We start from the raw sequence: 115343 nt of genomic DNA, 5'->3' as shown, positions 1-115343 counted from the left end.
CCCTAACGTCTGTGCCGCTTCGATGTAGGGCAGGTTCCGCTGGGTGAGCACAGCGGACCGAACCAGGCGCATCCCGGCAGGCGACACGAGGATGATCATCAGGACCACCGCTACCCAGTAGCCGCCGCCGAACAGTCCCGCCACGACGATGAGGACGAGCAAGCCCGGCAGCGCGTACATCAGGTCACCGATGCGCACGATGAGTGTCTCGATCCAGCCGCCATTGAATCCCGCAAGGAGGCCGAGCAGTACGGCGAGGATCACGGCGCCCGCCGCGACCGCCAGCGGCCCGATGAGCGCCGGCCTGGCCCCGACCAGCACCCTGGACAGGATGTCCCGGCCGAGACTGTCGGTGCCCAGAAGATGACCGGCTCCTGGTGCGGCGGCGGCGGACAGAAGGTCTTGCGCCGTCGGATCTTGTGGTGCCAGCAAACTGCCCAGCGTCGCCATCACCAGCAGGGCTGCGACGCAGAGGAACGCGAGCGGAACCACGATCGAAAGGCGCCGTCGGTACGGCGTCGCGCCGACCGCTGCTTGGTCGACCTGGATCCCTGTACTCATGCGAGCACCCGCTTCCGATGCCGAGGATCGAGGACGAGGTAGGACACGTCCGAGAACAGATTCGCCAGCAAGGTCAACAGCGCGACGAACATTCCGGCCCCCTGAACCATCGGCACGTCCTTGTTCGCAATCGAGCTGAGCAGCACCGAGCCGACTCCGGGCAGCGAGAAAGTCTGCTCAACGACAACGGCTCCGCCCAGGAACGAGACGAGGACCAGCCCAATCGCCGTGGCGACCGGCAGCGAGCTGTTACGCAGGAGATATCGGCCCCACAGCATCCGCTGGGGCAGTCCTCTGGCTCGCGCAAAGGTCATGAAGTCCTGGTCGTTGACTGTCAGCGCCGCTGCGCGCGTCTGACGGGCAACCAGCGCCGTCACCATCATTGCCAAGGTGAAGGCCGGCAGGGTCAGGTGCCAGAGCTGGTCCACGAAGCCGTCCCCGGCGCCGTAGACCGGAAACCAGCCGAGGACCACCCCGAAGACGTACAGCGCGGCAATGCCGAGCGCGAAGGCCGGCGCGCTCACTCCCACGGTCGAGATCGTCGTGATGGCGCGGTCGACACCTGAATTGGCCTTGACGCCGGCCAGCAGACCAAGCGGAATCGCGACGGCCAGCACGATGACGAGGGCGAATCCCGCCAAGAACAACGAGGTCGGCAGCCGACCGCCCAGCACCTCGGTCACGGTCTGACCGGTCTGAATCGATCGGCCGAAGTCGAGTTGCAGCGCGCCTTTGAGCCAGTGCAGATACTGATCCACCACCGAGTCGTCCAGGTGGTATCTGGCGCGGATCGCCGCCAGCGCTTCCGGCGTCGCCGGGTTGGTCCCGAGCAGAATCTGCTCGGGCCTTCCGGGCGTCAGATAGAGCGCCCCGAAAATGGCGACCGAGATGGCCACCAACTGCACAATCACGGCGAGCAGCCGCCGGGCCAACCACAAGGCGAACTTCATCGGCGCACTCCTGGACTCGATCAGGGGGTGACGAGCTGAGAGGCCTCAGTGTGGGTGTGCCTTCATCGGCAAACAACGAACCGATGTCGAAGCAACGGAGCTACCGGTGCGACAGACGTCGAGCGGGACCCAGCTTGGCGACTACTTGAGTGCCCGTGACAGACCGAGGGCGGCCGTCCGCACGGCCGGGGCCAAGTTCGCGGGCCGAAATTGCTCGCGCGGGACCGCCACCGACACGGCTGCGACTGCCACCGCGCCAGAAAACACGGGCGCTGCGATACAGCTGACACCGAGCGCCGCTTCCTGTTCCTCGTATGCGAGCCCGGACACCTGTGTCTGCTCCAGCGCTGTCCGGAGGCGGACCGGGTCGGTGATCGAGAACGCGGTCAGCTGTGGCAATCGATCGGCGAGAACCCTCTCCACCAGTTCAGGCGGTGAGAAGGCGAGCAGTGCCTTCCCGATCGCCGTACAGGTGAGCGGCAGCCGGCCGCCGATCCGAGACGGGAGGAGGAGGGCGTCATGGCCGTGGATGCGCTCCAGGTACACGACATCGCGATCGTCGCGAATTCCGAAATGGACGGTTTGGCGCGTGCTCTCGAAGAGGTCCTGAAGGAACGGCAACGCGCTTTCGCGAAGGTCGTGCCGGCGCGGCACGAGGGAACCCAGTTCGAACAAGGCGCCGCCCAGCCGGTATCGCTCCTCCTCTCGCTCCAGCAGGCCGAGCCGGACCAGGTCACCGATCAGGCGGAAGGCGGTCGTTTTGGTCAAACCCGCCTTGACTGCAAGTTCCGTAAGACGGAACGACCCACCGCCTGGCCTATACACAGCCAGGATAGCCATCGCCTTGTCCAGCATGTTGCCGGTCGATTGGTTCCGTCGCACGGAACAAACTTTGGCACACCTCTCCTGTTTGGCCTATATCTGAGTTCACAGCAACGCCCTTCGGAGGTTCACGAGCATGAGCACTGCCGTCCAGAAGGCCGCGGAACTCCTCGCGACCGCGGCCAGCACCGGCACACCATGTCCGCCGGTTCGCGATCTCTTCGCCAACGGCAACGTCGATGCCGCCTACGAGGTACAGCGTCTCAACACCGAGCGCCTGATCGCGGCCGGGCATCGCTTGATCGGACGCAAGATCGGGCTCACGTCGCCGGCCGTCCAACGGCAACTCGGCGTTGATCAACCCGACTTCGGAGCACTGTTCTCCACAATGGCGCTGCCTGACGGTGGATCGGTGCCCGCAGGACAGCTCCTGCAACCCAAGATCGAAGCGGAGATCGCACTCGTCCTGGGAACTGACCTCACCAGTCGCGACTGCACCGCAGCCGACGTGCGCGCCGCGACGGCGTTCGTCTCCCCTGCTCTGGAGATCGTCGACAGCCGGATCGCCGGCTGGGACATCACCATCGTCGACACCGTGGCCGACAACGCGTCGTCGGGCCTTTTCGTCCTCGGGGACACCAGCATGTCCATCAATGACGTCGAACCGGCCGAGGTCAGGATGCAGATGTACCGCGGTACCGAGCTCGTCTCCGAGGGCTCCGGCCGAGACTGCCTGGGCGACCCGCTCAAGGCTGCGGCGTGGCTCGCCTCGACGCTGGCTCGACGTGGTGAGCCGCTGCGCGCAGGCGACGTCGTACTCACCGGCGCCTTGGGGCCGATGGTTCCCGCAACGCCCGGCGACGTCTTCACCGCCCGGATCTCAGACCTCGGCTCCGTCCGGATCAGCTTCGCCCCTGAGGGGATCCAGCCGTGAGCGGCCGCCCGAAGGTGGCGATCATTGGCTCGGGCAACATCGGCACGGATCTCATGGTCAAGGTACTGCGGCTGTCGGAGCACCTGGAGATGGCCGCCATGGCCGGGATCGATCCGGACTCCGATGGACTCTCCCGAGCTCGCCGGCTCAAAGTCGCGACGACGCACGACGGCGTCGACGGTCTCGTGCAACTGGACGAGTTCGCCGAGGTCGAGTTCGTCTTCGACGCGACCTCGGCCGGCGCCCACCGGCGCCATGACGAAGTCCTTCGTGCGTTGGACCGCACAGTCGTCGACCTCACGCCCGCGGCACTCGGACCATACGTCGTACCGTCGGTCAATCTTGGCGACCACCTCGATGCCCGCAACATCAACATGGTCACCTGCGGCGGGCAGGCCACCATCCCGATCGTGGCCGCGGTCGATGCCGTCACCCCGGTGCACTACGGCGAGATCATCGCGTCGATCTCCTCACGCTCGGCAGGACCCGGAACGCGCGCCAACATCGACGAGTTCACCGAGACCACCGCGTCCGCGATCGAGAAGGTCGGTGGCGCCGCGCGCGGCAAGGCGATCATCGTCCTCAACCCCGCCGAGCCCCCACTGATCATGCGTGACACCGTTCACTGCCTCGTGTCCGGCGCCGACACGGCGGCCATCACCTCCTCGATCGAGGAGATGGTGGGGCGTGTGCAGGCCTATGTGCCCGGCTACCGGCTCAAGCAGAAGGTTCAGTACGAGAGCCTCACCAACGACGACCCGCTGCATCAACTGGTCCCGGTCGGCGCGCCGGCGGACGCAGTCAAGGTGTCGGTGTTCCTCGAGGTCGAAGGCGCCGCCCACTACCTGCCCTCCTACGCCGGCAATCTCGACATCATGACCTCTGCGGCCTTGCGAACCGCCGAGCACATCGCCGCCCACCGGCAGGAGAACTCCCGATGACCGACCTGTACATCCAGGATGTGACACTGCGGGACGGCATGCACGCCATCCGGCATCGCTACACCGTGGAGCAAGCGCGAACGATCGCCGCGGCACTGGATGCGGCGGGCGTAGGTGCGATCGAGATCGCCCACGGCGACGGATTGTCCGGCTCCAGCATCACCTACGGCGTCGGCGCGCACACCGACTGGGAATGGATCGAAGCGGTCTGCGACGCCACCCGCAACGCCATCCCGACCACGTTGCTGCTGCCCGGCATCGGCACGCTGCACGACCTTCGACAGGCACATCGCCTCGGCATCCGGTCGATTCGGGTCGCCACACACTGCACCGAAGCCGATGTCTCCGCCCAGCACATCAGCGCCGCTCGCGAGTTGGGCATGGACGTAGCCGGGTTCCTCATGATGTCCCACATGGCTGACCACGCGCTGCTCGCGCGGCAGGCGAAACTCATGGAGTCGTACGGCGCGCACTGCGTCTATGTGACCGACTCAGGCGGCCGCCTGACCATGGACGGTGTACGGGAACGGGTCCGCGCCTACCGGGATGCCCTCAGCCCGGCGACCGAGATCGGCATCCACGCCCACCACAACCTCGGCCTCGGCGTCGCCAATAGCGTCGTTGCGGTCGAGAACGGCGCGATTCGAGTAGACGCCTCGCTGGCTGGGCAAGGCGCCGGGGCCGGTAACTGCCCGATCGAGGCGTTCATCGCCGTTGCCGACCTGATGGGCCTCGACCACGGCTGCGACCTCTTCCCGCTGATGGACGCCGCCGACGACCTGGTGCGTCCATTGCAGGACCGCGAAGTCCGGGTCGACCGCGAAACGCTGACGCTCGGATATGCAGGCGTCTACTCCAGCTTCCTCCGCCACGCCGAAGCCGCAGCAACACGCTACAACCTCGACACCCGCGCGATCCTCGTCGAAGCCGGCCGCCGCGGCATGGTCGGCGGCCAGGAAGACATGATCACCGACATCGCACTCGACCTCGCCGCTGCGGCGTCGTGAGCGGCCAGCAAGCTAGTCGACGTGGTCCGTCGTGACAGCGACATCACGCTGACGGTCTAGCTCGGCACGCACGTCATCGATCTTCTCCGTCACCATGGCGACGGTGTCGCTCCCGACGAACAGCCGGAGCGGGAAGGCGCCGCCGTCAACGGCATCGACGATCACGGCAGCCCCCTTGGCCGGATCACCCGGCTGCCGGTGGTTGATACTGGCGGCGAGAGCCCGCGTCCGGCCGACGATCGAATCGCCGTAGTCTGCGATGCCTTCGGTGATATGCAGGCTCGAACCGTCCAGGAAGTCCGTCCGGAAGTAGCCCGGTTCGGCAACGCCAGCAATGATTCCCAACGGCTCGACCTCGTCCCGCAAGGACTCGGTCAACCCCTCGACGGCAAACTTCGTGGACGCGTAGAGACCCCAGGCCGGTGCGCTCACAAAACCTCCGACCGACGAGATGTTCACGACGGTTCCGGACTTCGCCGCACGCATCATCGGCAGCACCGCACGGGTCACCGCCAGCAGGCCGAACACGTTCACCTCGTAGAGCGCCCTGACGTCGGTGTCCAGGCACTCCTCGACCCCGCCAAGCAGACCTCGCCCAGCATTGTTGATCAGAACATCGATGCCACCGAATCGCTCCACCGCGGCGTCGACCGCGGCGTCGATCTGCTCCGGATCCGTGACGTCCAGCTCGACCGGAAGCAGCGCATTGCCGGCATCAGGGAACGTATCGAGGACCGCCTGCATCTTGCGGGCCGCCGCAACCACCTTGTGCCCGCGCTCCAACGCAACCCTCGTAATCTCGGCGCCAAAGCCCCGCGAGGCGCCAGTGACAAACCAGATGCTCACTCAAGTTCTCCTTGTTCGCTCGATTCCCCTCTCAAGACAACCTGTTGACCGAGCCGAAAAGTGGGTCCAGACAAGGCCCGTCTCACCGGGGTCCAGCCTGCCAGGGACCACCAGGCCCTGGCAGCGGCGGCCTGGTCCAGGCGAGATACGGGAGAATGAGCTGTATGGCGCCCTCCACGGAGCTCGCGGCCTTTCTCAAGGCCCAGCGGGCGCGGCTACGCCCAGAAGACGTCGGCCTGGTCTCTGACACCGTCCCGCGCCGCGTCCCAGGGCTGCGCCGTGAGGAGGTCGCGCGGCTTGCTGGTGTGAGCACTGATTACTACACACGCCTTGAGCAGGGACGCAAAGCCAGCCCTTCCGACTCCGTCATCAACGCCGTAGCCCGGGCGCTTCTGATGGACAAGGCGGGTCGCCAGCATCTGTACGACCTCTGCCGTCCGGTCCTGGAGCGACCTACCCACGCGCCCAGCGTGCAGCGGGTTCGACGGCCCGCTCAACTGCTCCTCGATTCATTGGCAGACCAGCCGGCGCTCGTCGTTGGCCGCGGTACCGAGGTCCTCGCAATCAATGCCCTCGGCCGTGCGCTGCTGGCCGACTTCGAGGCCATGCCCGCCATCCAGCGGAACTACACCCGCTGGATGCTTCTCGACCCTCAGGCCCGAATCTTGTTCCGCGACTGGCCTGTGCGCGCCGCGGAGATGGTTGCTTCGCTGCGGATGGAAGCCGGGCGCCATCCTGACGACCAGGGGATATCGAACCTCGTCGGCGAACTCATGGTGAACAGTAGGGAATTCTCCGCATGGTGGGCCGACCAGCGCGTCATTGTCCACAACCACGGCATCAAGAGCCTCCATCACCCCTTGGTTGGCGACCTCGATCTGCACTGGCAAAACCTGATCATGGCGGGCGACGACCAGCAGAACCTGGTCGTCTACTTCGCCGAGCCCGAGAGCTCCGCAGCAGAATCGTTGAAGCTCCTCGCCAGCTGGAGCGCCTCCACAGCCGGCGCAGAACGTCCTCTCATGGCAACGGAGAGCGCAACCCCGCAAGAGCAACGCCGGCCCGATCGGGGGACACCGGGTGCACGCGTGCGTAAACAGGCACAGCGACTGCGGCCACCACCACATGCATGAGCACCAGTGCCGTGACTCCGATCCCCGATGAGTTGGGAAGAAAGCCCGTAGTCAGCAAGAACCAGTCCGGGATCATCGACAACAGGAGAACCCCAGGCACTATGATCTGCAAGGCCGCGTCAGGACGCTTCGCACGACGTGCCACGACAACCCATCCACCGAACCCAGCAGCGACGCCGGCAACGGTGAGCAGCGAGAACACGGGGAGCGTCAGGGGCTTGAACTCCGCGCTGGCTCCCAGAGCGATGGCCGCCATCGCCACCACGAAGTTCACCCCCATCGCAAGCACGGCTGCACCAGCCAGAGCCGCCACCCGGCCACCAGCGCCCAGCGCGGTCCGCCGCGTATCGATCATCGTCGCAGTCATCCCACAACTCCCGGTGAATTAGTTCACATTTCGTACCAATGACAGTAAGACACTGTCCGTTGGAACACCAAAGGTCGCCCAGCTATTCCGGACCCCCTGAACCTGTCGGTGCTCCGCCACCCGAGAACCGGCGCCTGCTGGACACCGTCGAACCTGGCGAACAGGTCCGCGACGCCCGCGTCTCACCGGTCTGAGCTGAGCAGTTGTTCAGCACCACCTCGGCCTCCGCTGTCGGCTTCGCGAACCTCGTTCAGCGACGGGATTGACGAGGACGACCCTGGTCGCTGGACACACAGTGACGCGGCGGTCGTCGCGTCTCGGGCCGACCGGCTGATGTCATGGCCCGCTACCAGTCCTCTGATGAAGTAGCCCGCGAAGCAGTCTCCTGCGCTGGTCGTGTCCAGGGTAGGAACCGTGCGTGCCGGCTCTTCGTGCACCACGGCGCCGTTCCGCGTGATGAGAGTGCTTTGGGCTCCCCTCGTCAACACGACCAGTCCAACCTCTCGGCTGAGCGCCCTGGCGGCCTGGGTGGTCTCCGGTTCGCCGGCGATCTCTCGGGCCTCGCCTTCATTGAGTAGGAGAACATCAGTCAAATCAAGCAGCTCGCGGACGTCTGGAGATACCGGGGCCGGAGTGAGGAAAGTCGGTACGCCGATCCTCCGGGCGGCTGCGAAAGCTGTCCGGATCAACGGTATCGGCCGCTCAAGCTGCGCGACGACCGCCCCGACCCCTTGCACGGCGGCGTTCTCACGCGATGTCCATTCATCGGACTCATTGGCCCCAGCCACGACCACGATGGAGTTCTCTCCATCGTCGAGTACGGACACGATCGCCGAACCCGTGAATCGGTTCCTGTCCGCGACAAGGTTGGTGACATCGATGCCTTCGGCAACGAGCGTCCGGCGGAGCATGTAGCCGAAGACATCGCGACCGATTCGGCCCAGGAATGTGACTGGCGCTCCGGCGCGTGCCAAGGCCACCGCCTGGTTCAATCCCTTCCCGCCGGACTCCATCGAGATCTGGTGACCCCTCACCGTCTCTCCTGGGCGTGCGAGCCGCTGTTGCCGTACCACGATGTCGAGGTTCGCGCTGCCGACCACCACAACCCGGGTGCCGGGCTTTTCCGCCGTCATGTTCATCTGCGCACGCCCCAGGCTGCCGCCTGCTGCAACCCCTTCCTGGTTCGGGTCCTGACCGCGATGCGCATGCGTACGCCGGCGACGGTCAGCGCCACGATCGTGATCACATACGGCGTCAGCAGCGCGAGCGAGGAGTTCACACCGCCGAGGGCGAGACGGTCCGCGACAGCGTCCGCCGTACCGAAGACCAGGCAGGCGATCAGCGTGGGGACAGGGCGTCCACGCGCGAAGATGATGGCCGCCACTGCAATAAAGCCTCGCCCCGACGTCATACCCGCGGTGAACGAACCGACGGACGCCATCGCCAGTTGCGCACCGGCCAGACCGCACAACCCGCCAGAGACGAGGACGGCAATGAACTTGACCCGGGTCACCGGAATGCCGGCCGCGACGGCTGCTGGTTCGTCCTCGCCGACGGCACGCAGATGGACGCCGTACCGAGTGCGGTAGAGGACGAACCAATAGACGGGTACGAAGATCAGTGCCAGCCACACCAATGCGGTCTGGCTGTTCAGCAGCGCACCGAGGATGGGAATCTGGCCGACGAACCCGAGGTCGATCGGCGGCAGGTTCGACTTGACGTCGCCGGGTGTCGCGCCGGCGTTGCCGTACAGCACGGTGAGGAGAAGGACAGTGAAGCCGGCGGCGAGTAGATTGATCCCGATGCCGACAACCACGTTGTCTGCCTTGAAAACCAGGTGTGCAAGCGCATAGACCAGCGCAAGAAGAACCGCGCTGCCGAGCGCCGCGATGACGCCGACCAACGGGTGGGTGACGGCTCCGACTGCGACGCCGAGAAACGCGCCGGTCAGCATCATGCCATCGAGTCCGATGTTCAGGATGCCGCCGACCTGGGTGAACCCACCGCCGATCGCAGCAAGCAGGATGGGGGCAGTCTTGGCGAGGATGACGGCGAGCGTACCCATGGTCAGGACCTGGGCCAGGATCTCGTTCATGCTGCGGCCTTCCGGTTCCTGCGCCGGCCCACGACGAAGACAGCGGTGATGGCAATCACGATGAGTCCCTGCAGGACGTTAACCATCGGAAACGGGATGCCCACGGCTTGGATTCCGGTGCCGCCGGCCATCATCGTGGCGTAGAAGAGCGCAGCAAGCAGCGAGGCCCAGGGGTTCAGCCGCGCGAGCAAGGCAACGGTAATCGCCAGGAAGCCGAACCCCGGTGAGAACTGCTGCAGGAAACGGCCGCCGTTCGGGCCGATCACGAACAAGGCACCGGCCAAGCCGGCGACCGCGCCGCTGACTGACATCACTTGCATGGCCATGCTTCTCGTGGAGACGCCGATGTAGTCGGCGAATCGATTGCGTTCCCCCATCTCCTTGATCCGCAGTCCCCAGGTTGTCCGGCCGAGCACGACCCCGACTACGACCGCGATCACCACCGCGATGAACAGGTCGGGCCCGAGCCCGTACGCCGGATCGAACACAGGCAGGACCGCCGACGAGTCGATCCTGGGCGAGCCGGCCAACGTGGCCCGCGGATCGCGGAACGGACCGGTGACGAAGAAGCTCGTGATCAGCAGGGCTACCAGCGACATCAGGAGCGTGACTACGACGACGTCGACACGCAGGAGTGCGGTGAGCACGCCGGGAACGAAACCCCACACTCCACCCGCAATCGCGCCGGTCAGCAGCACGAGCGTGATGTGGACGACCGGCGGGAGGCCCTGGAAGGTGAATCCCATGAAGGCGCCGAAGAACGCACCGAGGTAGAGCTGTCCCTCTCCCCCGATGTTGAAGTACCCGGCCCGGAAGGACATGATCGTCCCCGCACTCATGATCGTCAGCGGGACGAACATGGCAATGACGCTGCCGATGCCGAACGGGGTCCGCCAAGGCGATGCGAAGAGTTCGACGTACGCGGCCCCCGGGTTGTGGCCGATCGCGAGGATGATCACGGCACCCACGGTCAGGGCGACGAGTACGGCGACCACCGGCTGGATGGCACCGATCAAGGCTTTCAGCACGCGTTCGACGAATCCCGCCCATCGTCGCCGGCCGGTGGGTTCAGCGTCGGCCGGCTCAGGCCCCGGTGCGGGCAGCGCGGTCGTGTCCGCTGTCTCGACGGGATCGACCGATTCGGCTCCGTCCGCCACCCGCGGACCGGACTCGAATTCACGGGCGACAGTCTCGTGCTCGGCCTCCGCCTCGGCGCGGGCTCCGGCAGTCGGCGAGACGCCGGCCATCGCGAGTCCAACCGCGACCTCCGTGATGTTCGGCTGAATGAATTCGGCGATGATCGTCCCGCGATAGATCACGAGGAGCCGGTCGGACAGGCTCATCACCTCATTCAGGTCGGCCGAGAACAACAGCACCCCGGCGCCACGATCCCGGATAGCGACCAGCGAGTTGTGCACGAACTCCATCGCGCCGACATCCACGCCGCGCGTCGGCTGGGACACCATCAGCAGGTCAGGTTCGGCCTCGAACTCACGCGCGATGACGACCTTTTGCATGTTGCCGCCGGACAAGGCGCCGATGGCGGTGTCCGGTGTGGCACCGCGGACGTCGAACTTCGCGATCAGCGACTGGGCGTACCGGTGGATCGCCGAGAGCGAGAGCCAGCCGTGTCGTGCGATCGGTGTGCCGAGGTGCCCGGCAGCGATATTGTCGGCGATGCTGAGCGAGGGCGCGGCGCCCTCCTCATGCCGATCCTCCGGGATGTAGGCGAGCCCGCGTTTGCGGCGATCCGCGACGGATGCCTTGGTCACGTCGCGGCCGGAGATCGTCACGGTGCCGCGGGGCGGCGGCGACAGCCCGGCGATGGCGGCCGCCAACTCGGATTGACCGTTGCCCTCGACTCCGGCGATCCCGACAATCTCACCACGACGCACGGCGAAACTCAGGTCGTTGACCGCGATTACCCCGCGCTGGTCGACGGCGTACAGGCCCTCCACTCGCAGAACCTCCTCGGCGGGATGAGCCGGCGTGTGCTGAATCCGGAGGAGTACGTCGCGGCCGACCATCATGGCAGCGATATCGGCCTCGGTGAGTCCTGTCGCCGGCCGGGTGTCGACGACCTTTCCGTCGCGGACGACAGTGATTTCGTCGGCGATCGCCAGGACCTCGCCGAGCTTGTGGGAGATGAAGACGACAGCACAGCCTTGGGCGGCGAGCTTCCGGAGGACCACGAACAGTTCGTCGGTCTCCGCCGGCGTCAGAACGGCGGTCGGCTCGTCGAGGATGAGCAAGCGGGTGTCGTGCGAGAGCGCTTTGACGATCTCGACCCGCTGTCGTTCGCCGACGGAGAGGTTCTGAACGCGGTCCCGTGGATCGACTCGAAGACCGAGCTCGATGGAGAGTGTTCGAACCCGCTCTTCCATCACGCGCTGGTCGAGTGCGCCGAAACGGTTGCGCACCTCGCCGCCGAGGAAGATGTTGGCCGCGACAGTCAGCGAAGGGACGAGCTTGAAGTGCTGGTGCACCATGCCGATGCCGAGCGAATCCGCCTTCTTCGGGTCACTGACCACGACCGGCGAACCGTCGACGACGATCTGTCCGGAGTCGGGCTGCAGATTCCCGGAGATGATGTTCATCAGCGTGGACTTCCCGGCTCCGTTCTCACCGACGATCGCATGGATCGTCCCCCGCCTGAGCGTGAGCGAGATGTCGTCATTGGCGACCTTGGAACCGAACGACTTGGTGATGCCCCGGAACTCGAGGATGGGTCGATCCATTGTTCTCCTCCAGAGAACAGCGCGGGCCGGTCGGTGACGGGGCGACCGTCGCCACCAGCCCAGGCTCAATCCAGCACGGTCGGCACCTTGATCTCGCCGCTGACGACCTTTTTCTTGTAGTCGTCGACCTTGGCCACGACGGACTGCGGCACGAGTCCGCCGTTATCGTCGTAGACCAGCCCGACACCGTCGTTGGCCAGACCGAAGGACTGGGTCTTGCCGAAGGCGAGCGTGCCCTTCTCGTTCTCCTGGGACGCCTGGACGATCGACGTTCCGACGTGCTTCAGCATCGACGCGAGCACGTGACCCGACTGCACCTTGTTCTGGTTGCTGTCGACACCGATCGCATACTTCCGGGCGTCCTTCGCGGCCTGCAGCACGCCAATGCCGGCGCCGCCCGCCACCTGGTAGACCACATCCGCCTTCTGGTCGAACATCGCCTTGGCCTGGTCGTACCCCTTGGCCGAGTCGCTGAAGGATCCGACGTAGCTGGTCAGAACCTTGACCGTCGGGTCGACCGCCGTCGCCCCCGCCTTGAAGCCGCTGACGAAGTCGTTGATCACCGGGATGTCCATACCACCGACCAGACCGATGGTCTTGCTGCCGGACGACAGCGGGAAGTCCTTCGGGTCGGTCGCGACGAGAGCCGCCAGCACGCCGGCGAGGAAGGAGCCCTCGTTCTGCTTGTAGGTCAGGGAAGCGACGTTGGGCGCCTGGATCTCGCCGTCGTAAAAGAGGTAGTGCTGGTTCGGGAACTTCTGGGCGGTCTCGGCCATGGTGTCCGCAGCGGTCGAACTGCCCATCACGACCAGCCCCCACTGCCCGGTCGAGACGGATTGCAGGTTCGCCTTCCACTGCGCGGGATTGTTGGCGTCGGCCTGGAGGGTTGTCGTCTTGTAGCCGTTCGACTCCAGTTCGGCGACGCCACTTTGCGCGTCGTCGTAGAAGCTCTGGTCACCGAGAGCACCGGGTACGACGTTGGCAATGGACTTCGTCGTCGTGCCACTGCTCACGTCTGCGCCGCCGCAGCCGCTCAGACCGACGCTGAGCAGGACGGCAGCAGCCGTCAGATGGTACCGCTTGAGATTCATGGCTTTCCTTTCTGAGATCGCGCGGTGCAGGGATCAGGACCGCGCGCTGGTAAGACGTTCGAGCGCATCGACGATCAAGCCGGCGAACTTCGGCCAGTCGAGCTCCAGCGCGACGTTCGTGCGGTAGTCGACCTGCTCGGTCGCCGTACCGCCGAAATGCTTCATCCCCGACGCCGATTCGAAGTTGGCGACGGTCATGCCCCGCGTCCACCTCCCCGTGATTTCGACCCGTACATCGGCTTTCGCCACTGTGAAGACACTGGGATCGATGAGAGCCGCGACGCAGCAGGCGTCATGGACCGCCGGCGCCTCGATCTGGAGGACGTCGTCCATCGCCGTGCCCACCCAGGCCCAGATGTCGAGCACGAACTCGCTGATCGGACCACCAACGGCGCGCACCCGGTCCTGAAGTTCGGGGCGGGCCAACGCCTGATGCGTCAGATCCAGGCCGACCATGGTCACGTCCCAGCCGGCCCGGAACACGATCTCGGCTGCCTCAGGATCTGCGTAGACGTTGAACTCGGCCGCAGGCGTGATGTTGCCGCGTGTCAGGCTTCCGCCCATCACGACAACCGACTTCACCCGATCCACGATGTACGGCGCCTTGCGGATGGCGAGTGCGATATTGGTGAACGGCCCGACCGGCACCAGAGTCACAGTGTGCGGCTCGTGCGCCATGACGGTGTCGATGATGAAGTCGACAGCATGCCTGTCGTCGAGCTCGAAGGACGCCGATGGCAGGACAGGACCATCGAGCCCCGACTCGCCATGGATCTCCGCCGCCAGCGCCTGCGGACCGACCAGCGGACCGGCCGCGCCGCGCGCCACCGGCACCTGGATGCCGTACGCGGTGCACACGGACAGCGCGTTGCGCGTGACGTTCTCGATCGTCTGGTTGCCCGCGACCGTCGTGATGCCGAGCAGGTCGACGCTGGGGTTGCCAGCCGCCAGCAGGATCGCGATGGCGTCGTCATGCCCGGGGTCGCAGTCCAGAATGATCTTCTCCATTGACGTCTGCCTTCTTTCTGCGAGTGGCACCACAACAGTGGTAGCGTCTGCGTAAGAGATGCGTAATCGATTGCGCAACTCCCTCAGGGAACCGCGCTGGAGATTCGCTGTCAAGAGTCCGCAACCGCGACGTTTGGTACTCTCGGAGAGTGCGTAACCGATTACGCAAATGCAGATGAGCCAAAGGAGTCGCCCGTGGCGAGGACGGTCACACTGGCCGATGTTGCGGCCCGTGCCGGAGTATCGACGGCCACAGCCTCGCGAGCACTGTCCGGCAAACCTCGCGTCTCGCGGGAGATGATCGAGCGCGTCCGCGCGATCGCCGCGGAGATGGGTTACCGGGTCGACCCAGTGGCCCGAGCCCTGCGTCAAGGATCGTCCCGGCTGGTCGGGATGATCGTGCCGGTGATCGGCATCCCGTTCTTCTCGCAATTGGTCGATGCCATCGAGGACGAGCTCAACCGCGCCGGCTTCGAGTTGCTGCTGGCAGACTCGCACGGCTTCATCGACGAGGAAGTACGCCGCGTCCGGGTGTTCCACGAACGCCGCGTCGACGGCATCTTCATCATCCCCTCCGACCGCACGGCCTCGACACAGTCGCTGGCCAACCTCCCCGAGGGATTCCCCGTCGTACAGGTCGACCGGGCGACCGACCGACCCGTCGCGGATTTCGTCGGCGTGGACAACCTGCTCGGCCTGCAACTCGTCTTCGAGCACCTCGCCGAGCAGAACGTCGCCACCGTCGCCTTCGCGGGTTCCGACGACGCGTCGATCAACGGGGTCGAGCGGTGGGATGCCTTCCACAGACTGGCGCGACAGCACAGCATGACCGTCCGCGCGACCTACCGCAGCGAATTCAGCTTCGCGAGCGGCACCGGGGCTGCCGACCACATCCACCGCGCCGGGCCGCTACCCGACGCCATCGTCTGCGGATCCGACCAGATCGCCGTCGGCGTGATCTCGAAGCTGCGAGAGCTCGGGTACGACGTTCCGCGGGACCTGCTGGTCACCGGGTTCGACGGGGGCGAGCTGGCCCGGGTCTTCTGGCCTAGCCTCACCACGGTGGTCCAGCCCGTGTCGTCAATCGCCGCCGAAGCGATGAAGCTTCTCCTCGGCCGTATCGAGAGCGACGACGGAGCGATCCACCGCAACCGCCTCGCACCAACCCTGGAACTCGGCGCGTCCTCACAGCGCAGAACGGCACCTGCGAGCTGAGACACCACTCCACCCCGTCAACGTGCGTCAGCGGCCACGAGCGCGTCCGGCCGACGCAGCACGGTGGTCATCTTCTCCCGCAGCGGCGTCCGTTACTGGGGCTCGCCGTCTCGCCGGTGCCCCGTGGCCTGGTGGCCCGGGGCGCCGGCCGGCGAGGTCAGCGGCCGTACGCCTCCAGCAGCCGCAGCCATACCTCGCTGACGGTGGGGAAGGCAGGAACAGCGTGCCACAAGCGATCCAGCGGCACCTCGCCCACGATAGCGATCGTTGCTGCATGCAACAGCTCCGCCACATCCGGACCAACGAGAGTGAAGCCGACGATCACCTTGCGATCCTCGTCGACAACCATCCGGGCGTGACCCTCGTATCCTTCAGCGTGCAGCGATGAACCAGCCGTCGCGGCCAAGTCGTAGTCGATAACCCGAATGCGCAGACCCGCAGCCTCCGCAGCGGCGGCCGTCAGCCCCACCGCCGCCATCTCCGGCTCGGTGAACACCACCTGCGGCACCGCGCGCTCATCCGCTGTTGACGCGTGCCGGCCCCAGGCAGTCACATCGACCGTCTCGCCCTTCGCGCGGGCCACGATCGCGTCACCCAGCGCACGGGCTTGATACTTGCCCTGATGGGTCAGCAGAACGCGGCGATTCACGTCGCCGATTGCATAGAGCCAAGGATCAGCAGCAGGCTGGTCGTCATCGGCCACGACACGCATCGCGTCGTCGACAGTCAGCCACGACCCCGGCTTCAATCCGACCGTTTCCAGACCGATGTCATTGGTGTTCGGCGTTCGGCCGATCGCAACGAGCAGTTCGTCCGCCTCGATCTCTTCACCGGTTGTGAGGGTGATATGCACGGTCCCATCGCCGTCACGGCGGACGGCACCGGCCTCAGCACCGACGTGTACCTTCACGCCCGCCTCACGCAGCGCCTCACTCACCCGCTCACCGACAAACGGCTCCTGCATGTGCAGCACGCCGTCACGGGCCAGCATCTCCACCGACGCACCCAAACTCGCAAATGCCGTCGCCATCTCCGATGCCACCACTCCCCCGCCAATGATGACGAGCCGGCCCGGAACCTCCTTCGCAGCAACCGTTTCGCGGCTGGTCCATGGTGCCGCAGCTCGTAGCCCGTCGATATCTGGGACCAGCGCACTACTCCCGGTCGCGACGACAACCGCACGCCGAGCCGTCAGGGTCGTCTTGGCGCCGTCCTCACCTGTCACCTCGACCGATCTGCCGCCGGTGATCCGACCATGGCCGCGATACAAGGGAATCCCAGCAGACTCCAGCCATGCGACCTGCCCGTCATCCTTCCAGTTCGATGCGAAAGCGTCGCGACGGCGAAGGACCGCCTCGACATCCAGATCGCCGGTCACCGCTTCCCGCGCCCCGGGCAGGCTCCGAACGGCGCGAAGTGCGGCGGAGCTGCGTAGCAGCGCCTTCGTCGGCATGCACGCCCAGTAGGAGCACTCACCGCCGACCAGTTCACGCTCGACGATGGCGACGCTCAGGCCACCCTGGACCACCCGGTCGGCGACGTTCTCGCCGACCGGTCCCGCACCGATGACGACGACGTCGTAGGTCTCGGCAGTCATGTCACTACTCCTCTATGAGACAGATCGTTCTACTCCCACTAGAATGCCAATATCGATTCACTCTGTCAAGACAGAACGTTCTACCTGATACACTCAGTTCCATGGAACACACCGACGCCGAAAGGCGGCCCTCCAAAGCCCGGTCCCGCCTGCTCGGCACGGCGGCCCGGCTCTTCTACGCCGAAGGGATCCACTCCGTCGGCATCGATCGCATCGTGGCCGAGGCGCAGGTGACACGCGCCACGCTCTACCGGCATTTCCCGAGCAAGGACGACCTGATCCTCGCTTACCTCACGGAGGCAAGTGCATCCGAGCGGGCGCGGACGGAGAACGCCGTCGCCGGCGGCGCGCCGGCCGCCGACGCCCTCCGGGCGATCAGCAGATCCATTGCCGCGGTCATCCGCGACGCCGATTTCCGCGGATGCGCCTTCCTGAACGCTGCCGCCGAGTACCCGGATCCCGAGCACCCCGTGAACCAGGCCGTGGTCGCCCACCGCCAGTGGTTCCTGGACGTCATCACTGGATTACTGGCGCGCATCCGAGTCGAACCCGCCGAACATGCCGCCAGGCACTACGTGATGATGCGCGACGGCGCAATGGCCGCAGGTTGCCTGTACGACCCTGAACTCGTCTGCGAAACCTTCCTGCGCGGAACCGACGGACTCCTCCAAGCGCACGCCAAGGAGCAGACAGGCAAGAGGACACCGAAGAAGTCCTGAACGAGAGCGAGGCCCCGAGCGGAACACGTGTTCGCTCGGGGCCCCAGATATACCCAGCCATGAGAAAGCGCCGACACAGACGCGGTGTCGGCGCTTGGCAACTCAGACGATGCCAACGACCGCAGGTGCCTTCTTCGCGGCAGCTCCAAGCCGGATCGCGGAGATGAGGAAGAAGATGCCACCCAATGCGGCGTAGCCCGCAACAGCGGTCAGCGCGGGGGTCGGCTGTCCGGACATCAGGATGAACGACGAACCTGCACCGACGGACAGGCCACCGCTGACGATCATCGGCCACTGACCGCCCAGCTTGCGCCGGCCGACGCCGACGATCAGCTGCACAATGCCCGAGACGATGGCCCAGGCACCCCACACACGAAGCACCCCGGGGATACCGGAGGTGGCAGTGGCGAGTGCCAGGCCGGCCGCCGCGGCGAGGCTGACGATGATGTTGATGTACAGACCGGTCACGTTCTGAGACTGCTTCGAAGCGCGCGCGTCGACAATGGCGGCGCCGACGTCGAACAGCGGATAAAGGACGACAAGCGTGACGCTGACAGGTCCGAGTTTGGCGCCGGTGACACCCACCAAGACGGCCCAGAGGAGCGCGAACGCGGCACGGACGAAGTACAGGCGCCGCAGGGACGACAGAGCAGGACTGATGGCAGTCACAAGATTTTCCTTCGCATCGGGATGATCATGGCTATGTGGAACGTTCACTACACAGAACAGTAGCTACGGCAGGCCAGACCTGTCAAGACAGAACGTTCTACCCCAACTCATTCCACGAAAACCGCACACCATACTGACCGTTCTATCTGTTATCGTTGGGTGTGATGGTTCACAAGTCAGGAAGTCGAGTCTCCGAAGCACGCGCCCGCCTGCTCGCCACGGCGACCCAGATCTTCTACGCCGAGGGTCTGCATTCGGTGGGGATCGATCGGATCGTCGCGGAGGCGAAGGTCACCCGGGCAACCCTGTATCGGCACTTCGCAAGCAAGGACGACCTCGTCGTCGAGTACCTGCGATCCGTTTCGCAGCTGGAGCGCGCCCTTGTCGACAAGGCCCAAGGGAAAGCACTCCCCGCCGACAAGGCCCTGCGAGCCATCGGGAAATCCATCGCCGCCGGAATCACGTCGAAGGGCTTCCGTGGGTGCGCCTTCCTCAACGCCGCGGCAGAGTACCCCGACGTCGACCATCCGGTGCACAAGGTCGTCCTCGAACACCGCGAGTGGCTTCTCAACACCGTGACGGACCTGTTCGCCCAGATCGACGAACCGTCGGCCGCCGCCGCGGCCCGGCATTTCGTCATGCTCCGTGACGGTGCGATGGCCTCAGGTTGCCTGACGAACTCGACCGAGGTGGCCGGCACCCTCATTGACGGGGTCGAAGGTCTGCTGCATTTCCGCAGCGAGCCCGTCTAGAACGGAGTCACCGCCCGCACTTCCACTAGCTACTCCGGGTCTCCGCCAGGCTGCGGATCAACTGGAGGAACGCGGCGACCTCCGAGCTGTACGTGATCGAGTCGACGTTGTTGGCTACGGCAAGGCCGTCAGTCACGGCTCGGCCAAGGATGGCCAGCTTCTCGACCAACGCTTTGTTAGCCCTGCCGCCGGCCGGCGCGAAGATCGGAGTCAGCGCGCTCACCCATGAGGCGTGGGCGCTGTCCCGGATGCGGCGGAGAGTGTGCTGCGCCTCGTCTGTGTCCTTGTGTGGCCCAACGCCGGTGGCAACCAGGAGCCGGAGGTAGTCCGGATGCTTGTCCAGCGTTCTGCACGCTCCCGAGAACCATGCTTCGAACCGCTCCATCGGCGCCAGGTGGTCGAACGCCCCTGGGCCGGGGAACAGCGCGTGCATCTCTTCGAACGTCCGCTCGAGCAGAGCAGCGAGCACACCGAGCTTGCTTCCGAAGTGGTAGTAGATCGAGCTCGCCGGAAACCCGGACGCCGTACAGAGCTCTGAGACGGCCATACCGTCATAGCCCTTTTCGTCGATCAGAGTGCGAGCCGCATTCAGAATGAGGTCTCGGCTGTTCAGGTTCGCGGCAGCCCGCACAGAGCCAGAGTTCCTCGCCATCGGACCATGATAGGTCCCGAGGCGGCTCAGCACTGACGGCGAGCCCTGGCTTGACCAACTTTCGGCTGTAGTGAGCGCTCTAGGCGGGTGTCTGGAGCGCGGTCCCAGCCCCTTATGACTCCACTATGTGGATGGCGAGCTTGAGGACGGCAGCCGCTGCCGACCGCGCGTTACCGGTCGGCCGGTCGGCGTAGGTGGTGTCCGCCCGGATCCAGCGATCGGCGTGGAGGTACCAGTCAACGGCTTTCGTCGTACCTCCGACCAGGGTCGCGCGTACCTCGTCGAGCCAGAGCGCCCATCGGGAGCGGTAGTAGTCGACCACGAGACCGGCCCAGGAGTGGTTGGCGTACTCGGCCAGGACAATCGAGTCCTCGTAGCCCCACGAGGTCAGGATGCGCTTGGCCTCCTCGACGAGGTAGTCACCCTCCCCCGCCGCACGCCCCCAGGCCTGGGCGTCGGCAAGCCATTTACCGAGCAAGAAGTGCTCATTCGTTCGGAGCACAGCGTCCTGCACGTCGATCAACTCAAGGAACCGCTGGACGGCCGAGTCGTACGCCTCGAGATCACGTGCTCGGCCCGCAACCGCAATCTTGCGCAGCGCAGTCCGCGCAACATCGTCCGCGACCTGCCGTGCAAGGTCGACGAGGTCATAGGACAGACCCGGTGTGTCCAGCCGGTCGGCGGCGTCCAGCAGAGCCTGCAGGGCCGGAATGAGAGCACCATCCGGGTACGCCGCGGCGCGGGGTCCGTTGAGGCTGGCCTGGTTGGCGTCGAGACTCGGCACCGCCGCGATCACCGAGTCAGTGCTTGCATAGGGCAATGGCCCTTCGGCCATCGCGCTGCCCAGCAACTCGATCATCGCAGCGACCTCGGGCGCGCCCTCAACTGCGGCGGCGTCGACCGGTAGACCGGCCAATGCCTGCATCGTCTCGGCCGGCAGGCCGTCCTGCGCCCCATGCCGCCACGGCCCATAGGCCGTGCGCAGGAGAATCTGCCATGCCTCGTCGGCCTTCGGGTCAGCTCCGCCGTACCGCGCCGCCGTCCACTCCGGCAACCACTTGTCCAGGTCGAGCGGCCGATTCGCCCAACTGAGGTCATGGAACAGGTCCCACAGGACGGGGTTGTTCTCGACCCCCTCGGCCATATCCGTGATTCCGGCGAGGCCAGGCGGCCGGTCATCGCCACACCATCGACTCGGGAGGGAGGCCACGTCCTCGAGGTCGCCGTACAGGACAGTCTTGCCGCCGTAGTTGGGCAGAATGCCCAGCATCCACTCCGGCCCGCCGAAGCCGTCCTCGCGGTGGTCCTCGCCGGTGATGTCGACGATCACCACGCGGTCGCTGTCGACCGCCTCCAGCAGTTCGCGGGAAGGGTTCTTCGCCCAGGCCTGCATCACCCAGGTGGAGTCCGGATCAGCGGCAGTCATCGCGCGCTGAATCCCACGGGCCGCCTCGCCAAGATCAGCACCTCCGGTATTGCCACCTTCGTGCATCAGATCGACAGCCCACATCCCAGTGAGCCCGAACGCGACCCGCTGCTCGGCATAGAACAGCTCCGCCACGGCGGCGTACGGGCCGGTGGTCGAGTCGAGCCAGTCCGGACGCAGCGGACCGGCCATGCCCTTGAACCAACGTCCCTGCGGGACCGTGTGGGCATCGGCCCAGTGAGCGCTGAAATTAGGCGGGACTGTCCCGCTGAACCCCGGCAGGATCGCGACGATACCGAGATCCCGCATCCGTTCGATCACCCTGCGTGCCAGGTCTGCTCTGTCCTCGACCAGGGTCATGCTGGTGCCGCGGCCATGGTTCTGGATGTTATTCAGCCACAACCACGGCTGGTGCGACGGCGGGCCGAGCCAGCGCAACAGCTCCTGCTCGTTGTATCCGCACCTGAGGAACGTTTTCAGGTAGACCAGTTCCTGGCCGAGTGTGAGATGCGCCGCGGTCACCCCGCTGGCGGCCAGGAGATCGATCTCGTGTTCCCACTGGGCCCAGTTCCAGTATGGCGTCGTGTATCCGCCGACGGTCAGGTTGTACGCGACCCGGTGTCCAATGGTCGCGTCAGCGGACACGTCGGCGACGTCTGGCAGCGCTCGGTCGACCGGGCGGGTGCCAATGCGCGACACGTGAGCAACGCCGGTCCGACGCGCGTAGGCGGCGTACCCGGCGACTGCCGCACCGGCCCCGGACGCGACGACGGTTAGGTGGCCACCCACCGAGCTCACACGGAAGCCGTCTTCGAGATCCGCGGCAAGGTTGACTCGCACCGCTTCCGTGGGCAGCTCACTCAATCTGCGAATCGCTGCCTCGGCTGCGCCGGCCGATGAGACGGCGTGCTGGTTCTCGATCACTGACTCTCCAAACTGGGATGCTGCTCGGACACTGCCTCCGGGCGGACTCGCAGGACAGCGAAGGAACCGATCAGGGCGATGGCGCCGCCGGCGAGGAACACCATTCGATAGCCGCCAAGGGTCGTCACCGCGAGGGACGCGAGGAACGGGGCGACAACCTGGGGCGCGGTCAGAGCGATGTGGAAGACGCCCAGGTCACGACCCGCATCGCCGGCTTTCGGTAGTACGAGCGTCGCCAAGGCCAGATCCACCCCGAGGTACAGACCCAAGGCGAATCCGCTCAGCGCGGTGCTGACAAGGAACGCGGACCACGTCTGCCAGATCAATGGGATGAACAGGGAGCCGGAGAGCAGCACCGACGACACGAACACGAAGCCGCGATGCCGCCCAAGACGATCCACTAATGGGCCCGCAACGACTGTGCCCATCGTGAGGAACAGCAGGCTGACGGTCAGTGAGGTGGCAACGCCGTCGGCAGCCGCCACCCCGGCAGGAGGCTCGATGAAGTCCTGCAGGATGTAGAGGGTGAATCCGTTGATCATGTTGTAGCCGAGGTAGAGCACAAAACGCGAAACGAAGACCCAGCGGTAGTCGCGCAGGCGGAGGCTGCTGAACATCTGTCGTAGCTCGCCTCCGAGCGACCGTGGCCGGAGCGCGACTGGTGAGCTGTGGCGCGCCTCCCGTATCAGCCACGCCGACAGTGTGGAGGCGAGCGCGAACGCTGCGGCCAGCACTCCGTAGCCGAGCAAGGCAGAGTCCACGAAGAGCGCGCCGAGTTGCACACCAAGCACGCTGCCCACTGGCAGCCCGAGGCCTTGCACGGTGCTGGCCAGACCGTGCCGCCGCGGAGGGACCCGATCAGGGATCGTCGTCAGGACGACATTGAGTCCTACGTTGATGGTGCCCTGCACAAGGAACCAGCCGATAAGTAGTCCGGCGATCGATCCAGACAGGCCGAGAACCAGCAAGGACGCGGCCGTTGCGAGGCCACCGAGCAGGACCCAGGGCGTACGTCGCCCCCACTTGCTTCGCGTCCGGTCAGAGAGGAGCCCGACCACCGGCGGGACAGCCAGGGAGGCGATCGCGCTGACCCCGGTGATGAGGGCCAGCGCGGAGGGAGCACCGTCCCCGGCGATGGCTCTCACCTGGGTCGGCAGCAGGACGGCGAGCACACCACCGATGGCCGCATAGCCGAACACGTTGATCAACAGCATCGACGCCAGAACAGGCCAGATCCGACCTTCGGACCCACTGGGCGCGGGGCGTTCGCGCTGCCACGGGGAACTCAGGGGCATGTGTCACCTCGCAAGGACCGGCTGGAATGTCGTCGCCCCGAGAGTACCCGACTAGAGTGAGCGCTACATACAGCAGAGAAGCCCCTGCGCTGATCATTCAACGGAAGGTCGATTCGTGGCACCACAGCCCTGGACCGTCAGCCAGATTCCTGACCAGTACGGTCGGATCGCGGTAGTTACCGGAGCCAACACCGGCCTGGGTTTCGCCGCCGCGGACGGACTTGCGCAGTGCGGCGCCGTCGTCGTACTTGCCTGTCGCAACGATCAGAGGGCCACCGCGGCGGCCGACCGGATCCGGACCAAGACACCCGGTGCTCTGATCCACACCCTGCCGCTGGATCTCGCCTCGCTCTCATCGATTCGCGCCGGCGCAAGGCGCCTGCGCGAGGACTTCACTCACATCGACCTGCTCGTCAACAACGCGGGAGCTATCCGCCGGCGACATTCCGTCACTGCAGACGGTTTCGAGTCCACCATGGCGGTCAACCATCTCGGTCCCTTCGCATTCACCGGGCTGGTCCTCGACCTGCTGACCGGTACACCGGGGTCGCGGATCGTGACCGTCTCGAGCAACGCACATCGACGGGCCACTATCGACCCCGGCAACCTCGACCCGGACCGGCACGGGGCGTACCGGTTCAGCACGGCGTACGGGCGGACCAAGCTGGCAAACCTACTCTTCACGTACGAACTCAACCGGCGACTCAAGGCTGATCGCGCAAGCACCATCGCTGTGGCAGCACACGCGGGCCTCTCCCGCACGGAAGGCGGGCGCGAGATGAACTGGGTGATCAAGCGGTTGTCCGACCCCAAGATCAACCCCATCGTCCTCGCGTTCTCGCAGAGCGCCGAAATGGGAGCGCTCGCGACACTACGAGCTGCCACCGACCCACTTGCGGGCGGGGGCGACTACTACGGCCCGACTCGTCGAGGCGGGCTGATCGGCAATCCTGAGCCGGTCGATTCCAGTCAGCGCTCCCACAATGAGGAGCTTCAGCGCCAACTGTGGGAACAATCGGAACGCCTGACCGGCGTCACCTACCCGCTGGGCGCTCCATGACCAGTCAGAATGGGACTACCGCGTTCCTTCCGCCGTCCACGGCCAGCGTCACCCCGTAGATGTAGGACGCCTGGGGCGACGCAAGGAACCGAATCGCGTTCCCGACCTCCTCCGGATCCCCACCACGGCCCGCCGGCAGCGTCGAGAGGTAGTTGGCAAACGCGGGGCGGAAGTCCTCGTTCACCGCTGTGAGAACGAACCCCGGATCAACAGTGTTGACCCGCACACCCCGCGGCCCGTACTCGGCGGTCCACGACTTCGTCATCATCGACAAGGCACCCTTGGCGGCCTGGAACGCGGCGGTGCCCGCTGTAGCCATCGTGCTGCTCAGGCTGCCCACATTGATGATTGCTCCACGTCCGCGCTCGGCCATCCCAGGCGCGAAGGCCCCCACCAGAATGAACGGCGCCTTGGCGTTCAGATTGAACGCGACGTCGAACATCTCGTCCGAGGTTGCCTCGGTTGGCGCGAAGCTGCCGCCGCCGGCATTGTTCACCAGGACGTCGACCGGACCGTCGACAGCATCCCGCACCTGCTCAGCCAAGCCCCGCGCAGCCGAAGGACCGGACAGATCGGCGACCAGACCGATCGCCCGACCTCCCGCGCCCTCGATCTGCCCACGCACCTCCTCGACACGCTGGGCACTCCGGCCGGTGACCACGACCGAGTACCCGTCCGCGGCGAGTCCAAGCGCGGCGGCGCGGCCAATACCGTTGCTCGAACCGGTGACCAGCGCCCACGAGGGCGCAGACTCGGAGACCTCCGAGCGGCCGTTCTCGTCACCTGCAACAGACTTCATATTCATCCTTCCTGAACGCTCAGGTCGTTGTGGCCAGAGGCAACGGTGTTCCCGAGAAGACTCCGTCCGGATCCACTGCCGCCTTGATCCACTGCAAACGTGGAAGATTCTCCCCGTAGGCATGAGGAATCTGGTCAATTGCGTCCGGCCCGAGCAGGTTGACATACCCTCCCGGGAGGGCTTGCTCAGCAAGTGCTTCCGATGTCGCTTCGGCCCAGCGATGTGCGTTCCCACCATCCTCGCCTGCCGCCCAGACCCCGATGGTCTCGGTCATCAGGTGCGGACTGCGCAGTACGAACGCGGTGTCTGCCGGCGCGACTCTGGCCGCGGCGCCATGGAAGTGATGCAGCGAAAGCCCGGACAGCGGCGTCGGTAGTTCACCTCCGAACCGGTCGACGATGGCGATGACATCGTCGGTCAATTCGGGCACCGAGCGAGTCCGGATGACGACGTGCCTACCGTCAGGGAACATCGCGTCCCTCCCAGCGACCGTTGCGGCGTACGGAACAGCATCCAGTTGCAGGAACAAGGGATCACCGAGCCGACCAAGCGCCATGACCGGCCCTGCAGAGTCTGTGCCGGTGGCCACATCACCGCACCACGTCGGCAACACCAGCAAGGCAGGCGAGCCATCCGGCGCGGTGATCGCGCCGGTCTGGATCGTCAGCTCGTCGGGAGCGTCGTATTGCGCCTCGCGAACTCGCTCGAGGACCTGCGCGGCTTGCTTCCAGGGGAAGAGCACCATGCCTGTCACTACCGCTGGTACGGCGTGCAACCGCACAGTCATCGACGTGACGACCCCGAAGTTGCCACCTCCGCCGCGAAGGGCCCACAGCAGGTCCGGATCGCGCTCGGCGTCAGTGCGCACGACCGAGCCATCAGCCATGACCACTTCAGCCGCCAGCAGATTGTCCGCGGCCAGGCCGACCTTCCCGGCCAGCGGCCCGTACCCACCACCGAGGGTGAGTCCTGCCACTCCGACAGCCCCAATCGTCCCAGTCGCGGCCACCAAGCCATGCTCACCAGCCGCAGCCAGCAGGTCGTTGGCCGACGCACCGCCACCGACTTCAGCCGTCCCCGCTTCGAGGTCGACACGAACGCCGAACATAGGCCTCAGATCCAGGGTCATTCCGCCATCGACCAGAGCACGGCCGGCGTAGTCGTGGCCCCTGCCACGGACTGAGAGCGGAAGGCCGAACTCCCGCGCGACCCTGACAGCCGCGACCACATCTTCGGTCAGATTGCAGGAGACAACGATGGCCGGCCGGCGCTGCACAGCCCCGTTCCACAAGGCGATGCTGTCGGCATAACCAGGACCAGGAACATGGATCCGCCTGGGCGACATGAGATACAGCAGCGCGCGATGGGCCTCCACGATCGAGTTGGCCGGGGCGGGATCCTCAATCACAGGTCTCCTTCAGATACGGACGGGCGACGGTCTTGCGGACAGCGAGTAGTTTATAGGTAACGCTCACTCCAGACAAGATAGAACGATCTGTCTTGACTTGCAGATTCGCGATTGCTACCTTCAACGAGTCAGAACGTTCGTTCTACTTTGCTAGGAGAGAGCAAATGCCCACCAAGATCACATTGGTCATCGACAACCCCGCGGCCCCGGAGGAGTTCGAGCGTGCATACGCGGCGGCCAAGGCGGCCGCCGCGAAGTTCCCGAAGTTGCAGCGACTCGAGTCCGCCAAGGTCTGGCCGAAGGAAGACGGCACCGAGACCCCGGCGTACCGGACTCTCGACCTCTATTTCGACAGCTACGAGGACGCCTCCGCCGCCGTCACGACACAGGCCGCCGCCGATCTGTTCGGCACGCTCGTGGGTAGCGCGGTTCCGTTCAAGGGACTGTTCTCGGACATCGAACAAGCCTAGCGATCCGACGAACTCAGGGCGCGATGGCCGCAGCGGATATAGTGCTGCGATGACGAGTGGGACGGTCGGGATCTTGCTCGCAGCCGGCGCGGGCACCCGGATGGGCCGACCGAAAGCACTCGTGACGGATAGGGCCGGTCAGCCTTGGGTGACCCGGTCGGCCGGCGTACTACGAGCCAGTGGTTGCGACGAGGTAGGTGTCGTGATCGGCGCGGCCGGCGACCTCGTCGCCGAACTCCTCGTGGACCAGCAAGTCTCGGTGATTCCATCACCTCAGTGGCAAACTGGCATGGGCGCATCCCTTCGCGCCGGACTGACCTGGGCCAGCACGACCACGGCAGAATCAGCGCTCGTGCACCTGGTCGATCTGCCAGACGTCGGAGTAGACGTCGTACGGCGACTACTTCAGGCTGCCGAAGGACCGGAGAGCCTGGCCAGGGCGTCCTATCGCGGGAACGCCGGGCATCCGGTTCTGATCGGCCGGGCCCACTTCGGGAAGGCGATGGCAGCCGCGGTCGGTGACCGTGGCGCCGGCCCATATCTCCGCCAGGCCTCATGCTCCTTGGTCCCGTGCGACGACCTTGCCACCGGCAACGATCAGGATCTGCCGAGCGAAGGTCCGCGGTCGCCATAGGGCTACTTGACGTTGCCCGACGCGTGGGAGCTGGCTCAACGGATCGGGCCGCCACAGCCGATCGCCAGGGAAGGCCGTGTCGCCGGCCCCATCATCGAGTCGGCGACAGCACGTGGCTGCCTCGCTCGCCTGTCGCCGCGTCCGCGTCGGAGCGATCGTGGATTCGCCCGTGGATCTGGGAGAGTCGCTGCCCTGACCCGCCCCATCTGGCAGCGATGATCTCCGCTGCGATGCTGATCGCGGTCTCCTCGGGTGTCCGCCCGCCAAGGTCGAGGCCGATCGGGCTCGACAGCCGGGCCAGCTCGTCACCGGTCACGCCGGCCTCCCGAAGTCGTTCGAGCCTGTCCGCGTGAGTACGCCGCGAACCCATGACCCCGATGTACGACACCGCGGGCATCCGCAGCGCAACCTGTAGCAGCGGTACGTCGAACTTCGGGTCATGCGTCAACACCGTCACCACGGTCTGCTGGTCAATCCGGCCAGCCGCACACTCCGCGGTCAGGTAGCGATGCGGCCAGTCGACGACCACCTCATCGGCCTCCGGGAACCGGCTGACCGTAGCGAAGACCGCGCGCGCATCGCACACAGTCACGTGATAGCCAAGAAACGACCCGACCCGCGCGACCGCAGCGGCGAAGTCGATGGCACCGAACACGAGCAATCGCGGCTTGGGCGCAAACCCCCACACGAATATCCGCATCCCCTCCCCCAGTCGCTCGCCGTCGGGTCCGTAGGTGAGAGCGCCGTTCGTACCCGCCGCCAGGAGGCCCATCGCGTCCTCGCGGACGGCGTCGTCAGCGAGTGAGCAGCCCAGCGACCCTGCCGGTTCCACTCCCGGCCGCACTACGAGACGACGGCCGAGCCGGTCGGCGTCCGGATGCTCGATCACAGTGGCGACAGCGACCGGGCGGCCGGCTTGAATATCGGCGGCGATCTCGCCCAGTTCGGGAAAGACCTCGCGCGAGACACGTTCGACGTACACGTCGAGAATGCCTCCGCAAGTCAGTCCGACCCCAAACGCATTGGCATCCGACACGCCGTAGCGCTGCAGCACCGGGATCCCAGTGGCGACAACCTCCTGCGCCAGCTCGTACACCGCTCCCTCGACGCAACCGCCGGAGACCGAGCCGACGGCACTCTCGTCAGGGCCGACCAGCATTGATGCACCCGGCGGCCTCGGAGCGGACTGGAACGTCCGGACGACGGTACCGACTCCGATCGTTTCGCCGGCTTCCCACCAGGCCATCAACTCGGGCAGTACGTCACGCATTTCTCACCACCTCGCGCGATTTCTGACATACCGGGGATCAGGTGACCTTTTCGGCGCGGTCCAGCTGCGCCAGGGTGCGGCCGAGGACCTCCACCCCTGCCGCGATGTCCTCGACATCGCTCCACTCCTCCGGACAATGACTTCGTCCGTCCTTGGAGGGCACAAAGATCATGCCGGTGGGGCAGATACCGGCGATGTGAACGGCGTCATGGGTTGCGCCGCTGGGAACTGCCACCCATGAGCGACCGGCGTTCTCAGCAGCCCCAGAGATAGCGTTCTGCACCGCCAGCGTAGTGTCGAGAATCTCGTTGTCATTGGTCCAGATGAAGTCGACGTCGACGTCTTCCCGAGCAGCCTGCTCAGCGATATCGCCGACCAGCTGCTGCTGAGCGGCCGAGAACCAGGACCTGTCGATGCTGCGCATCTCCATCTTCATCTGCACGGAGGCCGGAACGACGTTCGGCGAAGCAGTTCCGGCGTCGAGGTTCGTCACGGTTGTCACGCCGTGCGTCGGCGCACCACATCCGAGTTGCTGCACAGCCAGTACGGCGCGGGCCGCAGCTACCATCGCGTCCCGCCGGTCGTCCATCGGCCGGGTGCCTGCATGGTCCGGGCGCCCGGTGAAGGTTGCGACCAGGCGCTGGATGCCGGCGATCGCTGTTACCACGCCGATTTGGGCACGCCGACGTTCCAGCAACGGACCCTGCTCGATGTGCAGTTCAACGTATGCGTGGGGCCGCCGTTCTCTCAGCCAATCAGCCGACAGAACTGAGTCGACGGACAGGTCGAACTGCTGATAGCGGTCACCGAGGAGTACCCCTGCCCGATCAACGCGGCTGAGGTCAGCTGCGGACAGCTCGCCGGCTACAGCTCGGGAGCCCAAACAGCTGAGTCCCCAATCGTTGGACTCTTCACCAAGAAAGTCCACCACCACCAGGTCTCGTGTCCACTTCGTTCCGGACTCACGAAGACAGCGAGCCAGTTCGATGGCGCCGAGCACACCCACGACCCCGTCGAACCGCCCACCCCCGGCAACGGTATCGGTGTGCGATCCAGTCACCAGCGGTGGAGCACCGGGCGAGTTTCCGGCCAAGATGCCGACGATGTTGCCTGCGCCATCCGACGACACCTCCAGGCCGGCATCCTGCATCCGCCGTGCCACCCAGGTCCTCGCCTCGCGGTACGGCTCGCCAAAGACCTCCCGCGACCACCCGGGCTGATCACGATCACTGAGAGCGGACAGCTCAACCAAGTCCGTGGCGAGCCGATCAGCCGAGGGATTGAGTGGCAGATCCTTCACGGCATTCTCCCGATCAGCTGGCGATGAACTTTTGGTATCCCAAACGAAACTATAGATGATTAGATAGCCATTGGATAGACGATTAGATAGCTGGACCGGGATGACAGACTTCACTTCATGACGCCTTCCAAGCCGAGTGCGGCCACCAGCAGAGAGCCGGACCCGGCTCAGCCGCCGAGCTTGTCGGCCATGCGTGAGCGAGTGGTCGGCGAACTCCGTCAGGCGATGATCGAAGGAGTTCTGCGGCCGGGCGATCGGCTTGTCGAACGTGATGTTGCTGAGCGGCTCGGGGTCTCCCGCAGCCCGGTACGCGAGGCGATCCGGCTCCTCACGTTCGAGGGGTTTCTCGTTGCCGAGTCACCCCGTCGCATCGTCGTACGCGCCTTTTCTCGCAGCGATGTCGACGACCTGTACGACGTGCGCGAGACCTTGGAGGAGCTCACGACCGGACTGGCGGTGCGCAACGCGACCAACGAGGACGTGGCGCGGCTACGGGAGCACCTGGAGCAGACCAGACTCGCTGTCGACGAAGACGTCTTACACCGGCTCAGCAACGAGTTCCACGAGGTGTTGACCGATGTTGCGGACAACTCGGTTCTCTCCGGACTTGTAGCCCCGCTCCGAGGCCGGATGCGATGGTTGCTTCAGCAGAACGCGGACTTCGCGCGGCTGCTCGATGAGCACACCCGCATCGTCGACCTGATCGAAGCACGTGATGAGGAAGCAGCACGCGCCTTCGCACTGGAGCACGTGCGTCACAGCCGCGCAAAGGCCATGACTGCACTCTTTCCCGAGGAGAGCGAAACGGACGAACCGTAGCTCAAGCAGTCGCCCGTCTGAGGAACTGTCCGCGGCCCTGAGAGCCAACGTAGGTCCCCGCCTTGGCGACCAACTCCCCGCGCGAGTAGACCGCGTCGATCGACCCAGGCAACTCCCAGCCCTCGTACGGCGTGTAGTCCATCCGCTGGTTCTGCGTCGCAGCCGAGATTACCGTGGTGCCGTCCGGATCCAGCACCACGATGTCGCCATCGGCCCCGGTCTCGATCGAGCCCTTACGCGGCGCCATTCCGAACTGCCGCGCCGGCGCGGCTGCCGTGAGATCAACGAACTTCTCCAGGGTCAAGCGGCCCTTACGGACACCCTCGGCGTACATGACGATCATGCGATGCTCAACGCCCGGACCGCCGTTGGGAACGTCTCTGAAGTCCTTCTCCCCCAGCCGCCGCTTCTCCTCAAGGCAGAAGGGACAGTGGTCGGAGCTGACCACGCCGAGCGTGCCGGCCCGCAGGCCGCGCCACAGAGCTTCGCGGTGCTCCACGGTGCGCAGCGGCGGAGTCAGAACAACCTTTGCGGGCTCGAAGCCGGGAGCGTCGTACAGCGACCGGTCCAAGGTGAGGTAATGGGTGCAGGTCTCACCTGCGATCGCCCACTCCTTGGAGCGTGCTTCAGCCACGGCTTCGACGGCACCCTCAGTGGACAGGTGCACGAAGTAGAGCGGGGAATCTGCCATCCGTGCGATCCGGATGGCACGCTCGACAGCCTCGACCTCAGTGGAGGGAGGCCTGGCGATCTCATGCGAGGAGGGACCTGTCTTTCCGGCCGCGACGAGGTCGGCAGCCAGCCGGTCGATGACGTCACCGTTCTCAGCGTGAACACAGACTTGCCCACCGAGCGCGCTGGACTTCCGTAGCACCTCGAACATGTCACCGTCGTTCAGCATCAGGGTTCCGCGATACGCCATGAAGATCTTGAAACTCGACACGCCGGACTGGATCACCTCTGCGAACTCATCGGTCGCACCGTCGTACAGGTCGGTGACACACATGTGGAAGCTGTAGTCGATGACCGCCTTACCGGTGGCCTTCGCGTGGTGAGCTGCCAGCGAGCTGACCAGCGACTTGCCTGGGGTCTGCATGGCAAAGTCGACAAGGGTCGTGGTCCCGCCGCAGGCCGCGGCCTTCGTGCCCGACTCGAAGTCGTCCGAGGTCGTGGTGCCCATCATCGGGGAGTCGAGGTGGGTGTGCACGTCCACGCCGCCTGGTAGCAGCAGTTTGCCGGCACAGTCGACGACCTCGGCGTCGACGATGCTCAGCGACGCCAAGTCGCCCACGGCGACAATGCTGCCGTCGGCCACCAGTACGTCGGCCTTGCGGCTGCCGGTGCTGTTCACGACGTGGCCGCCGCTCAGCAAGAGTCGTGCCATGATCCTGCTCCTATCGTCATGTGGTGATGGGTTCGAGGGAGGCGTGCATCAGCTGTCGTATTCGGGGGATCACCGCCGTCGCGAAGTCGGCCATGGCCCGGTCCGCAACCTCGTCGGGAATCCCCGGCAAGTGAAAAGCGACGTCGAGGCCATTGAGGCCGCATGCACTGGCGTATTCCACGACTGCGGAAGCAACGGTGCTCGGTCCCCCCACGATCCAGCCGAACTGCTCCAGGATCACCCCGAGCGGCGGCGCGAGTCCGAGCTGCTCCTTGACGGCGCGCCAACCTGGCGAGGGCGGGACGAACTGGGTCCATAGCCTCCGTGCCACCGGCGCCACTCGACGAATGGCCGCAGCATCATCTGTATCGACGTGGACGAGCCGGACGGCGCGGACCGGACCACTGCCTCCGAGCCGGCGGAAGTCCCGCACCATCGACGCGTGCCGGTTGCCGCCGAACATTCCCACGAGGTAGCCCTGCCGCAGTCGAGCCGCCTGCGCGAGCAACCGCTCGTCCGTGGTAGCGACGTAGACGCGGTCAGCCAGCTCCGGCATCGACATCGCCACAGCCAGCTCGTCCGCGCGGCCTGGCGCTCGCCCACGAAGCAGTGCGTCCAACTCCTCGCTGAGAGTACGAGTGCGTGAACGTCGACGTTCACGTTCAGCAGGATCGCCGCCCGCAGCCATGCCTGCTCCGATACCGAGGTGTACTCGGCCTGGGCCGGCGAGGTGCTCCAGAGTGACAGCCTCCTCGGCCAGGCGGGCCGCGTCGAGGTCAGCGACAAGCCGTACCGCCGTCCCAAGGCCGATTCGACTGGTGCGCCCGGCGAGATGGGCGATGAGCAGATGGGGCGCGCCAACCCGGCCCCAGAAGCCACCTAACAGGTGGGCGTGCTGCTCGGTGAACCACGCGACGCCGTACCCCAAGTTCTCGGCAAGCTCGGTGGAGCGGACAACTTGGGCGATCGTGGCAGCATCGGAGCCGCCGGCGGCGGCCCAGGCCTGGAAGAAGACCCCAAAGCCAAGGCCACCGCCTCGAGCGACGACCACCTCAGATCTTTCCGAGTGCCCGCAGTACACGCTCCGGAGTGATGGGCAGATCCTTGATGTGGACGCCAAGAGCGTTCGCGACTGCGTTCGTCACCGCGCTCGCGCCGTCGTTGTTGGCCGACTCACCGATGCCTTTGGCACCGAACGGTCCCGTGTCCTCATGGGTTGCCGCGAAGAAGACCTCGAAGTCACGGCACGCATCCCGGGACGTGAAGATCTTGTAGTTCAGGTAGTCGGGATTCAGAGTTCGGCCGGTCTCCCGGTCTACCTGCAACTCCTCCAGCAGGGCGTAGCCGAAGGCTTGTGCTGCGCCACCGTGGATCTGGCCCTCGACCAGCACCGGATTGATGACCTGGCCGACGTCGGACCCCGCCACGACCCGGTCGATGGTGATGTGTCCGGTCTCGGTGTCGACCGAGACCTCGACGAACTTACACGTGAAGTGCGAAGCCGTCGTCACCGCCCGTTTGCTCTCGGAGGCCATGATCGTGCCCCACTGCCGCATCTGCGCGGTCCGGGCGATCTCCTCGATCGTCACCGACGTCGTCTCCCGCCCCGCGCCCGCGGCGCCGACGACATGAGCGCTGCCCGCTCGCAACTGCAGGTCCGACGGATCGACGTCGAGGATGCGACCCGCCATCTCGAGCACGATGTCGCGTACTTTCTCCGCACACAGCTTCGCCACCATGCCCGAGACATAGGTGCTGCGGCTGGCGTGCGTGACGACGTCGTACGGCGACGAGTCCGTGTCGGTGTTGGTGACGATGATGTCCTCGGCCCGCAGGCCGAGGACCTCGGCAACAATCTGGGCATGGCCCATGAGGTTGCCGGTGCCCATGTCGACCAGCGCGGTGGTCAGGCTCGCCGTACCGTCCTCGTTGAGCTTGATCACGCTGCCTGCATACTCAAGGATGTCGGAGACTTCATTGGCCTGGCCGCAGCCCGAGGTGTGGAAAGCCCGCCCGAGCCCGATCCCCTTGAGCACCTTGCTGGTGCTGCGGTCCTGGTGAGCGAATTCGGTCCGGCGCCCCCAGCCGATGCGGCGCGCACCTTCGGTGAGGATCTCCTCCACACCGCAGCTCTTGATGTAGTCGACGACATTCGGGCCCTGGGCATAGTAGGCGTCGCCCGACCTGATGTAGTTCTTTAGCCGCATCTCGACCGGGTCGATCCCGAGCTTGTCGGCCAGGATGTCCATGTGCGATTCGACCGGGACGTTGGCCTGAGGGTTCCCGAAACCACGGAAACCGGCCGCCGGTGGAGTGTTCGTGTAGATGACGTGACCGACGAAGTCCTGGTGAGGCACCCGGTACATCGACATGAACCATCCGCCCATGCACTTCGTCACCCATTCACCCGAGCAGGCGTAGGCACCGGTATCGACATGCGCCGTCATCTGGTGCGCTACCAGGGTGCCGTCCTTCTTGACACCGGACTTGAGGGTGACTGTCGCAGGATGGCGACTCGTCGACATCATGTCTTCTTCGCGCGTCAACTGCAGACGCACCGGTTGACCGGTCTTCAGGGCGAGCATGGCTGCGATCGGCTCGTCGACGTTCATGTCCAGCCGGGCCCCGAAGGCGCCGCCCAGGAATGACTGATGGACGTTGATCCGGCTGTACGGGATTCCGAGCGCCCTGGCCAGGTTGTGCCGGAGACCGTGGATCGACTGGGTGGTGCACCAGACTTCGAGCCGCCCGTCCGGTGTGGGATCCACGACAATGCAGCGGCGCTCCATCGGGCTCTGCTGCTGTTTGGGAACGGTGAAGGTGTTCTCGACGATGACATCGGCCTCGTCGAAGCCGGCCTCGACGTCGCCGACACTCATCTTCACAGTGCGCAGGATGTTGCCAGTCAGGTGGTCCGCCTCGTCACCCCAGTAGACGACGTCGTGGATCTGCGGCGCTCCGGCCTTGATCGCTTCGAACGGGTCGAGCGCTGCTGGAAGCTTCCGGTAGCGCACCTCGATCGCTTCCACCGCTCGTGCCGCCGCGGCGGCCGAGGTCGCGGCAACCGCGGCAACCACGTCACCGACGTACCGCGCCTTGTTCTGGATCACGTGGTTGTCGCGCGGCATGTACTCCGGTGGGAGGGCGAACTCACGTCCGTAGGCGTGTGCAGGTGAGTCCTCGTGCGTGATGATCCCTTTCACGCCAGGAATCGCCAGGGCCTTGGAGATGTCGATGCTCAGCACCTCGGCGTGCGGGTGCGGGCTCCGAAGAATCTTGATCTCGAGCATGCCCGGCAACCGGATGTCACCGACGAACTTCAACGTGCCGGCGGCCTTGTGGACCGCGTCGAACTTGGGAACGCGGCGGCCGATGTTCTGATACTCGGCCGGAACGCCTGGTGAGACGAGAGTCTCAGTCACGACAGATCTCCTTTCATCGCCTTCCGCGCTGAGGCGAGCCCTTCGACTAGCTTCACGTAGCCGGTGCAGCGGCACAGATTGCCGGCAAGCTCCTCAGCGATATCGTCCGCGTCAGCGTTCGGGTTCTCCCGGTAGACCGCCATACACGCCATCAACGCGCCCGGTGTGCAGTACCCGCACTGCACACCACCACCATCGACCAGGGCCTGTTGCATCGGGTGCATCTTGCCGCCACTGGACAATCCCTCGACGGTCCGGATCGCCTTGCCTTCAGCACGAAGCGATGGATACATGCACGAATACACGGCCTGTTCGTCCACCAGCACGGTGCAAGTGCCGCAGCCTCCGGTGTCGCAGCCTCGCTTGGTACCGGTCATATTCAGCCTGTCCCGCAGCACCGAGTTGAGGCTCTCGTAGGGGCCGACAGCAATCACATGCGGTTCGCCATTCACTTCCAGGTTCAGCACTCGGGCGGCCGGCGCCGTCTTCACCGTGGCACTTTGGGCGACGGTGTGCTCCTGATCGAGACTGGTCACTGTGTTCTCCTTGCCGCCTGGTGCAGGCACCGCGCGATGTAGGTCTTCAGCAGGTGATTGCGAAACTTGGCCGAGCCGCGGAAGTCACTGAATGCCCGGACGTCGTCGACCACGCCCGCGGCAGCACGATCGATGGCGTGCTCATCCGTGACCGCGCAGCCGTCGAGTGCGTTCTCCACCGTGCTCGCCCGGGTGACCTTGCGACCGATGCCGCCGCCGAGAGCGACTCGGCTCGAGAGGAACCGGCCGCCCACCACCGTGACCTGAACTCCGATGCTGACCAAGGCCCAGTCGACAGAGTTGGACTCGAACTTCTGGAATGCTCCCGCGGTGCCTGCCCTGGGCACGGCGAAGTCCACCGCTGTCAGCAGTTCGTCGGGTCGCAGGTCGGGGAGGAAGAAGTCCCAGAAGAACTCCTCGATGGGGATCGAGCGTTCGCCCTTGCTTCGGCTGTTCACCGTGACCTTCGCGTCGAGCGCGACGAGCGCGGCCGGTAGATCGAAGAAGGGCAGACTCGAGCAAACGGCGCCACCCACCGTGCCGACGTTGCGGATCTGCATCGGCCGGATTCCCGCGATGGCATCGGTCACAATGGCCAGCGCCTTGGGGTGACGAGCTCGTGCATACGCCGCGAGTTCGGTAAAGGTGACTGTGGCACCGACGCTGACGCGCCCCTCGCTCTCGGTGATCCGGCCCATCGGCAGCCGGGTCACATCAACCAGGGTGCGAACGTCACCCATCCCCTTGCGGTAGGCCAGCTCATGAATGGTGGTGCCCCCGGCGATGATTCTGGCCTTGTCGCCCTCGCGAGCGAGTGTGTCGAGGACGTCGTCGAGTGAGGAGGCGAACTGGTAGTCACTTGGTTCGAACAGCAGGCTAGGCATCAGGTCCTCACTTCACTCGGAAGACGACTCGGGCGATCTTCGTCATCGGCCCGAGAACCAACGGGTGGAACTCCTGAACCCGCTCCCCCAGCACGCGGAACCGGGTGGCATCGGCCGGCGCACCGTGGACTTCGTACTTCTTGTTGACATAGGCGTCATCAGCAAGAGCCGGATCGAGCATCATCCGGCGGAACAGAGCTGCAGGTGCCTCGAAGATCACGTCGGCCTCGCCTGCTGCGCGGCCGAGCACTGTGGCCTTCCCGTCGTTGAAGACGATGTGGAAGGGGCGTTCGCCCTCAAGATCAAACTGCAGGGTCTTGTTCCAGCCTTCGAGCATGGGGCGCAATTGCGGAGTGCGGTTGATGAAGAAGGCAAACAGACGGATTGCGAGCTGACACTGCACGGTGGTGTGGATCCTCTCGGCGTTGGAGCCTTCTTGCCGCGCTGCGGCGAGAAATGCCTGGCTGGAGGCGGCGCACTCGCAGCAGATCGGCTGCTGGCCGGAGCTCGGGTCGCGGTCCATCTCCTGCGCGACGTAGGAGCGGTTACAGGTGTTGCACCGGATTCGCGACTCCCACGGGTCTGCGACCTCGAGTCGGGGATCGTGCGGACGCTTGAGGGCGAAGCTGCCGCCGTCCAGTACCTGGAGTGCAAGCAGATAGGTGACGAAGGAGACCAGGGCAGCTGCCGGCGCGAAGCATGTCAGCCCTACGACTCCACCCCAGTTGAGCAGAACTGTTCCAACCACGGTTCCGGCGGCCCACGCGACGACTCCCGGCCAGTTGACCGCCAGAACGCGCCCGGGACGGTACTCGACTTCCTCGGGCTCGATGCCCTGGATCTTGGCCCAGAGCATGTACGCGATGACGACCCCAACCCAGGCCACCGTGATGATCGCGCTGTACTGCAATGCGATCTGCAGCTTGCTCAGGAGGTCGAGAAGCATGAACAGGTACACGATGACACCGAGCACCACGACCCAGACCCAGCGCGGAATGCTTCGCCGTACAACGCGGCCTGCGAGGCTGGCGAGGTTGCTGGACGCAACGTAGTAGTTGGCCGTGTTGATCCGTGTCTGGGTTACCCAGATCAGGACAACGGCCCACAGCCCCATCATCGCGAGCATGCCGTCAACCGCGGAGAGCTCGGTCAGCGCACCATCTACCAGGCTCTCGGCGAGGAAGATTCCCACCAGCGCGTTGATCAGGAGCGTGAAGCCATGGAAGACCGGGCCGAAGGTGAACCAGCGATGGAACCTCAGGTCTTTCACCTTGGCCTGACGGGCCAGGTCTCCGGTGAACATCATCAGCACCCACACGCCCATGTACAGGCTGAACGCGTAGGCCCAGCCCGGACCGGCCACGTCGGCGACGCCGTCCCCTGCGCTGATCCAGCTCGGGTCGTAGCCCTTGTCAGCGATGGTCCAGCCGACTGCGATTCCCATACCGATGATGTAGATCGGCAGCAGAGCGCCATTGAACTTGTCCAGGAACAGGCGAACCCCACCGATCGCCAGCGGCACGCTGTAGATGACTACGACCAGATACCACCATTCGATCGCACCACCGAACTGCACGGAGAACGCATGGGCCACCACCGACCCCTCGAACGTGGCGTAGAAGGTAGCGATCGCGAACAGCGTGATCGTTGCGATCACCCCACCACGCAGACCGAAAACCATGCGAGAGAAGAGATTGATGTTGGTCCCCGTACGGGCTGCGTAGGTCGCCATGGCCGAACAGAGAACGCTGTAGGCCACGACCGACAGCGCGGCTCCGATCAAGGCGTTGCGAGGGCCGACCTGGACGGCCGCGACACCGGCCGTGATGAGCCACGCCATCGCGCTCGCCAAGGCGTACCAGGCCATCGCCATCGACCACCGGCCGCTGCGCCACGACATGGGTACGACGTGGGCAGCATAGTCCTCGGTCGCGGCGTGCTTCGCGACCTCGGGATCGTCGTGGAACATCTCCTCCAGCGGAGGAATGGCGGCGGGTGCTGTCTTCATCCTGGCTGTTCCCTTCACAAGAAGCCGAGGGCGCAAGGCCCCGGGAGGCCGGACCACGAAATCGCCGCCAAAGGAGGTTGACTACCGAGCCCTTGCCGCTGACCTCTCCCCGCGTCCAGTGGCTGCACACTGCCGTAGGATCGAGCTCACGTCAACAGTTTGGTATCCCAAAACTAGCAGAATGCTGGCTCGAGGCGCCACGCCGCCAGCCAGATAGCCTGCTTGGCTCGATGTCCCAAGGAGAGGAGCTGCCGATGACCGAGGTCACCTTGCCCCAAGGCGACGTTCACTTGCGAGGTACGGCGACCGGTGTCGGCCCGACCGTCCTGCTCCTCCACGCCGGCGGCGAAAGACGCAGCGTCTGGACGCCCGTCGCAGCAGCACTCAACAAGCACGACCTGCGAACGGTCGCTTTCGACCTGCGCGGTCACGGCGACAGCACAGGACGCGCCAGCACGCTTCAATTGGTCGCGGATGACGTGACCGCGATGATCCACAGCGAGCCGTCGCCACTAGTTGTGGTCGGCGCCTCACTCGGCGGCCTTGCCGCCATCGCCGCTCTTGCCGACCCACACACCGCCGCCGCTGTCGCCGGGTTGATCCTCGTCGACGTCGTACCCAACCACGATCCGGCCCGGGTCCGCACCTGGCTCACCAAGCAGAGCCTGCGCGACCAACGCACCGACCTCGTCGAAGACATCTTCAGCCGCGCCCACGAGCTATCGGCAGCAACCACAACGCTCTCCCTCCCGATCCTTCTCGTCCGAGGAGGCCCGACCTCGCCCCTCAGTGACGCCGAAGTGGACCAGTTCCGCGCCATCTGCCCCAGGGCCACCGTCAGCCAGATCCCCACCGCCGGACACCTCGTCGCCAACGATGCCCCTGACGACCTCGCCCGCATTGTCGCGGTCCAGTCTTCGACCTGGCTCGCGACTGACACGGCGACTTGCCGTCATCCCTGATCATTCAACCGACGGTTCTCGGCGAAACCGCGCACCAAGGCAACGAAAGCGGGCACGTGCGACAAGTAGGTCGTGCCGTCGAAACCGGTGGACACCGACAGACCATCGGTCATCGCCCGGCCGAGGACTGCCAGCCACTCGAGGAGCTCCCTGTCCTCGGCGGAATCGAGCGGGGCCATCACCGGGGTGAGCGCCTCGACCCACGACACATGGGCGTAGTCGCGAATCCGGCGTACCGTCGCCCGCACGTTGTCCTCATCCGCGTGTGAACCGACACTGACCGCCAGGAGCAGCCGGAGGTACTCTGGCCGGCGATCGAGAGCAGTGCAGGCGGCGGTGAGCCAGAGTTCGAAGCGCTCGAGGGGCGGGTGACCGTCGAACGACGACGGGCTCGGGTACGAGGCATGCAGGTCCTCGAACGTCCGCTCCAGGAGCGCCACGAGTACGCCCAGCTTGTTGCCGAAGTGGTAATAGATCGAGCTCGCCGGCAGCCCTGACCCTTCCGACAAGTCGGAAATGACCATTCCGTCGTACCCGTGACTTGAAATGAGAGTACGAGCGGTGTTGAGGATGAGGTCACGGCTGCTGAGCTCGCTACTCCCGGCCGTCGGCGAGCCGTCGTCGCGGGTCATCGCTGCCAGAGTGCTTTGAACCGGTCGCTGACGTCGGGGTACGCCGAGAACCCACGCGTCGGATCGAACGTGATGTCCTCCGGGCGCAGGAACTGGTGCACGAGGGCTTCCCCGCTGACCACGTTCGGTTGCAGCTTCTGGCCAACGATCAGGCGCGCCGCGGTGTCCATCGCGGTCCACGCAAGCGTCTTGAGGTCCGCGCCCAACTCGACAGTGGACTGCTTGTCCTTCAGATACTGCAGGTTGGTCGGCAGCGGATTCGCGCCGACGATCTGGACGTCCTTCAGCCCGGCGACCTTGAGCTTGGCAGGCAGTCCTGTTGCCGCCGCGGAGGACTGGAAAACCACCGCGCGGGTGTTCGGGTGCGCCTGGAGATCGCTGACGATCCGCTCCGGAGCCTTGTTGCCGACCTCGGTGATCGGGATCTGCACGACCCTGGCCACACAGTCGGGGCAGAGCTCCTTCAGCCCGCTCTCGAACCCCTTCTTGACCGCGGCGGCATACGCCAGCTCGTTGTGCTCGTACAGCACGGCTTCGAATGACTTGCCGTTGTTGGCCACCAGCCACGCCGCTTGGAGCCGGCCCTGCCGCTCGAACGCCGCGCCGCCGTTGGGCTGCACAAGCCCGCTGTCGGCGGACGCCACAGTGCCGAGGGAGATGACCGGAATCTTTGCATCGGCCAACTGCTTGCGCTGGTTCTCCCAGAGAGCGGGGTCGATGGCCGTGTTGATGACCGCCGCCGGGCGCCGCTGAACGACCGTTCCGAACGCACTCTGGACGCCACTGGCCGAGGTGCCCGCGCGAACGGCGTACAGCTCGATGCCGAGCTCCGCGGCGGCCGGCTGCATGAGCTTGAAGATCAGCGAGACGAGGGCGTTCCCGTTGTCGACGTAGGCGACGCGGGTGCCAGGGGGTACCGGCGAACTCAGCTTCTCGGTGATCGGAAAGGCACCAGGCTTGCCTTCGTACGGCGCGATGATCTCCTTGGCCTTCGCCTGGTTGTCGCCCGCGATCGCGGACGTCGTGCCTGTCTTGCTGGTCCCGCAGGCGGCGACCAGCGCCAGCCCGGCCAGCGTCGCGGTCGCGAGCGCGAATCTACCTCTGTTCATGGCGGTTCTCCTTGGTGCGAAAGGTGGTGCATGAAGCAAACTGAGAGCCGGTCGAGCCTTTCCGCTCAGACCGCTCGTTCGACCGCGACGCTGGTCGCAGACTTGGCCGATCGCGCACGGCGCGCCGACCCCTGACGTCGGTTCACCGCCACCGCAACCAGCAACGCGACGCCGTTGAAGAGCTCCGGGATCCACACCGGAGCGCCGGCGAGCTGGAGTCCTTTGACACCGGTCGCGAGGACGTAGACCGCAACAACTGTCCCTAGGACGTTGAACCGTCCGTTGCGGAACTGGGTCGAGCCGAGGAAGGCCGCCGCGAACGCCGGCAGCATGTAGCCGGGACCGATCGTCGGATCACCGGTCGCGAGGGAAGAACTGAGGAGGATGCCCGCAACCGAGGCGAGTAGCGAGCAACTCACCAGGCACGCCACCACGACCAGCCCGGTGCGCACGCCGGACAGACGAGCCGCCTCGGTGTTCCCGCCGGTGGCATACACTGCACGGCCCAGGTGTGTGTTGTCGAGGACGTACCAGACCACAGCGGCAAGCACGACCATCACGTAGACCGAAAGCGGCACCCCGAAGATCGGGTGCGTGGCGATCTCCTGGAAGTCCGACCCGAGGTCGAGGATCTGGGCGTCGTGCGAGATCCACGAGATTCCGGCCAGGATGATCGAGCTCATCCCCAAGGTGGTGATGAACGAGCTGATCTTTGCCTTGACGATGAGCAGGCCGTTGAGCAGCCCGACCATCACGCCGACAGCGAGGGTGCCCAGGACGGAGATCCAGAGCCCAAGATCCTGGACCGACAGCATCCAGGCCACCACGATCGCGGCCAGGCCGAGTTGCGAACCGATCGAGAGGTCGAAAGCCCCCGCCGCGAGCGGAAGGACCAGACCGATCGCCAGAATCGCAGTCAGGGCCTGATCCGCCAGAACGATTCGGACGGTGTCCACCGTCGGGAAGGTCTCCGGGACCAGGATCGAGAACAGCACGACCATGGCGACCCAGATGTAGACCGCGCTGATGTTTTGAAAAGCGAGAGTACGGCGCACGCCGTACCACCTGTTCTGCGGCGGGCTCGTGCTGTTGGCGGACATCTGGACCTGCTCTCCTGTGTTCCTGGAAATCCTGTCTGGGGCCGCTTCGCGGCCGGCGTCGACGGCGCTCATGCGGGCACACTCGCGTGCAGAATCCGGGCCTCGGTCAGCTCCTCGCCCGCGACTTCGTCGACGACGACTCCATCGGCGAGGACCAGGACTCGATCGCACAGCTGCGCAAGCTCCTTGGCCTCCGACGAGGTCACCAGTACCGCAGAGCCCCTACCGGCGGCCGCCAGGATCAACTCGTGGATGACTGCCTTGGCCCCGACGTCCACTCCTTGGGTCGGCTCGTCGAGGAGCAGCAGGCTCGGGTTGGTACGCAGCCACTTGGCCAGCACCACTTTCTGCTGATTACCGCCGCTGAACTGGGACAGCAGCATCTCTGGTTGGGCTGGGACCACTCCACACGCCGCGAACCAACCAGCGACCTCGCGCTCCTCGTGTGCCTTCCGAACCCGTTGCCAGCGGCCCTCAATTCCGGGCACGCGAACGGACGCGAGGTTCTCGGTCGCGGTCATTGTCATCACCGCGCCATATCGGTGCCGGTCTCCAGGCACGAACGCGGCACCGTGCCGGATCGACTGGCGGAGATCTCCGGACACGAGGTCAGTGTCCTGTAGCCGCACGCTGCCATTGGTCCTCGGCCGCCCGCCGAAGATCGTGGCGCAGACCTCGTCGCGCCCGGAGCCGAGAATGCCGGCCACGCCGACAATCTCACCTGCGTGCACCGATACGTCGAAGTCCCGAATGGCCTCGCCTTCAAGACCGTCGACAGAGAGCACCACGTCGCCCCGCTCGCCGGAACTGCGTTGCGCCTCCTCGACCACACTGCCGGCCACGAGTTCCACGAGTCCCGAGTAGTCGATCTCGAAGCAGGGCATGTTGCCGACCACGCTGCCGTTGCGGAGAGCCAGAACCGTGTCAGCGACGCCGAGCACCTCGTCGAGGCGATGCGAGATGAACAGCACCCCTGCGCCCTGCTCGGCCACCCGGCGAACGACTGCCATCAGCCGGTCGACCTCTGCCCCGTGCAGCGCGGCCGTGGGCTCATCAAGGATCAGTACGACGTCCCGCCGCTCATCCCAGCCACGCAGGGCACGGGCGATCGCCACGATCGTCTGCTCAGCCGGCGACAGCTCCTGGATCAATGTGTCGACATCGAAGTCCGCGCCGAACTGGGCGACCAGCTCGGCGGCCTGAAGCCGCTCGGCAGCCTTGCGAAGGCGTCGCCACGGCCTACCTGCCGACGCCGAACCGAGTGCAAGGTTCTCCACCGTTGACAGGGATCCAACCAGCCCAAGGTCCTGGTGGATGAAGCGCAGTTCTGTCTCCGAACTGCCATTGCCCTGCAGTCCGATGGTGCCGCCGTCGGACGTGTGAAACCCCGCCAGTAGCTTAACCAGGGTCGACTTTCCCGATCCGTTGTGACCGACCACCGCCAGTACCTCACCAGCGTGGACGTTGAGGTCTACGTGATTCAGCGCGCAGTTGTTGCCGAAGTACTTGGTCAACTGCTCGACGCGGACCAGAAGCCTGCGCGCCTCCCTGGTCATGCGAAACTCCGATAGACGTCGTCCGGCAGCGGGTGGCCGACCGGCACTACTCGGGAATAGACCGCCGTCAGGCACCCCGGGCAGAACAACTGGCGGAACACCATCTCGTTGTCGACGTAGACCGACGGGTCGCTCCAGATGTGCGGCCCGGCCTCGGTCGGCAAGAAGTCCGTTCGGGCCAGCGCCGACACGAACGCTCCGTCCGCAACTGGTCCGAGCAGCGTGGCGCAGTGGGTGCAGACAACCGAGTTGCCGCTCGCCGAGTCCACGACAGCGAGATTGTCGTCAAGGCGATGGGCATGCCTCAGGTCGGGTTCGCCGATCGTCACCAGGTCGTCGGCGGATAACCCCGCCTCCTCCGCACGACGCCGCCGGATCCTCCGACGCGCCGCATCAGTCGCGGGAGCATCCACCTCTCCGTCCGCTCCAAGTACGACGCCATAAACATCCCGGGCCGTCTCCGGCGCTACCCGGACCTGCAGCACGTCCTCGCCGACCCCCTCGGCAGGCCTGAGCAGCGGATCGCCGTACCCGCCTCCTGCCTGCCAGTGCAGGAAGAGTGCATCGTTCGGGCCGAGCACAGACTCGCCCTCGCAAGGCAGCACTTCTGCCTCACCGCCGAGCTGGTCCAGGTCGCCAGGAATGCTGGTCGCGCCCCCGAGCTGAGGCACCGCGATGCCACGCACCACGATGTCCAGTTGGGAGTTGCCCGGATATCCCCCGGCCAGACCGACGTTCTGGTTCGCGGCCTTCCCGTTCCCGGACACGACCAAGGACATTTCAGTGTCCTGGTCCGGGTGCTGCACGTAGCAGACCGAGCCGCTCATCCCGCCGCGCTGACGGCCGGGCCCCCCGGAGTCGGTCTGCTCCCGACGCCAGAGCGCGACGAGCGGGTACAGGTACTCGGTCATCTCGACATCTGGTGCCCGGGCCGAAGGAATGATGAGGCGGCCACCGGTATCGACGCCGTCGTGGTGGACCTGAGCTCCGTAGCCGCCGGCCATGACGTCGAAGATGGGCGACACGAAACCCTTGTGGCCGCCACCGCGAGTGTCGACACCGGACACCACACAGAGGTCTGTCGTTCCGTTGCAGATCGACTGCACGTCGCGGCGGTGCGCCGGCGCCGCGTCCAACATCTTCGCAAGGACTTCGGCAACCAGGTTTCCAGCTCCCCAGGCCGGACCAAACGGTCCCTTGCCGACCGCTGCCGGGAAGGATGCGTTGGTGATCGTGTCCTCGTCGGTCACGATCTCGAAGCAGCGCATCAGCCCACCGGCTGCCCAGGGGATGTCACCTGCGAGCAACGGGAGCACAGTGAAGACGACGCCGGCGCGCAGCCCTGGGTAGGGACAGTTGATGATGCCGGTCTGTCCGGCCGTACCGCGGAAGTCGAAGACGAGTCGGTCGCCTTGCTTGGTCAGCGCCACCTTGATGGCGTGCAGACCGCGGTCACCAGTCCGGGACTGTTCCTGGTATCCGACGGCGCTCCAGGTGCCATCGGGCAGGATCTCGAGCTTCGCCCGCAGCCGCCTCTCGGCATCGTTCATCATCCGGCGCATCACGGCCTTGACGGTGTTGGCACCGTATTTCTCGATCAGGCGCAGGACGCGCTCGGCGGCGTTCTTGTTCGCCGCGATCTTGGCCCGCAGATCGAGGCCGACCATGTGCGGCAGCCGCGATCTGCGAACCCACGCGTCGGCGATATCTTCCTGCAGGACACCACCGCGGACGATCTTCAGCGGCGGGGTCGGGACCGCCTCGTCGAACACGTCCTTCGCCGACGGGCTGAACGAGCCCGGGCGAGACCCTCCGAGGTCGACCTGGTGCGCGATCGCCGTCGTCCAGCCGAACAAGCACCCGTCGTGGAAGATCGGCGCCAGAATGGCAGCATCATTCTGGTGCAGCCCGCCGCCGATCCAGGGGTCGTTGCACAAGAACATGTCGCCGTTCGCGATGCCTGGATTGTGGCTGCGGTGCTGCAGCGTCCAGTAGATCGCAAGATCCATCGACCCGATCAAGCCGATGTTGTACGTCCCGACCTGCACCTGCTCACCGAGTTCGTCACAGATGGAGAAGTTGAAGTCGTTCGACTCCGTGACGACGTGCGAGCCCGACATCCGCCGCAGCGTCTCGCCCATCTCCTGGGTGATCGCCCACAAGCGGTGCCGAACGACTTCATAGGTCAGGGCGTCGAGGTGAGCAATCCGCTCATCGTCAACGTGATGCAACTGCAGCTCGGGTGAGATCCGGTCGAGCAGCTCCTCACGAGACATCGGCCGGCTGGTGAACTTGTCCGATCCGGGGATGGTGGTGTTCATGTCCGACGTCCTCACTGGTAGCTCAGAACGAGATTGCCGAGATGGTCGACGCGCCCCGTGACGCCGGCAGGCACCACCACCACGGTGGTCGGTACGTCGACCACCGCCGGGCCGACGAGCTCGTGGCCGGCGCGTAGAAGCGCATAGTCGTACACGGCTGTGGGCTGGAACCCGAGCTGTGAGTCCAAACAGACCAACCGCTCTTCGATGAGCGCCTCAGCTGGATCGGCCCCGCCCGCCTCCGCGATGCGCGGAAGCTCGACCGGGAAACCCAGGTCAGCCTTGGCCCGAACCCGGTACGTGATGGCCTGTACGCCGGCCGCACGGTAGCCCGCTCCAGATCCGTTGATGCGCTCGTAGTGCTCCTCGAACCGCTGGAGGATCTCGTCGCCGGTCTGCGCAGTGAATCTCGTCGCGGGCACCGGCGTAGTCAGCTCGGAGACCTGCATCGAATAGCGCAAATCGATCTCACGCTGCAAGGTGACTGACTGAAACTTGACCTGCTGCTGGTCGAGTGCGCGCTGAAGGTCGCTCTCCAGCCGCTCGTAGTACGACTCCAGCACCTTGTGATCGATCGGGAACACCGAGGGGTCGGAGAATTCGGCGCTGATGATCACGTCCGAGGCAGCCAGCCCGTACGCCGAGAAGGCGGAGGCGACTGGGCCGAGTGGCACGAGGACCTCGCTCACCCCGAGGTCCTGGCAATAACCGGCGCAGTGGGCAGGCCCGGCACCACCGAACGCATAGACGACGAAGTCACGAGGGTCGTAGCCCGCCTGCACAACAGCCCGACGGAGCAGGTCGCCGGCCTGAGCGTTCTGCACCTCATGGATGGCGACGGCGGCCTCCTCGACAGTGAGGCCAAGCGGATCGGCGACGTGCTGCTGAATCGCCGACCGCGCCAGGTCGAGTCTGAGCGGCTTCTTCCCGCCGAGCAGGCCGCGCTCACTCATGATCCCGAGGACCAGGTTGGCGTCAGTGTTGGTAGGCCGGGTACCACCGTTGCCATAACACGCGGGGCCAGGAACAGCCTCAGCGCTCTGCGGGCCGAGCCGAAGGTTGCCCCCGGCATCCACCGAAGCGAGCGCACCTCCGCCGGATCCGATGGTGTGCACCTGGACGGTCGCGGCGTTGATAGGGAACTGATTCACGATCGAGCCGGGCGCCATCACCGGTTCGCCGTCGACGATGAGCCCCGCAAGGAAGGTGGTGCCACCGACGTCGGTGGTGATGACATTGCGGTGGCCCAGCTGCTCTGCGAGCCGCTTGCCGCCGATGACGCCGCCGGACAAAACAGACCCCACGGTAGTGATGGCATGCTCCGGCGCCCGATCGGCAGTGATGGTGCCACCCTCGCTCTGCATCACCAGCAACGGCCCTTTCAGGCCGCCCCGTTCCAGCTTCTCCTGCAGCGGCGTCAGGTAGCTGCGCAGCCGAGGACCGATCTGGGCGTTCATGATGGTGGTCGAGGTCCGTGCGAACTCGCGGATGCGAGGACTGACATCCGACGACAGCGTCACGTACATGTCCGGAGCGATCTCATGGATCAACTCACGGATCCGGCGCTCGTGGGCACCGTTCTTGAACGACCACAGGAGGCACACAGCGATCGCCTCGACTCCTTGGCCGACAAGCTGCCGCGCGACCCGTCGTACCTCGTCCTCATCGAGGGGGACGAGAACCTTTCCGGCATAGTCGATTCTCTCGGTCACCTCGAGCGCGCGGTACTTCGGGATCAAAGGAGACGGCTTGCGCCCTCGTAGTGTGTCCTGGACTTCGTGGGCCGACCGGCCGAGGGTTCGCCCTTCGGCGTTCATGATGTAGATCGCGTCGCGGTGGCCCTTGGTCGCGATCAGCCCGACATCGGCCACCGATCCCTGGACAAGAGCATTGATGGACGCCGTCGTGCCGTGAGCGATGTAGCCGGTCTGGGAGAGTAGTTCTCCGGTCTCGATGCCGAGTTCGGCAGCCAACTCCTCGATCGCGCGGATGACCCCTAGCTCGCGCTGGTCCGGGGTCGTCGGCGTCTTCGCCGAAACGATTCGGCCGGCGCCGTTCGATGCGACGGCGTCTGTGAAGGTCCCGCCGACGTCAATGCCGAGTGCGTATGGCATGTGCCTACTCCTGGTGATCTCCGATGACCGACTGGCACCGATGGTGTGCGGCAGCTGAACTCCCCGAAGGCAACACACCAGACGCCTGTATGTAACGTCCACTACACACTAGAACAACGAGACGCCACTGTCACCACTTCAGAGACCTGAACGCCCGGACGGGAAGGGGGGCATGGAGGGGATCCCGCCCGGGCGCAGGGCCACCGAGCGGATTGCTTCGCTCGACGATCTTCGCGACAACCTCCGGCCGACCAGCACGGCCGGGGAGGCGTCAACACCGGTGACGCAGGTACGGACGGTCAGCGGCCGTACGTTTCAAGCAACCGCAGCCACACCTCGCTGACAGTGGGGAAAGCCGGAACCGCGTGCCACAGCCGGTCCAGCGGCACCTCGCCGACAACCGCGATCGTCGCGGCATGCAGCAATTCCCCAACATCGGGGCCGACGAGGGTGAACCCGACGATCACCGTCCGGTCCTCGTCGACGACCATCCGGGCGTGACCGCTGTACCCGTCGGCATGCAGAGAGGATCCGGCCGTGGCCGCCAGATCGTAGTCAACGATCCTGACCCTCAGACCGGCCGCCTCCGCGGCCGCCGCGGTCAGTCCCACGGACGCGATCTCCGGGTCGGTGAACACCACCTGCGGCACCGCAGCCTCGTCAGCTGTCGCCGCATGCCGACCCCACCGACCGTCGTCGACCGCCACACCCTTCGCACGAGCGACGATCACGTCACCCACAGCGCGCGCCTGGTATTTGCCTTGATGAGTCAGGAGAACACGCCGATTCACGTCTCCGGCGGCGTAGAGCCAGCCGCCACCGATCAAGGTGCCATCATCCCCCACGACCCGCATCGTGCCGTCGACGGTGAGCCACGCACCCGGCCTCAGGCCGACACGATCCAGTCCGAGGTCCTGCGTGTTCGGAATGCGACCGATAGCGACAAGGAGTTCATCTGCGTCGACCTGCTCGCCGTCAACCAGCGTAATGGAGACCGTTGCGTCGTCGTTGCGCTTCACCGCAGCAGCTTCGGCGCCGACACGCACCGAGACGCCCTTGTCCCGCAACGACTCCGCTACTCGCTCACCCACGAACGGATCCGCCAGGTGCAGCACACCGTCACGAGCCAGCATCGTCACCGACGACCCCAGATCAGCGAATGCGGTCGCCATCTCCGAGGCCACCACCCCGCCCCCAATGATCGCGAGCCGGCTGGGGATCTCGCTCGCCGCGACCGCTTCCCGGCTGGTCCACGGCGCCGACGCCCGAAGGCCTTCGATGTCTGGCACCAGTGCGCTACTGCCGGTCGCCACAACGACCGCGTGCCGTGCGGTCAGCGTCGTTGTGGCGCCATCCTTTCCAACGATCTCGACTACCCGCTCCGAGCTGAGTCGACCGTGTCCGCGGAACAGCGGAACGCCCACAGATTCGAGCCAGGACGCCTGCCCGTCATCCTGCCAGTTCGACGCGAAGGAGTCGCGACGGCGAAGTACCGCGGCCACATCCAGATCACCTGTCACTGCTTCACATGCGCCGGGGACCTGACGGGCGCTCCGGAGTACCGACGCGCTCCGCAGCAATGCCTTGGTCGGCATGCACGCCCAGTAGGAGCATTCCCCTCCAACCAGTTCCCGCTCGACGATCGCGGCGCTCAAGCCACCCTGAACGATTCGGTCGGCGACGTTCTCCCCGACCGGCCCCGCACCGATGATGACCACATCGTAAGTGGTTGTTGTCACGTCATTTCACCTTGCCGGCGCGGCCGAGGCGAATCGCCGAGACGAGGAAGAAGATGGCGCCGAGTACGGCGTATCCGCCGATAGTGGTCAAAGCCGGGTTCGCCCCAGACGCCGCCACGATGAACGACACACCAGCCAGCGCCGAGAGGCCACCGCTCAGGATCATCGGCCACTGGCCGCCCATGGCGCGGCGGCCGATGGCCACGATGAGCTGCACCAGCCCCGCGACGATCGCCCACGCACCCCACACGCGCAGTACCTGCGGCAGCCCGACGCCCGTGGCAATCACGAGACCGATCGCAGCGGCCAGACTGAACCCGATGTTCACATACAGGCCACGAGTCGGGCCAGCGGAGCCGGACGAACGAGCGTCCACGACGGCCGCGGCAACATCGAACAACGGGTAGAGGATGAGCAGGGTGGTTGCCAGCGCCCCGAGATGCGCCTTGGTCGTGAACAGCAGAACAGCCCAGACAATGGCGAACGCGAACCGCACAAAGTACAGCTGGCGCAGCGCAGACGCGATTCCTCCGGCAGCAGGTGAGTCAACGGTGGTCACGATGAACCTCTCAAGTCTTGATGTGCGATTCAGTGTGAGGACTGAACGTTCACTACACAGAATGCCGAGCGCCCGACCATCAGTCAAGACAGACCGTTCTACCTATCTGACGTGGAAGCAACCCCGGTGACTTGGAGCAGGATCTCGTCAGGACGCGCGACCGCTCCGCCCATCCAGGCAACATGTTGATCGGGACGCACGAGCAGCAGCGCGGCGGGATATCGATCAGGCCACCGTCTTGGGAGGTCGACCACGGCGAGGGGGATCGCGAGCTCCCGCGCCGCCAAGGTCCATCGGGCCACGTCAAGCATCGGGTCCGTCCGCAAGAGGGTGAAGCCGGCGCCCAGTACGTCGAGCACCGACACATCGCCGTCCAGCCAGACATGCGGCAGCCGGAACCCCGGCTGAGCTTGATCCTGGAAGTCGCCCATGGTGATGGCGGCCTGATCCTCACCTCCGAGCACTAGAGGCGAGTCCGCATAGTGGTAACCGAAGCTGAAGCCGTCCGGGGAGTATCGATGCCGTTCCGTAGCCGCGAGCCGACCAGCGAACTCCGTCCGAGCGCGCTCGCCCTCCGGTCCCGAGAGATGGATGTCCGTCGGGACGTCCGCGAACGACCTATGCGCAGCCGAGCCCACTGCATTGGCGAATTGCTCCCCCACCGGCTTGCGCTCCAGTTCGTACGCGTCGAGCAGGTCTGGTGGCGCCCATCCGTGGCAGACCGCCGCCAGCATCCACCCGAGAGTCGCAGCGTCCTGGATGCCGGCATTCATGCCGAATCCCCCAACAGGGATCCAGACATGGGCAGCATCCCCGGCCAAGAACACTCGCCCCGTGCGATATCGCTGGGCAACGAGACTGCGTCCGGTCCAGTGCACCACACCGAGTACTTCGTGCTCGACGGCGCAGCCCACCGACTCCCGCAAGAGTTCTTCTGGATCCTCGGCCGCGGTGTCGTGGCCGACAGGGAACGCCACATGGTTGAGCCACAGCGATTCCCCGTCGATCGCGATCAACGACGCGATCCGGCGCCCGTAGGTCCAATAGGTCCAAGCTCGATCCCGGGCCGCCAGACGCCCAAGCTCGGGCGAACGAACGAACGTCGACACGAACTGCTGAATAGCATCAACGCCTTCATAGCGGATACCGAGATCGCGTCGGACGGTGCTGTGAGCGCCGTCGCATCCCACCAGATACGCGCAGCGCACGGTACGACGCGCCCCTCCGGACTCCACGACCGCCTCGACACGGTCGTCGTACTGCTGGAACTCGACCAGCCGGGCACCACGCTCCAGGGTCACGCCAGGAAGCTTGCCGACGCGCGCCTCCAGAAGAGGCTCGAGGAACAGTTGCGAGATCCGGTGCTGCGGCTCCGGCGTAGGCCATCCGTCCTTACCCGCACCATGCAGCACATCACGCGCAGAGGGCAGATCGATACGGAAGATCTCCTCGCCGCTCAAGGTCGTCCGGTAGTGAATCGACGTCGGGTAGTCCCCCGGCAGCCCGGCCCGCCGGATCTCGTCGGCCAGCCCGAGTCGCCGAAAGATTTCCATCGACCGCGCAGAGGTCGTGTTGCACCTCGGGTTGACACCCCGTTCTTCGGTCGCTTCCACCACGTGACATGCCACACCACGCAAGGCGAGGTCAATTGCGAGGGTCAGGCCGGCAGGACCAGCTCCGACGATCAGGACGTCGACTTGGTTCACGTCGGTGCTGCTGGGTCGTGTCGTCATGCGCGCAGGAACTCCCCTACCAAGTTGCAGAACTCATCAGGCCGATCGACGTGGATCCAGTGCCCGGCACCGGCCACCACTGCGAGGCGACCGTTAGGCAGCGCGTCGACGAGTTCTTCGGAAACCGCGATCGGCGAAACCCGATCAAGTTCGCCGTGCAGCGCGAGGACCGGATTCGCGATGGTCGCGAGGTCCACCGGAACGGGGCCACCAGCGACGTCGTGGAACATCGACCGAAACGCCGACTCGGCGCCTGGGCGGAGGGCCTGCTGCAACCGGACCTCGGTGAGTTCGTCGAGGAGCGCGTGGTGGGCGCACTCGTCGGCGACCAGCCGGCCAAGCGTTGCTCGCATCGACCAACGCGTAGGGTCGTCATAGAAGGGAACGGCCAGAGGCAGCGGTCCGGTACCCGCCCCTCCCATGACGACAGCCCGATCGATCCGGTCCGGCGCCACGGACAGCAGGGCCAGTGCAGCAGCCCCGCCGGCAGCCGAATTGCCGACAAGGTGAACACACTCCAGGCCGTGGCGGTCGAGAACATCCAGGATCTGCTGCGCCCTAGCCATCGCCCAAGCTCGCGGCCCCTCAAGCCCGTCCGTTCCGGCGATCTGCGTGCCGAACCCGAGCAGATCGGGCGCCAGGCAGCTGAACTCGTCGTCGAACCTCGAGAGGACAGTCGCCCAGTTGCTCACGGCATCCACGCCCGGGCCACCCCCGTGCAGCAGCACGAGAGCAGGCTCTCCTCCTGCCCGCACAGCATTCTCCGGAGCGGCCGACACTCAAGCCTCCTCATGCATCGCATGTTGCCAAGTTGCCTGTATGTAGCGTTCACTCTACAACCACGGCTACCCTTTTGACCACAGCCAGCCCACCCTGCCGGGGCTGTCGCGAACGATGGCGACCATGATGCGACCAAGACCACCGTGGGGCAACATTCTCGTCAGGACCACCTCCGGCGCGAGCCGGAATGACGGCAAAGTTTTGTTGACACTTTCAACGTTGCAACCCTAGCGTTGCCGCCAGCAGTCGCGAGATTCGAACCCCTTAGGCAGAAATTGACGACGCGATCTTCCTGGCGCGTATCCGAGAGGCTTACCGATGACGCTTTCATATGAAAGTAACCAGTGGACCGTCGATGCCTGGCGACGATTCAACTACTCAGTTGTTCTGCGACCAGGAATCCTTGATTCACCACCACTTGATCTCCTCGGGCAAAGTGAGGCGAAACGCCGCCTGGTCGTCATTGACGGTCAAGTAGACGACATCTATGGAGAGCGGATCCGTGAGATGTTCGCCGCTCTCGATGGAGAATTCTCGACCCTGACAGTCAGGACTTCGGAAGGACTCAAGGAACGCGGCCTGGTAGACGAGATCCATGGCGCAACTCTGGAATTCGGCCTGGCCCGACGTGACGAACTGGTCGCGGTCGGCGGCGGTGTTCTGATGGACTTGGTCGGGGTCGCCGCCGCCGAACTGCGGAAGGAAACGCCGTACGTCGTGATCCCGACGACGCTGGTTGGCCAGGTCGACGCAGGCGTGGGCTCGAAGCGCGCGATCAACTTTCGCTGGAAGGGCGCGCTGAAGAAGTCATATGTCGGCGACTTCCACCCGCCTCGAGTCTCGATTGTCGATCCGGCCTTCCTCGGGACCCTCGAGCCGGACGAGATCCGGGCAGGTCTGTCGGAGATCAAGAAGGTCGCCGAGATGATTGACGCCGATCTGTTCGGACTGCTCGAAAAGCACGGCGCGGAGCTGATCGACACCCAGTTCCAGGGGCCGATGGGCGACGACATCATGCGCAGCGCGATCTCCGGGATTCTGCAGTGGCTCGCCTCTGACTTGTGGGACCAGAACCTGAAACGGTGGCCCGACTACGGGCACACAATCTCGCCCTTGTTGGAGATGGAAACCGGTATGACCCATGGTCCCGCCGTCGCGATCTGTGCATCGCTGAGCGCGGCGATCAGCCACCGCCGCAACTACATCGGTCAGGAATCCTTCGAACGGATGCTTGGCCTCACGCTGCGGCTCGGGCTCCCGGTCTGGCATCCACTGCTGGGTGATCCCGACTTCATCCGGCGGGCAATCGAGTCGGCGGTTCAGCTTCGAAACGGAGACCAGAACTGGCCGGTTCCTCTTGCCATCGGCCACCACGGATTCATCGAGGCCTCGGCATCAGAGGTCAGCAAGGCGGCCCAACTGGCTCAGCGCGTGCACGAGGGCAACTACCAACCATGGAACGAGTGAGCACACCGCCTCGGCAGCAAAGAGAAGAGGTCTAACACGTGGACGTCGAACCCGGGGTCGTTGTTATTGCCGGAGGAACGGGAGCAATCGGGAAGGCAGTAGCCCGAAATGTGATCCAGGGTGGTGGAACGGTCGCGTTGTTGGGGCGCCGTCCAGAAACCGACATCGCAGTGAGTCAAGTCCTCAGCGATCTCGGACCCCAGACGAGCTATCTACAATGCGACGTTCGTGATCGCGAGTCGGTTCGAACGGCACTTGCCGCCTGCGAGGCACCAGGTGCTGCCGTCTACGCGGCCGGTGTCACGTTTCCTGCTCCCGCCTTCAGAGCAACCGACCGAGAGATCGCCGACACCATCAACATAAACACGACCGGCCTCATCAATTTCGCATTGGAGGCCTGCGCTCTGATGATCCCAGTCGGCCGTGGATCGTTCGTGAGCATAGGATCCTGGGTCGAGCAAGTTCCGGACTTCGACGATGTCATCTACGCCGCCAGCAAGGCCGGCGGCAGCGTTTTCACTCGTGGACTGGCCCATACTCTCGCGCCCCATGGCATAAGATCGAACGTCGTGACTGTTGGCGTTGTCGGTGGTGAAGGAATGGCCGCACGGCACCTGTCAGGGGACGGCGGAGCTGCCTTCGCTGAACGCATCTCTGGTATTCCACTGCGGCGGCTGGCCAGGCCAGAGGAGGTTGCCGACGCCGTTTCCTTCTTGATCTCAGACAAGGCGTCCTACATCACCGGCGCGTCTCTTTCGGTGGATGGCGGAGCGACTCTCCGGCAGGATTCAACGGACGCTACGTCGGAGAGTAAGTCCAACTCTCCAGGGGACGAATGAGGTGGATATGAATACCTCGACGAAGCGCGACGAGGCGCCTACAGACACGCCCGGACAGTCCGTACTTGAGCAAATGTCCCTCCGCGGGCGGACAGCACTCGTCACAGGCGGTGGCAACGGGATCGGCCGTGGCTGCGCACATGCGCTGGGGGAAGCGGGCGCACGGGTCGCAGTCCTCGACCTGGATCCCGACGCAGCCAGGACCGTCGCGGAGGAGTTGCAGGACAAGGGCATCGACTCCCTGGCATTCGGCGCGGATGTCCGCGATCCAGCCGCGGTGGAGCATGCACTCAGAGGCATTCTCAATCAGTGGGGACGCCTGACGGTTGCGGTCAACAGCTCTGGGATCATCCGGAATTCCCCCGCCGAACTCACCACCCTGGATGAGTGGGCTGAGATCCTCGGTGTCAATCTGACCGGGATGTTCGTAGCCTGCCAGGTCGAAGGCCGCGCGATGCTCAACGAGGGTTACGGATCGATCATCAACATCGTCTCGACCGCATCGTTGGTGATCCCACATCCCCAAAAGCAGGCCGCGTACAACGCTTCCAAGTGGGGGCTACTAGGTCTTACGAAGAGTCTCGCGAGCGAGTGGAGCAAGCGAGGAGTCCGCGTCAATGCTCTCTCGCCGGGCGTGACCGACACGGGGCTCTTCGACAACTCCCCGGGACTCCGTGCCATCGCCGAGCAGAACGCCATCCAAACGCCATCCGGGCGGGTTGGCCAAGTGACCGACCTCTATGGAGCGGTTGCCTTTCTGGCCTCACCCTCGGCGGATTTCGTGAGCGGCAGTCACCTCGTGGTCGACGGCGGCGCGTCCATCATCTAGTGCGAAGCACTAGCCGTCTTCCGATGGGATGAAGTACCTATATTGTGTAGTGAGCGCCCCATACAGCCTCCATCGAAGCGAGAACGTGATATGAATCCAGTCCGTCGCGGGCAATGGCAGACCGCCGCCGAGATCGTCAGACTCATGAGCCGCCGGCCGGCGATCACACGTACCGCAGTGGCACGGGAGCTCCGGTTAAGCACGAGCTCGGCCACGGAGGTGACGTCCAAGCTCCGTGAGCTGAAACTGTTGTCCGAGACGCCGGCGCCGATCCAAGGCCGCGGCCGCCCGACCACGGTCTTGCACGCGCATCCCGAAGGCCCGTTGGCTCTCGCACTTGATCTGCGACAGAGCGAGTGGCGCAGTGTGGTCGTTGGCCTCGACGGATCGTTCATGAGCCACGACGACCGCCGACACCGCACACGGCGTCCGGAGGTGGTGCTCGGCGACCTGCGCGACGCCGTTCAGCAGACGCAGGAGCAGTACGGCCACCGACTGCGAGCCGTTAGCCTCGCCGTGCCGGGAACGCTCCGCGACAACCGTCTGCTGCAGGCATCGGTGTCAGAGTGGGCCGAGCTCGACCTCGACAACATCACGGCCGACACAGGGCTTGCACTACTCACCGGAAACGATGCAACCCTCGGCGGCGTCGCGGAGGCGCGCAGTGGAGCGGCTGTCGGCGCAGGGACCGCGCTACACCTGATTATCGAGGCGGGCATCGGTGGGACGCTGATCGTCGGCGGTGCCCCCGTCCAAGGCGCATCCGGCGCCGCCGGTGAGTTCGGGCACACACCATTCGGCGACCGCACTCGGCTGTGCCCCTGCGGCGCGCACGGTTGCTGGAACCTGGAGGTCGACGGACGGGCACTCGCACACCATCTGCAGGAGCCCGAACCCGACGACCCACACCTGTACGCCATGGAGATACTGCGCCGTACCGACCTTGCGGCGACCAAGGCTGTCGCCCGAGTGGTCGCGGCGATCGCGGCCGGTGTTGCCGGGCTCGTCAACGCCCACGACCCGGATGTCGTGACGCTGGGCGGGTTGGCTGTCCCGCTGCGGGCCGCCGCCGTGCGCGTATTCGACGACACCTACATGGCCGGCATCATGACATTCCGGCGCAACACCGCCCCGCCGGTCCTAGCGGCAGTCCACCGGGCTGACGGCTCGCTGCGAGGCGCCGCAGCCCTCGCCCTCGACCACCTAACCACCGAGGTAGCGATCGCCACCTGGGCGGCCGAAGACAAGTCAGTGGCCACCGTCGGATGACCCAGTCGGGCATCCTCCGCATCCGCCGAAGGTCACATCGGCCGACCGAGAGTGCTTTCGCGGATCTCGAGGGTGTACTCGGCGGAGATCTCGGCAGGAACGGAGCTGTCGCCGTCCAAGCGGTTCAGGAGCAGCTGCACGGCGTTCTTCGCGATCTCATTCTTGTTCGGGCTGATGGTAGTCAGGCTAGGAGTGCTGTAGCGGCCGTCCTCGATGTCGTCGAATCCGACCAGAGCGATGTCCTCAGGTACGCGGAGTCCCCGGCCGAGAATGGTGCGGAGAGCGCCGAGAGCCAGCAGGTCGTTGTAACAGAAGACCGCGTCCGGCGGCTCGGGAAGTGCGAGCAGATCAGCCATCGCCGCTGCTCCGTCGGCCCGATGGAAGAACTCGGTCGGCCGGATCAGCTCCTTGATGACCTTCCGGCTCGCCGAGCGGAGCGCTGCTCGGTAGCCCAGCGTACGGAGACGGCCGGTCTGGCGGGTCTCGTCGATTTGATCGCCGATCGCCGCGATCCGTCGCCTGCCCAGGTCGATCAGGTGCCGGGTCGCGAGCTCGGCCGCGCCGACGTTGTCGATCATGATGTGATCCAGGCCCCCATGGACAACTCGCTCACCGAGCAGCACCACCGGTGTCGACGAAGGCCGGTCTCGGAGGTCGCCGTCGCCGAGCGCCAGCGGATTGAAGATCATTCCGTCGAACATCGCCGCCCGGCTGCCCCGCATCACCAACTCGCGCTCGCGCACCGGATCGCCGTCGGTCTGGTCGACCACGACCGTGTAACCCGCCGCGGCCGCTTGTTCGATGACGGCCCGCGTCAGCTCGGCGAAATACGGCACGTCGAGCTCCGGCAACACCAGCGCGATCAATCCCGAGCGGCCGCTGCGCAGGTTCCGAGCAGCCGTATTCGGCCGGTACCCGAGCTCGTCGACCGCACGCTGCACGCGAGCTCTGGTTGCCGGCGCGACCTGGTGGAAGTCGTTGACGACATTGGAGACCGTCCGGATCGAGACACCGGCACGCTCGGCAACCTCGCGCAGTGTGACCGGCACTGTGCACCTCGTTTCAGGGACGGCGAAACCTTGACACTTGCAACGCTGCAACTTTAGCGTCTCCGGCATCACTTGCAACGTTGCAAGTTCAGCAAGAGTCTAAGGGACGGCACCATGAAGAACCCCCTGCGCTCCACCAACTTGTCTCGCCGAACGCTCCTTCGGGGCACCGGTGCCGCCGTGGTCGCCGGCGGTCTCGCCGCCTGCGCTCCCGGCAACACGACCGGCGGAAGCCCGCTGTCCAGCGTCAACGTCAGCACTCCCCCGGCCGGTGAAATCACCATCTGGGATCGGACCGGCGACCTCTACAAGGTCTTCGGCAAGGCGATCGCATCGTTCACGGCGAAGTACCCGCAGGTGAAGGTCAACCACCTCGCGGTGGACATCGGCGCCAAGCTCCCGGCCACGCTGATCAGCGGCGCCGGTGTTCCGGACGGCGCCTTCTACGACGACGCTCTGCTGGCCGGCGTCGCGCCCCACCTGCACGACCTGAGCCAGTTGATCGCGCCCTACAAGTCCGACATCGCGCCGTACAAGCTCGGTGTTGTCACTGTCGACGGCAAGGTGATCGCGGTCCCGTGGGACCTCGACCCCGGCCTACTGTTCTACCGCGAGGACATCGTCGCCCAGGCGGGCGTGGATCCTGCTGGACTGACGACGTACGACGCATTGCTCGATGCGGCGCGCGCGGTCCGGGAGAAGTCGCCCAAGGCCCGGCCGATCCATCTCGAGAACGACCAGTTCCTCGCCCAACTGTGGATCGACATGTTCGCCAACCAGCAGGGCGGAGCGATGGTCGATGCCGACGGCAAGCTCACGATCGACTCGGATCCGTACCGGACGACGCTGACGTGGCTGGACAAGGTCCGGTCCGAGGGGCTAGGCACACTGGCGAAGTACACCCAGCCGACCGATCTGCAGACCCAGGACAACGGCACCCAGGTGTTCGTTCCGTGGGCCCAATGGTTCGCGTTTGCGCCGCAGCAGTTGCTGAAGGCAAGCAAGGGCAAGTGGCGCGCGACCACCCTGCCGGCCTGGCAGACCGGTGGCGCGCGGGCGGGTGTCATGGGCGGCTCGTCCTTCGTCATCCCGGCCAAGGCCAAGAACCCTGAGCTGGCCTGGCGTCTGTACGAGCACCTGGTGTTCAGCAAGGAGGGATACACCACGGTCTACGGGCCGAACGAGATCTATCCGGGCGGCCTGAACACGTCGATTCCGTCGTACCTGAAGGCTCTGGACCCGAACGTTCCACTGTTCAAGCCGATCGACGCACTCGGCGGCCAGGATCTGTGGAAGATCGCCGTCGAGGCAGGCAAGCAGGTGCCTGGCGGGTACACGGTTCCCACCTGGTGGGGGAAGGCCGTGGACTACTTCGGCGTCAACGTCCAGAAGCTGCTCGCCGGGCAGATGACGCCCGACGAGGTACTCAAGACGTCGGCGAGCCAGATCCAGAAGAACCTGATGGGTCCCAGCTGAATGGCGGCCCTCACCTCAGTCGCCACCACCCGGCGATCGGCCCGGCGAGTGGGCCGGCGCCGGATCAAGGCGACCCCCTACTTCTTCGTCGCACCGTTCATCCTGTTCTTTGCCGCGTTCAGTGCTTACCCGGTGGTCTTCGCGCTGCAGTTGAGCTTCACCAACTGGCACGGCGCCGGCGAGCTCAAGGTCATCGGCCTGGCGAACTACCAGTACCTGCTGACCAGCCCGGACTTCTGGCAGTCGATGCTGACATCGGGCGCGCTCTGGCTCCTCGTCGTACCGGCGCAGGTGCTGCTTGCGCTGGTCATCGCGGTCGCGCTCCGCAAGGCGCGGTTCCGGGGGCTGTTCAGTGCTGCCCTGATCGCGCCTTTCGTGACACCCCTGGTGGCCATGGCGCAGGTCTGGATCATCCTGTTCGACAAGGACTTCGGCGCGGTCAACCACGGCCTGACCTCGCTCGGGATACCGGCGATCGGCTGGTTGACCACCGGCGTCTGGGCGAAGGTGACTGTCGCACTCCTAGTGCTGTGGCGAACCACCGGGTACGCCGTCATCCTGCTGATGGCCGGGTTGTCCTCGATCCCATCGGATGTGTACGAGGCGGCCCGGATCGACGGCGCCGGTGCGTGGCAGCAGTTCTGGTCGATCACCGTGCCGTTGGTGACCCGAACGCTGAGTTTCATCGTCGTGATCGGCACCCTGACCGTCTTCCAGTTGTTCGCCGAGCCGTATGTCGTCACCGGCGGCGGACCGTTCAACGAGACCCGGACCGCCGGGCTGTACCTGTACAAGCACATCACGAACTCCGACCTCGGGCTCGGTGCCGCGAACTCCATCCTGCTCGTGCTGATGGTGCTCGCGCTGTCCGTCGCTTCGATCCGGCTCCTGCGTTCGAGGGAGGCAGCATGAAGCTCGGAGCAGCCGGCCGGTACGGCCTGCTGACCGTGGCGGCGGTCGTCAGTCTCGCGCCGCTGCTGTGGATGATCATCTCGTCGCTCAAACCCGGAGCGGCGATCATCTCCAGCCCGTTCAGCTTCGATCCGGGGCAGTTCACGCTGGCCAACTTCCGATCGATGCTCGAGACGATCCCGATCGGTACCGGATTCGCGAACACAGCGATCGTCGTCGTGGTCAAGGGCGCACTCACGATGGTCTTCTGCCCGATGGCCGGGTTCGCCTTCGCGAAGTACGCCTTCGTCGGCAAGCGGCTGCTGTTCGCCACTGTGATGACCACGCTGATGCTGCCGACCCTGGTGCTGCTCATCCCGTTGCTGCTGGAGATGAGCCAGCTCGGTTGGGTGAGCACGTTCAAGGCGCTGATCCTGCCTGGTGCGATCGACGCGTTCGGGGTGTTCTGGATGCGTCAGGTGATCATGGCCATCCCCGACGACCTGCTCGACGCCGGCCGCATCGACGGTGCCGGCGAACTGCGCATCTTCGCGAGCATCGTCGTACCGGTGATCCGTCCGGGACTGGCAGCGCTCGGCGTACTGACCTTCATCAATATCTACAACGACTTCGTGTGGCCCGTGGTGGCGGTGAACGACGACCGGCACCAGACCCTGCAGGTGATGCTTTCGGCACTCGCGCAGAACATCCGCTCGGGCCCGCTCGGCTCCGACTGGACCACCGTCTGGGGCCAGTTGCTCGCGGCAAGCACCTTGGCGGCGATCCCGGTGCTCGTCGTCTTCATCGTCCTGCAACGGCATCTGATCAAAGGCGTCATGGCCGGCAGCCTCAAGGGCTGAGACCTGGAGAACCCACTGTGAACCCACGTCCCGAATACCCCCGTCCACACTTCAACCGATCCGAGCACTGGCTCAGCCTCAACGGCGAGTGGGAGTTCGCGCGCCAGGCCGATTGCTTCACCGAGACCATTGTGGTGCCCTTTCCCTGGGAACACTCCGACTCGGGAGTCGTTGCGCACTGGCTGCCGACAGCCTGGTACCGGCGGCAGATCGAGCGCCCGGCCGACTGGCTCGGGCAACGGATCATCCTGCACTTCGGCGCCGTCCACCATCAGGCGACCGTCTGGGTCAACGGTGACCTCGCCGTCGAGCACACCGGCGGCTATCTGCCGTTCGAAGCCGACATCACCGATCACCTCGACGCAGCGGGTCGTGCGGAGCTCGTCGTCCAGGTGGACGCCCCGACCGACAAGCGATTCATCCCGCACGGAAAACAGCGCAGTCTGCCCGCCGACGACTACGACGGCTGCGCGTTCACACCCTCGAGCGGAATCTGGCAGAGCGTCTGGCTCGAGCCTCGGCCGGCGTCGTACATCTCCAGGCTCCAACTCCGGCCGACCGATGCACTGGACGGCATCGAGGTCGAAATGACCGGCCCGTCGCCCGTGCGGATCGAGATCCCGGGGGTCCTCGTCCGCGAGTACGACGAATGGCCCGGCAGCGCAACCCTCCCGATTCCCGAGCCAAGGCTGTGGAGCCCCGACGACCCACATCTGTACGACGTGATCGTCGCCGCCGGCGAGGACCTGGTCCGCGGCTACACCGGACTGCGCAAGGTCGAGTGGCGAGGCAACAATCTGGCGATCAACGGCGTGCCGACGTACGTGCGCGGCGTTCTGGACCAGGGATTCTGGCCAGCGGGCGGGCACACGGCGCCGAGCGACGAGGCGTTCCTGCTGGACCTGGGGCTGGCGCAGAAGGCCGGGTTCAACCTTGTCCGCAAGCACATCAAGCTGGAGGACCCACGGTGGCTCTACTGGGCCGACCGGATCGGCATGCTGGTCTGGGCCGAGCCGCCGTCGACCGGGCGCTTCACCGCTGAGGCTGTCTCCGCCTTCGAAGAGGTCGCCGCCGGCATGGTCGAGCGGGACGCGAACCACCCGAGCATCGTGATCTGGGGCGGGTACAACGAGGAGTGGGGCCTGGACTGGGACGTGCCGGGCGATCCGGCCAAGCAAGACGCCGTACGGCGTGTCTACCGGAGTCTCCGCTACGCGGATCCAACCCGTCCCATCGTCGACAACTCAGGCTGGGCTCATGTCGAGACCGATCTGGTCGATTGGCACTACTACGACGAGAACGTCGGGTCGTGGGCCGCGGTCGTGGATCGGCTGATCAACACCGCCGACGGCAGCTTCCCAGTACGGCTCGGCCCGGACCTCCTGCTGCAGAAGGCGATCAACGCGCCCGGTTTCGACGGGGCGAACAAACCGCAACTCAACGGCGAGTACGGCGGCGGTTCGACCAGCGTGGAACGTGGGTGGCATCTGCGCTGGCAGACCCAAGAACTGCGCCGGCATCCGCTGAACGCGGGCTATATCTACACCGAGCTCTACGACATCGAGCACGAGACCGTCGGCATCTACACCTACGAGCGCCGTACCAAGGACCTTGGCGGGGTTGTTCCGTCCGACGTCCACGCCGAAACGGTGCTGATCGTCGACCTGACCCCCCAGGCTCCAGGCCGCGACCTCGTTCTTCAGGCCGCCGATCGCTCGGTCGTCATCCCTGTCCGAGTGTCCCACCACGGGCAGGATCCGTTGCTTGGCACCCTGCACTGGGAGCTGGGCGGTGCGTCCGGCTCGATGCCGGTCGAAGCCAAGCCCTTCGAGGTTACGGAGCCGTTCGGGCTCAGGCTGCCGTCGAGCAAGGGCCACCTGTTGCTGTGGGCGACGGACCCGGCCGGTCACGTGGTGGCACGGACTGCCATGGACTTGACCTACTAACCATCCCAGATCTCGCCGGCATCTTGACCGCCGGCGCACGGGGACCACCTTCACTCGACCCACCCTGCCGAATGTCAGAGGAGGATCATGTCAACCGTCACCCGACTGCTGGCCGCCGCGACCTTACTCGCCGCAGCCCTCGTGTCAACGCCCGCTACGGCGGCACCACCCGGCAATGTGCTCTACAGCCCGAACCTGTCCACCTATCCGAACGCCGATGCGAGCTACCCGCGGGCGATTCGCCTCGACCACGACGGCAACGCCGGCCGAACCGTCCTCGCAACCTTTGCCCGGCGCAACGAAGCCGGTCAGAACGGCTTCCCGATCTTCCGCAGCACCGACGGTGGCACCACGTTCGGCGCCAACCCGATCGGCACCATCACCTCGAACACGGCCGGCTGGGACCTCGGCGCGCCAGTCATCTACGAGGTCCCGCGGACCGCGAACGGCCTGAACGCAGGCGACCTGCTCGCCGCCGGCACGGCCTGGGACGAAGGAAACTTCACCGCACAGAAGATCGAGGTCTTCAAGAGCACCAACGGCGGCGTCACCTGGCAATACCTGTCCAACTGCACCCAGACCGGCGGCCAGCCGAACACCATCGGCCAAGGCATCTGGGAACCATGGTTCCATCTCGCACCCAACAACACCCTCGCGTGCTTCATCTCCGACGAACGCCCGGCCGGCTCACCGACCAACAACCAGATCATCGGTCACTACACCTCCACGAACGGCGGCGCGTCGTGGAGCGCCAGCATGACCACCGACGTCGCATTCCCTGCTGACAACCTGGCCCGGCCGGGGATGTCGATCATCACCCCGTTGCCGAACGGCCAGTTCATGATGACCTACGAACTGTGCCGCGACGCGACGAACGCAGACCACGCGTGCGAGGTCTACATCAAGACCAGTCCCGACGGCCTCAACTGGGCCCCGACCAATAGCACCGGCACGCTCGCCCAAACGGTCGACGGCCGCCATCTGCTGCACACGCCGTATGTCGCCTGGATCCCTGGCGGTGGACCGAATGGCACCTTGCTGCTGTCCGGGCAACGCGTGGTCATCGGACCAACCGGCAACAAGGCAGTCATGGCCGAATCAGGATCGGTCCTGTTCGCCAACACCTCACTCGGCAGCGGCAGCTGGACCGAACTCGAGGCGCCGGTCAACGTCAACCCCACCGGTAGCTACGGTCCTGGTGCTCCTGGCTGCCCCGGCTACAGCTCGCCGATCGTCCCCTCGGCCAACGGTACGTCGTTCCTCTACCTGGCGGCGACCTGGCTCGGAACCGGCAACCAGTGCCAGGTCCGCTTCGGAGCCGGCATCATTGGCGGCCCGACCGGAACCATCACCGGACCAGGCACCGCCGGAAAGTGCCTCGACGTCGACCACAACACCGCGGTGAGCGGGAACGCCGCCCAGCTGTGGACCTGCGGCACCGCATCCGGACAGCAGTGGACGATCATGGCCGACGGCACCATCCGCTCCTTCGGCAAGTGTTTGGACATCGTTGGCAACGGTACGGCGAATTTCACCAAGGTCCAGCTCTGGGACTGCGGGCCGGCCGGCGGCCAGCAATGGCAAGCCCAACCCAACGGCTCACTGCGCAACCCACAGTCCGGTCGTTGCCTCGACAGCCCAAGCGGCGCCACCGCTGACGGCACCGACCTGCAAATCTACGACTGCAACGGCTTGGCGCCCCAGCAGTGGAAACTGCCGGCCTAGCTTCAACACCCCAGTAGCCGGGCGAGGGTCTTCGCGACCGTCGCCCGGCCCAACTGCGGCGAAAATCGCAGCAGTGATCGTCCGTCCGCTCCAGTGAGGGAGAAACACATGCAGGTCGGCAGCAAACTGATCGCGGGACTAGCGTCGTTGAGTGTGGCGGCCGCAGGCCTTGCGGGGTCCGCGTTGACCCGTGACCAGAGCAACTCGGGCACCGATGCCGGTGATGAGGCCAGGAGAGCATATGGCGTACGGATCAACCAGCTCCAGCAGATCGGGGCGCACAACGCCTATCACCGTGAGGCGCCCGACGACGAGAAGAAGATCCAGCTTGCACAGGAGCCCGGCGCGGTCGGGCTGTTCTACTCACACGCGTCGATCCCGGATCAGCTCGAGGACCAGAATGTCCGGATGGTCGAACTCGACCTGTTCCCGGACCCCCAGGGCGGGCTCTACACGTATCCTTTGGTCCGTAAGTTGGCTGGTAAGGGCCGGCTGACCGATCCAGACCTGGCCAGGCCCGGGATCAAGGTGCTGCACTGGGCCGACTTCGACTACGGCACCACTTGCTCGACGTTCGTGAAGTGCCTGACGCAAGTGAAGAGCTGGTCCGACGCCCACCCGAAGCACGCCCCGATCACGATCCAGCTGGAGCTGAAGCAGTCCGACCCGCGGCTGGTCGCGGCTGGGGGCGTGCAGTCTCCGCCGTGGAACCTGGACAACCTGAACAGCATCGACACCGAGATCCGGTCGGTCTTTCCCGAGCCGCAGTTGTTGTCACCCGACGACGTCCGGCGTGACGGCCTGACGCTGGAGCAGTCTGTGCTGGCCACGGGCTGGCCGACTCTTGGCCAGGCCCAAGGCAAAGTGATGTTCTTCTTCGACAACGGCGGTCCCGGAGCGATCCGTGACGCCTACCGCGAAGGTCGGCCGAGCCTCGAGGGACGGGCTGTCTTCACGAGAGGGCCGGAGGGTCAGCCGGACGCCGCGGTGACGATGGTGAACGACCCGCGGGGCACGAACCAGGCCGAGATCCAGCGGCTGGTGAAGAAGGGGTACATGGTCCGCACCCGCTCCGACGAACCGATGTCGACGGTGCTGACGAACGAGACCAGCCGAGTCGGGATCGCGCTCGGGAGCGGTGCCCAGTGGGTCACCACGGACTTCCCAGTGGCGGGGATGGCGGCACGGTACGACAGTGACTTCGTCGCCAAGTTGCCCGGCAACACCGCCGTACGGTGCAACCCTGTGGCGGCGCCGGCCTGGTGCGGGAACGCCTTGGAAAGGTGAGTCATGCCGGAGTGAGCTTGTGTGACAGGTGAAGGCCTCCGGTTGTGAAGTGGAGCTGCCTAAGGAACCGCTTCACCAACCTGGAGGCCTTCGCGTCCCACGCTATCGCTGCTTTGCATCGGTGGCGACCAAGCTGGCCAGGTCCATCGCCTGGCGCGAGGTTGAGCCACGGTCGGTGGTGTGCTGCAGCCGCTGGACCAGCACAGCGCCGATCCGGCGATTGCAGGACCGGAGTGCGGCCACTACTCGAGCACGCCCAGCAGGCACTGAACGAGCTCGGACCGCTGTTGTCGCCGGACAAGGTCCGGATATCACCGTCTACGACGCGGTGGTGTTGCCCAGCGACCACGGCCCGGTCGTCGACCTGTGCCAGGACGCGACCCCAGGGCCGCCCGCTACAAACGTCCAGGACGGCAACCTGTTCACCGGCGAGAACCCGGCATCGAACGCATCGATGGCCGACGTCATGAGCGCAGCTCTCGCGAACTGACATCTCGCGATTCTGTGGCGTGATGCCGGGTCTCGGTCAGGAGCGCATCAGATGGACGGGGTCCACTTCTGCGCATTCGCACCATTGCAGTCGTAGATCTGCAACTGGGTGCCGTCGACGGTGGAACTTCCGGGGTCGTCGAGGCAGCGGCCGGACTGTGGGTTGATCAGCGAGGAGTTGGGGCCGGGCACCCATCTCTGCGCCTGGGCACCGTTGCATTGCCAGAGCTGGATCTTCACCTTGTTGGCGGTTCCGCTTGCGGTCACGTCGAGGCAGCTGCCCAGTGCACGGAGGGTGCCTCCAGTGCTGCCGGGGGTGTAGTTCCATTGCTGCGCGACGGTGCCGTTGCAGGTGTAGATCTGCACCGGCGTGCCGTTGGCGGGGTTGGCGGCCCGGACGTCGAGGCATTTACCCGCGATGCCTGAGCTGAAGACTGCCTTGCGCGACTGATCGTTTGCTGCGAGCGCGGTCTCCACCAGGCTAGCCGCCGCACGCATGCCGGCCTCGTTCGGGTGATAGCCAGCGCGGCCCGCCGCCGGGTAGTAGGTCTCCATCCATGGGTCCGCCGAGCACGCGTTGTGTGCCTGGCTAGCCGACGCCAGATCGACCAGGGTCGCTCCCGTGGCGGACGCCGCAGCAGCGGTCGCGTCCGCCAGGCGTGAAGCGATGCTGCGCTCGAACGTCGCCTGGTCCGCGGTCAGCGGGACGTTGGCGCACACGCCTGAAGACGGCAGGATGGTCAGGTAGTTCACCAGGTATACCTTGGCCTGTGGCGCCACGGCGTATACCGCGTTCACGATGTTCTGGATCCGCCCGGACAACAACGGAAAGGTCTGGTTGATCGCGTTCTGGTCCACGGTGGCACAGTTCGTCCCACCGCTGGTCTGGCACGAGTAGGCATACATGCTGCCCAGGTAGTTGACGTCGTTGCCGCCGATCGTGACCGTAACGAACCGGGTGGTCGAGGTGACCGCCTGGATCTGTGGCGCAAGCCCCGACTGACTCGTCGTCAGCACGTTCGCTGTGGTAGCTCCGCTGCAGGAGACGTCCTTCAGGTTGGCCCCGGTATCGCGCGCAACGACACTGGGATAGTTATTGGCCGAACGGGAGCAGGTCGACGCTCCAGTGCTCGTCTGCAGCGGCGGGATGCCCGGCCCCGCCGCGTACGAACTCCCGATCGCGACATAGTCGAGTCCTGAGGGACCGGCAGCGAACGCGTCTGTCGCCGGTACGGCGAGCGACGCGGCCAGCGTCGCCACAACGACAGCCGTCGTACGCGCCGATCGCCAGGCGGGGACGCGCTTCTTCACATGCGGATCAGGCAACAGATACCTCCACGAGGGCGGGGCGCAGCATCGCACGGTGCAGCGCCTCAGAGTTGGCGAACTTGCAACGTTGCAAGCCGGACTCTAATCTGCACCAGACGCCACGCCAAGAGCCTCCCGCCTGTGCCGCACCTCATACCCACCAGCCGGCATGAACTCTTGCCACGCCCGACCATTACTGGTGCGCGGTCTGCACTGGGAGGCCCGAGAGGACCTCCCAGCTACGTCGACCAGATACTTAGTCTCGAAGACGGATCGTGCGGAACCACCCAGGACCTCGGCCGTTGGCAGTTCAGGCGATCGGTCGAGTCAGCAACGTCGCACGGGATCGCTCTGCCGCCTGTCGATCCACGCCGACCGGGAGCACCCGAGCACAAACAGGCACAGTCACGGCAGCCACGACGAGATGCATGAGCGCCAGGGCCGCGACTCCGATCCCCGACGAGTGGGGAATGAATCCTGTCGCCAGCAGCACCACGTCCGGGGTCATCGAAAGCAACAGAACCCCAGGCACAATGACCCTCAGGGCGGCGGCGGGACGCTTCGCGCGTCGCGCCACCACCACCCACCCGGCAAATCCGGCAGCAACCCCGACGACGGTCAGCACAGCGAACGTCGGCAGCATCAACGGACCGAATTCTGCGCTCGCCCCCGCGGCGATCGCAGTCTTGGCCACCACAAAGTTCAACCCCGACGCAACCACAGCCGCACCAATCACGGCCAGCACCCGAACCCTGCCGCTCACCGCGCGGTCCATCCGGTGTCGATCATCGTCATGCTCATTCCACACCTCCCAGGCAATTAGTCCACATCTCGTACTATTGACGATAGGGTACTAACCACTGAAACACCAGGACGATGGCCGATTATTCCGAATCTCGTACCAACCAGGGAGATCGGCAGATGTTCCTGGCAGCGGTCAGGACGATGACTCCTCGGCCATGATCACCTTGGTCAGAAGGGCAGCGAAGGTCTCACGCTCCGACGACTTGAGGATGTGCAGCATCCGGGTCACCTCGTCCCGGAGCCGCCGTTCGAACTCCTCGGCAACTTCGGCTCCACGATCAGTCGGCACGACAACGAAGTTCCGCCGATCCGCCGGATCAGCCGATCGGACCACCAGACCGGCCCTCTCCATGCGCGCAACGACACCCGTCATGGTCGACTTACCAACCCCGAGGACAGATCCAAGCCCCAGCATGTTCGTCGGCCTGCGATGCAGGACAAACAGCATGCGGGCTTGCTGAGTAGTCATTCCAAGGTCAGAACTGATCCGCTCATAGTGCTCCGCCACCGCGCTCGAGACCCTGATCAACGCCGGCCCGGCGGCAAGCCGCTGCGACTTCGCCATATCGCCCTTCCAGAGAGACACCTGCACTGACAACCCTAGAGGCTTGGCGCTCGCGGGATGACCGTCCCGCCACAGAAGGCCGCCTCGCACCCGCGGACACCTCGACCCCGATCGTTGTCGTGTGCAAGTACAGGGTCGGCGGTCACTCACCCACTCAACCCTTGGGTTCCACCACTGACCGTTGTTCGAGCGAAGACCTTGCCGGGATTGAGGAGTCCAGCAGGGTCAAGAGCCGCTTTGACTGCGCGATGCATCGCCAGCACCTCGGGACTGAGTTCGCGTTCGAGGCCGCCGGCTTTGAGGAGCCCGACGCCGTGCTCGCCGGTGATCGTCCCGCCGAGCTCGAGCGCGGCATCGAGGATCTCCTCGAACGCAGCCTGGGCACGGCGTCGGGCGGCGGAGTCGCCCGCCTCGGTGATCAGCAACGGATGCAGGTTCCCGTCGCCCACGTGGGCGATGTTCGCGATCGTCACCCGATGGCGACGACCGATCTCCTCCACCCGGGCGAGCATGACCGGGATCTGACCGCGCGGCACACAAACGTCCTCGGTGAGAACCGGCCCGAGTCGCTCCACAGCCGGGTAGGCCAGCCGGCGCGCGGCGAACAGTGCATCGGCCTCGTCAGGGTCAGTCGACCGGTCGGCCCAAGTTGCCCCCGCGGCGCCGAAGCAGGCGACCAACTGATCGGCCGCCATCTCACCAGTTGCTCCGGGGTCGTCGATCCGCGCCAGCAGGACCACCTCCGCCTCGACAGAAAGTCCCATGTTCTTCCACTCGTCGACCGCGCGCAGGCAATGCCAATCCACCAGTTCGAACACCGCCGGGATGATCCCAGCGGCGCCGGCTCCCCGGACCGCTTCGCCTGCCGAGACGACATCTGAGAAGTATCCGACCACCGTGATCGAAGGTGCCGGCAGCGGCCGGAGCCGCACAGTCGCCTCGGTAACGATCCCGAGCGTGCCCTCTGAGCCAACGATCAGTCCGGCGAGGTCGTAGCCCGCCACCCCTTTCGCCGTACGACGACCAAGTCGCACTACCTTCGCCGTACCGGTGACCACTTCGAGCTCGAGAACGTAGTCGCGCGTCACGCCGTACTTCACACAGCACAAGCCGCCGGCATTGGTCGCAATGTTCCCGCCGATCGTCGACCAAGGCGAGCTTGCCGGGTCCGGTGGATACCACAGACCGTGCTCGGCGACCGCTGACCGGAGGACATCGTTGATCACTCCAGGCTGGATGACTGCGAGCCGTTCCAACGGATTGATCTCGAGCACAGATGCCATCTTTTCGAGGCTCAGAACGACGCACGCATCGACGGCGTTGGCTCCGCCGGACAGCCCAGTCCCGGCGCCACGGGGCACCACCGGCGCACCATGTTTGAGGCAGACCTCGACGGTACGTCGTACCTCTTCGGTACTGCGGGGCCGGACAACTGCGGCCGCCGTGCCGACCGGAGCCCACTCGGCCTCGTCGTGACTGACCCCACTGACCACTACGGGGTCCAGCACGACGCGGCCTTCCGGCAAGGCAGCCAGGAGGTCGCCGATCATCAGCTCACCATTCACGGGCCCACCCCGTATCCATGACGGGTCTGCGTCTCGCACATGCGCAGGATGCGCTCGAGTGCTGCTTCCGAATTGAGCGCCGGCTCGAGAACCTTCCGCAGCAGCAGACCACGGATGGCTGCGATGACCACGATCGCGGTAGTCATCGCATCTGCGGGCTCCAGGCCGTCGCGTTCAGCGACGGAAGCAAGCATCCTTGTCAGGTCGTCCAGCGAGTCGATGAACTCGGCGAATTCCGCCGGGTTGTAGGCAGCCAGGCCCACGACGTGAAAGAAGCCGCGAACCCGCGAGAGATGCTCCGGTCGACTGTAGGCGCGCCAGATCGCTGTCACGAGATCCGGGAAGGCGCCTGTGCCAGCCGCTCGGGCCAGCTCCTCGTTGTCTCGCGATCGTTGCGCGGTCAGCATCGCGGCGAGGACTCCGGACAGCGATCCGAAGTGATACCTCAAGAGCGCATGGCTGGTCCCGGTTCGGCTCGCGATCTCACGCAGTGACAGATCCGGCGACGGCAAGACTCCGCCGAACGCCTCGAGAAGGCGGGCCAGCAGGCGATCCCGGGCGTCGCCTCGGCGTCCGGCGCTTGACAAGTCCATACTCAGAGTTTATCCATTGGAAAAGAAATTGGTAGCCCATCCACTGACGGAAGGGACAAAATCGTGGCCCGTCTGCAGGTAGTCGGGGCGACAGTGGTCGATGGATCTGGCCGCGATCCTGTGATCGCCGATGTTGCGATCGACGGGAGAACGCTCAGCAGGCTCGGAGCATCGAGCGGCAGGGGTGACCGCCTTGACGCCACCGGCTTGACCATGACTCCTGGGCTCGTTGACGCTCATGTCCATCTGGGCCTTTCCAGCCCGATCCAGCCGCAGTTCTCGTTCCAGATCAGCGCAGCTGAGATCGCAGCGGACATCTTCGCGACTGCCGGAGCAGCGCTCGACGCAGGCTTCACGACTGTCCGGGACACTGGTGGCATCGACGGCGGCGTCGTCACCACGATCGCGAATGGCAAGGTCAGGGGACCTAGGGTCCTGTCGTGCGGACCTGTGCAATGCCAGACAGGCGGGCACGGCTACTTCGGAGCGGACTGGGAGCCAAGCGAACTGTGGAGCGCCCATCACGTCCCCGGTCTTTGTGCCCTGTCCATGATGTCCGGCAATGCCGACGAGCTCCGAAGCAACGTCCGCGAGGCCTTTCGTCGCGGCGCGACCTTCCTGAAACTCTGCGTCACAGGTGGCGTCGTCGGTGCCCATGACCGGTTGACCGACACCCAGTTCACGATCGACGAAATCTCGGTCGCGGTGCAGGAAGCCGCGTCACGGGGCACATACGTCACGGTTCACGCTCATAACAACGAAGGCATCCGGAACGCGATCCAGGCCGGCGCACGCTGTGTCGAGCACGGAACCGACTTGGATGAGCCCACGGCGGCCCTTATGGCCGCACACGGAGTAGCGCTCGTGCCCACTTTCGCCGTTGTCGACCAACTCCTACATCACTCCGCTGCAGCAGGTCTTGGCGAGTCGAGCCGTGAGCGAGTGGCGGGCGTTCGGGAACGTATGGCCGAGGCTCTGCACACGGCCAAGGCCGCGGACGTTCGGATCGGCCTCGGCTCCGACCTCATCGGTCCCGCTCAGAGCCGCCGGGGCGAAGAACTCACGCTGCGCGCCAGGCTCGAAACGCCGATGGACGCTCTGGTGGCCGCCACGAAGACCAACGCCGAGATCCTCGGCTTGTCAGGCGAGGTCGGTGTCATCGCACCGGGCATGCAGGCAGACCTTGTGCTCTGGAACCGCAATCCACTCGAGGATCCAGAAGTCTTCTCCGACCCCACGAATGCTGTAGTCGTCATCCAAGCTGGAAAAATAGTGAAGGACTCCCGATGAGCTCTATGTGGCAGGGGTGTCTCGCTGACACCAACTATTTCGAGATGCGTTCCAGCGAGGGACGTGAGTACGGCGTCTGGGTCACCACCCCGCCCGGCTACAACCCCGAAACGACGACGGCGCCTGCCGTCTACGTCCTCGACGGCAACTGGGCTGTAGGCATGACTGCGCCGCTGATCGTCACCCAGATGGATCCCATGCAGCAGGTCCAGCCCTACATCCAAGTCAGCGTCGGCTATGCAGGCGAGGAAGCACAGCACTGGGCGCGGCTACGCAACAGAGACCTCGTACCGCCCGGCGAACCCATCGCCAAGGAATTCGTCGACGCCGTGGAATCCGCCCTCCATGCGGGCGCAATGACACGCCAGCAAGTCGACGCGTACCTCGCCGAACTGTCCGACACCCACGGCGACACCTTCCTCGCCTTTCTTACCTCGGAGCTGCACCCACGGATCGAGCGTGACTACGGCACCGCCACAAGCGGTCACGGGCTGTTCGGCTACTCCTACGGCGGGCTGTTCAGCCTCTACGCCTGGCTCACCCGCAACTCGCTCTTCGAGACCATCGGAGCGGGGAGCCCCGGTGTCGCCTCTGGAGACAGCGAGGTCTTCACCTTGCTCGAGGAACTCGGGGACGAACCCCGGACCGCCAAGCTGCACGTCACAATCAACGACCAGGAGCTCGTTGGAAACCTCGCGATCTACCAAACCTCGAGCAGCAACACGACTCGGCTCCTCCACGACCTGAGCTCGCGCAGCGACAGCGTCACATCCGCAGTCCTGCGCGAAACTCACGTGACCGGCCTTCAGGCCTCCTTTCTCAGCTACCTCAGGACCTGCCGCGCACTGAAGTAGCGGATCAGCCAGCTGCCTGCCGCCTGCCGGGTCGAAGTGCCTTCCGATCCGGCAGTAGCGCTTTGGCCAGTCGTGACGGGGGCGCCCCGTCAGCGTGCATGGCGATCAGCTTCGCGATAGCGGGAGACGTCATGATGCCGAAACCGCCCAGCCCCGCGGCCCACAGGAATGTGGGCTCCGACGGGTCGGGTCCGACCAGCGGCAGCCGATCGGACGTGAATGTCCTCAGCCCTGCCCAGCTGTTCGTGACACGACGGATCCGCAACCGCGTCCGCTCGTGCAGCCTCTCGATGCACAGCGCGACGTCCAACTCGTCCACTCGAGGATGCCCAGCCGGCACGGGCGTCTCGTCCGCAGGCGAGGCGAGCACCTGGGTGCCTTCCGCCTCGAAGTAGAAGCGGTCGTCGAGATCGACGACGAACGGCCATGCCGGCGCGGCTGGCGGATCACAGGTCGCGATCAGAACAGTACGACGCATCGGGACCAGCCCCCTGACGGAAAGGCCCGCATGTGCAGCGACCTCGTCCGCCCAGGCGCCAGCGGCGTTGACCAGCAATCCAGCGCTGACTATGTCGCCTTGCAGGTCGACCTTCCAGCCGCGCTCGTGGCGTCGAGCGCCGAGGAATCTGGCGTTGCGGAGGATCGTGGCGCCGCGCTCTGCCGCGATCTTGAGAAAGGTGCGATGCAGGAGGTCCACCTCGATGGAGGCGGCATCCGGCTCCAGGCAGGCCAGGTCGATTGTCTCAGGGTCGATGGCCGCTGCGAGACGCTCCGCCTCGGGCGGCGTCAACCACTCGACTCCCGGAGCCGAGCCCGACGCTGCCAGCCTCCGCAACTCAGGCAGCAGTACATCGCTGACCTTCCCGGTCCAGAGCACCGGCCGAGATCGCAGGATCGCCGCGCCGGCGCGTTCGGCAAGCGCCCCCTCGAACGCCGGCCGGGAAGCCGCAGTCAGCTCCTGGATCTCTTCCGAACCATAGGTTTGGGTGAGCATCGCAGCGGATCGGCCGGTCGCATGCACCCCGAAGTCGGGTTCTGCCTCCAGGAGAACCACCGACCTCTCACCGGCCAGCTCCGCGGCTACGGCGGCCCCGACGATGCCGCCACCAACGACGGCCACGTCGTACGCCGCGGTCGTCATCTAGTCGACCCGTTCGGCGAGGAAAGTGAATCGGGCCAGTCGCGGGCGACCGTCAGCATCCGGCTCGAGGAAGTCCATCGGGACAAACCCGAGCGGCGCGCCTTCCGGTCCCATCTGTACGAGGAACCGGGACCGCTCCGCATCGATGCAGGTCATCGGCATGTGGGTCAGCTCGCTGGGCGCGATACCTGCCATCAGCTTCTGGGCTTCCGCGAGACCCGGCTCGGGCTTCTGTGCCACGAACAAGCGGCCTTCCTCCGAGAAGACGACAAGATCGCCCTGCGACGAGGTGTAGCGGCCGACGTACGGCGTGGGATCGACCGGCACGGGCTCCTGCGGCGCTGATGGGGGCGCCGGCAGCACGAAGCCGAACTCCCGCGCGAGGATCTCGGCGGCGAGCACAGCATTCAGCCCGTGGCCGGAGGTGCTGTTGGTCAGCACCGCGACTGCGGCATTGCGGTCCGGGATCACCCACAACGTCGATGCCATCCCGATGTTGCCGCCGCCGTGCACAACCACTCGTCGGCCGTCCACCTCAACGGCGCCCCAACCGAGCCCCCACAGCGGGTATGGGTAGCCACCCCAGTTGTCGATCTGCGGCACCCGCATCGCAGTCACGGAGTTCTCCGAGAGCACCTGCCGGCCGTCGGCCGCTCGTCCCCCATCGAGGTGCATCCGTGCGAAGCCGATCAGAGCGGCCACATCAAGCCAGAGGGTCGAGCCGGCGGGTGCGTTGCCGTAGTACTTGCGGAACACGGGCGCCGGCTGCGCTGTGCCGGCAGCGGGGTCAGCCAGATGACCGATCGCCGTTGGACCCAGGATCATCCGCTCGGCGTCGGTCGTCGCATTGAGACCGAGCGGCCGCAGGATCCGCTGCTGGAGGGCTTCGTCGTAGCTGAGCTTCGTGATGACCTCGACGATGCGTCCGAGCGTGACCATGCCGGAGTTGCTGTAGGAGAACTGCTTTCCCGGCGTGCCCATGATGGGGACGGTCTTGAGCCGCTCCATGAACATCGCGACCGCGTCCGGACCCGTCGGGTCATCGAGCAGGTCGCTGTTAGGCATCCCGGACGTGTGACTGAGCAGCATCCGCACGGTGACAGCGGCCGACCTGACAGGATCCGTGAGAGTGAAGTCAGGCAGGTACTTCTGGACCGGCGCGTCGAGCTCGACGAGGCCTTCATCCACCAGCGTCATCACCAGCGACGCAGTGAACACCTTGGTGATCGAGCCGGCGGCGAACAACGTCTCCGGAACGACATCGGCGCCGGTGTTCTTGTTAGCTGTTCCCGTGACAGCGGTGACTACCTCATCGCCGGTCAGGATCGCGGCAGCAGCGCCCGGCACGAGGATGCCGGCGGCCAACTCGGACAGGCGAGCCTGGAGTTCCTCTGAAGTCATCATCCACCGAACGATGCCAGCTCACGTTGACACCCGCACGCGCTCGATGTCGAAGTAGATCCGCCCAGAACTCGACAGCTGTAGCTACCTCAGACCCGCCCCAGCAGTCGAGCCACCTTGATACCGAGATGGAGAACCAGCCGCTGTTCTCCGTCGGACAGGTCGAAGCCCGTCAGCTGCTCGATCCGGCGGAGCCGGTGGTAGACGCTGGTCCGGTGCAGATCGAGCTGTTCCGCGACCAGACGAGCGTCGCCGGCGCGGTCGAGGAACAGCTCAGCCGTGACGAGCAATGCCGGATCAGGAGACTGCAGAGCATCGATCGCGGGAAGGACGTCCAGAGCGTGCAGCTGATCTGCGGGCTGCGACGCGAGGAGTCCGTAGATGCCGAGCGCGTCGTGGCTCGCAACAGGCCGGAAGGCCGGCACCACATCGGCCACTCGGATCGCCGCGAGAGCCTGCCCATAGGACATCTTGGCCTCCGCAAGGCGCTGGGTCTTCCGTCCGACCCCCGACACGACCGCACGCCAGCGGTCGCTCACCCCGAGCCGGGCCTCGGCTGCCGTGCGCAGATCGTGGGCCACTCGCGGGAACCGCTCATAGGTGGATTGCGGCAGGATCAGGACGACGTGGTGCGGTCGGACAAGAATCAAGCACTCCCGCGGAGGGAGGGTGTTCCTGATCGAGTGGAGCGCAGCGCTGAGCGCCAGCCTGTCCCCCTCATCGACCTCCTGGCCAGCCACCGGCAGTGGCTGTACGACGATGGCCACGACTCCGCCGCGAGAGGCGGAGAACCCGCCTTCAATCAGTCCGTCGGCCGCCATCTGTTGCGTGGCGGCGTCCGGCGAGAGCAGATCCCTGACCAGCTCGCCTACCCGAGCATCCCGGAGCTCGTCGATGACCCGCTCCCGGAACAACACTTCCCCGGCCTCGTCGGCGGCCGTCGTGGCCGCCGTGAGATCGTCTGCGGCCAGGGATCCGTCGGTGTCGATGAGCCACAGATAGCCGAACTGGACGCCCTGGTGCCGGACCGGAATCGCTACCCGCGGCAGCAGCCCCAACTCCGCATCCGACGGCAGATGAACCGGCCCGGAGGCCTGCCCGAGCCGGAAGCGACGCAACCACGCCAGCCCCTCCGGTGGCGCCTCCCGGGTCAGGATCACCCGCGCACGCATGTCGTCGATCGCACCGACCTGCGCACTGTAGGCCAGCAGGCGAAAGCTCGTGTCGTCGACGGCGACCGAACGCCCCAACCGTCCTGCCAGAGAGTCCACAACTCGCTGGAGCTCGTCGCTCATTGGTCGATCTCCTGCCTCCTCATTTCAACAAACGTAGTACTGCGATAGCGGGATACACAACAGAGGCAGCGTGCGCAGGGCGCTCTATGAGCGTAACTTGCCGTTGATGAGCACTCCGCAGAGCACCGCCGCCGAGGTAGTCGTCAGCACGATGGCCGACGAGCTGTGGCAGCACCACTTGTCCATGGATCCGTATTTGCAGATGCGCAGCGGCGTCGCGACCGAGCGCCTCCCGCTGAGAACCATTGACGAAGCGGAGCGCGATACCGCCCTCGGACGGAACCTGCTCGCACGATGCAAGGCCGTCGAAGCTGTCCCGATCAACGACAGCGCACGCGTGACACTGGCGCTGATCCGCGACCATGCCGAGAGGCTTGAGCGCTCGGCAGAACTTTGGCACGCGCGCTTCCCTGTTACGCCGTACCAACTATTCGACCTGAACATAGCGTTGACGCAGGTCCTGCCCACGGTGTCACCCACCAAGGAGGCCGGCCGGCTCCTCGCGCTCGCCGAGGACCTCGCGGTCGCCGTCGAAACGATGGACGGCAAGCTCGTGCGCATGCAGCAGCAGGGTTGGGTACTGCCCGCGCCGGCATTTGCCGGATCCATCGCCACACTGCAAGGACTCAAGGCGCTCGCCGAGCAGGCGCTGACGCGGACCGACGCCGGGGCTCGCGTCAGCCGGGTACGCGACGAGCTCGTGCTGACCGCGTTCGACCGTCTACTCGCCCGCCTCGACAGCGCCGAATACCGCGCCAGTGCCCCCTCGACCGTCGGGCTCTCCCAATTCCCCGGCGGCGCCGAGGCGTATGGCGAGCTCGCGCGGCAGAGCGTCACCTACGCCATCGACCCGGAGCAGGTACACCGCCACGGCGTGGAGCAGCTCTCGTCGTATGACGAGCAGAAGGCTGAGCTCCGCGCGAGCCTCGGGTTTCCTGACGAGGCGGACTTCCTGCGGTACCTGCGCGCCACCGGTCGCCTGCACTGTCCCACCGCGCAGGATGTCGAGGACCTCTACCTCAAACACATCAGTCGCATGGAGCCGCTTGTCCCTCAGCTGTTCTCAGCAACGCCCAAGGCACCGTACGGCGTCGCGCGGCTCGACCCGGCGTTCGAAGCAGGGATGAGCTACGGCTACTACGAGCCGCCTACTGATGCAGTGCCTGTCGGCAACTACCGCTACAACGGCTCAGGCCTCGAGGACCGTGCGCAACTCAACGCCGCGACGCTCATCTTCCACGAGCTCATCCCAGGCCACCACTTCCACATCGCGCGCGAATCCGAGGACCCGTCCCTGCCGAAGTTCCGCAGCCAAATTCCGATCTACGGCGCCTACAACGAGGGATGGGCGGAGTACGCCGCCAGCCTCGCGGTCGAACTGGGACTGCTCGACGACCCCTACGACCGTTACGGCCATCTGGTCCACCAGTCGTTCGTGTGCTCGCGACTCGTCGCCGACACCGGCCTCAACGCCCTCGGGATGTCCCTCGACGAGGCAGCGGGGTGGATCCGGCGTAACTCCTTCGAGTCAGAGCAGCAGATCGCCTCGGAGACCCTGCGGTACTCGACTGACTGGCCGGGCCAGGCGCTCGGCTACCGACTCGGGTACGAGCAGTTCTGGGCTGCCCGACGTGAGGCCGAAAGCGAGCTGGAGACAGCGTTCGACGTACGGGCGTTCCACGAGATCGTCCTCGGCTCCGGCGGCCGGCCACTCCCGATGGTCCGCGACGACGTTCGTCAATGGGTCGGATCGATCACCAGCAAGCCGTAACACTCGTCTCGGGTCCCTGACCGCGGAGCACAAGAGCCGCTTGTGCTCCCGCGCGAATCCCGCGTCCTCACGAGCTGGTAGCCGCTGCATCTGGCGCGCTGGAATGTGTCCGTGACTATCGTCGACCCGACCACGCTGCGCGCCCGCTTCGCCGTACGGCTCTCGGACCTCTATGGCTCTGAGGTTCCGGCGTACACCACGCTTCTCGAGGTTTCCCAGGAAGTGAACCGGCGGGTGCTCGAACGCGACGGAGCCCGTGCCGAACGGCTCGGATCGATCGAAAGGGTGACCGCGGAGCGCCACGGCGCGATCCGGGTCGGCAGTCCGGCCGAGCTCGCCCAGGTGACGCGTGTCTTCGGAGCGCTGGGGATGAGCCCGACCGGCTTCTACGACCTCCGCGACGCGCACCCACGGCCGATCCCGGTCATTTCTACAGCATTCCGGCCGACCGGGCGGGACGAGCTCGCGAAGAACCCGTTCCGGGTGTTCACGAGCCTGCTGGTCCCCGAGGACCGCCGATTCTTCGACGCCGACCTCGAGCTACGGATCAAGGAGTTCATTTCCCGGCGTGAGCTCTTCGTCCCCGAACTCCTCGAGCTGGCCGATCATGCAACGGCCGACGGCGGGCTGCCCCCGGACGCCGCCGACCGCTTCCTCGACCTCGCCATCGCATCGTTCGCGCTGTCGGACGACCCCGTGGATCGGACCTGGTACGACGAGCTCGAGCAGATCTCCGGCGTGGCCGCCGATATCGCTGGAGTCGGGTCGACCCACATCAACCATCTCACCCCGCGAGTGCTGGACATCGACGAGCTGTACGCCGCGATGCAGGCGCGCGGGATCGAGATGATCGACAAGATCCAGGGACCGCCGCGGTGGAACGGCCCGGACGTCCTGCTGCGGCAGACCTCCTTCCGCGCGCTGGCGGAGCCACGCCGATATCGCGAGGCTGACGGGTCGATCACGGACGGGACCATGCGAGTGCGGTTCGGCGAGGTCGAAGCCCGCGGTATCGCCCTCACCCCGAGCGGCCGAGACCTGTACGAGAAGGCGATGGCAGACCCGGACCATTGGTCCGAACTGATCCCCGGCAGCGAGCGCGCATTCCACACCCAAGGCCTCGCGTACTTCACCTACCGCCCCGCGCCGCTTCGCCCCAGCCAGGCTCCGGCACCCGGCTTGACGCCGGACGAGTTGCTCACCGGCGGCTGGCTGATCGCCCAGCCGATCGTCTACGAAGACTTCCTGCCGCGGTCGGCCGCAGGCATCTTCGCCTCGAACCTGTCCGGCGCCGGAGGGGCAGACACCGGTCAAGGCGGCGCCGAGCGCGACATCTCCTGGCTGGCGGAACAGATCGGTCGCCCGGTCAACGTCCCCGAGGAGTTGTACGCCGCAGAGAGCAAGGCATCAATGGCCCAGGCGCTGGAGCAGCTCTAGGCGGTCGTCCACTCACCTCTGGCCGTCCGGAACGCGCTGCTCCGATCAGTCGCCGCGAGCAACGCATGACGGAGTGTTTCCCATGACGCGTCGGGCAATGTCGGCGACCGCAAGGCCATCACGTCGCGGTACGCCTTCTCGCCGTCGACGCGGCGGCTGACGACCCCCTCCGTCGGTCGAAGGCTCAGCTCCGGTACGACGGCGATACCGAGACCCGCGGCGACCAGGCCGTGGATCACGCTGTAGTTGTTGCTGCGGTGCACGATCATCGGCTCGAATCCAGTCTCGGCACACAGCCGGCGCAGGGTCGAGCCGCCGGCGGTTCCGGCGCGGGCCGTGATCCAGGAGTCGTCCTGCAGCCGATCGACCCTGAGCGGCTCGTCGTCGTCACAGCGCGGATGACCACTGGGAAGCAACAGGTAAAGCGCTTCCCTGAACACAAACTCCGCCTCGAATCCGCGCGGCACCCTGATCGGCACTGCCCCGTACCGATAGACCAAAGCCACATCGAGCTCGTGTGCCTCAAGCATGCGGAACAACTCGTCCGGCTCGCCCTCATCCAGATGCACGACGACACCGGGATGGGTGTATTGGAATCGCGAGATTGCGTCCGGGAGCAGGCGTTCGGCCGCACTGGGGAAACTGCCGAGCCGAACACGCCCGATTGTGCCGTTCTGCTGCAGCACGATGTCGTCCTCGAGGGTCCGCAGTTGACCGAGCACCTGGTTCGCCCGCTCGGCGAGGAACTGCGCGATCGGTGTCGGGCTGATCCCGTGCGCGTGGCGCTCGAATAGCTGGGTGCGCGTCGCCCGCTCGAGCGCTGCGATCTGCTGTGAGACCGCCGAGCCGGTGTAGCCGAGTTCCCGGGCGGCATCGGCGAACGACCCGGTCCGGAGAACTGCCTGAAGCGTCTGCAGCTGAAGCGGATTGAGCATGAGAAATCCTAATCGCGATCCCGGCCACCTGCCTAGATTGAGCCACAAAGTCCAGGTCGAGGAGCACAAGATCTTCTTATCCTCACTCAACAGATCCTTGCTCGCAGGTGATTCCCCTCCATCCGGTACGGCGGCAGGCTGAACCCATGAATCGCGGTCGCACCCTGCCGGCTTCGGCGGACGTCGTCGTCATCGGCGGCGGAATCATGGGCGTCAGTACGGCGTACCACCTGGCTACCGCCGGCCGGCAGGTGGTGCTGCTCGAAAAGGGCGCCCTCGGCCAGGGCTCGACCTGCCAGGCAGCCGGCGGCGTCCGTGGTTTCTTCTCCGACGAGGTCAATATCCGGCTCGGCCTGCGCAGCCTCGATGTTCTCGAGCGTTTCGGTGACCTGTTCGGCACCGAGGTCGACCTGCACCAGACCGGCTATCTCTTCCTCATCTCCGACGCCGAGGACCTGGCCGCCTTCGAGCGCAACGTCGCGTTGCACAACGCGACCGGAGGTAACAGTCGGCTGATCTCGGCAGCCGAGGCGAAGCAGCTCTCACCACTGATCGACAGCACCGGCCTTCTTGGCGCGGCGTGGTCGCCACGCGACGGACACTGCACTCCGGAGTCGGTGGTGCAGGGGTACGCCAAGGCTGCGCGAGAGGCCGGTGCGACTCTGCTCACCAACTGCCCTGCCACGGGCATAGAAACGTCCGGCGGTCACATTGTTGGGGTCACCACACCCGCCGGCGCGATCGGCGCCGACCAGGTTGTCTGCGCGGCAGGCGCCTGGTCGGCGCAGGTCGGTCAGTGGGTCGGCGTCGAACTGCCGGTAGTCCCCCTGCGACGTCAGATCGCGATCACCGAGCCGATCCCCGGTCTCGCGCCGAACACGCCGTTCACGATCGACTTCTCCACCTCGCTGTACTTCCACACCGAAGGAGAAGGCCTCTTGCTGGGGTGCCCGGAGCGGGTCAGCTCCTGGAGCTTCGACACCACCCGGGACCCGGCGTGGCTCTCGACACTGGCCGAGGCCGTCGAACACCGGGCACCAGCGCTGGGGGACGTAGGACTCCGCAGCGGCTGGGCCGGACTGTACGAGATGACCCCGGACCACAACGCCCTCATCGGCCGCTCGGTCACGGTGCCTGGTTTCGTCTACGCCTGTGGATTCTCCGGCCACGGGTTCCTGATGGGTCCGGCGGTCGGCGAGATCGTCCGTGACCTCTGCCTCGACCGTACGCCGGTCATCGATGTCACCTCGCTCGACGCCGAACGGTTCAGAGCAGGCGGCGTCCGGCCCGAACTCAACGTCGTCTGACGAACCAATCGCACAAGGAGCTACGACTATGTCCCGTATCGACCTCCCCGGCCCCGAGATCCTCGGAAGGCAGGGCCTGGCGGCGGCCGCGGCCTGCGGCGTCGATCCCGCGACCGTCGCCGGCGAGCAGAGCCATCTCTCACCGATCAACGGCCGTGACCTCGGTGGCGTCACCTGGAGCGACGCCACCACCGTCGATGACGTCGTCACCCGTGCGGAGGCCGCATTCCGGGAGTGGCGCAGGATCCCGGCCCCGGGCCGCGGTGCGGTGATCAAACGGTTCGGCGAGCTTCTCACCGAGCACAAGGCGGACCTGGCCACCCTGATCAGCATCGAGGTCGGCAAGATCACCTCCGAGGCCCTCGGCGAGGTACAGGAGATGATCGACATCTGCGACTTCGCGGTCGGCCTCTCCCGGCAGCTCTACGGCACTACGTCGGTCTCGGAGCGCCCCGGCCACCGGCTGATGGAAACCTGGCACCCGCTCGGAGTCGTTGGCGTGATCAGCGCATTCAACTTCCCCGTCGCGGTGTGGTCCTGGAACACCGCGATCGCCTTGGTGTGCGGCGACACCGTGATCTGGAAACCGTCCGAGCAGGCGCCGCTGTGCGCGTGGGCGTCCGCAGCCCTGCTCGACCGCGCGCTGACCGAGTCGGGCGCACCGGCAAACGTGTCTCAGGTCGTCGTCGGTGGACCGGAGATCGGTGCGGCGCTGGTCGACCACCCGGGAGTCGCGCTGATCAGCGCCACCGGCTCGAGCCGGATGGGCAAGGCGGTCGGTCCGCGGGTCGCCGACCGCTTCGGTCGGTCGCTGCTCGAACTGGGCGGCAACAACGCCGCCATCATCACACCGTCGGCCGATCTGGATCTGGCTTTGCGCGGAATCGTCTTCTCTGCTGCCGGAACGGCAGGTCAGCGTTGTACGACGATGCGCCGCGTCATCGCCCATACCTCGGTGGCCCAGCAACTCACCGAACGTCTGGTGGAAGCGTACGCACGACTCCCTGTCGGTAACCCGATCGCACCGGGCACCTTGGTCGGGCCGCTGGTCCACGGCAAGGCGTACGACGCGATGGCGGCCGCACTCGCGCAGGCTGCAACTGACGGCGGCAAGACCGTAGCCGGTGGCGGGCGAGTCCTGACCGACGCCGCGCCCGACGCGTTCTACGTCGAGCCCGCGATCGTCACCATGCCGACCCAGAGCGGCATCGTCCGCACGGAGACGTTCGGGCCGCTGCTGTACATCCTCACCTACGACGACCTCGAACAGGCCATCGCCCTCAACAACGACGTACCGCAGGGATTGTCCTCGTCGATCTTCACCCGCGACCAGGCCGAGGCCGAGTTCTTCGTCTCGGCCGAAGGATCCGACTGCGGAATCGTGAATGTGAACATCGGTACGTCCGGGGCCGAGATCGGTGGAGCGTTCGGTGGCGAGAAGGCGACCGGAGGCGGGCGCGAATCCGGCTCGGATTCCTGGCGCGCCTACATGCGCCGGGCAACAAACACCATCAACTACTCCGGCGAACTCCCGCTGGCCCAAGGCGTGGACTTCACGGTGTGAGCCGGATCGACGACCTCGCCGCCGAGCTGAGATCCCGAGGAATCGACGACGCCGACGGCTCGGTGCTGACCCGGGCCATGTATGCCGGGGATGCGAGCCTCTATCGCGTCGTTCCGTCAGTTGTGGTGCGGCCGCGGCGGACGGAGGACCTCCTCGCCCTCCACGCGGCGGCCCGCGAACTACGTGTCCCGATCACCCTCCGAGGTGCCGGTACCTCGATCGCGGGCAACGCCGTCGGCTCCGGCATCGTCGTCGACATCCGGCGGCTGCAAAACATCATGGCCATCGATCCCGAGTCGCGTACGGCGATCGTGCAGCCCGGCGTCGTACATGCCGACCTGCAGCGGGCGGCAGCGCCGTACGGACTCAGGTTTGGGCCCGACCCGTCGACACACACGCGCTGCACGATCGGCGGAATGATCGGCAACAACGCCTGCGGTTCCAGGGCACTCGGGTACGGCCGGACAGTGGACAACGTGGAGGCGATGACCGTCCTGTTCGGCAACGGAGAGACCGCCACGTTGGGATCCGGCACCGAGAACAGCCCGACCGCCAGGCAGTTGCTGGGGCTGGCGGCCGGAAACCTCGCGCATGTCCGGACGGAGTTCGGCCGTTTCGGGCGCCAGGTGAGCGGCTACAGCCTGGAACATCTGCTGCCGGAGAACGGCCGGCGAGTGGACCGCTTCCTGGTCGGCAGCGAAGGCACGCTCGCAATGGTGCTCCAGGCAACCGTTCGGCTCGTGCCGGACGCCCCTCGGCGATCGCTGCTCGTGCTCGGCTATCCCACGATGGCCGATGCCGCCGACGCTGTGCCCGCATTGCTGGCAGCCGCACCCGGGCGGCTGATCGCCTGTGAAGGCATGGACGCGCGGATCGTCGATCTCGTGCGTGGCAAGGGAAAACCGGTACCCGAGCTGCCGCCGGGCGCAGGCTGGCTGTTCGCAGAGGTCACTGGGGAGGACGCCCCTGACATCGTGCAGCGGCTCACCGACTCCTCCGGCGCACTCGGAAACCGGCTCGTCACCGATGCCGGCGAGGCCGCGGCGCTGTGGCGGATCCGCGAGGACGGTGCCGGGCTGGCCGGAGTGAGCTTGCCGACCCCGGCCCACTCCGGCTGGGAAGACGCCGCGGTTCCACCTGAACACCTCGGTGCCTGGCTGCGCGACTTCGAGCAGATCCTGGGCTCGTACGGTTTCCACGGCTTCCCGTACGGCCATTTCGGCGACGGTTGCGTCCATTGCCGGATCGACTTCCCGTTCCGGCACGGCGATCCCGGGAGCTCAGCAGGTTTTCGGGAGTTCATGGTCGAATGCGCGACTACGCTCAAGAGATATGGCGGCTCCCTGTCCGGAGAGCACGGAGACGGCCGGATCCGTTCCGAGCTGCTCCCGCTGATGTACGACGAGACCTCGATCGACCTGTTCGCGCGGGTGAAGCAGCTGTGCGATCCGGACGATCTGCTCAATCCGGGCATCATCGTCAGTCCCGGCTCGATCACTGACGGCCTGCGCGCGGTGCGGCCGCGAACCTCGCCGAAGCGCTCCGGGCTACGACTGATCCACGACGGCGGTGATCTCGGCACGGCGGTGCACCGCTGTACCGGCGTTGGCCGCTGCGTCGCGTCGAAAACGACCAGCGTGATGTGCCCCTCCTTCCTGGCCACCCGTGACGAGAAGGACTCCACGCGCGGACGGGCACGGGTTCTTCAGGAGGCGTTGGACGGATCCTTGGTCGGCGGTCTCGAGCATGAAGCCGTCGGCGCCGCACTCGATCTCTGCTTGTCCTGCAAAGGCTGTTCCTCGGATTGTCCCGCCGGCGTGGACATGGCAACGTACAAGTCCGAGACGCTCTATCAGACGTACGCCGGCAAGGTGCGTCCGCGCTCGCACTACCTGCTCGGCCGCCTGCCGAAGTGGGCCAGGCTCGTCGCACCCATGGCAGGCACCGTCAACGGCTCGATGCGCCTCGGCCCCGTCGCAAAGCTGGCCAAGTCGATCGCCGGCATAGATCAGCGGCGGTCGATCCCGAAGTTCGCGCGCAAGACGCTGAAGCGCTCCGCGCGAAGCCTCGCCCGGCTCCCGGAGACACCGGACGTGTGGCTCTGGGCCGACTCGTTCACCGACCACTTCTTCCCGCGGTCGGGGCTCGCGGCGATCCAGTTCCTGGAGGCCCACGGTCTACGAGTACGAGTGATCCCCGAGAACGCGTGCTGCGGGCTGACCTGGATCACGACCGGTCAGCTCGACCAGGCCCGCCGGATGATGGACCGCACCGTCCGCAGGCTCGCGCCGTACCTGGCATCTGGCGTGCCAGTCGTCGGCCTGGAGCCGTCTTGTCTCGCGGCGCTGCGCAGCGACGCGCTCGAGCTCACCGCCGCACCCGAGGCGAACATCGTTGCCAACGGCATCCTGACTTTCGCAGAGCTGATCGCCAGGCTGGACCTGCCGCTCCCCGATCTCAGCGGAGTGGAAGTCGTCGCCCAACCACATTGCCACCAGTCCGCCGTGCTCGGCTGGTCAGCGGACCAAGCACTACTGGAAAGCGCCGGTGCCACAGTGACCAAGGTGGCCGGGTGCTGTGGGCTAGCCGGAAACTTCGGGGTCGAGGCCGGTCACTACGAGACCTCTGTCGCCATCGCCGAGACCCACCTGCTGCCCACCGTACGAGACCACCCCAACGCCGTCATACTTGCTGACGGAATGTCGTGCCGGGTGCAGCTCGACGACCTTGCGCAGGTCCACGCAGTGCATCTGGCCGAGCTGCTCACCACACGACTGTGAATCACGGGATCATCGACGACGCCGAATGAAGGTCGCATCTACAGTGGAGGAATGAACCAGGAAGTCGATGAGACCGAGCTGCGGATTACGCGGCGCTTGCGCAAGATACGTCTAGAGCGTGGTCTCACTCTGGAGAAGGTCGCCGCTGCGGCTGATCTGTCTCCTGGCTATTTGTCGCGGGTCGAGAGTGGGCAACGTGTACCCAGCATCGGCACTCTGGTACTGCTGGCCAGAGCATTGGATGTCAGCGTCGCCGATCTGGCGGCCGACAGCGAGCGTGGATCCCCGATCGTCAAGGGCAGTGAGGCCGCCAGGTACGGCGTTCAAGGTGCGGAGGTGACGCATTTGTCTCCGCCATCGTCGGGAATGCTGATCGAGGCAACCCGCCTGTCGCTGCGTGCTGGAGCCACTCCTCCCCGCCCAGCTCGCCACGGCGGGGAGGAGTGGCTGCACGTCGTTTCGGGGCGGCTCGAGCTGGCGCTGGCCGACGAGCTGACAGTCTTGGGGCCTGGCGACTCGGCCCAATTCCTGGGCTCGGTCGAACATGTCCTACGTGGCGCACCCGATGCCGACGTGATTGTGGTGATCGCGTCTCCTCGGATAGGTGTGATCGCCTAGAAACCTGGCGTCTTCATCAGCTGCTGTGGCTCCGCCCTGACGGAGCTCGGCTGGACGACAACGCCGCGGCGAAACAGCTGGCGAGCACGTGGTAGTCGATCACTGGAACGTCCACTTCTTTCCGAATCCGATCTGCGACGGCTGCCATTTCGCCGCACTCCAGCACTACGGCTCCGAGGTCGGGGATATCGAGCTTCTCGATGATCTGCGCCGAAACGGCTTCGTGATCGAAAGGCTCGGTGCGGTCGAACACAGCCCGTCGAAATGGGCCTACTTCCTCGAGACCGACTCGGATGACGTCCGAGTCCCGGTCTGAAGGCACGCCGGGGATGTCCGACAGATCGGCCCACCCGAGGTTCGCGTACACGACGAGCACCCGCCGGCCGGGCGGCAGCATCGCCAGCAGCATCGGCACGGCCAGTAGCGGCGAGGAGAGGACCGTACGGTTGGTTGCCCGGGCAAGATCATGCTGCACGCGCGACAGGTAGCCGACAGTTAGGACGGCGAGACTACCCCGCGCGGTGTCGGACTCGGCACTGAGAGCTTGCACTGTCCGTGGGATGAGGGCCGCGATCGGCGTCGTGAATTGATTGTCCAGGTTCGGATCATCCGGAGGGTAGGTATGGATCGCAGAACCCACCGCCTGCTCCGCCGGATCAGCAATGGATCCGGCGATGAAAGGGCTGCCTTCCGGCGTGAGGATCAGCACCGCAGCCTGGTTGAGCGGTGATTCGGGTAGCGGGTTCGGAGTGACGGTCGGGATCGTCATAAGGCCGCCTGACGTCGGTTGCGGCGGTGGATGAGAAGCGCTGCTGCGACACCGACCAGCACCGTGAGAAGCAGGTACACCGACAGCGGGAGTGAACTACCACTCGCGCCGTAGAGAGCGGTAGCAATGAACGGCGCCGGTCCGCCCCCGATGATTCCGGCGAGATTGAAGGCGAGCGAGCTCCCCGAGTATCGCACCGGCGCCGGGAACAGACTCATCAAGATCGTGGCCTCGTTGGCGAACATCAGCGCGTACGGGACGAGGCTGACAAGGATGACCGCGATCGCCACGGACCGATTGCCCGATGCGATGCCCGCGAAGTAGACGCAGACCTCTATCGCCATGGCGGCGGCACCGATGAGGTAGACCCGGAGAGGACCCAGCCGATCGCCGAGGTAACCCATCACGGGCATCAGTAGTGCCGAGATCAAGGAGGCGATCGCGACCGAGGCGAGCAGAGTGGTCTGCTCCAGGCCGCCCGCCTTCTTCCCGTAGACGTAGACGAACGATACGAAGATGAAGACTGGAGCCATCTCACCGACCTTGAGGAACATCCCCAGAAGGATCCCCCTCCAGTGCGAACGCACTGCTACCAGCACCGGCGCCCGTTCGACCTGTCCTTGTGCACGAACCTTGGCAAACTCCGAGGTCTCAACGATCCCGATCCGCATCCAGAACCCGAGCACAACGAGCACTGCACTGGCGAGGAACGGAATCCGCCACGCCCACTCGATGAAGGCCTGCGGACCGGCAGCGACCCCGACAGCCAGTACCGATGCGGTAGCCAGTGAGGTTCCGAGCATCGCGGAGGCCTGCGGGAAACTGGTGAGCAGCGCGCGGCGTGAGCGGCGGCCGGATTCGCCGGCCATCAGGACGGCGCCGCTCCATTCACCCCCGACTCCGAAGCCCTGCAGCACCCTCATAAGAACCAGCAGTAGTGGCGCGAGGATGCCGATTGTCCCGTATCCGGGGATGAGCCCAATTCCCACCGTGCCGACTCCCATCAGCATCAGCGTCGTCACGAGTGCCTTCTTGCGCCCGACACGGTCACCGAGGTGGCCGAAAACCACCGCCCCCAGCGGCCGGGCGGCGAACGCCACGAAGAACGTTGAGAAGGACAGCAAGATCCCACCGAACTCGCTCGACTCGGGGAAGAACACCCGGGGAAGAACGATCGGCGCGATGACTCCATAGAGAAGGAAGTCGTACCACTCGATGGTGCTCCCCACTGTGCTTGCCGCGACGGCGCGGACCACCGTGTTCCTCGCTGGACCGGGAGACGGGGTTTTCTGTGTGACTGTCATCGCACACCTCCTAGGTTTGCCTATGAGACACGTCGATGTGCCACCTTGGCAATACGCTGCACTCGTGGATCTGATCTCGACGAGAGGCGTGCATCTTGACCCTAACCAGCCCCAGGAGGCAATATTTGTACCTAATAGGCAAATCGAGGGAGAGGGAAGCGCGATGACCGAGGCGCCTGCAGTGGGTGCGACCAGCGGTATCGACCCAGGCATCAACGAACTCGATCTTGAGGAGTTGCCTGCGGAGCACGAATCGCTGGAGTCCGAACGCGAGCACCGCAAGCGCCAACTGGCCGTTGCGTTCAGGTTGTTTGCCCGGTACGGGTACGACGAGGGCGTCGCGGGCCACATCACCGCACGCGATCCGGAGTTCCCGAATCGCTTCTGGGTCAACCCCTATGCCGTCCACTTCTCACGGATCAAGGTCAGCGACCTGCTTCTGCTCGACGAAGACGGGAAGGTGGTTGAAGGCTCACTGCGAACGAACAAGGCGGCCTTCTCGATCCACTCGACGATCCACGAGGCGCGGGAGGACGTGGTAGCCGTCGCGCATGCCCACACACTTCACGGGCGCGCCTGGTCATCCCTCGGACGCCCACTGGACCCCATCATTCAGGAATCCTGTGCCTTCTACCAGAACCACGAGGTCTTCGACGAGTACAAGGGCCTGGTGCTGGAGCGCCAGGAGGGGGAGCGAATTGCTGCCCGGCTGGGGTCGAAGCGGGCCGCGATCCTTCGGCATCACGGCTTGCTCACCGTCGGGCAGACGGTAGGCGAGGCCGCATGGTGGTTCGTCACCATGGAGCGGGCCTGCCAGATGCAGCTCATGGCAGAAGCCGCCGGCACACCGCGGATCATGACCGAGGAAGAAGCGGTGCTCGCGGCCCGTCAGTTCGGCAGCGCAAACATGGCGCGTAACAACTTCCGGCTGCTCGAGGAGCTGATCATCGAGGAAGAACCTGACGTCCTGGCGTGAGCTCTCAGCCGCGGCACGGTGCCGACGCGCTCTCAGCGAGTCGCGCCAGCCCCGTGCCGGATCGCATCCGTGCCCCGGCTGAGCTCCAGCGGAATTCCGTGGCAGGGGCCGCTGCTCAACGTAGTTGCCGGCCCTCAGGACTGACCGCATCCAGCGCACGGAGAGCGAAGGCGACCAGCCGGTCCAGGTTGTCACGCCCGGCCGGAGCTTGCCGCAACGGTCAGGCGTCAGAAGACGCCCACTCTGAGAACCGCTCCGCACCTCGCGCCTTGGTGGACCCGTGACCTCGCAGGCCCACCTGGGCGTCCCGCCGCAGCCGCGGGCGGTAGTCCGAGTTGTTCGACTGCCGCCGCACAAAGGACGAGTCAAGTCGGTCAGAGTTTGCCGACTGCGCGGCTCATCGTCTTCGGCGCGATCCGCAGCATGATGGGAAGCAGCTTGGACAGGCCCGGCAGCGCCATCGGCCTGCGCGACTTCAACGCTTTGAGAGTTGCTGCCGCTACTTCGGAGGCGGGCAACTTCTTGCCGGTCTTACCCGCGTTCATCGGGGTGTCCGTCAGGGGCGGAACGACTTCGAGTACGTGGGTACCACCCGGTGCGAACTGCCGGCGCAAACCCTCCGCGAAACTGTGCAGCCCCGCCTTCGTCGCACCGTAGCTCGGCGCCCGTGTCGGCGACACGAGAGCGAAGCCCGCAGTCACGAACACGATGGCGCCAAGGTCCGGCCAGCGGCGCAGCGTCTCGCCGGTCAAGTGGATGGGCGCAGTCAGATTCACGGCGACCTCCTCATCGAGGCCGAGCGTCGCACCGACATCCGAAGCGAAGTTGCGATCGACCAGGGTCCCTGCATTGTTGACCAGGACATCCAGCCGGCCGAAGCGCTCAGCAACAGCTTGCAACATCGAGGTTCTGTCGGCCGAAACCGTGATGTCGGCCTGGATAGCAAGCGTCCCCGGGTGTTCCTTCGCGAAGCGATCAAGAGCCGGTTGCGACCGGCCACAGACAGCCACCGCTGCCCCCTCGAGCAGGAATGCCTCCGCGAGACTCAGACCGATACCGGAGGTACCGCCGGTGATAAGGACAACGCGTGGTGAACTGATGATCGTGCTCCTGGTTTCGATCGGATACCTGATATAGATTTGTTAGCTACTTTAAATGGGTGATCGAAGCCGCGAAAGAAGGCACTTCTGTGGAACTTGGTAACCTCAGCGAAACCACGGACTGCCAACGCGTTGCCGACACTTTGGCTCTGGCCGGCGGCAAATGGTCGGTGCTGATCCTCATGCAACTGGAGATCAGCACGCACCGCTTCGGCGAACTGAAACGCCAGATCAGCGGAATCTCACCCAAGATGCTGGCAACGACCCTCCGCTCCCTCGAGCGAGAGGGCTACATCTCGCGCACCGTTCACCCGACTCAGCCGCCCAGCGTCGAGTACGCCCTCACACCTCTCGGCCGCGAGATGGCCGAGCCGGTCCGAGCCCTAGGTAACTGGGTGCTCGCCAACCTCCCCCGCATCGAGGACGCCCGCCACCGCTTCGACGCCCGCCCTGGAGCCTGAACCCCAGCCGCGACAGTTCCGGCTCCGCACCCTGCGCGTGGTCGTCATGCCGGTGCTTCAGACGCCTCACGGCCGGTCACACGACGCCGGTCCGTCCTGTCTTCGTTGACGAGGAGCACCTGGAGACCCCAGCACCCGTCGCGCGATGAGTTTCTGGTTCCGCCCGGATCTAACAGGTGTCAGGAACTCACATTCGACAGAGGGAACCAGCATGGCTGACAACAACGCCAATGTCGTCCGATACCGAACGAAGCTGGGGCAGGCCGAGGAGAACCGGCGGAAGGTGGAGGCTCTCTTCGCGCAGCTCGCTGCGGAGCGGCCGGACGGGCTGAGCTACCAGGCCTACGCACTGCCGGACGGGCAGTTCGTCCACATCTCGCAGGGCAACACCGAGCTGCTGCAGGCGCTGAGCTCGTTCAAGGAGTTCGCGCAAGCGGGTCTGATGGATGGCTCTCCGGAGGTCACTCCCTCGACAATGATCGGGGTCTACCCGTGATCGAGGTCGACCTCGATCGGTTTCGGCCGGCGCTGCTTCGGCACTGCTACCGGATGCTCGGCTCGGTGCACGACGCCGAGGACGCCGTACAGGAGAGTTATCTGCGGGCATGGCGGTCGCTGGACCAGTTCGACGGCCGAGCCTCGCTGCAGACCTGGCTGTATCGGATCGCTACCAACGTGTGCCTGAGATCGCTGGAGACAGCGGGTCGCAGGCCGCTCCCCTCGGGGCTGGGTGGGCCCAGCCCTGAGCCTGAGCCGGGTCTGCCGCTCGACGTGGCTTGGCTTGAGCCATTGCCGACCGATCCGGCGCTGATTGTCGAAGAGCGCGACTCAGTGCGTTTGGCGCTCGTCGCCGCTCTGCAGATCCTGCCGCCTCGACAGCGGGCGGTACTCATCCTTCGGGATGTGCTGCATTGGCGGGCCGCCGAGGTGGCTTCGGCGCTTGATACGTCGACGGCAGCAGTCAACAGCCTCCTGCAACGAGCCCGAACGCTGCTGACTGCGGCCGGCTTGAGCGATGCCGATGTGAACTACGCACTCGATGACGACCAGCAGAGGCTGATCGATCGCTACGTGACGGCGTTCGAGACCGCGGACATCGACGACCTCGTACTCACGCTCACGGAGGAAGCGGCGTGGGAGATGCCGCCCAACCCGATGTGGTTCGTCGGCCGCATTGCGATCGGTCAGTTCCTCAGGACGAAGGCCGTCGGAAACAGAACGTCGGTCCGGCTCGAAGCCAACGGCCAGCCGGCGGTTGCTGTCTACAACGAAGACGGCGCGGCCCACTCGCTGCACGTTCTGACCGTGACACCGCAGGGAATCAGACGCGTGGTCGTTTTCCTGGACACCGCGGTCTTCGAGCTCTTCGGGCTCCCCCAACTCACTGAACGGACGATGGATGACTACAGCTAGCCGCCGCGGGCTCCTCGCCGGCGCGGGAGCCGTCGCAGCTGGCGCGTTGCTCAGCGGTACGACGGCCGCCGAGGCGACACCTGTTTACACGCCGATAAGGGCGTGGTGCTCGTCGACGCGCCACCGAGTATCGGTGTGAACCTGCAGCGGGCGATCGATCTTGTCACCAAGATCCGCGAGCGGCCGAACAAGGTGACCCACCTGATCTATTCACACTCGCACGCGGACCACATCGGCGCAGCCTCCTTGTTCGAACGCGACGTCGTACGGATCGGTCATGCCGAGTGCCGCAGGCTGTTGCTGCGGGCTGTTGCTGCGGGCAAACGACCCCAACCGCCCGGCACCGACCGTGACGTTCAAGCACCATTACACGGTCGAGGTCGGCAGTCAGCGGATCGTGCTGGGCTACCAGTGCGACACACTCGTTGCCGGATACATCGGCCGGCTGGGCACGCGTGCCGACGTCAGGCTACAAGTTGCCTACTACCACGACGCCACCTCGGCCGCGATCGCAGCACCGGTGACCAAGGAGTATCTCGGGAAGCTCGCCGCCGCCGACGTCTACACCTTCGACAATGCCTTCGCCGCCTTCGAGTTCGCCGTCCGGGTAGACGGCGGCCGGCTCGGCCCGTTCGGCATCAACCGCACCTGAGCTTCAGGAGGTCACGAATATGAGTCAGTCCCTGGAATCGCAGACCGGCCTCGACGAGCCGGTCACTCTGATCAAGCACTACACAGTTCCCGCCGACGAGGCCGAGCAGTTCATCACGGCATACCAGGAGAACGCCCGGATCATGTCCACCCAGCCCGGCTTCCTGCGCTCCCGCCTGCATCAGCCGCTCGCCGACCTCCCCGAGACGCGGTTCTTCCACATCGCCGAATGGAACTCAGGCGCGGAACTGGACAAGGCCACCGCCAACCCCGAGTGGCTGGCTGCCGTGAAGCGCCTGTTCAACGACAGCGGGCTCCACATCACCTCGGATCCCGCGGCGTACCGCGTCGTCGTCGAACTGAACCCGTCCTGACAAAGGAGCTTGCTGTGCCGGCTGTACTCATTCACGGCGTCCCCGACACGCACCGGCTGTGGGGCGACGTACGCCGCCATCTATCCCGAACGGACGTCGAGGCCTGGGACCTGCCAGGCTTCGGCGCCCCGCTCCCTGAGGGTTTCAGCTCCACCAAGGAGGAGTACGTCGACTGGCTGATCCAGCGCCTGGATCAATTCGGCGAGCCGGTCGATCTCGTCGGTCACGACTGGGGCTGCATCCTCACCGCCCGAGTCGCCGCTCTCCGCCCCGATCTCGTCAAGACCTGGGCCGGAAGCAACGGACCGGTCAGTGCGACCTACCAGTGGCATCCCCTCGCCGAGATCTGGCAGAGCCCAGCCGGCGACCGCTTCATGGCCGAGTCGAACTCCACAAGCTGGGCTGAACTGATCGCCGGCTTCGACATTCCGGTCGCTCTGGCCGCAGCCACAGCCAGCCACATCGACGAGCACATGAAGGACTGCATCCTCAATCTGTACCGCTCCGCGGTCACCGTCGGTGCCGAATGGGAGCCTGACCTCGCAAACGTGAAAGCGCCAAGCCTGGTCGTCTGGGGAGCGCTCGATCCGGCCTGTCAGGTCGAGTTCGGTCACCGCCTCGGCGATTCGATGCACGCCGTCGACATCATCGAACTCAACTGCAACCACTGGACCATCCTGCAAAAGCCGGCCGAAGTGGCCGCGATCCTGGAGGCGCATTGGGGCCAGCGGTAGACGGCGATTGAGCCAGATGCCACCGCGCCTGGGCCAATTTAACCGGGGTTTGCGAACCCCTCAGGGAACCTTAACGTGGAGTGACGGTGCAGTCTCGGAACGTGGCAGTCCCGGATTCCCCGCCAGGCCCAGGAGGATCGCCCATGTCCCACACCGCACGCTGCGCAGATTCAGCCTCGACCCGATGCAAGTGCGAATGCGACGGGAGTCTTCACGGCGTCTCGCCCGGTCCGATCTACCGCACTCTGTACGACGCCTACGCCCGCGACACCGCCCCTGATCACGCCGTCCTGCGCGCGGTCGACGAGACCGCGGTTGAGGTTCTCACCGAACTGATGCGACGGGCCCCAGATGACTTGGAACAGGTCCGGGGCATCGTCGAGGAAGCCCTGACCGGGCAGGCGTGGCTCCTGTTGTGGGACGGCGGCAAGCCGAGCAAGAAACTGAACCGCCGCCACTGGCTCTGCGCAATTCTGGCCGACCTAGCCGATGCGGTGGACGAGCTGATCGACTTCCCCGGCATGATCAGCGACGCCGGCTACAAGACTGCGACAGCCAAGGGTTGGGGTCCGCTTCGCAGTCGAGCAGCGGCGAGGATCATCGAAGCCGTCTTCAAAGTGACCTTTACCTCTGCCTTGGAGCCGATCGCCACACTGCCGCTCAAGATCCGGTTGGTAGCCCTCATGTTCTGCCCCGGCTTGGCGAAGCATTCAGAGTTGGAACAGGGCTTCGCACACGACCTCCGCGACGCACTCGGCGACGCCTGATTCGAGGAGCAGACTGATGCGACTCCCCCTCGTTGCAGAGTTGTTGCTGGCCTTGGTACTGCTGCCTACGGCCATGAGCATCGGAGGACTGGTGTGGGCCGCCCCCTTGCTCGACCGGTTTCACCAACGCCGGATGCGCGGCCAGGACTCGGTCCACAACTGGCTATGCCACGCCGTACCCGCAGCTCTCACGTTTGTTCTGGTCGGCGGATCGATCATCCTGTCCGGACTTGCGATCACGATGCCGAACAAGGAACTCGGTGTCGCGCCGGCCGTCGCACTGACCGCAGGGGTCGCGTTCCTGGCCGTCGCCTTCCTGCACGGCACCAAGCCGACGTACCAACGGGCTGAGGCAACCTGGGCGTGCGACACGGGCCTGAAAGAGATCGACAAGATCGTCGGCGTCCAGGAGATCGTCAGGTACCGGCGCTGGCGGTGGATTGCCATCACGTGCCTGGCCAACGGGATCCAGGCTGACCTGATGTACCTGGTGGTCCAGGGGCCCGATCTGCGTCGCCTGGAGGCGGCCGGGGTCATCGTGATCGTCGGCGCCGGCATGGCCTGGCTCGGTCTGCGCCTCGTCGCCTTGGCCCACCCCGCCGGTGAGTTCCTCGAGATTCTCGCCGCCGCACTCAACGCAAACGCCAACCACCCGGCCGGTCCGGGAGACGGTTTCATCGATCTCAATAAGCTCCGTGATCATCAGCTGGGGACTGGCGGCGCCGAACTCATGGCTGCGCTCCCGGCGCTCCAAAGGGCGCTGAACTCCATCTTGTCGAGATACCCGGCGCTGCCCGAGGACGAGGTTCGCGCCGCCGCCACTCCCCTGTTCGAGGACCTTCGGAGCATGGCGACTGCTAGGCAGACGATGGCACCTGCCGATGCCAGGCGCGCCGTACGCCTGGTCATCCTCGGCGAACTACCCACCCTGGCAGTCGCGTCAGCGGTCAGACCGCTTGGCGACGGACCGGGCTGGAACCGCACACCAAGCGTCTTTCCCGGCGAGATCGGCCATTGGCTCCCCTACACCGCGACAAGAATCGGCCGCATCGTCGCGGCGATCATCACCGTCGTCGGCATCGTAGGCGGACTCCTTGCAGCCACCCTCTAATGAACCGCCTTCCGCGGGCCGAAAGATGAGGGATTCTTCAGATCGATCGTTCTATCTCACATATTCGAGACAAGCGCTTCCACCAGTTGTAGAGTGATCGCTACATACACGCTCGATTGCTGAAGCGAGGCAGGTCCTTGGGTATGAGTAACCAGGTCATTCGCAGCGTCATGGCCGCCGCCCTCACGGTTGCCGGCACCATCACCGCCTCTGACGCCGCTGTCGCGGCGCCCTTGGCGGCATCCGGGCGGACCAGCGACACGGTCATGACCGGCAAGTCGCTCGGTAGGCTCGGCAGCCTGACGGATCTCATCGTCGAGCGGCTTCGTGTCAGCGACGACGTGGCTGCTTCCAAATTCGGGACGGACAGGCCGATCGACGACCCGGTCCGCGAGCAGCAGGTACTCGACGGCGTACGCAAGCAGGCAGCCGATCTCGGACTGGACCCCGACGCCGTCGCCGCGTTCTTTCAGGATCAGATCACCGCCAGCAAAATCGTTCAGCGCGGCTTGTTCGCCCGCTGGACAGCTCATCCTGACGAGGCGCCCACGACCCGGCCGGATCTCGCCCAGATCCGCGCTCGCCTGGACCAGCTGACGACAGCCCTGTTACAGCAACTCGACACTACCGAGGACCTCCGCGCCAAGCCACGCCGATGCACCGCCGAACTGGCCTTCGCCGTCGACTCAACCGTCGTACTGCAGCGGCTCGATCCCTTGCACCGCAGGGCTCTACGGACAGCTGCGAAGTCGGTGTGCGCCCGATGGACACGGTAGCGCGGCAGCTCACTCCGCTACCTCCGGCGACACTCTATTGAAAGGACGGATCTAGAAATGTCAAACACAGGACGAGTCGCACTCATCACCGGGGCGACCAGTGGAATCGGTCGCGCGACAGCGATCGAACTGGCCAGCCACGGCGACTTCGTCATCGTGAGCGGACGCGACAAACAGCGGGCAGAGGAAACCTGCGATGCCATTCGCGACGTCGGCGGAGAGTGCGCCGTAGTACTCGCCGATCTGACGGATGTTGCGTCGACCGAAGACCTCGCGAGGGGCGCACTGGCGGCGGGGAACGGTCGCGTCGACATCATCGTCAACAACGCCGGCGGCGCGCTCTTCGACGACGGCAACCAATTCAAACTGACCGCGGCGGTCTCGCCGGCCGAGTACGAGCGAGTCTTCGCCCTGAACGCTCGCGCTCCCTTTCAACTGACCGCCGCACTGGCACCAACAATGGTGGAGCACGGCGGCGGTTCGATCATCAACATCCTCGCGCTCTCCGCGGACCTTGGCGTTCCTGGTGTGAGCGTCTTCGGCGGAGCCAAGGCGGCGGTCGCATCCTTCACCCGGACCTGGGCTGTCGAATTCGCACCCGCCGTACGGGTGAACGCGATCGACCTCGGGGCCATCGACACCCCGATCCACGCCAACAACCAGGAAATGCTCGCCTCCCTCACACCGACCATTCCGGCACAACGACTCGGCCGCTCCGAGGAAGTCGCCTCGGTCGTCGCCTTCCTGGCCTCCGACGCGGCGTCCTACGTCAGCGGAGTAGTGCTCCCGGTGGACGGCGGCCGACTGATCACCTTCTGAAACCTCGTTCACCCTTGAAGAGGCGGCCGCCCCCGCCGTACCTCCCGACCACCCATAGCTGAAACGGCAGCGACAGATGGTTCGGAACGCTTGCCTCAGGCAAGCGCGTCGCCGGCAATCCGTTCTCCTCGGCGAACGCCCGCCACGCGGTGCCGCGGTCGACAGAACCGGACCCGCCTGAGTTGCTGGAGCAGCACGCGAATCGGTACCGGCTGTGGCGCACCCGCAACTCGCCTCCCCCGCTCCGCTTGATGATCATGCTGGATGTTTCACCAGCATCACTGACCTACCGAGACATCTCCAGGCAGACGCTCCGTGATCTATATTGCGTGCGCACGCAATATAGATTACTCTGGAGGCATCTCAAGAAAGGTAGGAATCATGACCATCACGACCCCCAGCACGACAGCCGAACTTCGGATCGATCGCGCCGCGGAGGTGACCACCGCCATCGAGTGGTTCGCGTCCGGAACCTCCAGCGACAGCGGCGCGACAAGTCCGGCGGATGACGCTCCCGCTCGGCCTTCCCAGCAGGTCATCGATGCCGTCGAGGCGTATCTGAAGGAGACGCTCTCCACTCAGCCGGGATTCGTAGCCGGCATGCTCCTGTCAGGCCTGCAAGGAGAGCTGGCCGTGTACAGCCACTGGGCCACCGCAGAGCGACCCGTGCATTTCCCCTCCGCATGGTCGGTCGCACTCGCCGTCGGGGAACTCACGCGCAGGGACGGCCGTACGTTCGAGGTCGACTTCTCGGCCCCACTCGCATCGAGCGCGGCATCACTGTTCTCCACCCCGCACGCACACTTCGGTCTGTTCGCCGTAAAGCCGGACAACCAGGAGCGGATGCTGGAGCTCGCCCGCCACAACGCGCCGAACTCGATCGGCACACCTGGGCTCACCGCGATCAACTTCCACCGGAGCCTCGATGGCGAGCGTGTCGTGAACCTCGGACTGTGGACCGGCTTCTCCGGCTTCGACAACCTGCACACACGTGCCGGGTTCAACACCGGAGCGAAGTACTGGGAGGGCGTCGCCAAGTTCCGCTCACACTTCTACGATGTCGCCGCCATCGTAACGGCGTGACCAGCAGGAGATGACGCACCTGCCATCATGGTGCCGCTGGTAGACGCGGTCGGAACAGCAGCACCCAACCTTCAGGAGAACTCGATGCCTTCCCGGTCTCAGGAACCGCTCGATGCAGAAGACCTGCTGCTGTGGCGTTCCCTGGGCAGGCTGGTGCAGCGACTGCCCAGGGCTCTCGACAATGCAATGCTCAGGACGTCCGGGCTGACGATGACCGAGTTCTCCGTCCTCGAGGCTCTTGCCGACGCGGACGACCACGCAATGCGGGTCACCGACCTCGCCCGTGAGGTGGGCCTCTCCCACAGCCGGGTGAGCCGAGTCATTGATGACTTGGCAGCTCGCGGTTGGTGCGGGCGAAGCAGGGATGCGCAGGACGGCAGAGCTGCACTTGCTCTCCTGACCGAAGCAGGCGAGGCTGAGGCCAAGAAAGCAGGCGAACATCACCTGCGCCTGGCCCGTGAGCGAGTACTCGCCCATGTTCGCCCCGAAGACCGCGCAGTACTGATCGCAGCCCTATCCGCCATTGCCGACAGCAACGAAACCTGAGGCCTACAGGGTCGACGAGGTTCGCCTCACTGGGAGGCCTTGTGGCTGCGGACCGGCGTACTGAGGCCGCACACCGGGACCGATGTCTGCTTGTGCTCGATCAAACCAGCTATCGCCGAGTGTGATCCGAATACCGTCCAGGCCTATGCAGGTCGCGGGCTGCTCATCTTCCTCGGCTGCGATGATGCTCTTCCCGGTGTTGCCACGAACACTCTCACCATCACCTGGCAGAGCCTGGGACACGGCCGCCCGTACGAGCTCGCCTTGCGCCTGAACGACCTCCTCCGGGATCTGACGCAGGAGGACCAACTCGTCCAACGCGTCCACGACTGCCTCCGGCACGCTGATGTACACATCGATCAATGGAAGATATGTCGTCAGTCGACCATCATCAGTGCGATCTCGCTCCGTACCACTGGTCAGCGCAACGACCGGCCGGTAGTACGCGACCAGCAATGCCTCGACGCTGATATCCGGAGCGTCGTCGTACGGCCACGCCGGATCTTCCAAACAGGCCTCCCAGCGGCCCTTGCGACCGAAGTACGCCATCGATGCAACAGCAAGGCCTGATGTCGCCCCCAGGACAGTCGGCATGAGGCTCGCTTGGCGCTTGGCCGTCGTCAATGCCTTCGCATCTCGGCCGCCGCTACGCCCCTTAGCCTCCACCGCGACCGTGTACGCCATGGTCCGGAGGTCGACTCCAATCAGGTCCGGCCGCGACACGTTGGCCACGTAGCCTTTCAGCGCGAGCGCCGCGTCGACGTGCATCAGATGCGGCAGATTGAGCAACAGCTCGCAAGTGATCTTGGCCTGCGTCATACCCAGGAAGTAGCTAACGGCACCCTTTTCACTCGGGTCGAGCCGACTGTAGGCATTGGTCTTGTGCCAATAGCCGTCCCGCTCCTCAAGGCTGGACAGCACCATGGCTGCTCGCCACAGAAGCTCAATACCTGTCCGCGGAACCCCTCCCAGCGCCAGCGGGGTCGCGCCAACCGTGACCGCGCTATGTACTAATCGGGCCGGGCTGACGACGACCGTCCCCTTACCGGGAGGCGCGGGGCTGACGAAATTCTTGGTCGCGAACGGAAGCTTGGCCACCGCGCAATCTTGCCACCCCAGCCGGGCGATCCACAGATTCGACGCCCGTGCAGCGCACTAGGCGCGAATGGCAGAACGTCGTCCGCTGGTGCCGCTTGAAAAAGATGATCGCCCAGGCGTTGAGCCCCGTCGGCTCGGCGATATGGGAGGTACTCGGTGGCGTATACGAAGGATCAGTGGACTCGGGCGGTTACGCAGGCGGACGGCAAGGTCACCCGGGAGCGGAACGATAAGCGGTGGGGGCGGGGGAAGCGGTGGTTGGGGATTTGGCTCGATCCGAATGGGGCGGAGCGGTCGAAGGCGTTCGCGACGAAGACGGAGGCGTTGCGATTCGCGTCGGGGAAGGAAACCGATCGGGATCGCGGCGACTATCTGGATCCGAATGCCGGAAAGGTTCGGCTCGAGGAGATCTGGGCGCGGTGGATCAGGTCGCGCTCGATCGACCCTGCGAGTGAAATCCAGTACGAGTCCAAGTGGCGGCTCCACGTGTCGCCACACTTCGGGAAGCGAATGGTCAAGAGCATCCTGCCGTCGGAGATTGCGGTATGGCTGACCGAGCTGATGGGGACTTACGGGCCCTCGACGGCTCGGAGTGCGTTTCTGGTGCTGAACGGGTGTCTTGAGCTGGCCGTCGCTGATGAGCTGATCAAGCGGAACCCAGGGCAGACGAAGGTCGTGAAGAAGCCGCCTCGGCGGTTCGCACAGGTGATTGCGTGGGCGGACGAGACGGTTGAGCAGGTCATTGAGGCGCATCCGGAGGAGTACAGGCTGATACCCACCATTGGGTCGGCCGCGGGGCTGCGGCAGGGAGAGCTGTTCGGCGTTGCGCTCGAGGACCTGGACTTCGCCGAAGGCGTCATCAGAGTCCGGCGCCAGATCAAGCGGCTCGGGCAGACCTGGATCTACGCGCTGCCAAAGAACGACAAGGAGCGCATCGTGCCGATGCCGCCGAAGCTGGCCGAGTTGGCCAAGGAGCACATCGCCACCTTCGGTACGACGAACATCACGCTTCCGTGGGAACGAGTCGACGGTGAACTACGGACGTATGAGCTCCTCTTCACGTGGGGTGACGACAGGGCTATGCGAGCTGATCTCTACAACCTCGTCATCTGGAAACCGGCCATCGCTGCCGCAGGTGTCATTCCACCACCGGTGAAAGACAAGCGCGGCCGCAAGCGCTACGTGTCCGACTACACCGCCGGCATGCACGCTCTACGCCACTACTTCGCCAGCATCACCCTCGCGGATGGAGTCAACATCAAAGAGCTCTCCGAGTACCTCGGTCACTACGATCCGGGTTTCACCCTGCAGATGTACACACATATGCTGCCGTCGTCCCACGACCGGGCTCGTCAGGCCGTGAATCGGCGGCTCGAACGGCTCGGTCTGCGGCTAACGGAGCAGCGGCGAAGCAGGCCAGAAATCGGCCCCGGATACGAGGACCCGGACACCGGCCCGGGGCTAGTCTGATGTTCGGCAGACGGTTCCGGCGAGGATTCGTGCAGCGTTCGTCATGCCGCGTTCGTTCGGGTGGTACGGATACGCTGGTGCTGCCGGCGTCGCGCCTTCCAGCCACCGCCGCACCGGTTCCGCACATAGGCCGTGGGCGGCGCTCGGCCCGCGCAGATCGACGTACGACGCGTTGTGCGTCCAGGCCTGGACGGCGAGCATACGCATGAGACGATCCATCGTGGTCTGGACGTAATTCGCATCCACTGGGCTGAACGGGTCGTCGGGGTAGCAGCCGCCCGGCTGCCAGTAAGTGAGGTAGCCCGTCACGATCACGCGGGCGCGGGGTGAGCGGCGGTGGATCTCCTCCAGCGCAGTCGCCACCTTGACAGCGGTTGCCCGAATCCGAACGGCGAACTGGTCAACACCGTTGACCGTGTACTTCTCCTGGCAGCTCTGCTCACTCGCCGGCAGACATGTCACCCACACACCGCCAAGCACCAGGTCGTTCGCTCCGATCGCCAGCGTGACAAGGTCGGTGTTGGCTCGCAGCGCTTCGTACTGCGGTGGAACGACTCCTGCTTGTCTGCCAGCGAGGTCGTTAGTTGTTGCTCCCGAGCAGGTGACGTCGGTCAACTGCGCGCCGAGCAGCGTCGCCAACTGGTGCGGCCAATTCCGGCTCGATCGCAGACACACCGGGTCGGTCTCCTCCGGAATCCCCGGTCCCGCCGCGGACGAGTCGCCGAGGGCGACGTACCGAATGGCCGGAGTGGCTGTGGCAGTCACAGGAATGACGAGGGCTCCGACAAGGGCGAGGGCCAGGACGTCCCTCGCTCCCTTCCACCCCCTCATGAGGCCGCCTCAGTCAGGGTGACTGTGGTGGGCTGTTCGCGGCGGATGATCGTCGCGAGGACGGCCACCAGGCCCACGCCAATGCAGGAGGCGGCAGCGAGGACGTAGTACGGAGTAATGAGACTGCCGGTGGCACTCTCGATCAGGCCGTAGATATAGGGACCGGCGAACCCACCAGCAATACCGACCATGTTGATGAAGGCGAGGCCGGCCGCAGCGACGAGGCCCGACATCCGCGACATGGCGATCGACCAGAACAGGGGCAGTGTGCCGAGCTGGAAGAAGGTGCTGATGTAGATCAGTGCCACACTCCAGACCGGGTCGCGCGAGGCGATGAAGCCAATCAGGGTCAGCAGCCCACCGACCGCGCACAACCCGATCAGCAGAACCTCCCGCCCATACTTCTTCTTCAGCCACGGGAACAACAGGATCCCGGCCAGCGCCGCGAACCCGCCGCCACCGGCGACAAGGCCGATCGCGAACGAGTCCTGCAGCCCGAGCGATTTCAGGAAGGCCGGGAAGTTGAAGCCGATCCCACCGCCGATGGTCTGGTTGATGAAGTAGATCGATGCCAGGACAACGGTCACCGGGCTGGTGAAGGCGAGTCGCAGCTTCCCGCGGATCCGCTCCGGACCGGAGACTGCACCCGCGCGCTCGGACAGTACGGCGGCCTCCTCGGCGGTCAGCCATTTCGCCTCGGCGGGCCTACCCGGCAGCAGAAACCAGACGAGGACGCCGACCGCGATGGTGATCAGGCCCTCGATCAGGAACATCCACTGCCATCCATGCAGCCCACCGATCCCGTGCAGTTCCATCAGCGCACCACCCAGCGGGTTGCCGATGATCATCGCGATTGCCGGGGCGAGGTAGATGAGGCCAACCACCTGGACCCGGTGCTGCTGCGCGAACCAGAGTGTGACCATGTACATCATCGCCGGGAACAGCCCGGCTTCCGCAGCCCCGAGCAGCACCCGCAGCAGATAGAACGACCACTCGTTGCTGACGAACATCATCGCCGCCGAGACTGCGCCCCAGGTGATCGCGATCCGGGTAATCCACAGCCGCGCGCCGACGCGGTACATGATCAGGTTGCTCGGCACCTCAAGCAAGGCGTAGCTCAGGAAGAACAGCCCGGCTCCGAGCCCGTAGGCCGCCACGCTGATCCCGACATCGGCCGCCAGCGCGGTCTTGGCCAGGGCGATGTTCGTCCGGTCGACGTACGACATGAAGTAAGCGATGCCGAGCACCGGAAGTAACCGGATCATCGTCTTCTTCGTAGCCAGCGCGTGCAACAGATCCTGCGAGTCGGGCATGGCGGCCTCACCTGATGTTGTGATCTGTACCACTACATACTACTGAGTATCACGTTAAGAGACCTGTCCGGTAGTGTCAACGGTCCACAGCAGGAGGAGATGAGCGTGAGCGCGAGCCCCGGTGAGGTGCCACAGGCACGGGAGCGGATCCTCGACGCGGCTGCCGAGGCGTTCATGGCGGACGGATTCGTCGCCGCCACGATCGACGACGTTGCCCGCCTGGTAGGCGCGACGAAGGGCCTCGTCTACTACCACTTCCGGTCGAAGTTCGACCTGTTGCTCGCTGTCTACGAGGAGGCGATGCGCCGGACTCGTGTGGCAGTCGAGCCGCTCGCGACCAGCGATGCCGACGGCCGCACCAGGCTGACCGCGATGGCTGTCGCCCACGAGCAGAATCTGATGGAACACCTGGCGTACCACCAGGTCGTGCACCAGGTCGTCCGCGGCGAGATGTCACTCTCCCTCAAGTCGCGCCAGCGCGACGCCCTGCTCGCCGCCAACCAACTCCGAGCCGACCACGAGCACCTGTTCCGTCGCGTGGTCGAGGAAGGCATCGCCGACGGCTCGCTCCGCGCGATGGATGCTGCCCTGGCGACCCGCACGCTGCTCAGCAGTCTCAACTCCGTCGACACCTGGTTCCGCCCCCGCCCCGGCCAATCAGTCGACGACCTCCACACCCTCGCCACCCAGATCGTTGACCTGCTCATCGGTGGGTTCGCCGCGCAGCAGTAGTGGGTGGGCCTGTCCGAACGCGGTGCTACCGCTGGCCGGAACTCAGTCACAAGGGGCGGTGCCGGGACCCGTCGAAGGGATCCCGGCATTGCTACAGCGCTACTGCTGAGCCGTTCCGCTGGTGCCATGATTCCTCTACTGGCACCTCGATGCTGAAGTCAGCCGAGGCGGGCGATTCCGCCGAACTCGATCCACTCCATGGTCTCTTGCTGGGCAACGGCCTCGCCGTCGGGTCGCCAGGTCGAAACCTCGACAAGTCCCGGCTCGAGGATGTCCATTCCCTCGAACCACTCGGCCACGTCCTTCTCCTGACGGACTCGGCCCCAGTGGCCCTGGGTGGCCTGGTCCATGAAGCCGGTGACGAAGTCGCGGACCTCGGGGTCCTCGCTGACCAGCTGGCACATCACCAGATAGCTGCCCGGAACGAGCCGTTCGGTAACTCGGCGGACCACGGCCTGCGGACCGTCGGTCTCGCTGTCCGGGATGCAGTGGAAAACCGAGTTGAACAGCACCGCGACGGGCTGGGAGAAGTCGATCAGGCGCTGGGTTTCGGGATGGGAGAAGATGGTCTCTGTGTCACGCATATCGTTCTCGATGACCGTCGTGCGGTGGTCTTGGACCAGCAGCGCCCGGCCGTGCGAGCTGACCACCGGGTCGTTGTCGATATAGACGACATGTGAATCCTTGGCGACCTGCTGGGCGACCTGGTGCACGTTGTCCTGGGTCGGCAGCCCGGATCCGTGATCCACGAACTGCCTGATCCCGTGCTCCTCGGCCAGCACCCGCACCGCCCGCTGCAGAAATCGCCGGTTGTTGATGGCCAGCGCACGGGTACTCGGGACGACCTTGTCCAACTCCTCCACGGCCGCCCGGTCGGATGCGAAGTTGTCCTTGCCGCCGAGATAGTAGTCATACATGCGCGCCGCACTCGGGACGGACATGTTGACCTTCATCTCGGGTTCGTCGCCAGGCTGCAAAATGTTTCCCAAGGTCCGAGCCAAACGTCGAGCGGACACCCGACCGAAGACACCTTACTGGCCACAAGGATGATCCGCCGCTCGGCTTCACGCGCGCCGGATCCTTGATGTCGCAGCAAATACCGCTCGAGGTCGCGGGCGAAGAGAAGCCAGCACAACAGATGCCCGCTGCCGGGCATCTGACGCGAATGTGCGGGTACTAAGGTCCGTCGGCTGCGGATCTTGCAGCGCGGAGCTGATCGCCGGCGCGGTCGATCAGGGTCGTCGCGATGCGCCGGGCGAGGACTGCGGTCGCCGATGCATCCGAGCGCTCCTTTATGAGTTGGCCATTCCTTTCGTGACTAGGGCAGGTCGGCTGTGTATTCGATGCCGAGGACGACGTCAGTGGCCTTCGCCAGGTCTGTCCCGGCGAATCCTGCTTTGGTCAGGGAGACCGTGAACGCTTGTGTCGCGGACGCGCCGACGAGGGCGTTGAGTGGCTGGGCCGGTTGGCCGTTGGCGAGTGCGCCGGCGTTCGACAGCGCCACCCCGGATGCGAGCGGGACAGTGGTCGCGTTGTCTTCAGCTGCGGTCACCTCGAGCGAGCCGATGCCGTCGCCTGGACCGGCAAGAACGACAAACGCGTTCGTTACCTGCCGGTTCGCTTCGGCGCTGGGAAGTCCGACCTGGCTGAGGTCGAACGTCAGCGTCACTGTGCTGATCTCCGGATCGCGGAGGGCGGCCATGGCGTCTGGCGCGTGCTTGGCCGCCGAGACGACCACATATTTCTGTACGGCGGTGGGCGGCTTGGACTCGTCGTACAGCGGTGGTGAGTAGTGCGCCCTGGCCTCCATTGTCAGCAGTACGTCGGCGAGGTCCGCCAGACCGTGGGGATTCGCGCCGGCCGGTAGCTCGAGCACCCAGCTCGTGTTGACTCCGCTGCCTTCAAAGAGCCCTAGCGTCTCGTCCGCTGCCGGTGTCGCCACCCAGCCATCCGCACTCGGAGCGCCGAGTGGGAGTGCGTCCTCGAAGCGAAGCGACAGATGCGACGATCCGTCTGCGCGCGTCACGCTGGACAAGCCGGTGTTGCGGACCAGACCGCGGTACGGATCGATGCCCTGCAGGTTCTGCGGACGCACGCGAACGGATTCGATCCGGTGTGCGTACGTGCCTGGGTGTGCGACTCTCGCCAGTGCGTCGCTGGTGTGGAACTCGCACTTGCCTGTCGCCTTCAGCTGGGCGAACTGGATCGGGAAGTCGAAGGCCAGCGACCAGGTCTGCCGGACCGGCAGGGCCTGACGCAGTCCGTCCAGACGGACGGCCTCGAGTTCGGCGAGGTCGGCGCGAAGCTGGCCGGCACCGGTGATGCCCTGGAACTTCACCGGCACGTAGTCGAGGCGAACCACATCGAGCGGTCGATCCTGCTCGTAGGCCAGCGCCCGCTCGGCAAGCCAGGCGAAACGCCCACCGAGGAACAGATACCGACGCAGGGTCCGCCGCGTGAGCCTGGCCAGCTCGGTCCAGAAGTCGACGTTGAGGAAGCGCAACTGGGCGAACTGGATCAGGTCGAGAGCCAAAACGGCGTCGGCCGAGGCGATCTGCTGCTGCAGGTTGGCGATGGTCACCTGGCGTTGCCGTGCCGCGACCTGTGCCTGGGCGAGCGGCAGTGCGTTGTCCTCCAATGCGTCGATCTGCTTGTCCAGGCTCGCCAGGTGATCGTTGACGCTGTTCAGGCTGGTGATCCCGGCGTACACGAAGACGGCGTAGCCGGCCATCATCCCGCCGCCGGCAGCGAGTGCCTCCGAGCCGGCGAGGCTCGAGGCTCCGGCAGAAGCGCCGGGCGAGGACGCAAGCCCTTGTACGGCGTCCTTCATCCCGCCGAGGAAGTCGACGAACTGGTCGAAGAAGCCCGAGTCGTCCGCGAGTTCGGCTTTCTTCTTCTTGATCTCCGCCTGGACGGCGGTGACCTGGCGCTGGGCGAGGCCGACCTCGAACTTGGCGATCTCCGCCTGCTCGCCGGCGATCGATGCCTGTAGCTGTGCCTTGGTCAGCATGTTCGCGTGGAGCATCTGTTCGATGAGGGCGTCCTCGATCTTGCCGATGTAGACCAGCAGATCGGTCTCCGCCGACTTGGCCGCGGCAGCGAACCGGTCCGCTGCTTCCTTGAGCGTGCGATACCGCAGGTGCGGCACCAGGCTGTCATCGGCGCCGTAGTAGTTGAGGCCTGCGTCGATCTGCGCGATCCCCTTGGTCGCTTCGCCGCGCAGAACGGTCAGCGCCGGATTCTGCGTACCGTTGAAGTACAGGTTCGGAGGCTTGGCGTCCCACCGCGGACTGATCGCCGGCCCGGCCCCGGTGACGAACAAGACCGCCTTGTAGAGCTCACGCGCGCGCTGACTCAGCGCCTCCTCGCCACTGCGGTACAACGCGCCGGCCCATTCCATCAGCACCTCCCCCCGCCGCAATGCCAACCAGCGCAACTCCATCGGATGCAGAACGTGATCATGGAACCGTCGCGCAAGCGCGATGAGCTCCTGATTCTCGTCGACCAGCCCGGACGGGGGCTGCGCTGTCACATCGATCGTGTAAGGGAGCGGCCCTTTCCGATACAGGTTGCCGCTGTTGTAACTGCCGATATCCTCGGCGATCACGTCGCGGTACGGCGCGACGATACCCATCGGACCGCGACCAAGCTGCTTGGTCGCCAGTGACAGTTGGTACATCGCGCTCGCGTAGTCGCCGGTTGCGAGCGCAACGTCGGCGAAGCAGGCGGGCAACACGAAGGCACGGAGCCGTACGAGCGCAAGCCAGCGATAACCGATATTCGTGATCAACCAGTCCTGGATCTCGTCGTTGCCGTACGTGTCGGGCCAGAACCGCCCTTCCCAGCGGACCGCGTAGTCGAAGGCATCGAGGTCGGCCTCGGTGGCCATCGGACGTGCGCGGAACTGGCCGCCGAGGTTGTCGACGCGCGCCTGCATTTCCTCCCAGGCTTCGTCGTAGCTCATGTTCCAGGAGATCTTCTTCCTGAAGACGTCGATACTGCCCTGCAACGCTGCATCGGCCAGTGCCGCGGCCTCGCGATAGCTGGTGACTGCGTCGTCGTACTCGCCTTTACGGAGGTGTCCGTGTCCGTCGGCGAGCTTTTGCTCGATGTCGACAGCCTGTTGGAACCATTCCTGATCCAGCGCTGAGTTCGCAATGACGCCGGGCTGGTACTCCGGATCGACGCCGCAGGTGTAGGTGTCGGTGAGGCGGTACAGGTTTTCGGCGTAGAAGGGGCCGGTTCGGCGCAGCCATTCGTCGTAGTAGAGGAAGAACGGCGCCTGCCCGAGCAGCTTGGACTTGATGATCGGGAACGGGTCCTTGCGGGACTGGTAGCCGTCCCGGAAGAAGCTCTGGAGGGTTGCGATGTTCTGGTCGACCCGGGTCGTAGTAGCTGCGTCGGATTGCCCGAGATCAAGGCGGTAGCGGCGACCGAGCTCGGCAGCGGACACTCCGGTGAGCGAGATCAGGTCGTCGAGGTACTCGCGATCCGGCCGCGCTCCCTGCGCTTCGATGTCCGCCGACGGGATACCGAACCCGTACTGGTCGCCGACCGGCGCGGTGAGGATCTCGCGGACGATCCCGATCAGGATTGCGTTCGCCCGCCGCTGGAGCCCGTCGCTGGTCGTGAAGCTCTGATGGAACCGCGTTCGCAGCGCATCGACGTTCGCCTGCATTCCCTCGTCCGACGGGCTGGCGCCGGCGTACAACGTCCGGAGGTAGTCGCGATACGGAACGAGTGGGCTGTCTTGGTACGGCATCGGAATCGAGCCGACGCTGTCTGACAGATAGAGATGCTCGAACATCGAGACCGAGCTACCCAGGTCCCCTGTTCCGAGCAGATCGAGCTGCGTCTCCCAGTCCGCGCGATAGGCCGCCGGGTAGCTCGCGAAGAGCCCCTCGGCGCGATCGAGCGCCGTACTGACTGCCGGGTCCGGAGGTGACTCCACCAAGCGCCGGTACGCCGCCCACTCGTCCCGCGCATGCACTCCGACGAAGGTCGGCGGCGCCGCCCGGCGCGTCAGCACGCCGGTCGGATCGATCAGTGCCCGCTCGAGTTGGGACGCCATCACGTGGCGCATCGCGATCGGCCAGTCGCCGACCACCGACTCTTTCGCGGCCACCAGCACAAGGTGACCGATTGCCTCGTGCAAGCGACTGTGGCGCCGCTCCGCGAGTCGCGCCGCGAAATCGCGCCACTCCTGCGCACTCGGTCGAGCCGCCGGGACCGGGACTGCGAGGGCGAGCACCTCTGATCCCCGTACGGCGGCGATGTCGCCGGTGCGAAGCCAGATCGCACCGGCGCCATCGCGTACCTCGAGCACCAGCTCGGCATCTCGCGGAAGCGCGTCCTGGTCACCAATGAGGTGGAAGGCGCCGCCCGTACCGCTGATCGTCGTGGCAACGATCCTGGGCTCGCCGGTCCGCGACCGTATCTCCGCGGCCACGGTCAGCCCTTCGATCGGATAGCCCGTCTGATGATGTAGCAGCCGCCCACCCACGAGCAGGGCACGATCCACACTGATGATGTCCATAACGTTCTCCCCCAAGTCGTTCGATGCTGTTCAACGTGCTGCGAGGTGTTTCGGCGTTCCTAAGACCGCGAGGTCAACAAACCACCACGAGGTCGAACGGGTCGTCGATCGCAGCGTTGTTCGAGAAACGCGTGCGGACGAGGACGTTGGTGCCGTACGGGTAGGTCACGGCAGAGCCGGAGCCGAAGGTCGGACCCTCGTCGTTGACCACCGCCAGATTGGCGACCGCCGCGCAATGCCGCACGACCCGGTCGAACGTCACGTGGTACGCGCCCACCCCGGCCTTCGTGACCGACACCGCGTCACCGTCGACGAGGGTTCCATCGCCTTGGACGGTGGCGAACAGCACGGTCGCGCCGGCCGGGCCCTGGGGACCTCGCGGACCAGCTGGGCCGATGTCGCCCTTCTCGCCTTTCTGATCCCAGTCCATTCTCGATTCCGTCGGCAGACACGAGGTGCCGGCCGGGACGACGCGGAGCAGTCCGGTCGTGTTTCCCTTGCAGGCATAGATCTTGGTGTCCGGGCCGCCGATGGCCGACGCTACGGAGAGCGTGCCGGCGACCATCGCCGTACTGATGACCAAGGCGGCGACTACGCGGCCGCGCCAATTGATGCGTTCCATGGTGGTTCTCCTCCTTCTATTCGCACTCGTCCGACGTGTCGCCGGGTTGCCCGCCGCCGTCGCAGCTGTCGGTGTTCGGACCGCCGTTGAGGGCGTCGACGCCCGGTCCACCGAGCAGCGTGTCGTCGCCGCTGCGGCCGTTCAGGCTGTCCTTCCCGTCCAGTCCCTGCAGGACGTTCGGCTTGCCGTCGCCGGTGAGCAGGTCGTCGTGCTGCGAGCCGATCACGTTCTCGAAGCCGGGCACACTGTCGCTGCCGGCCCCGCCGCTCGTGGTTCCGGTGCTCAGGTTGACCACCACGCCGGTGGGAGCGGTTGAGTAGTTCACCGTGTCGACGCCGGTTCCACCATGGGCAACGTCGTTGCCCACCGGTCCCTGGTCGTCCGGAAGGATCGAGTCGTTGCCGGCGCCTCCGCTCAGCGCGTCGTTGCCGCCGCCGCCGGACATCCGGTCGTCCCCACCCAGACCGAGGATCGCGTCGACTCCCTCCGCACCCGCGAGGTAGTTGGGTCCGTTGGTTCCGGTGAGCGTGTCGGCATAGGCAGTCCCGATCGCGCCTTCGATGCTCAGGAATGTCTCGGAGCCGTCGAACGTCGATGCTTTCTGGAAACCGAGATCGACCTCGACCGCGTCCGGCTCGCCGTAGAAGCTGACGATGTCGGCGTCGGTCCCACCTTCCATGCTGTCCACGCCGCGGCCACCCGTCAGCAGGTCGGCACCACCCGCGGCCTTGAGCGTGTCGCTGCCACCGCGTCCGATCAGGTGGTTGGCGTTCCCATCGCCGATCAGCGTGTCACCGAAGTGGTCCGAGCCGTCGACAGACTCGATCCCGATCAAGGTGTCGGTGCCTTCGGTGGCGCCACCGCCGGTGTGGTTGGCCAGATTGACGCTGACCGGACCGGTGGCCGCGAAGTAGCTCGCAGCATCGCCCCACGACGTACCGGCGTGGCCGGCACCGTTCAGCGTGTCGTTGCCTGGCCCACCGGCCAGCGCGTCGCCGAAGTTCCCGCCGGTGAGGGTGTCGTCTCCGGCATCACCTGCGAGGCTCAGGTAAGTGGTGGTCGGCGCCCCCGTGCCCGCGCCGCCCTGGCCGGTCACGATGTCGTTGTCGCCACCCGCCCGAACTGCCCAGCTGTGGCCCTCGGTGTTGCTCACGGTCACGT

General features: G+C 65.5%; 101 protein-coding genes (1 of these 101 cut by a window edge). 46 read left to right on the top strand and 55 right to left on the bottom strand.

Translation table 11 applies throughout. The features are described 5' to 3' along the window. The 3 genes from ABD231_RS35650 to ABD231_RS35640 all read right to left on the bottom strand — a co-directional run. On the bottom strand, positions 1-561 hold the 5' portion of the coding sequence (locus tag ABD231_RS35650; protein ID WP_344162471.1) for an ABC transporter permease. It extends 309 nt beyond the left edge of the window; the window shows 561 of its 870 coding nt (coding positions 1-561); its start codon is at positions 559-561; its stop codon lies beyond the left edge, outside the window. Then, the gene (locus ABD231_RS35645; RefSeq protein ID WP_344162468.1) at positions 558-1493 is read right to left on the bottom strand and encodes an ABC transporter permease; all 936 of its coding nucleotides are present in this window, start codon (positions 1491-1493) and stop codon (positions 558-560) included. The genes ABD231_RS35650 and ABD231_RS35645 overlap by 4 nt, the downstream gene beginning before the upstream one ends. A gap of 159 nt (positions 1494-1652) precedes the next feature. Next, a complete protein-coding gene (locus ABD231_RS35640; protein ID WP_344162465.1) occupies positions 1653-2366 on the bottom strand; it encodes an IclR family transcriptional regulator in 714 nt (237 codons plus the stop codon). Positions 2367-2469: 103 nt separating this feature from the next. Here ABD231_RS35640 and ABD231_RS35635 point away from each other — a divergent pair, with 103 nt between their 5' ends. From ABD231_RS35635 to dmpG, 3 genes are read left to right on the top strand one after another with little or no spacing between them, the layout of a single operon-like run. Next, positions 2470-3267, top strand: coding sequence for a 2-keto-4-pentenoate hydratase (locus tag ABD231_RS35635; RefSeq protein WP_344162462.1), 798 nt, complete (start codon positions 2470-2472; stop codon positions 3265-3267). Next, positions 3264-4208 carry an acetaldehyde dehydrogenase (acetylating) gene (locus ABD231_RS35630; RefSeq protein ID WP_344162459.1) on the top strand — a complete coding sequence of 315 codons (945 nt, stop codon included), beginning with the start codon at positions 3264-3266 and terminating at the stop codon, positions 4206-4208. The genes ABD231_RS35635 and ABD231_RS35630 overlap by 4 nt, the downstream gene beginning before the upstream one ends. Further along, on the top strand, positions 4205-5215 hold the full coding sequence (gene dmpG, locus ABD231_RS35625; RefSeq protein WP_344162456.1) for a 4-hydroxy-2-oxovalerate aldolase: 1011 nt from the start codon (positions 4205-4207) through the stop codon (positions 5213-5215). Before ABD231_RS35630 ends, dmpG begins: the two co-directional genes overlap by 4 nt. A 12-nt stretch (positions 5216-5227) precedes the next feature. On the opposite strand, the gene ABD231_RS35620 is transcribed toward dmpG, so the two are convergent. Continuing rightward, positions 5228-6061 carry an SDR family NAD(P)-dependent oxidoreductase gene (locus tag ABD231_RS35620; protein ID WP_344162453.1) on the bottom strand — a complete coding sequence of 278 codons (834 nt, stop codon included), beginning with the start codon at positions 6059-6061 and terminating at the stop codon, positions 5228-5230. 164 nt (positions 6062-6225) lie between these two features. On the opposite strand from ABD231_RS35620, the gene ABD231_RS35615 reads away from it, so the two are divergent. After that, positions 6226-7194 (top strand): helix-turn-helix transcriptional regulator, encoded by a 969-nt coding sequence (locus ABD231_RS35615; protein ID WP_344162450.1) that lies wholly within the window; start codon positions 6226-6228, stop codon positions 7192-7194. Here ABD231_RS35615 and ABD231_RS42280 read toward each other — a convergent pair. The 6 genes from ABD231_RS42280 to ABD231_RS35590 all read right to left on the bottom strand — a co-directional run bounded on the left by ABD231_RS42280 (position 7082) and on the right by ABD231_RS35590 (position 14493). Further along, positions 7082-7450: a DUF6069 family protein gene (locus ABD231_RS42280; protein WP_425554241.1), complete on the bottom strand. Its 369-nt coding sequence runs from the start codon at positions 7448-7450 to the stop codon at positions 7082-7084. The two genes, ABD231_RS35615 and ABD231_RS42280, sit on opposite strands and share 113 nt — an antisense overlap. A 293-nt stretch (positions 7451-7743) precedes the next feature. Then, on the bottom strand, positions 7744-8700 hold the full coding sequence (locus ABD231_RS35610) for a ribokinase (protein WP_344162447.1): 957 nt from the start codon (positions 8698-8700) through the stop codon (positions 7744-7746). Continuing rightward, positions 8697-9656 (bottom strand): ABC transporter permease, encoded by a 960-nt coding sequence (locus tag ABD231_RS35605; RefSeq protein WP_344162445.1) that lies wholly within the window; start codon positions 9654-9656, stop codon positions 8697-8699. Before ABD231_RS35605 ends, ABD231_RS35610 begins: the two co-directional genes overlap by 4 nt. After that, the gene (locus tag ABD231_RS35600) at positions 9653-12394 is read right to left on the bottom strand and encodes an ATP-binding cassette domain-containing protein (protein WP_344162442.1); all 2742 of its coding nucleotides are present in this window, start codon (positions 12392-12394) and stop codon (positions 9653-9655) included. The genes ABD231_RS35605 and ABD231_RS35600 overlap by 4 nt, the downstream gene beginning before the upstream one ends. A 65-nt stretch (positions 12395-12459) precedes the next feature. After that, positions 12460-13485, bottom strand: coding sequence for a BMP family lipoprotein (locus ABD231_RS35595; protein WP_344162439.1), 1026 nt, complete (start codon positions 13483-13485; stop codon positions 12460-12462). Between the two features lie 33 nt (positions 13486-13518). Then, complete coding sequence (locus ABD231_RS35590; RefSeq protein WP_344162435.1) at positions 13519-14493, bottom strand: nucleoside hydrolase; 975 nt, start codon at positions 14491-14493, stop codon at positions 13519-13521. Between the two features lie 195 nt (positions 14494-14688). On the opposite strand from ABD231_RS35590, the gene ABD231_RS35585 reads away from it, so the two are divergent. Beyond that, the gene (locus ABD231_RS35585; RefSeq protein WP_344162432.1) at positions 14689-15708 is read left to right on the top strand and encodes a LacI family DNA-binding transcriptional regulator; all 1020 of its coding nucleotides are present in this window, start codon (positions 14689-14691) and stop codon (positions 15706-15708) included. A 157-nt stretch (positions 15709-15865) separates the two neighbouring features. On the opposite strand, the gene ABD231_RS35580 is transcribed toward ABD231_RS35585, so the two are convergent. Beyond that, a complete protein-coding gene (locus ABD231_RS35580; protein ID WP_344162429.1) occupies positions 15866-17305 on the bottom strand; it encodes a dihydrolipoyl dehydrogenase family protein in 1440 nt (479 codons plus the stop codon). A 101-nt stretch (positions 17306-17406) separates the two neighbouring features. Here ABD231_RS35580 and ABD231_RS35575 point away from each other — a divergent pair, with 101 nt between their 5' ends. Next, positions 17407-18024, top strand: a complete 618-nt coding sequence (locus ABD231_RS35575; protein ID WP_344162426.1) for a TetR/AcrR family transcriptional regulator — start codon at positions 17407-17409, stop codon at positions 18022-18024. A 102-nt stretch (positions 18025-18126) separates the two neighbouring features. On the opposite strand, the gene ABD231_RS35570 is transcribed toward ABD231_RS35575, so the two are convergent. Continuing rightward, positions 18127-18693, bottom strand: coding sequence for a hypothetical protein (locus ABD231_RS35570; protein ID WP_344162423.1), 567 nt, complete (start codon positions 18691-18693; stop codon positions 18127-18129). Positions 18694-18857: 164 nt separating this feature from the next. On the opposite strand from ABD231_RS35570, the gene ABD231_RS35565 reads away from it, so the two are divergent. Next, the gene (locus tag ABD231_RS35565) at positions 18858-19445 is read left to right on the top strand and encodes a TetR/AcrR family transcriptional regulator (RefSeq protein WP_344162420.1); all 588 of its coding nucleotides are present in this window, start codon (positions 18858-18860) and stop codon (positions 19443-19445) included. A 25-nt stretch (positions 19446-19470) separates the two neighbouring features. On the opposite strand, the gene ABD231_RS35560 is transcribed toward ABD231_RS35565, so the two are convergent. From ABD231_RS35560 to ABD231_RS35550, 3 genes are all read right to left on the bottom strand, one after another. Next, the gene (locus ABD231_RS35560; RefSeq protein ID WP_344162417.1) at positions 19471-20097 is read right to left on the bottom strand and encodes a TetR/AcrR family transcriptional regulator; all 627 of its coding nucleotides are present in this window, start codon (positions 20095-20097) and stop codon (positions 19471-19473) included. A gap of 112 nt (positions 20098-20209) precedes the next feature. Further along, on the bottom strand, positions 20210-22447 hold the full coding sequence (locus tag ABD231_RS35555) for an alpha-N-acetylglucosaminidase (protein WP_344162414.1): 2238 nt from the start codon (positions 22445-22447) through the stop codon (positions 20210-20212). Beyond that, on the bottom strand, positions 22444-23661 hold the full coding sequence (locus tag ABD231_RS35550) for an MFS transporter (protein ID WP_344162411.1): 1218 nt from the start codon (positions 23659-23661) through the stop codon (positions 22444-22446). The genes ABD231_RS35555 and ABD231_RS35550 overlap by 4 nt, the downstream gene beginning before the upstream one ends. A 196-nt stretch (positions 23662-23857) precedes the next feature. Here ABD231_RS35550 and ABD231_RS35545 point away from each other — a divergent pair, with 196 nt between their 5' ends. Next, complete coding sequence (locus ABD231_RS35545) at positions 23858-24802, top strand: oxidoreductase (protein ID WP_344162408.1); 945 nt, start codon at positions 23858-23860, stop codon at positions 24800-24802. Between the two features lie 4 nt (positions 24803-24806). Here ABD231_RS35545 and ABD231_RS35540 read toward each other — a convergent pair whose 3' ends face one another. Together ABD231_RS35540 and ABD231_RS35535 are read right to left on the bottom strand one after the other, a co-directional pair. Beyond that, positions 24807-25601, bottom strand: a complete 795-nt coding sequence (locus tag ABD231_RS35540; protein WP_344162405.1) for an SDR family NAD(P)-dependent oxidoreductase — start codon at positions 25599-25601, stop codon at positions 24807-24809. Between the two features lie 19 nt (positions 25602-25620). Further along, positions 25621-27009 (bottom strand): FAD-binding oxidoreductase, encoded by a 1389-nt coding sequence (locus tag ABD231_RS35535; RefSeq protein WP_344162402.1) that lies wholly within the window; start codon positions 27007-27009, stop codon positions 25621-25623. 164 nt (positions 27010-27173) lie between these two features. Here ABD231_RS35535 and ABD231_RS35530 point away from each other — a divergent pair, with 164 nt between their 5' ends. Next, entirely contained in the window at positions 27174-27479 is a 306-nt protein-coding gene (locus ABD231_RS35530; RefSeq protein ID WP_344162399.1) for a hypothetical protein, read from the top strand. Positions 27480-27528: 49 nt separating this feature from the next. Beyond that, entirely contained in the window at positions 27529-28113 is a 585-nt protein-coding gene (locus ABD231_RS35525; protein WP_344162396.1) for a nucleotidyltransferase family protein, read from the top strand. 91 nt (positions 28114-28204) lie between these two features. Here the strand turns inward: ABD231_RS35525 and ABD231_RS35520 are convergent, their stop codons facing one another. Both ABD231_RS35520 and ABD231_RS35515 read right to left on the bottom strand, forming a co-directional pair. Continuing rightward, positions 28205-29383: an XdhC family protein gene (locus tag ABD231_RS35520; protein WP_344162394.1), complete on the bottom strand. Its 1179-nt coding sequence runs from the start codon at positions 29381-29383 to the stop codon at positions 28205-28207. A 37-nt stretch (positions 29384-29420) separates the two neighbouring features. After that, positions 29421-30797, bottom strand: a complete 1377-nt coding sequence (locus ABD231_RS35515; RefSeq protein WP_344162391.1) for a M20 family metallo-hydrolase — start codon at positions 30795-30797, stop codon at positions 29421-29423. A 3-nt stretch (positions 30798-30800) separates the two neighbouring features. Between ABD231_RS35515 and ABD231_RS35510 the strand changes: the two genes are divergently transcribed. Continuing rightward, a complete protein-coding gene (locus ABD231_RS35510) occupies positions 30801-31502 on the top strand; it encodes a GntR family transcriptional regulator (RefSeq protein ID WP_344162388.1) in 702 nt (233 codons plus the stop codon). A gap of 1 nt (position 31503) precedes the next feature. On the opposite strand, the gene hydA is transcribed toward ABD231_RS35510, so the two are convergent. From hydA to ABD231_RS35480, 6 genes are read right to left on the bottom strand one after another with little or no spacing between them, the layout of a single operon-like run. Further along, positions 31504-32886 carry a dihydropyrimidinase gene (gene hydA, locus ABD231_RS35505; protein ID WP_344162386.1) on the bottom strand — a complete coding sequence of 461 codons (1383 nt, stop codon included), beginning with the start codon at positions 32884-32886 and terminating at the stop codon, positions 31504-31506. Positions 32887-32902: 16 nt separating this feature from the next. Continuing rightward, complete coding sequence (locus tag ABD231_RS35500) at positions 32903-33937, bottom strand: LLM class flavin-dependent oxidoreductase (protein WP_344162383.1); 1035 nt, start codon at positions 33935-33937, stop codon at positions 32903-32905. 1 nt (position 33938) lies between these two features. Next, entirely contained in the window at positions 33939-36308 is a 2370-nt protein-coding gene (locus ABD231_RS35495; protein ID WP_344162380.1) for a xanthine dehydrogenase family protein molybdopterin-binding subunit, read from the bottom strand. After that, positions 36305-36844 carry a (2Fe-2S)-binding protein gene (locus ABD231_RS35490; RefSeq protein WP_344162377.1) on the bottom strand — a complete coding sequence of 180 codons (540 nt, stop codon included), beginning with the start codon at positions 36842-36844 and terminating at the stop codon, positions 36305-36307. Before ABD231_RS35490 ends, ABD231_RS35495 begins: the two co-directional genes overlap by 4 nt. After that, complete coding sequence (locus ABD231_RS35485; protein ID WP_344162374.1) at positions 36841-37728, bottom strand: FAD binding domain-containing protein; 888 nt, start codon at positions 37726-37728, stop codon at positions 36841-36843. The genes ABD231_RS35490 and ABD231_RS35485 overlap by 4 nt, the downstream gene beginning before the upstream one ends. 7 nt (positions 37729-37735) lie before the next feature. Continuing rightward, positions 37736-39736 (bottom strand): SCP2 sterol-binding domain-containing protein, encoded by a 2001-nt coding sequence (locus ABD231_RS35480; protein WP_344162371.1) that lies wholly within the window; start codon positions 39734-39736, stop codon positions 37736-37738. A 254-nt stretch (positions 39737-39990) separates the two neighbouring features. Between ABD231_RS35480 and ABD231_RS35475 the strand changes: the two genes are divergently transcribed. Beyond that, a complete protein-coding gene (locus ABD231_RS35475; RefSeq protein ID WP_344162368.1) occupies positions 39991-40698 on the top strand; it encodes an alpha/beta fold hydrolase in 708 nt (235 codons plus the stop codon). On the opposite strand, the gene ABD231_RS35470 is transcribed toward ABD231_RS35475, so the two are convergent. The 10 genes from ABD231_RS35470 to ABD231_RS35425 all read right to left on the bottom strand — a co-directional run bounded on the left by ABD231_RS35470 (position 40689) and on the right by ABD231_RS35425 (position 54289). Further along, entirely contained in the window at positions 40689-41330 is a 642-nt protein-coding gene (locus ABD231_RS35470) for a TetR/AcrR family transcriptional regulator (protein WP_344162365.1), read from the bottom strand. The two genes, ABD231_RS35475 and ABD231_RS35470, sit on opposite strands and share 10 nt — an antisense overlap. Next, positions 41327-42439: a sugar ABC transporter substrate-binding protein gene (locus tag ABD231_RS35465; protein WP_344162362.1), complete on the bottom strand. Its 1113-nt coding sequence runs from the start codon at positions 42437-42439 to the stop codon at positions 41327-41329. Before ABD231_RS35465 ends, ABD231_RS35470 begins: the two co-directional genes overlap by 4 nt. 65 nt (positions 42440-42504) lie before the next feature. Then, positions 42505-43539 (bottom strand): ABC transporter permease, encoded by a 1035-nt coding sequence (locus tag ABD231_RS35460; RefSeq protein ID WP_344162359.1) that lies wholly within the window; start codon positions 43537-43539, stop codon positions 42505-42507. A 68-nt stretch (positions 43540-43607) separates the two neighbouring features. After that, positions 43608-45095 (bottom strand): sugar ABC transporter ATP-binding protein, encoded by a 1488-nt coding sequence (locus ABD231_RS35455; protein ID WP_344162356.1) that lies wholly within the window; start codon positions 45093-45095, stop codon positions 43608-43610. Next, entirely contained in the window at positions 45092-47416 is a 2325-nt protein-coding gene (locus ABD231_RS35450; protein WP_344162353.1) for a hydantoinase B/oxoprolinase family protein, read from the bottom strand. Before ABD231_RS35450 ends, ABD231_RS35455 begins: the two co-directional genes overlap by 4 nt. 11 nt (positions 47417-47427) lie before the next feature. Then, the gene (locus ABD231_RS35445; protein ID WP_344162351.1) at positions 47428-49530 is read right to left on the bottom strand and encodes a hydantoinase/oxoprolinase family protein; all 2103 of its coding nucleotides are present in this window, start codon (positions 49528-49530) and stop codon (positions 47428-47430) included. 299 nt (positions 49531-49829) lie between these two features. Then, positions 49830-51269, bottom strand: a complete 1440-nt coding sequence (locus tag ABD231_RS35440) for a dihydrolipoyl dehydrogenase family protein (protein WP_344162348.1) — start codon at positions 51267-51269, stop codon at positions 49830-49832. A gap of 1 nt (position 51270) precedes the next feature. After that, the gene (locus tag ABD231_RS35435) at positions 51271-51828 is read right to left on the bottom strand and encodes a hypothetical protein (protein WP_344162345.1); all 558 of its coding nucleotides are present in this window, start codon (positions 51826-51828) and stop codon (positions 51271-51273) included. A 98-nt stretch (positions 51829-51926) separates the two neighbouring features. Next, positions 51927-53561, bottom strand: coding sequence for an FAD-dependent monooxygenase (locus ABD231_RS35430; RefSeq protein WP_344162342.1), 1635 nt, complete (start codon positions 53559-53561; stop codon positions 51927-51929). After that, positions 53558-54289, bottom strand: coding sequence for an alpha/beta fold hydrolase (locus ABD231_RS35425; RefSeq protein WP_344162339.1), 732 nt, complete (start codon positions 54287-54289; stop codon positions 53558-53560). The genes ABD231_RS35430 and ABD231_RS35425 overlap by 4 nt, the downstream gene beginning before the upstream one ends. 370 nt (positions 54290-54659) lie before the next feature. Between ABD231_RS35425 and ABD231_RS35420 the strand changes: the two genes are divergently transcribed. The 4 genes from ABD231_RS35420 to ABD231_RS35405 all read left to right on the top strand — a co-directional run bounded on the left by ABD231_RS35420 (position 54660) and on the right by ABD231_RS35405 (position 58745). Continuing rightward, positions 54660-55808, top strand: a complete 1149-nt coding sequence (locus tag ABD231_RS35420; RefSeq protein WP_344162335.1) for an iron-containing alcohol dehydrogenase — start codon at positions 54660-54662, stop codon at positions 55806-55808. A 38-nt stretch (positions 55809-55846) separates the two neighbouring features. After that, entirely contained in the window at positions 55847-56647 is an 801-nt protein-coding gene (locus ABD231_RS35415) for an SDR family NAD(P)-dependent oxidoreductase (protein ID WP_344162332.1), read from the top strand. Positions 56648-56654: 7 nt separating this feature from the next. Then, the gene (locus ABD231_RS35410) at positions 56655-57476 is read left to right on the top strand and encodes an SDR family NAD(P)-dependent oxidoreductase (RefSeq protein ID WP_344162329.1); all 822 of its coding nucleotides are present in this window, start codon (positions 56655-56657) and stop codon (positions 57474-57476) included. A 219-nt stretch (positions 57477-57695) separates the two neighbouring features. Beyond that, positions 57696-58745 (top strand): ROK family protein, encoded by a 1050-nt coding sequence (locus ABD231_RS35405; protein ID WP_344162326.1) that lies wholly within the window; start codon positions 57696-57698, stop codon positions 58743-58745. 32 nt (positions 58746-58777) lie between these two features. Here the strand turns inward: ABD231_RS35405 and ABD231_RS35400 are convergent, their stop codons facing one another. Beyond that, positions 58778-59794, bottom strand: a complete 1017-nt coding sequence (locus ABD231_RS35400) for a LacI family DNA-binding transcriptional regulator (RefSeq protein ID WP_344162323.1) — start codon at positions 59792-59794, stop codon at positions 58778-58780. 114 nt (positions 59795-59908) lie between these two features. On the opposite strand from ABD231_RS35400, the gene ABD231_RS35395 reads away from it, so the two are divergent. The 7 genes from ABD231_RS35395 to ABD231_RS35365 all read left to right on the top strand — a co-directional run bounded on the left by ABD231_RS35395 (position 59909) and on the right by ABD231_RS35365 (position 68469). Beyond that, on the top strand, positions 59909-61270 hold the full coding sequence (locus ABD231_RS35395) for an ABC transporter substrate-binding protein (RefSeq protein ID WP_344162320.1): 1362 nt from the start codon (positions 59909-59911) through the stop codon (positions 61268-61270). Further along, positions 61271-62182, top strand: coding sequence for a carbohydrate ABC transporter permease (locus tag ABD231_RS35390; protein ID WP_344162317.1), 912 nt, complete (start codon positions 61271-61273; stop codon positions 62180-62182). Continuing rightward, entirely contained in the window at positions 62179-63021 is an 843-nt protein-coding gene (locus ABD231_RS35385) for a carbohydrate ABC transporter permease (protein WP_344162314.1), read from the top strand. The genes ABD231_RS35390 and ABD231_RS35385 overlap by 4 nt, the downstream gene beginning before the upstream one ends. A 17-nt stretch (positions 63022-63038) precedes the next feature. Continuing rightward, positions 63039-64967: a glycoside hydrolase family 2 protein gene (locus ABD231_RS35380; protein WP_344162311.1), complete on the top strand. Its 1929-nt coding sequence runs from the start codon at positions 63039-63041 to the stop codon at positions 64965-64967. Positions 64968-65054: 87 nt separating this feature from the next. Next, on the top strand, positions 65055-66692 hold the full coding sequence (locus tag ABD231_RS35375) for a ricin-type beta-trefoil lectin domain protein (protein ID WP_344162308.1): 1638 nt from the start codon (positions 65055-65057) through the stop codon (positions 66690-66692). A 108-nt stretch (positions 66693-66800) separates the two neighbouring features. Next, on the top strand, positions 66801-67979 hold the full coding sequence (locus ABD231_RS35370; RefSeq protein ID WP_344162305.1) for a phosphatidylinositol-specific phospholipase C1-like protein: 1179 nt from the start codon (positions 66801-66803) through the stop codon (positions 67977-67979). A 121-nt stretch (positions 67980-68100) separates the two neighbouring features. Next, entirely contained in the window at positions 68101-68469 is a 369-nt protein-coding gene (locus tag ABD231_RS35365) for a hypothetical protein (protein WP_344162302.1), read from the top strand. Positions 68470-68516: 47 nt separating this feature from the next. On the opposite strand, the gene ABD231_RS35360 is transcribed toward ABD231_RS35365, so the two are convergent. From ABD231_RS35360 to ABD231_RS35340, 5 genes are all read right to left on the bottom strand, one after another. Next, positions 68517-69794: a ricin-type beta-trefoil lectin domain protein gene (locus ABD231_RS35360; protein WP_344162299.1), complete on the bottom strand. Its 1278-nt coding sequence runs from the start codon at positions 69792-69794 to the stop codon at positions 68517-68519. 292 nt (positions 69795-70086) lie between these two features. Next, a complete protein-coding gene (locus ABD231_RS35355; protein ID WP_344162296.1) occupies positions 70087-70539 on the bottom strand; it encodes a DUF6069 family protein in 453 nt (150 codons plus the stop codon). 174 nt (positions 70540-70713) lie between these two features. After that, on the bottom strand, positions 70714-71166 hold the full coding sequence (locus ABD231_RS35350; protein ID WP_344162293.1) for a MarR family winged helix-turn-helix transcriptional regulator: 453 nt from the start codon (positions 71164-71166) through the stop codon (positions 70714-70716). A gap of 125 nt (positions 71167-71291) precedes the next feature. Further along, positions 71292-72710 (bottom strand): FAD-binding oxidoreductase, encoded by a 1419-nt coding sequence (locus ABD231_RS35345; RefSeq protein ID WP_344162290.1) that lies wholly within the window; start codon positions 72708-72710, stop codon positions 71292-71294. Then, positions 72707-73303, bottom strand: a complete 597-nt coding sequence (locus ABD231_RS35340) for a TetR/AcrR family transcriptional regulator (RefSeq protein WP_344162287.1) — start codon at positions 73301-73303, stop codon at positions 72707-72709. The genes ABD231_RS35345 and ABD231_RS35340 overlap by 4 nt, the downstream gene beginning before the upstream one ends. A 213-nt stretch (positions 73304-73516) precedes the next feature. On the opposite strand from ABD231_RS35340, the gene ABD231_RS35335 reads away from it, so the two are divergent. Together ABD231_RS35335 and ABD231_RS35330 are read left to right on the top strand one after the other, a co-directional pair. Further along, the gene (locus ABD231_RS35335) at positions 73517-74593 is read left to right on the top strand and encodes a metal-dependent hydrolase family protein (RefSeq protein WP_344162284.1); all 1077 of its coding nucleotides are present in this window, start codon (positions 73517-73519) and stop codon (positions 74591-74593) included. Beyond that, positions 74590-75447 (top strand): alpha/beta hydrolase, encoded by an 858-nt coding sequence (locus tag ABD231_RS35330; protein WP_344162281.1) that lies wholly within the window; start codon positions 74590-74592, stop codon positions 75445-75447. The genes ABD231_RS35335 and ABD231_RS35330 overlap by 4 nt, the downstream gene beginning before the upstream one ends. 4 nt (positions 75448-75451) lie before the next feature. Here the strand turns inward: ABD231_RS35330 and ABD231_RS35325 are convergent, their stop codons facing one another. The 3 genes from ABD231_RS35325 to ABD231_RS35315 form a co-directional block, all read right to left on the bottom strand. After that, entirely contained in the window at positions 75452-76588 is a 1137-nt protein-coding gene (locus ABD231_RS35325; RefSeq protein ID WP_344162279.1) for an NAD(P)/FAD-dependent oxidoreductase, read from the bottom strand. Beyond that, on the bottom strand, positions 76589-77992 hold the full coding sequence (locus ABD231_RS35320; RefSeq protein WP_344162276.1) for a serine hydrolase domain-containing protein: 1404 nt from the start codon (positions 77990-77992) through the stop codon (positions 76589-76591). It lies immediately after the preceding gene. 86 nt (positions 77993-78078) lie between these two features. Further along, complete coding sequence (locus ABD231_RS35315; RefSeq protein ID WP_344162273.1) at positions 78079-79284, bottom strand: PucR family transcriptional regulator; 1206 nt, start codon at positions 79282-79284, stop codon at positions 78079-78081. Between the two features lie 106 nt (positions 79285-79390). Here ABD231_RS35315 and ABD231_RS35310 point away from each other — a divergent pair, with 106 nt between their 5' ends. Further along, positions 79391-81055: a DUF885 domain-containing protein gene (locus ABD231_RS35310; RefSeq protein ID WP_344162271.1), complete on the top strand. Its 1665-nt coding sequence runs from the start codon at positions 79391-79393 to the stop codon at positions 81053-81055. Between the two features lie 111 nt (positions 81056-81166). Beyond that, the gene (gene hglS / locus ABD231_RS35305; RefSeq protein WP_344162268.1) at positions 81167-82492 is read left to right on the top strand and encodes a 2-oxoadipate dioxygenase/decarboxylase; all 1326 of its coding nucleotides are present in this window, start codon (positions 81167-81169) and stop codon (positions 82490-82492) included. Here hglS and ABD231_RS35300 read toward each other — a convergent pair. Continuing rightward, positions 82489-83427: a LysR family transcriptional regulator gene (locus ABD231_RS35300; protein WP_344162265.1), complete on the bottom strand. Its 939-nt coding sequence runs from the start codon at positions 83425-83427 to the stop codon at positions 82489-82491. The two genes, hglS and ABD231_RS35300, sit on opposite strands and share 4 nt — an antisense overlap. Positions 83428-83573: 146 nt before the next feature. On the opposite strand from ABD231_RS35300, the gene ABD231_RS35295 reads away from it, so the two are divergent. From ABD231_RS35295 to ABD231_RS35280, 4 genes are read left to right on the top strand one after another with little or no spacing between them, the layout of a single operon-like run. After that, positions 83574-84734: an NAD(P)/FAD-dependent oxidoreductase gene (locus tag ABD231_RS35295; RefSeq protein WP_344162262.1), complete on the top strand. Its 1161-nt coding sequence runs from the start codon at positions 83574-83576 to the stop codon at positions 84732-84734. Positions 84735-84762: 28 nt separating this feature from the next. Continuing rightward, positions 84763-86298 carry an L-piperidine-6-carboxylate dehydrogenase gene (amaB, locus tag ABD231_RS35290; protein WP_344162259.1) on the top strand — a complete coding sequence of 512 codons (1536 nt, stop codon included), beginning with the start codon at positions 84763-84765 and terminating at the stop codon, positions 86296-86298. Next, complete coding sequence (locus ABD231_RS35285; protein ID WP_344162256.1) at positions 86295-89078, top strand: FAD-binding and (Fe-S)-binding domain-containing protein; 2784 nt, start codon at positions 86295-86297, stop codon at positions 89076-89078. Before amaB ends, ABD231_RS35285 begins: the two co-directional genes overlap by 4 nt. Before the next feature lie 51 nt (positions 89079-89129). Then, a complete protein-coding gene (locus ABD231_RS35280; RefSeq protein WP_344162253.1) occupies positions 89130-89696 on the top strand; it encodes a helix-turn-helix domain-containing protein in 567 nt (188 codons plus the stop codon). Between the two features lie 16 nt (positions 89697-89712). On the opposite strand, the gene ABD231_RS35275 is transcribed toward ABD231_RS35280, so the two are convergent. Together ABD231_RS35275 and ABD231_RS35270 are read right to left on the bottom strand one after the other, a co-directional pair. After that, on the bottom strand, positions 89713-90465 hold the full coding sequence (locus ABD231_RS35275; RefSeq protein ID WP_344162250.1) for an aspartate/glutamate racemase family protein: 753 nt from the start codon (positions 90463-90465) through the stop codon (positions 89713-89715). Continuing rightward, complete coding sequence (locus ABD231_RS35270; RefSeq protein ID WP_344162247.1) at positions 90462-91769, bottom strand: MFS transporter; 1308 nt, start codon at positions 91767-91769, stop codon at positions 90462-90464. The genes ABD231_RS35275 and ABD231_RS35270 overlap by 4 nt, the downstream gene beginning before the upstream one ends. Positions 91770-91833: 64 nt before the next feature. Here ABD231_RS35270 and ABD231_RS35265 point away from each other — a divergent pair, with 64 nt between their 5' ends. Continuing rightward, positions 91834-92745, top strand: a complete 912-nt coding sequence (locus tag ABD231_RS35265) for a class II aldolase/adducin family protein (RefSeq protein ID WP_344162243.1) — start codon at positions 91834-91836, stop codon at positions 92743-92745. Positions 92746-93119: 374 nt separating this feature from the next. Here ABD231_RS35265 and ABD231_RS35260 read toward each other — a convergent pair whose 3' ends face one another. Further along, positions 93120-93821: an SDR family NAD(P)-dependent oxidoreductase gene (locus tag ABD231_RS35260; RefSeq protein WP_344162687.1), complete on the bottom strand. Its 702-nt coding sequence runs from the start codon at positions 93819-93821 to the stop codon at positions 93120-93122. Between the two features lie 113 nt (positions 93822-93934). On the opposite strand from ABD231_RS35260, the gene ABD231_RS35255 reads away from it, so the two are divergent. The 12 genes from ABD231_RS35255 (at position 93935) to ABD231_RS35200 (ending at position 102580) form a co-directional block, all read left to right on the top strand. Beyond that, complete coding sequence (locus tag ABD231_RS35255) at positions 93935-94306, top strand: winged helix-turn-helix transcriptional regulator (RefSeq protein WP_344162240.1); 372 nt, start codon at positions 93935-93937, stop codon at positions 94304-94306. A 211-nt stretch (positions 94307-94517) separates the two neighbouring features. Then, positions 94518-94802 (top strand): hypothetical protein, encoded by a 285-nt coding sequence (locus tag ABD231_RS35250; RefSeq protein ID WP_344162237.1) that lies wholly within the window; start codon positions 94518-94520, stop codon positions 94800-94802. Beyond that, complete coding sequence (locus tag ABD231_RS35245) at positions 94799-95719, top strand: sigma-70 family RNA polymerase sigma factor (RefSeq protein WP_344162234.1); 921 nt, start codon at positions 94799-94801, stop codon at positions 95717-95719. The genes ABD231_RS35250 and ABD231_RS35245 overlap by 4 nt, the downstream gene beginning before the upstream one ends. A gap of 102 nt (positions 95720-95821) precedes the next feature. After that, positions 95822-96394 carry an MBL fold metallo-hydrolase gene (locus ABD231_RS35240; protein WP_425554237.1) on the top strand — a complete coding sequence of 191 codons (573 nt, stop codon included), beginning with the start codon at positions 95822-95824 and terminating at the stop codon, positions 96392-96394. Further along, entirely contained in the window at positions 96391-96744 is a 354-nt protein-coding gene (locus tag ABD231_RS35235) for an antibiotic biosynthesis monooxygenase family protein (protein ID WP_344162228.1), read from the top strand. The genes ABD231_RS35240 and ABD231_RS35235 overlap by 4 nt, the downstream gene beginning before the upstream one ends. Positions 96745-96758: 14 nt before the next feature. Further along, positions 96759-97478, top strand: coding sequence for an alpha/beta fold hydrolase (locus tag ABD231_RS35230; RefSeq protein ID WP_344162225.1), 720 nt, complete (start codon positions 96759-96761; stop codon positions 97476-97478). Positions 97479-97621: 143 nt separating this feature from the next. After that, positions 97622-98245 carry a hypothetical protein gene (locus ABD231_RS35225; RefSeq protein ID WP_344162222.1) on the top strand — a complete coding sequence of 208 codons (624 nt, stop codon included), beginning with the start codon at positions 97622-97624 and terminating at the stop codon, positions 98243-98245. A gap of 16 nt (positions 98246-98261) precedes the next feature. Continuing rightward, positions 98262-99356, top strand: a complete 1095-nt coding sequence (locus tag ABD231_RS35220; protein WP_344162219.1) for a hypothetical protein — start codon at positions 98262-98264, stop codon at positions 99354-99356. Between the two features lie 143 nt (positions 99357-99499). Further along, positions 99500-100132: a chorismate mutase gene (locus tag ABD231_RS35215; RefSeq protein ID WP_344162216.1), complete on the top strand. Its 633-nt coding sequence runs from the start codon at positions 99500-99502 to the stop codon at positions 100130-100132. A gap of 57 nt (positions 100133-100189) precedes the next feature. Further along, positions 100190-100951 (top strand): SDR family NAD(P)-dependent oxidoreductase, encoded by a 762-nt coding sequence (locus ABD231_RS35210; protein WP_344162213.1) that lies wholly within the window; start codon positions 100190-100192, stop codon positions 100949-100951. 381 nt (positions 100952-101332) lie between these two features. Next, entirely contained in the window at positions 101333-102034 is a 702-nt protein-coding gene (locus ABD231_RS35205) for a hypothetical protein (protein ID WP_344162210.1), read from the top strand. Positions 102035-102061: 27 nt separating this feature from the next. Next, positions 102062-102580, top strand: a complete 519-nt coding sequence (locus ABD231_RS35200; RefSeq protein ID WP_344162207.1) for a MarR family winged helix-turn-helix transcriptional regulator — start codon at positions 102062-102064, stop codon at positions 102578-102580. 3 nt (positions 102581-102583) lie between these two features. Here the strand turns inward: ABD231_RS35200 and ABD231_RS35195 are convergent, their stop codons facing one another. Then, the gene (locus ABD231_RS35195) at positions 102584-103678 is read right to left on the bottom strand and encodes a hypothetical protein (protein ID WP_344162204.1); all 1095 of its coding nucleotides are present in this window, start codon (positions 103676-103678) and stop codon (positions 102584-102586) included. Between the two features lie 156 nt (positions 103679-103834). On the opposite strand from ABD231_RS35195, the gene ABD231_RS35190 reads away from it, so the two are divergent. Then, on the top strand, positions 103835-105148 hold the full coding sequence (locus ABD231_RS35190) for a tyrosine-type recombinase/integrase (protein ID WP_344162201.1): 1314 nt from the start codon (positions 103835-103837) through the stop codon (positions 105146-105148). Here the strand turns inward: ABD231_RS35190 and ABD231_RS35185 are convergent. After that, positions 105140-105913, bottom strand: coding sequence for an SGNH/GDSL hydrolase family protein (locus tag ABD231_RS35185; protein WP_344162198.1), 774 nt, complete (start codon positions 105911-105913; stop codon positions 105140-105142). The genes ABD231_RS35190 and ABD231_RS35185 overlap by 9 nt on opposite strands. Before the next feature lie 62 nt (positions 105914-105975). Then, the gene (locus tag ABD231_RS35180; RefSeq protein WP_344162195.1) at positions 105976-107292 is read right to left on the bottom strand and encodes an MFS transporter; all 1317 of its coding nucleotides are present in this window, start codon (positions 107290-107292) and stop codon (positions 105976-105978) included. Positions 107293-107397: 105 nt separating this feature from the next. On the opposite strand from ABD231_RS35180, the gene ABD231_RS35175 reads away from it, so the two are divergent. Next, a complete protein-coding gene (locus tag ABD231_RS35175; protein ID WP_344162192.1) occupies positions 107398-108024 on the top strand; it encodes a TetR-type transcription factor C-terminal domain-containing protein in 627 nt (208 codons plus the stop codon). A 158-nt stretch (positions 108025-108182) separates the two neighbouring features. Here the strand turns inward: ABD231_RS35175 and ABD231_RS35170 are convergent, their stop codons facing one another. From ABD231_RS35170 to ABD231_RS42275, 4 genes are all read right to left on the bottom strand, one after another. After that, entirely contained in the window at positions 108183-109013 is an 831-nt protein-coding gene (locus ABD231_RS35170; RefSeq protein WP_344162189.1) for an SAM-dependent methyltransferase, read from the bottom strand. Between the two features lie 329 nt (positions 109014-109342). Then, entirely contained in the window at positions 109343-113560 is a 4218-nt protein-coding gene (locus tag ABD231_RS35165) for a Tc toxin subunit A-related protein (protein ID WP_344162186.1), read from the bottom strand. A gap of 73 nt (positions 113561-113633) precedes the next feature. Beyond that, positions 113634-114182 carry a hypothetical protein gene (locus tag ABD231_RS35160; RefSeq protein ID WP_344162182.1) on the bottom strand — a complete coding sequence of 183 codons (549 nt, stop codon included), beginning with the start codon at positions 114180-114182 and terminating at the stop codon, positions 113634-113636. Positions 114183-114198: 16 nt separating this feature from the next. Beyond that, on the bottom strand, positions 114199-115278 hold the full coding sequence (locus tag ABD231_RS42275) for a calcium-binding protein (RefSeq protein ID WP_425554240.1): 1080 nt from the start codon (positions 115276-115278) through the stop codon (positions 114199-114201). Positions 115279-115343: the final 65 nt, after the last annotated feature.

This window comes from Kribbella yunnanensis (genome assembly GCF_039529655.1).
Classification (GTDB): Bacteria; Actinomycetota; Actinomycetes; order Propionibacteriales; family Kribbellaceae; genus Kribbella; species Kribbella yunnanensis.
This window is presented reverse-complemented; position numbering and strand designations above follow the sequence as displayed.

Bases quoted from the DNA above. Each gene is read 5' to 3' on its own strand.
- ABD231_RS35465 (WP_344162362.1), bottom strand. From the start codon at position 42,439: ATGAACAGAGGTAGATTCGCGCTCGCGACCGCGACGCTGGCCGGGCTG.
- ABD231_RS35610 (WP_344162447.1), bottom strand. From the start codon at position 8,700: ATGAACATGACGGCGGAAAAGCCCGGCACCCGGGTTGTGGTGGTCGGC.
- ABD231_RS35420 (WP_344162335.1), top strand. From the start codon at position 54,660: ATGACGCTTTCATATGAAAGTAACCAGTGGACCGTCGATGCCTGGCGA.
- ABD231_RS35340 (WP_344162287.1), bottom strand. From the start codon at position 73,303: ATGGACTTGTCAAGCGCCGGACGCCGAGGCGACGCCCGGGATCGCCTG.
- ABD231_RS35550 (WP_344162411.1), bottom strand. From the start codon at position 23,661: ATGCTGTTGATCAACGTGTTCGGCTATGCGGCCATCGGTGGTGTGCTC.
- ABD231_RS35280 (WP_344162253.1), top strand. From the start codon at position 89,130: ATGAACCAGGAAGTCGATGAGACCGAGCTGCGGATTACGCGGCGCTTG.
- ABD231_RS35520 (WP_344162394.1), bottom strand. From the start codon at position 29,383: ATGCGTGACGTACTGCCCGAGTTGATGGCCTGGTGGGAAGCCGGCGAA.
- ABD231_RS35560 (WP_344162417.1), bottom strand. From the start codon at position 20,097: ATGGCGAGGAACTCTGGCTCTGTGCGGGCTGCCGCGAACCTGAACAGC.
- ABD231_RS35600 (WP_344162442.1), bottom strand. From the start codon at position 12,394: ATGGATCGACCCATCCTCGAGTTCCGGGGCATCACCAAGTCGTTCGGT.
- hydA (WP_344162386.1), bottom strand. From the start codon at position 32,886: ATGGCACGACTCTTGCTGAGCGGCGGCCACGTCGTGAACAGCACCGGC.
- ABD231_RS35475 (WP_344162368.1), top strand. From the start codon at position 39,991: ATGACCGAGGTCACCTTGCCCCAAGGCGACGTTCACTTGCGAGGTACG.
- ABD231_RS42280 (WP_425554241.1), bottom strand. From the start codon at position 7,450: ATGGCGGCCATCGCTCTGGGAGCCAGCGCGGAGTTCAAGCCCCTGACG.
- ABD231_RS35480 (WP_344162371.1), bottom strand. From the start codon at position 39,736: ATGAAGACAGCACCCGCCGCCATTCCTCCGCTGGAGGAGATGTTCCAC.
- ABD231_RS35530 (WP_344162399.1), top strand. From the start codon at position 27,174: ATGCCCACCAAGATCACATTGGTCATCGACAACCCCGCGGCCCCGGAG.
- ABD231_RS35215 (WP_344162216.1), top strand. From the start codon at position 99,500: ATGAGTAACCAGGTCATTCGCAGCGTCATGGCCGCCGCCCTCACGGTT.
- ABD231_RS35330 (WP_344162281.1), top strand. From the start codon at position 74,590: ATGAGCTCTATGTGGCAGGGGTGTCTCGCTGACACCAACTATTTCGAG.
- ABD231_RS35430 (WP_344162342.1), bottom strand. From the start codon at position 53,561: ATGACGACACGACCCAGCAGCACCGACGTGAACCAAGTCGACGTCCTG.
- ABD231_RS35225 (WP_344162222.1), top strand. From the start codon at position 97,622: ATGTCCCACACCGCACGCTGCGCAGATTCAGCCTCGACCCGATGCAAG.
- ABD231_RS35640 (WP_344162465.1), bottom strand. From the start codon at position 2,366: ATGCTGGACAAGGCGATGGCTATCCTGGCTGTGTATAGGCCAGGCGGT.
- ABD231_RS35470 (WP_344162365.1), bottom strand. From the start codon at position 41,330: ATGACCCGCGACGACGGCTCGCCGACGGCCGGGAGTAGCGAGCTCAGC.
- ABD231_RS35615 (WP_344162450.1), top strand. From the start codon at position 6,226: ATGGCGCCCTCCACGGAGCTCGCGGCCTTTCTCAAGGCCCAGCGGGCG.
- ABD231_RS35235 (WP_344162228.1), top strand. From the start codon at position 96,391: ATGAGTCAGTCCCTGGAATCGCAGACCGGCCTCGACGAGCCGGTCACT.
- ABD231_RS35220 (WP_344162219.1), top strand. From the start codon at position 98,262: ATGCGACTCCCCCTCGTTGCAGAGTTGTTGCTGGCCTTGGTACTGCTG.
- ABD231_RS35450 (WP_344162353.1), bottom strand. From the start codon at position 47,416: ATGAACACCACCATCCCCGGATCGGACAAGTTCACCAGCCGGCCGATG.
- ABD231_RS35160 (WP_344162182.1), bottom strand. From the start codon at position 114,182: ATGGAACGCATCAATTGGCGCGGCCGCGTAGTCGCCGCCTTGGTCATC.
- ABD231_RS35580 (WP_344162429.1), bottom strand. From the start codon at position 17,305: ATGACTGCCGAGACCTACGACGTCGTCGTCATCGGTGCGGGACCGGTC.
- ABD231_RS35445 (WP_344162351.1), bottom strand. From the start codon at position 49,530: ATGCCATACGCACTCGGCATTGACGTCGGCGGGACCTTCACAGACGCC.
- ABD231_RS35540 (WP_344162405.1), bottom strand. From the start codon at position 25,601: ATGAAGTCTGTTGCAGGTGACGAGAACGGCCGCTCGGAGGTCTCCGAG.
- ABD231_RS35410 (WP_344162329.1), top strand. From the start codon at position 56,655: ATGAATACCTCGACGAAGCGCGACGAGGCGCCTACAGACACGCCCGGA.
- ABD231_RS35300 (WP_344162265.1), bottom strand. From the start codon at position 83,427: ATGCTCAATCCGCTTCAGCTGCAGACGCTTCAGGCAGTTCTCCGGACC.
- ABD231_RS35275 (WP_344162250.1), bottom strand. From the start codon at position 90,465: ATGACGATCCCGACCGTCACTCCGAACCCGCTACCCGAATCACCGCTC.
- ABD231_RS35295 (WP_344162262.1), top strand. From the start codon at position 83,574: ATGAATCGCGGTCGCACCCTGCCGGCTTCGGCGGACGTCGTCGTCATC.
- ABD231_RS35525 (WP_344162396.1), top strand. From the start codon at position 27,529: ATGACGAGTGGGACGGTCGGGATCTTGCTCGCAGCCGGCGCGGGCACC.
- ABD231_RS35605 (WP_344162445.1), bottom strand. From the start codon at position 9,656: ATGAACGAGATCCTGGCCCAGGTCCTGACCATGGGTACGCTCGCCGTC.
- ABD231_RS35270 (WP_344162247.1), bottom strand. From the start codon at position 91,769: ATGACAGTCACACAGAAAACCCCGTCTCCCGGTCCAGCGAGGAACACG.
- ABD231_RS35165 (WP_344162186.1), bottom strand. From the start codon at position 113,560: ATGGACATCATCAGTGTGGATCGTGCCCTGCTCGTGGGTGGGCGGCTG.
- ABD231_RS35325 (WP_344162279.1), bottom strand. From the start codon at position 76,588: ATGACGACCGCGGCGTACGACGTGGCCGTCGTTGGTGGCGGCATCGTC.
- ABD231_RS35565 (WP_344162420.1), top strand. From the start codon at position 18,858: ATGGTTCACAAGTCAGGAAGTCGAGTCTCCGAAGCACGCGCCCGCCTG.
- ABD231_RS35180 (WP_344162195.1), bottom strand. From the start codon at position 107,292: ATGCCCGACTCGCAGGATCTGTTGCACGCGCTGGCTACGAAGAAGACG.
- ABD231_RS35595 (WP_344162439.1), bottom strand. From the start codon at position 13,485: ATGAATCTCAAGCGGTACCATCTGACGGCTGCTGCCGTCCTGCTCAGC.
- ABD231_RS35375 (WP_344162308.1), top strand. From the start codon at position 65,055: ATGTCAACCGTCACCCGACTGCTGGCCGCCGCGACCTTACTCGCCGCA.
- ABD231_RS35485 (WP_344162374.1), bottom strand. From the start codon at position 37,728: ATGCCTAGCCTGCTGTTCGAACCAAGTGACTACCAGTTCGCCTCCTCA.
- ABD231_RS35370 (WP_344162305.1), top strand. From the start codon at position 66,801: ATGCAGGTCGGCAGCAAACTGATCGCGGGACTAGCGTCGTTGAGTGTG.
- ABD231_RS35390 (WP_344162317.1), top strand. From the start codon at position 61,271: ATGGCGGCCCTCACCTCAGTCGCCACCACCCGGCGATCGGCCCGGCGA.
- ABD231_RS35590 (WP_344162435.1), bottom strand. From the start codon at position 14,493: ATGGAGAAGATCATTCTGGACTGCGACCCCGGGCATGACGACGCCATC.
- ABD231_RS35315 (WP_344162273.1), bottom strand. From the start codon at position 79,284: ATGAGCGACGAGCTCCAGCGAGTTGTGGACTCTCTGGCAGGACGGTTG.
- ABD231_RS35385 (WP_344162314.1), top strand. From the start codon at position 62,179: ATGAAGCTCGGAGCAGCCGGCCGGTACGGCCTGCTGACCGTGGCGGCG.
- ABD231_RS35635 (WP_344162462.1), top strand. From the start codon at position 2,470: ATGAGCACTGCCGTCCAGAAGGCCGCGGAACTCCTCGCGACCGCGGCC.
- ABD231_RS35395 (WP_344162320.1), top strand. From the start codon at position 59,909: ATGAAGAACCCCCTGCGCTCCACCAACTTGTCTCGCCGAACGCTCCTT.
- ABD231_RS35310 (WP_344162271.1), top strand. From the start codon at position 79,391: ATGAGCACTCCGCAGAGCACCGCCGCCGAGGTAGTCGTCAGCACGATG.
- ABD231_RS35510 (WP_344162388.1), top strand. From the start codon at position 30,801: ATGACGCCTTCCAAGCCGAGTGCGGCCACCAGCAGAGAGCCGGACCCG.
- dmpG (WP_344162456.1), top strand. From the start codon at position 4,205: ATGACCGACCTGTACATCCAGGATGTGACACTGCGGGACGGCATGCAC.
- ABD231_RS35575 (WP_344162426.1), top strand. From the start codon at position 17,407: ATGGAACACACCGACGCCGAAAGGCGGCCCTCCAAAGCCCGGTCCCGC.
- amaB (WP_344162259.1), top strand. From the start codon at position 84,763: ATGTCCCGTATCGACCTCCCCGGCCCCGAGATCCTCGGAAGGCAGGGC.
- ABD231_RS35200 (WP_344162207.1), top strand. From the start codon at position 102,062: ATGGTGCCGCTGGTAGACGCGGTCGGAACAGCAGCACCCAACCTTCAG.
- ABD231_RS35250 (WP_344162237.1), top strand. From the start codon at position 94,518: ATGGCTGACAACAACGCCAATGTCGTCCGATACCGAACGAAGCTGGGG.
- ABD231_RS35205 (WP_344162210.1), top strand. From the start codon at position 101,333: ATGACCATCACGACCCCCAGCACGACAGCCGAACTTCGGATCGATCGC.
- ABD231_RS35455 (WP_344162356.1), bottom strand. From the start codon at position 45,095: ATGACCAGGGAGGCGCGCAGGCTTCTGGTCCGCGTCGAGCAGTTGACC.
- ABD231_RS35210 (WP_344162213.1), top strand. From the start codon at position 100,190: ATGTCAAACACAGGACGAGTCGCACTCATCACCGGGGCGACCAGTGGA.
- ABD231_RS35320 (WP_344162276.1), bottom strand. From the start codon at position 77,992: ATGATGACTTCAGAGGAACTCCAGGCTCGCCTGTCCGAGTTGGCCGCC.
- ABD231_RS35335 (WP_344162284.1), top strand. From the start codon at position 73,517: ATGACTCCTGGGCTCGTTGACGCTCATGTCCATCTGGGCCTTTCCAGC.
- ABD231_RS35460 (WP_344162359.1), bottom strand. From the start codon at position 43,539: ATGTCCGCCAACAGCACGAGCCCGCCGCAGAACAGGTGGTACGGCGTG.